We start from the raw sequence: 115,343 nt of genomic DNA, 5'->3' as shown, positions 1-115,343 counted from the left end.
GGTAAGGCTGATCCGAAACTAGTAAACGAATTGATTCTTGCTAAACTTGGTCCGTTGGGTGAAAAAAAGAAGGTTTAACCTTTGTTAGGTAAAAAAGTAACGGCGGATAATGTCTTATGTGTTTTATCCGCCACTTGGCCTCTGTTAAGAAATTTTTAGTTTGTGGACTGATCCAAAGTCCACAGGAGATTTAAAGGCTTCTTCGTAAGGAGTTCCGTTAAATTTGCATAAGGCAGCTCGGATAGGACCTGAGTGACAAACAACAATCATTGAGTTTAAGGATTTGTTGTTTGTGTTTTCCCAGCCTAGTCTTAATGGACCATCACTTTTCCAATCGTTGATAAAAGAATCCATCCTGAAAATAAGATCAGTGAAAGCTTCCCCACCAGGTGTTTTTGCATTTACGAAGTCTTTCATCCACGGGATAGTTTCTTTCCTTGGAATTTCTTCCCAAAGTTTTCCATCCCAATCTCCAAAATTCATTTCCCACAAACGTTCGTCAGTTGGTATTGAGTTATAATTTACCGTTTCAAAGTTGTATTTGGATAATAAGGCAGAAGATAGTTTTAGTGCTCTTGGCGCTGGACTCGAAAGGAAATGATCGAATGAGGATGGTAAATAAGAAAAAGTAGAATTTGCCGTATCTTCCACAGGATATTTGAGTGGAAAGTCAGTACGACCGTAACAAGTTCCTTTTGGAGCTATAGTTTCCGGATGGCGAATTAAATAGAGGTCCATACAAACACTCCTGAAATCCAAAGACAAGTTTCTACTACTTGTTGGACGGCTCCCAAACAATCACCAGTAAATCCACTGATCCAACGTTTCATCAGGGAATACATATAATAAAAACTGGGAACAATGAATACCAAACTAAGTGAAAATTTTGGATGTAAGTAAACAAAAAAAACAAATGGGCTGAGACCTGCCAAACTGGCAAATAGAGTTTGGGGCCAGGTGATTTCCTTTGCCATTGGTTTTGCATATCCTTCCTCCTTTGCATAAGGAAGTAGTTTCATCGTTAATACAGAAATAAAACGACTAAAACTATGTGCGGAAAGAAAGTAGAGCAAAACAGGGGTTTGTTGGATTGTTCTTTCAAGAGAAATCTGGTGCCATACAAATCCTGTAGTTTTCAGCGAATCGAAGCCAGCAAATATTTTAAGTATCAATAAAAGGGAAATTCCGGCAGCACCAAAACTTCCAACCCTACTATCCTTCATAATTCTAAGGATATCTTCTCTTTTCCAACCTCCACCAATCCCATCACAAAAATCAGAAAATCCATCTTCATGAAAGGCGCCAGTTATAATCAGCAAAAAACCAAGGGAAATGATAAAAGCAATCCCAGTGCCCAAAAACATTTGGAAAATTGTAAAAATACTCCATTGTAAAAATCCCAATAAAACTCCTACAGTGGGGGAATATTTAATCGATTTATGTAACCATTCTTCTTGAAAACCTATCCATTTTGGAGAAGGTATTCTAGATAGAAATGATAAACAAACGAAGAATAGGCGAATTTCTGTTATCATCCAATGCATAAAAATATTATTTTGAATCTGAATTGCTTACACCAGCATCAGCAAAGGATGCCATTTCATTTAAAAACTTAACACTTAGTTCAATCAGAGGATAAGCGGCAAGGGCACCACTACCTTCTCCTAGTCGAAGGTTGAGTCGAAGGAGTGGTCTTACTTTCCAATGTTCTAAAATGACAGTATGGCCTTCTTCTTCTGATAGGTGCGAAAAAATAGCGTAACTTTTTACGGAAGGATTGAGTGCAAATGCGATTGCGTATGCCGCTGTTGCAATAAAACCATCTACAACAAAGATTTTTCTTTGTGCGGCGGCTCCAACCATTGCACCTGCCATCATTCCAATTTCGAATCCACCAAATTCGGAAAGAACGTCTAATGGATCATTTAATTTTCCAGTTCTCTCGTAGGCTTCGCTCAGAATTTTAAATTTGTTTTCCTTCCCGCTATTGTTAAGTCCGGTTCCTCGTCCCACCAGTTTTTTCAGTGGAATCCCTGTTAGATGAGAGAGAATAAGAGATGCCGCCGATGTATTACCAATCCCCATTTCGCCGAACAAAAATATATTCGTTGAAGAGTATCTATCTTCAGAGAGGAGGTTGATTCCACTTAATATGGTTTCTTTTGCCTCATCCAATGACATTGCAGACTGTTTTAAAAAGTTGGATGTGCCTTTTCTGATTTTTCTTTCGATAGGTTTTGCGCTAACTTCTTCCCAATCATGGTCCACTCCAGCATCGACTACTTCTACCTCGATATGGCTATGTTTTGCAAAAACATTAGCACAGGCCCCACCTGATAAAAAATTCAACACCATTTGCCAAGTGACATCTTTTGGATAGAGAGAAACAGGTTCATCCGTAATCCCATGATCTCCTGCAAATAAAATGAGTTTGGGATTTTTTAACTCAGGGGAAAGGGTATTTTGAATTTCAGCCAATTGCGTCGCGATGGCCTCCAAATCTCCCAAGGAACCCAAGGGTTTTGTTTTATTGTCTATTTTACTACGAATCGAATTTCGCAAAACATCAGTTACGGGAGAAATGGTAGGTAGGGAAAATGGGGACATAATCAAAACCATCCTTAACGAACCAGTACCAGCTTCCATCGTTTTTGGGCTTGGAAGGGACAGGGAGGTTTGGGAATTGGCTATTTGGGCCGAAAAAAATCCGAAACCCTTCCCTTGGGGCGCTTTACGTACGAACCCATTGGCATTACTATGTCACCAAGCCATGCAAGATTTCGCCCACCTTCATTTGCATACTACCTATTCCATGCTCGACGGAGCCATACGGATCAGCGACCTGATGAAACGTGTGAAGGAATTAGGTATGAGTTCCGTCGCCATTACCGATCACGGAAACATGTATGGTGCCATAGAATTTTACAAAGAAGCTGTCAAACATGAAGTCAAACCTATCATTGGGTGCGAATTTTATGTAACACCTTCGCGAAGTGCCGAAACAGAATTAGATGAAATTGCGGACGGCGGTGCTTACCACATTATTTTACTTTGTAAAAACGAAATAGGTTATCAAAATATTATCAAACTTGCAAGCCGATCCTTTACGGAAGGGTTTTATCGCAAGCCTAGAATTGATTATGATTTGTTAGAACGTCATAGCGAGGGACTTGTTTGTTTGACCGCTTGTCTTGCGGGAGAAGTGAACCGAAAGATTTTAGAAGGAAAAGAAGATAAAGCGTATGCGTTAGCTGGTAAATTACATGAAATCTTTCGCAAAGAAGATTTTTATTTAGAAATCCAAGATCACGGAATTCCTGAACAACGAATTGTTGCTGAGGCTGTGATGGGATTTTCTAAACGAACAGGTATTCCACTTGTTCTAACCAATGACTCACACTTTTTAACAAAAGACGATAGAGAGGCGCAAGACATCTTACTTCGCATCGGTATGCGTAAGAATATCGATGATGAAATGCGTTTTGGATTTAATGAAAATTTTTATGTAAAATCTCCCGCAGAAATGATGGGCCTTTTCCCTGATCATACCGATGCCTTTTATAATACTTTAGCCATTCGAGATAAATGTTCTCTCAATTTCCAATTTGGAAATCCTTTATTACCTCCTTTTGAAGTTCCTGCTGGTTTTGATACAGATAGTTATTTGGAAAAATTGGTTTGGGAAGGTATCAAAGAAAAGTATCACGAGATAACGCCTGTTGTGCGAGAAAGAACCGAATATGAAATGCAAACCATTCGAAATATGCATTTTGCTGGATACTTTCTCATTGTTCAGGATTATATAAACTTTGCTAGAAAAGCAGGAATTCCTGTCGGTCCGGGACGAGGTTCCGCAGCTGGATCCATCATTGCTTATGCACTTGGGATTACAAATGTGGATCCCATTCGTTATAACTTACTTTTTGAAAGGTTTCTTAATCCTGACAGAAAGGATATGCCCGATATCGATACGGATTTTTGCGTAGAAAGACGGGAAGAAGTAATTAATTACATCAAACATAGGTATGGCGAAGACCGCGTTGGACAAATCATTACCTTTGGATCGTTAGCTGCAAAAGCTGCCATTAAAGACGTTGCACGTGTCTTCAATGTTCCGTTTTCGGAAGTGAACGAAATGAGTAAACTCTTTCCCAAAAAATTGGGAATTACCATTCAAGAAGCAGTAGATACATCCAAAGACCTTCGTGACATTGCCGAAAAATCCGATTTAAACAAAAAAGTATTTTATATTGCACAGAAGTTGGAAGGTAACTACCGTCAGGTGGGAAGGCACGCTGCAGGTGTTGTCATTGCTCCAACGGCGTTAGAAGAAATTGTTCCTTTGTCTACGGTGAGTGAACCTGGTAGAGATGGTCGTTCCATAGTCACACAATACGACAAAAATATGTCGGAACAAGTGGGATTAATCAAGATGGATATCTTAGGTTTAAAAAACTTAACTACCATCCATCATGCCACCAAACTCATTCAAAAACGTCATGGTGTTTTACTTGATTTAGATAAAATCCCTTTAGATGATCCTGCCACCTTTAGTTTGTTACGAAAAGCAAATGTTCTAGGTATATTCCAGTTAGATTCGTCGTCAGGCATTCGTGATCTTTTCGCTAAGGCACAAGTGCAGAAATTTGAAGAGATTGCCGCCTTGCTTGCGTTATATCGACCTGGTCCAATGGGTTCGGGGATGTTGGATGATTATTTAGATCGTAAAAACGGCAAAAAGAAAGTTGTTTTCCCTCATGAAAGTTTAGCAGAAGTTTTGGGTGAAACCTACGGAGTAGTTGTTTACCAAGAGCAGGTGATGGGTATATCACGAATCATGGGTGGATATTCAGTGGGAGACTCGGATGTTCTTCGTAAGGCGATGGCCAAAAAGGACAAATCAAAACTTCCTGCTTTGAAAGAGAAGTTTGTGAAAGGTGCGATCGAAAAAAAGATTAACGAAAAACTTGCAATAGAACTTTTTGAACAGTTAGAAAAATTCGGTGAGTATGGTTTTAATAAATCACACTCTGTTGCTTATGCCTTTGTCACTTATCAAACCGCTTATTTAAAAGCTAATTATTCCATTGAATACTTAACTGCATTATTATCAGGAGACCATTCTAAAATTACCGATGTTGTTAAATACATCAATAATGCAAAGGAAATGGGAATTCGCATTTTAGGACCCGATGTCAAAGAATCAGGAATTTCATTTGAAATTACTGATGATAAAACAGTAAGGTTTGGTCTTTCTTCCATCAAAGGTGTAGGGGAACTTGCTGCTGAAAACATAATAACCAATCGAAATGCTAACGGCGGTTACAAGCAACTAAGTGACTTCACCAAAAAATTAGACACAAGGCTTGCTAACAAAAAAGTTTTAGAGTCCCTCGCACAAGGAGGAGCCTTTGATTCCTTTGGTTATACAAGAAAAACCATTTTCGAATCAACGGATATGATTTTAAGTTACGCTAACAAAAAACAGGCGGAAGAAAAAGAAGGTCAGTTTTCTTTGTTTGGTGGCGCAAACGGTGGTGGAGAAGAAAATCTCAACTTACCCAAAGATGGAATTGAATGGAATGGCGATGAATTACTAAAGCGAGAAAAAGAAACTACGGGACTTTATCTTTCCGGCCACCCACTAGATAAATTTACAGAACAATTAAAAACATTAAAACCTACTACCATCGAAAACTTAGAAGAGGTTCGACCCAAATCGAAAGTTGAGATTGCGGGAGTTCTTTCCAAAAAAGTAGTCAAACTCACCAAGAAAAAAGAAGAGTTTGTAAACTTTATGTTAGAGGATCAAACAGGGGAAATCGAATGTGTTGCCTTCCCTAAAACTTATGCCGAATTTAAACATTTATTCACAGAAGACAACACGGTATTCATTCGTGGAATATTGGAGCGCCTGGATGCCGACGAATCAGAGTTAAAAGGTCAGATAATTGTTAATAAACTCGAAGAATTAAATTCCGTTACCATCGAAAAGAAAATGGAGAAAACTCTCCATTTAACAATTAACATGATGGAAGAAAAAAATAGAGATGTCATTTTGAAATTACAAGATGTTCTCTCCGTACATAGAGGTGCTTCTTCTGTGTTCTTTCATTTGGTTGGAAATGGTGACGAAAAAAAAGTTATTCGAGCTCACGACCATTTCTCCATTGATATTACTCCTGACCTTATGAAGATGTTAACCGATATTCTTGGGAAAGGAATGGTTCGTTATACTGTTGGTGAAGAAGTAAGAGTTTTTGGATAAAGTTTGTGGAGGTTACTTCTCTCACTTTATTATTAGAGTTTCTTTGGATGGGTTCCGGATCGGTATTTTGTTTGGTCTGGTCCCTTTCGAATTTAATTCAAAATAGAAAAGCCTCTGGATTTGTTTGGTCTTTTATTTTGTTTTCAACAGGGCTTTGGTTACTCACTGGAGCTTTTATGTTCACTGGGTTTTTTCAATACCTTCCTTCCATTGCTTTAGTTCATATTCCCTTTGTATTTCTTTCTTCAACATTACTTTATTTGTATTTGGAATATATGTTTTTAGAAAAAACAATCCATATCAAAATTTTTCATTTTGTTCCTGCCTTTTTATCTGTTATTTTTTTAATTCCATTTTATCTAGATTCCAATACGCAACAGTTGGAAATTTTGGATCAACTTGGCAAAACGGAATATGGATCGGTTATTGTTGGATTAAATTTTGGAATTAAAATTTCTATTTTGTTATCTGTAGGAATATTTTTAGCCAAGGAATGGATTCCAAACGTTAGGTTGTCTGTATTTTTTACGAAGAAAGCCATTTATTCATTAATTTTTATCCTTCTGATTTGGATCGATTTATTGCTCGGCAGTATTGGGTTTACTTTTCAAATTCCTTTTTTTCGTAAACTCAGTGCCTATCTATTGCCAGTTCTTATGTACTTCTATTTTTTTACTCGTGAACTTTGGGCACCATTTGTTTCTGATGTACGAGATAACATCCAAAGAAACAAATACGAGAAATCCAAATTAGTTTCAGTCCAGTTAGAAACCATTGACCAAAGATTGTATGAATTGATGTGTGAAAAAGTGTTTTGTGATGAAGACTTGAGTCTTTCTAAACTAGCAGAGATGGCAGATGTCAAACCAGGACAACTTTCAGAATACTTTCACAAACGGTATGGATTTGGATTTTACCAGTACATCAATCAATATCGGATCGATGAGGCAAAACGTTTGTTATTGGAATCAGAAGAAAGATCCATACTTTCCATAGCAGATTCCGTTGGGTTTAATTCTAAATCAACCTTCAACCGTGTATTTTTGGAGACGGTTGGATCAACTCCTTCTGAATTTCGTAAACAATCAAAACTGAAATAAATCCACATAATTTCGAAGTCTCAAAGAATTCCCCAAGACGACACTAGGAAAAATCTAAATTAGAATTGGTTCGTAACGAGGAAATTCCATGCGAACCATGATTGATTTTTATTTGAACCTTCCGGCCAAATTCGGAAACAAAAAAGCTTTTGCCACCCGAGTCGGGGCCGGCGTTTATCAGTATAAAACTTACGACGATTTACTCAATGATGCAAAAGATTTAGCATTTGGTCTACGGTCAGGGTTGTCAGAAAGAGAAAAGGTAGCTATCTTTGCAGACAATGCATACGAGTGGATACAGACAAGTATTGCAGTGACACTACTTGGAGCCGTTGATGTTCCGAGAGCCTCTGATGTCACAGACCAAGATATATTATATATTTTGAATCATTCGGAATCAAAAATTCTTTTTGTAGAGAATGAAACGGTATTCAAACGAGTGATTCGTTTGGAATCAGAGTTGGAATATTTAAAAGAAATTGTAATTCTCTATCCTCCGAAAGAAGGGAATAAAGAATTAAGTTCAAGGAAAATTAAATTATCAACCTTACAAGAGATAGTTGCCAAAGGTAAGGAACTTCGTAAAGCAGATCCATCTGATTCCTTTTTTTTAAATTCTACGATCAAAGAATCGGATTTGTTTACGATGATTTATACTTCGGGCACTACGGGTACACCTAAAGGGGTGATGTTGACACAGGGAAATATTTTATTCCAACTAAAAAATCTTCCAATTCGGTTACAAAAAGGAGATAGAACATTATCAATTTTACCAGTTTGGCATATCTTTGAAAGAATTTTTGAAATCATTAGTTTATACTACGGAGCTTGTACTTATTATAGCAGTGTTCGTACGTTAAAAGAAGATTTACGAATTGTAAAACCACACTTTATGGCTTCTGCACCAAGACTTTGGGAAAGCATCTATTCTGGTATTTTAGGAACACTCGCCAAATCAACTGGATCGAAACAAAAAATGTTTCAAATTGCAATGTTCTTTGCAAAAAGATTTTTTATTTCGAGACAAGTGATTACTGGAAATGTTTTGGATATTCATCCAGTTGTATTTTGGAAACAAATCCTTCGTTTTGTTTATCACTTATTTCGATTCTTTTTAGTAAGTGTACCACATTTCTTTTTTGATTTTTTAGTATTGTCTAAGATCAGAAAAGCAACTGGTGGTGAACTTCGCGGTTCTTGTTCTGGTGGAGGAGCACTTCCATACCATGTAGATGAATTTTTTAACACTATTGGAATTCCTGTATTAGAAGGTTATGGAATGACAGAAACAGCACCTGTCCTTGCTATGCGAACTTTTGAAGAAATTATCCCTGGTTCTGTTGGTCGTATTTTCCCAAAAACAAATTTAAGGCTTGTGGACCTACATACTGGAGAAGTTTTTTTAGATACAGAGGTTGGGAAATTTGTATTTGGTAGAAAAGGTGAAATTCATGTGAAGGGACAACAGGTAATGGCAGGTTATTACAAAAACCCTGATGCCACTAATAAAGTGTTGGTGGATGGATGGTTAAACACCGGTGACTTGGGGATTTTTACTGCAAATCATAATTTAAGGATTGTGGGTCGATCCAAAGAAACGATAGTTTTGTTAGGTGGTGAAAACATAGAGCCGGTTCCCATTGAATCAAAAATTTTAGAATCAGAATGGATTGACCAATGTATGGTGGTTGGGCAAGACCAAAAATATTTGAGTGTACTTGTTTATCCAAATACCTCTCGATTTGAAGAGCCATTATCTGGGGAATTTTGGAAACAAAAAGAAGTGATTCAAAAAATAGAATCAGAAATTAAAGCAAAAGTGAATGCACAAACAGGATTTAAATCTTTTGAAAGAGTGGTTGGAGTGGCGATATTGCCAAAACCATTTGAAGTGGGTGATGAATTAACCGCCAAATTATCTTTAAAAAGGCATGTGATTACAGAGAAATATAAATCCGAAATTACTAAATTGTATTCCAATCACTGAAGAGAAGTGAATGCAGTGATTGGATTCTTTATTAGTGGGGGATTAGTTTCCTCCACTAATCCTTGTTATGTTTATGCTGAAACTTCTGTCGGCATTTTGACCGCTAAAGTCTTTTGTTTGAACTTTAATGACATTTTCTCCTGCCTTTAAATTCAAAACTCCTACCAAATACCGGTCTTTAAAAAATAGATCATCAAAACTATGGCCTTCTTTTGTTTTCCATTTCCCATCTTCAAAACGTAGAGATTCGAAATTTGCCTGTTTGTAAGCCTCTCCGTTAAAAAGGAATTTTACTTCCTTAATCCCTCTCCTTTGGCTATTTTTGATTCCCCCATCAATGATACTGACTGTCAGTGGGAAGGCTTTGGAAACATTGATATTGTCGCCATCATTTAAATTGGTATAATTTTCGCCAACATGGATGAAGAGATTGGCTATTTGGGGAGGCATATTGTCTTCTACGGGGGGAAGGTAGGTCAGTGGATCGAGTAGTGTTTTTCCATAATCCTTTCCCAATACGAAGTGAAGGTGACCCCCGGTGGAATGGCCCGTATTTCCGGAAATTCCAATCGTATCACCAGCAGAAACTTGTTTGCCTGTCCTAACTTTCTCGTTTCTTGAGCCACCTAAGTGGTAGTAACCGCTCACATAACCGTTTTTATGTGCAATCCAGACAATATTACCCGACCCACGTTCGTCTTCAAAAGGATCGTCTTCCGCATAACGGGAGTATAGTATAAATCCTTGGCTCATACTTTTGACTGGTTGCAATACGGAGGATATGTCTAATCCGTTGTGAAAATGGTCTTTTCTGGATTCACCAAAGGTACTTGTGATAAGTCCTGGTAGTTCCAAACCCTGGATGGGCCAAACAAACGCCGGTTTTGTATCGGAGACCGGTTCCTCTGCTAAAATAAAACTTGCCAAGAGACTCAATACTACAACAATACTTCTCATGTTTAGAGAAGTCTCCAGGTAGGTTCCTTTTTAGGAAAGTAGATAATGAAACAGACTTCTTATACCAATGAAGAAATTTTAGAGATCGTAAAAGCTTGTGGTGCTGGCGATGAAAAGGCACTCCGGACTTTTTTTGATATATATTCCCAAGACATTTATAATTTCCCGATTCGGGTCTTTCATTTAAGTGAAGATGATGCTTCCGATTATTATATTTACGCATTTGAAAGGTTAAAAACGGGGAAACGTTTCAAAAGTTTCGTTGGCAAATCTAGTTTTAAAACCTGGTTTTTTTCGGTATTGAGAAACCTTCTCATCGATTGGCAACGTACCAAAAGGGAAGTCAAAACCCAAACTATTTCCAAAGTCAATAAAGAAGGGAAAGAATACAGTACTATCGAGGACGAACCCGACAAAAGGTCTGAGGCATTGGCTTTGGCCATTGATGTGTCGGATCAGTTCCATTCGGTACTATCCACTATCAAAATAGAAAATCGCGTCGCCTTTAAACTTTCCTTTATTTATTATTTGCATTTGGAACCAGACGAGGTTCACTATATTGCCGAAAAAACAAACCGCACGGAAGAGGAGATCCGAATTGATGTTCTGAGGCTCAGAGAGGAGCTTTCCAGCCGCGAAGAAGAAAACCTCAAAATGGAAGATAAAATTACATCTCTGTATTTGAATATTCTGGATTTGAAGGATCAAAAAAAATCGAAGGCCCAGGGAGATTCCGTGGAAGCCCAATATTACAAAGAGCGACTGGACCATGCTTTGGCCAAAAAATATGAACAAAGGAAAAAATTAATCGAGAAAAAGCAAAAAGGACACTTTCTTGTCCGGACCCCTTATAGAGAGATTGCCAAAATCTTAGGGATTTCCGAAGGTGGAGTCAGTGTGACCTTGCTCAGAGTACTCGAAAAAATGCAAAAAAAAATGCATTCTTTGGCGGGAGAGGGCTAATTTCCTTCGTCATACTTTAATAGAGTGGAGTTTGACATGGAAAATCAGGGTTTTAACGTAGAGACGATGGAGCTTGCCAGAGAAATTTTTATCCGAGGTGAAATTCCGAGTGAGGGTGAGTTGCAAAATCATCCCAATTTACAAGAAGCCTTTTTGTCTTGTGAGGAAGCCTTCTTTGCTAGTTTACGTAAGGAAGTAGTGTCGGACCACCCATTCTCTGAGTCCTTGGACCTTGCAAAGGCAGAAATAGTGATGGCGAAAGCGCCACTTCCGTTGCCTGAATTTTTAAAAGAATACACTCGCCAAAATTTAATTTTACCTGAGAAAAAAGACAGTTTGATTGTTCGACTGACCCAGTCGGGGATTCGAGTGATTGATAGTCTTGTAGAATCTTTACAAATTCGAGAAAGTTTAGAGTTTGCACCCTCCATGCGTTCGGCTTCGGCAGAAGTTCGTTCGGGCGATGCAAATGCAGTGATCTTCGAAGAGACCACTAACGAAAACCAAAAGTTCTATTACCAAATTGTAAAAGAAAACCAAACGGAAGTTTACCTTTCCGTGAAAGCAGAAGGGACTCCGGCCTTCCAACAAGTGAACTTACGTAGAGAAGGAAGGTTTATTCTTTCTAGTAAAATCAGCCTAGAAGGGAGTGCTAGCTTTTCCGGTTTAGTCCCAGGTAGTTACACCATAGAGTTTGTTGGTCCTGGCCAATCAAAATCGTTTGACTTGTCTATCCTAGTTGGATAGGTTCATGGGAGCATGCTCTCCCTAATCATCGATAGAGTTGGTAACGTAAATATCTTCAATGTTTTGGAAGATCATCTTCCTGTCGAAGAATCCCATATTCAGTCTACGTTAGACGATGATTTAATATTAGAATATTTAGGAGAAGTGGAGAGACTTGTCCACGTTTCCCAATCGGTTCTTTCTAAACCAAACCAAATCCTCAATGCAGATATCTTACAAGATTTAAAAATCCTTGGTGAAACTTTCTACCAACAGTTTTTTCCACAATCGATTATTGAAAAATTAAAAAACACAACCAAACATAGCATTCATTTTAATATTGATCCAACTCTTGCCTTGGTTCCTTGGGAATTATTACATGACGGTACCAGTTTCCTTTCAGACAAATTTCGAATAGGAAAAACAATTCGAGGCGGGTTACACCGTCCTACCCATCATGAAAATCGAAAGATCAAAATGCTTATCATTGCCGATCCTACAGAAGACCTACCTCATGCACAAAAAGAAGGTGAGGTTTTATTTTCTGTTTTAAGCCAAAAAGTTCCTACACATCTTTTAGAGTTAGAGTTCATTGGTGGCAAACAAGTCACCAAACTAAAGTTACTTTCTCTAATAAAAGATAAACATATCATTCATTATTCAGGTCACCTTCATTTTTCAGATGATTCATTAGAAAACGGTTGGTTATTATCTGACGGTAAAGTATTAAAAGCACGTGAAATTAAATCAACGGGCATCGACACTGATTTAGTATTTTCTAATTCTTGTATGTCTGCAAAGTCAGCTGGCAAAAAATTAAATACGAATGTGATGAACCAATATGCAGGCGCATTTTTGACTGCCGGTATCAAAACTTTTGTCGGTACCAATTGGGAAATTTTAGACAACGAAAGAACTATCGATTTTACCGTAAGGTTTTATACTTTTTTGTTTTCTGACAAATCGGTAGGTGAGTCTTTGTTTTTGTCCAAAGAATTTGCAAGACGGAACTACCATGCTAATGATTTAACTTGGGCAAACTATGCATTGTATGGTAATCCAGATTTTTCTTTATTTGTTAAAGAAAGAAGAAACTTCCATTCAGCAAAAATTTTGAATCCAACATCAGTTTTGGAATTTTTCCCCACACCAATCGCCGTGGCGTATTCCAAGTTAGTGAACTCAGGAAAATCGAAAACAACTGGTAAAAACAATATCCTCGGTTTGGCTAAGTTGTTTGAAGCAATCAGTCAAGTGCTTGGGATGATGGTATTTAGTGATCATGCAGCCCATGCAATGAACAAATCTATTCCGAATAACCCTGATGATGCGGTTACACTACGAAAATGGTGGGAACTTGTTTATGGTTGTGTATGGGATTTTCAAAAACTTAAAATTTCAAGTATTTTAGAACAAGCTTTACCCGTTTTACACGAACAAAAAGAAACTATATTTAAAATCGTAGGGTGGATGGAATCTTGGGAAAGAGATGAAATCCAGGAAGAAGAAATTGAATCTTACCAAATCATTCTCCAGTTCTTTTTAGAAAACATGTTACTTGAGTTTTCCGAATTAGAAAAAATCAGTATTCTTCTCGTTTCAGAAAATCATAATCCCCATTTTTATTTTAAAGGGATAAAACCCGCTTACTTGTATCCATCTTCTCCTGGATCCAAAGACAAATTACAGGAACAACTTTCTAAACACAAAGGAAACCTTGTTCTGTTGCATGAAAGTCGTAAAATTGTGATTCCTTTTCCCACTTACTTTAAAGAAAAAAAGGAAACAGGAGATTTGGAACTTGTATTTAATGGACTCACTCCCTTTGTTTTAGGAGCTAAGCAGAATTGAGTTTATGCCATCCTGAATTTGGTAATGTATCTTGTGGTGCCTGCTGCGGTTTATTTAATTTAAAACTCCAACCAAAAGAATTTAAAACACTTTTGTTAGAAAGAACTTCTGAATTTCAGGCCACTGTTGATTTTGAAATTCGTCATACCTTTCCCATTTATCGCAAAGATAGAGAAACGAAAGAAACCTCCATTCCTAAAAAAGATGAGATGACTTACAATTGTCCTTTTTTGGGATACGTAGATAGCGCCAAACAACGAATTGGTTGTATGATTCATCCCATTTTTACGGGGGACCCCAAAAGCCAAAACTTTTCTTTTTACGGTGCCTCCATATGCCAAGCCTATGATTGTAAAAACAAAGATAGTGCATTGGCCGAACTTTGGGAAACTTTCTTTGTAGAAGTGGCAAAAGACTCGGTTGAATATTCTTTTTTATCTGCGGATCATATTTTTTCTAATGCAATCGAAAGGTATTTCCAATTAATTCACCAAAATATTGATTCTATGTTTCATGAGTTTCGTTTAGAGCTTATGGAATTGTTTCGAACGAGGTTACTAACTTCGGCGGAAAAAAATTTTACATCTTTTGAAATCAATTATGAGAGTTTTTCTGATCTGGAAGTTTTGGAAAAATATTTTACCAAAGAATTGGGTAATTTTTGGAAAGAGTGGAGAGAAGGTTTTAATAAAAAAAATCCCGGATAGAGGTTCTTATCCGGGTTTTGATTGAAATCAAATTTTGTTTACGCTTTTGATGTAACAGTTGCTACTTTTGCTTTTGTTTCAGCGACAACAGTGTTTGCTTTTCCAATGATAGTTTCTACTTGAGAAATTCCTTCTTGAAGGTATTTTCTAAGATTAACAGAAACTTCGCTTTGGTCTTGCGCACCTTTTGCTGCTAAGTTTTGGAATCCTGAGCTGATTTCAGAAAAAGCTTTTTCTGCTTCTACTTTTGCAGTGTTCACTGCGCCTAGGATGAAGTTTAATCCGTCTTTTACTTGTTGTTCCATTTTCATTTTTCCTTTTCGGTTATGTTTTGTGCAATGCACTATTCCTTTTTGTGCGGCGCACAGGGATCCGTCAACCCGTTTTTGTATTTTTTTTCCGTATCGCACCAAAAAAGTGGATCGATGACTCACCCGGAATTTTTGCCCATTCAGTGGAAATCGACTTATTTAGAACTTCTCGACCAACGTATTTTGCCAGGGAAAAAGGAATTTTTAAAGTTATCCACCGCCGAAGAAACCATTGTTGCCATTCGAGAAATGGCTGTAAGGGGAGCACCTGCCATTGCCATTACCGGGGTTTTTGCTCTTACTTTAGGCGCCAAATCTAGGTCAGGTGGTGTTGCTGAAAATGAAACAAACTCGTTACTTGCCTCTGTCCTTGAATCTCGTCCCACAGCCGTTAATTTGAGTTATGCCATTCGAGAAGCAAAACATCGAATCCAAGGAATTAAGGATTGGGAAACCGTAGCCAAAATTTGGGAATCGTATGGATTGGAAATGATGAAAGACGATTTGGCAGCAAACAAGGCTTTGGGGGAAAATGGAGTTTCCTTATTTCCAGAAAACCAATCTGAGTTTCATATCATCACTCATTGTAATACGGGAGCACTCGCTACTGCAGGACATGGCACTGCTCTTGGGGTCATTCGAAGTTTACGTGATGTTGGAAAGAAGGTGGTGGTGTATGCGGATGAAACTAGACCTTTTTTACAAGGTTCTAGGCTTACTGCATTTGAAATGATGGAAGAGGGAATTGAATGTTATATCATCACAGATGGAATGTCTGGTTGGTTGATGAATCATAAAAAAATTGATGCGGTACTCGTTGGATGTGACCGGGTAGCGGCCAATGGAGACACTGCCAACAAAATTGGAACTTACAATTTAGGGATTGTTGCCAAAGAACATGGGGTTCCATTTTATGTTTGTGCAACAAAAGATAGTTTTGATCTAAATTTGAAATCAGGCGAAGAAATTCCTATTGAAATGAGAAAAGAATCAGAAGTGACACAATTTGATTTTTTGAAAGATGCCTTTGGAAAGTATTTATTTCCTGAGGGAAAAACCTCACCTATAGGGGCAAGAGCTCTCAATCCTTCCTTCGACATTACCAAAGCGCACTTAATCAAAAACTTTATCACCGAATTCGGATGTTTTCCTCCTTCGGAGATTTCTAATCGTCTAAAGAGTGTATGACGGAATTTGCAATTTTAGGCGGTGGATGTTTTTGGTGTACGGAAGCTGTGTATCTTAGGATACCCGGCATTTTGTCTGTTACCTCTGGATATGCAGGTGGTTCTACTCCGCATCCAACATATAAAGAGATTTGTACTGGCACGACTGGTCATGCAGAAGTGATTAAAATTGAATATGATCCGGAGATAATCACATACTCTAAAATTTTGGAAATCTTTTGGGTTTCCCATGATCCCACCACTCTCAATAAACAAGGGAATGATGTAGGAACACAATATCGTTCCGTTATTTTTTATTTAAATGAAAAACAAAAAGAATTAGCTGTAGAATCAAAAAGAAAACATGCCTATTTATTTCCTGATCCCATTGTGACAGAAATTTCGGTGGCCCCAGAGTTTTATCCTGCAGAAGAGTACCACCAGAATTATTTTACTTTAAATCCGCAAAATCCCTATTGCCATTATGTGATTTTTCCCAAATTAAAAAAACTTGGATTAAAACTATAATCGTAGTAAGGTTATTTGCCTTTAAAAGCAGTTAACATTGCTTTTTCTTGGTTTGGGAAGAAATTCATCACAAATGCAGTTTGAGCTTTGGTGATTTTTTCTACCTGCCTTCTGTATTTGATGATGGCACCAGGGTGAGCCGTATTTCGTACAACCACTTTGACATTGTCTTGGTTGTAACGTGCCCCTTTTAACTCTTCTATTTTTGATCTGAGTAATTCTACTGTTTTGTTTTTTTTCTGATAAGCATCGAAGATTTCTTTGAACTTTTCTTTTCTGGCATCATCTAATTTTCCACGAGATCTCTGTACCACTTCTTTGATTTTTTGAATTTCTGGTACAAGTGCTTCTAACTCACGTTCAAATTCAGCAAGTCTAGAACTCCCTTCGGTTAGGAGCCTATCATTTCTGAAATGAAATCCTACTTCTACAACTGTATCCATTTGTGCGGTAGAACCGAGTGAAGATACAGTAATTCCTTGGTAAGAAATGATATCTGATCCAATGAGTGAGGAAGATTCTCCCGTTAGGATTACATTACCTAAACATAGGATTTTACTTCCTAAAATAAAATTTTCGACAATACAATCTCCATCAATTTCGAGATTAGCATTTTCAATGAATTTCGCGCGAAGATCACCTTTGATGCGAATGACACCTTTGCCTTTCGCTTTTACTCCACCTTTGACTTCTAAGTCTTCACCGACAACAACATCGGAAGACTCAACATTCCCATCTAAATATAAAGAACCTTGGCAATTAACAATGGCACCTTCTTCGATGGTCCCTTTCACTCGGATGGTTCCTTCAAAGTTGATGTTTCCAGTTCCTAGGCCAATATTACTTTCAATATTTAATTCAGGAGATACTGTAAGAGATGTGTCTGTAGAAAACACAACTCCGCTAAGAGATGCAAAATATTCTTTGAGTTGGCGACCTGGTTTTTCTGGATCATCCACAGTTTTTGGAAGAACGTTTTTTCCTAAAGTGAGCCTTGGTCTATCGATGGGATTAGGGTAAATTGGATTTCCTAAAACATCTATTCCTTGTTCGCCGGCAATTCCTTCAAACAATGTAGCAAGTCTTTCGCCTTCTTTTACGTGAACATATTTATTAATATTTCTATAATCTGCGGATCCGTCATCTTTCAAAACAACACGTTGTGCTCTTGGAAAATAAAATTTAATCCAACCACTTTCGCCTTGTTTGGGAGGTTTCCCTTGCGCTACTATAAAATTAAAATCTTCTTTAACTTTGGTGGGATCTTTCAGGATTTTGTCGATTTCGATTGCGGCTAAATCAACCTCTTTCATCAAAATCCGATCTCTATGAATGGAAGCATTGTCAAGAGCTTCGTAAATTAATATATTGCTCATCGAACCGCCTAACAACCATATTGGTTTTGCCACCAAAGTTGCTGTAAGTCGATCCTCGGAGATTTGGATTTTCAGTCCCCGTTCCGGATTGAAGTCCGGTGCATTTTTAACGTCCATTCTGTTAAAAGTATCGGCATTTTTTTTATGAGAAACGACAAAATCTATCGATTCAGCCAATATAGAAAACTTCCAAAAGTTTGGAGGAGGGCGGGGACTCCAAAAATCTGGGAGTGGAGGGGCAGGCTATCTCCGTGGGTGAGGGCGGTGGAAGTGCGGTGGACATAAGGAATTCGTTTTTTCTGGAAAAGGAGGGCCAATTTTTCTGATTCCTCGGGGGAAATCACGGAATCCGTCTGTCCGTGCAGGAGAGATACCGGACCATCCAAAGTTTCCAACTGGTAAAAAGGGGAAAGATTTTCCGGGAGATTTTCAGGAACAGTGTCCAAGACTCGTTTTGCTAATTGCATACGGAAGTTTCCATCCGCTCCCACTTGGGAAAAAAATTCTCTCGCTTGGGAAGATGTTTTTTTCAAGAGGTCTTCCGACCGGGCATCGGTTCCCTGTCTTTTTAGCCCATTGTCCAATGCGGCTTCGTAATAAACAGATTCTAACTCTTCTGCCAGTTTTGGTTCAAAACGACGGAGCATATTAAAAAGAATCACATACACAGCATAAGGATCGATATGGTAATTTGAAAAAACAAAGGGAACCGCATCTAAAAAATTACAATAGGCACCAATCACCATCGATGTTTTGATTTTGTTTCTTGTATTGGATTTGGAAGCGGCAATGAGTCCCATTCCACCAGAAAAACTTGCTGATAAGTATCCTAAATCCTTTCCGTTGAACAATTGTTTTGCGGAGTGGATTTCCATCATTAAATCTTGGATATTGGAAATTGTTTTTTCTTCGATCCTTAGCCCTTTCACTTCTGGAAGTTCGGGAAGGATCACACTATGATTGGAACTAGCAATGTTTTCTGCTAGTTCTATAATCCTAAGGTCATCGATACCCATAGCACTCATACCATGTTGGATATAAACACCTGGTAACGAATTTGGATTTTTTCCTGTGGGATAAAAATGAAATGCTCTTCTACCTGTATCGGGTAGTCGCAGTTCCTTACGTTCTAAAGATTTTTTTTGTTTTAACCCAGCGTAACTCAAAATGAGTGGAATTGCCAAAACATAAGGTTTCATTCAGATTTAGTTTTTGGGAGTGGGGAATTTTTCCAACAATAAAATCAAATAAAGACGACCCATATATTCTTCTCCTCTTCTGTCTTTGAGATTGAAGATAAGAATGTATTGGCGAAAATGTTCTAGAGAGATGGGAACTAATTTATGGTTTAAATTCTCTGGTGGCAAAATGTCAATTTCGTAACGCCCCAGTCTCATTTCTGTGATTAATTTCCCAGCAATCTGGTTTGCAAATTCCATCATGATGGATGCAGAATGAGAACGGGATGTTGGATCAATCTGAAAGGCTTTGGCAATTTTTGGAAGGAGTTTTAATTTTGTATAACCATCTAATGCTAAATATACTTTCCCATTGATATCACCAACAAATTCAACAAGTGTACAGTTTTCAAAACACAGCCCCTCGTTTTTGGAAGGACCATAGGCCTCACGTTCTGCATAGATCAGTAAGGTTTTTTGAAAATGTTCCGGCAATACTTGCGAAACTGTCAGAATGAATTTTTCATCAATGAGTGGATCCATTTACGCTGCGTTGTAGAGGATACTTTCTTCTAAAGATTTGTATGCTGCTTTAATCCAAATATCAAATTTGATTCCAGGAATGGATTGGTTGGAATAACCAAGGGCCACTTCGGATGGATATCCAAGACTATCAAGTTCTTCAATGAACTGTTTGAAAAAATCTGAAAAAATATCGAGTTTATCATTAGGAATCATCGCTGCATATAAGTCCTCTTCCAATTGATACAAACCTAAGCCAATACTGGCATTTTGTTTTCCAAGTACGTTGAGTCCAATGGCAATTTCTGTTTGGAAGTTTGTATTGATGAATTTGAAAAGGATTAGAGTGACATTTTCCTTTGATTCAAATATGGATTTAGCCATCGCATAAAAATGTGAAGTATTAAAAAGTTTGGAAACTGGATGTTTCATCACTTTGGCGTATTCTTTTTTAGCCATTATCTTTTCGGAAATGATCGTAGATTTTTCCCAGAAGGATTGAATTTCAGATTCTTTCCATGTTTCTTTTGTGGAAAAACATAAAAAACCAAATAGATGTGCATTGATTGTTAATGGAACATATAACTTGCGTTTGCCTATGGAAATGGCAGGGAGTAATTCTTTAATTCTTCCTTCTTCGTATTCATTCCATTCCACTGCATTGTCATCTGTTTCAACTAACATTTCTGCTTTTTGCCAAAAACATTCCTTAAACTCTTTCCCGTCATAGTAAAAGTATTGGATGGAGCTGAGTTTTTCATAAGAAAAAGGAAATGGAGATTCTTTTACTGTTTCGCAGAATAAAAATCTTTCTTCGGCTTGGATCTCTTCACGGGCTAGTAACACTGGATCTTTTTTCCAAAGTATTTCTTTTGTTTTGGGTTCGGCGTTGGAGGCTTTCGTTGGTAATGAAGTTTCTGTATCAAAAACAACATCGGTCTTTGGATCTTGTGCGACTAATCCATCCGGATTCGAATGTAGTTCTAAAGTTTGGGAAGGTTCCGGTTTTTGAAAATCCAAACTGTATAAAAACAATGCGAGTAATAAACAGGAAACGGTAAGCAATGTAAAACTCACCCAGGAAAAATAAAATGTATATTGAAGGATGACTCCAATGATAAAAAAAATTGTGGGAATTGTATATCGTTTCATGGTTACTTAGCCGTTACTTACAATAACGGGTAAAATGGGGATTCGCTGAACTGATTTTCCCTTTCCGCTAGGGGCAAATGAAACTCTATTCCGAATTGGCCGAATACTATTTTACCATCGAAGAACCCAGTCGCAAGTTTTCGGAAGAAATCCTTTTCCTGCGAGATACATTTAAGCGACATAAAATACACACAGTTCTAGACATTGGGTGTGGGACAGGGGAACATATCAAAGAACTCCAAGGAATGGGTTTTAAACCACTGGGTGTGGATGGATCTCCAAGGATGTTGGAGATTGCCAAAGCCCGCTTTCCTCATTGTCAATTTGAACAAGGGAAAATGGAAGCCTATGTCGCCAAACAACCTGTTGATGCAGTGATTTGTTTGTATGGAACCTTTAATTATCTTATCAACGATGATTTGGTTCAAAATTTCCTACGTAATTGTTATAAAAACTTAAAACAAGCCGGGCTTTTGGTTTTAGAAATTTGGAATGCGGATCCTATCCACCGCATCAAACGAAAACCCATCACCACTGTGAGTAATGTGCGCCAAGGGACAACATCCATTCGTAGGAATCGAGGATTTCGATTAACAAGAGCAGACGATGTGGCCATAGTCGAAGTGAACTATGTATACAATCTAAATCAAAAAGATTTAAAAGACAAACATACCATGCGTGTGTTTCATTTCCCGCAAGTTCGAAATTTCTTAGACGATAATAAGTTTGATGTTCTCCATGTTTATAGCAATTACGACGGCGAAAAATATATAAAAACCGGCGCAAGGATGCTCATCGTAGCCAAAAAGAGGTCTTGACTTTCCATTTTTCGTACGGTATCCCAATCTATTGGGAGAACCTATGTCTAGTCCAAACCATTTCCAAGTCATCGTCATTGGAGGAGGGCCCGGCGGTTATGTCGCTGCCATCCGTGCTGCACAATTAGGATTACAAACTTGCCTTGTGGAACGCGAAAAACTCGGCGGAGTGTGTTTGAACTGGGGTTGTATTCCCACCAAAGCCCTGTTAGAAAGTGCACATGTTTTGGAACATTTAAAACATGCTGCTAGTTTCGGATTGTCCTGCGATAATATCAAAGCTGATTTTGATGCCGTGATCAAACGTTCCCGTTCTGTGGCAGACCAAATGGCCAAAGGTGTTGAGTTTCTCATGAAGAAAAACAAAATCACCGTGATTAGCGGTGAGGCCAGTTTCCAAAATTCTAAAACCATCCAAGTAAAGCCAAGTTCCGGTGAACCTTCCACCTATACTGCCGATTTTTATATTTTAGCGGTGGGTGCTAAAAACAAAGCCCTTCCTTTTTTGCCTTTTGACGGCAAACGTGTGTTATCTGCAAGAGATGCCATGATCGAACCAAAAGTCATTCCGAACCTTGCCATCATTGGGGCTGGCGCCATTGGAGTGGAGTTCGCAGATTTTTATGCAAGTATGGGTTCTAAGGTAACCATCATTGAATTCCAAGACCATCTCCTTCCCAATGAAGATTTGGAAATTTCTGGAATCCTGGAAAGAAGTTTTAAAAAACGAGGGATTGAACAGTATTTGAGCCATGGAGTGGAAACGGCTTCCGTCACCGATGCGGGAGTGGAACTTACCATACAAGATCGTAAGTCCGCAAAAAAAGAAAAGTTGAACTTTGATAAGGTGATTGTTGGGGTGGGAATAACACCTAACACTGGTAATATTGGTTTAGATGAGATTGGAATCAAATTAAAAAATGGATTTGTGGATTTTGTTGGTAACTACCGTTCCACTGTGGATCATATTTATGCCATTGGGGATTGTATTGCCACGCCAGCACTCGCCCATGTGGCCAGTGCCGAAGGGATTCGTGCGGCAGAAGATATTTCTGTGCGAGTCGGTAACCCTCACCATTTACAAATCGCAAGACTCAACTATTCTTATATTCCGGGATGTACGTATTGCCATCCAGAAGTGGCAAGTGTGGGCCTTACGGAAGAAAAAGCAAAAGCAATGGGATATGAAATCACTGTAGGTAAATTTCCTTTTACCGCGAGTGGCCGTGCCCAGGCCCAAGGGGATACCACCGGAATGGTAAAAATTGTTTCTGATAAAAAACACGGGGAAATTTTAGGAGCCCATATCATTGGGAGTGGGGCCACTGAAATGATCGCAGAATTGACGCTAGGTGCCAATATGGAAATCACAGTACGGGAACTGGCAAACACCATCCATGCCCATCCTACGTTATCGGAAGGAATTATGGAAAGTGCGGCGGCGGTGCTCGGGGAAGCGATTAATATTTAGGGATGATCGGACTTGGAAATACTACGACAAATGCAAGTATCTCTTTCTCGCAACGCGGTGATACCACTGTACAAGGTTCCTATTCCCTTGCAGGTGGTGTCCAACTTGCCGGTGACATCACCACCAATGGTGCTGCCAATATTGGCCTAAACTACAACCCTACAGGAGAAGGGCCTAGACGAGATTGGAACTTCTCTTTCATGTATGATATGGCGGGCACTGGACTTTCTGGTAGCATTGGGTATACTGATCCTGGATCAAACTTAGGTCTTACTTCTACCTTCAACCAGGATGGAATGTCCACATCCGCAGAGCTAACCGGTGTTGGTATCGCGACCAATGGCCCTGATGGTTTCCAAATGGACGAAATCAACTTCGCCGAACAAAATATTAACGCCGCTCAGGACAGAACGCAAGATGACCAGAACCCAAATGGTATAGGTAGTGAAGAATCCCCGCCAAATGATAACGACTTTTTTGATGATATGACTAACGCAGGTACAGCTCTAGCGGGTTTACTTGCTGGTGGTGCCGCTGTCGTCACTGGACTGTTTGGTGGAACACCTACGCCAGCTGCAGGAGGTGCCGCTACACCAGTGCCTAGTGCAAGCGAGACGGTTGTGTTAGAGAGAGATCGAAGGAGAGAAGAGGAGGAGGGGGGTGTTGCGGATAATCAAGAAAGGGATAGAACCAATGATCAGCCTTCCAAAGAATATACTATGGATGGAAACTACGATCTTACTCAACCAATAAAGGATGGTATTCTAAATTTACTAGATGGATTCATTCCTGATCTATCTCTACCTAACCTAGGAATTCCTGATAATATCTTATCCGATATTGCTTCATTACTTTCTGGCGAAGGTCTAAGCACTCCGATGGCCGGACCAAAAGATATACCTGGTTGGTTAAGAGCTTTTGGGCCTCTTGTTGGACTACCTATTTCTTTTACGGAAAGTGGGAATGGGAATTATAATAATGAATCGTTGGTTAAAAAACCAGGAGAAAAACTTCCCCCTCCTATCGAGCCAAACAGCAAGGATTATCAGATATTAAAAACAAAAGTATTGGATAGATTCTTTGGAAGAGATAATGATGTTAGTGCAGTACCAGCAAAGATTTATGTGGAAGAACTTTTGAAAGACAGTAATCTTTCACCTGCTGATAAAAATTATCTCAGAGGTTATACTCAATCGTTGTATAAAGATCAAAAAACTTATGCGACTATGAAAAAAGATTATGAGAATGGGAAAATTCCGGATACTTATAAACCAAATGTTGGATTTGCACCTTTATTGCCGGGAGCGCAACACCTAGCTTTGGGAGAAACAACCGAACCGATTCCTTCCGGTGGAAGAGATCGGGTGTACGAAAATGGTGTGGTTATCCGAGAGAGGGATATTGTACTGGATAGGGATCAGTTGGTTAAAGAAGCGGATGAAATGAGAAAACATTGGGAGAAAGACCACCCTGGCTCGATAAAGTACCCAGAAGTAACATCTGATATGGCAATAGGAAATGATAGTCGCGTTGCCCATATGATTCCCTATTCAGGAGTTGATGCCAATGGAAACGTTTTATGGACATCATATAATACACACCCAGAGGACTTTACACATAGATATACTACCAAAGAAATGGCCGATTTTGCTGTTTCATTTGCAAGCAACTGGAACCAATTTCAGAAAGCATCGAATGGTACCGCTGTGCCATTAAGTTGGAACGATTTTTCGATGCCAGGAAATGGACAGTCGCTACTACACCATGACAAAGGTAGGTTTCCTTTTGATATGATGATACCTTCAAAAAATGGAGAGACTCTCCAATACTTTGACGACCGAAAGGATTCAAATTCAAGCCCAACATACAATGGAGAAGTTGTAAATCTTAACCCAAATTATGACCGTGAAAAAACAATAAACATGATAAAGATCCTTGGAGAATCTGCTCCTCCTGGGAAAAAAGTACATGTGTATTTTAATGACCCAGTAATTATTAAGTATTTCGAGGGAACAAACATTGAAGTAGAATTTGCAACCAAACATGATAACCATATAGACGTTAGGTTGAAATGATTAAATCCGCGACTACAATCTTATTCGTTTTTGTGTTTGTATTCCTAGTATGTAAAGAATCAGTCGAAAAGCGTTCGTTGGAAAAAAAATCCGATTCACAAAATGAAACTGTATTAAAAAAAAGAATGCCTCACCTTTCTGTATTTGAAAATATTGCATCTAATTCAAATCAAATATGCGCATACTTATATGAATATTTTGAACTAACAGGAAGGCCTAATGTAAAAATCGTCAATGGCCAAGAATATTGCGAATTTAATTTTCATGGAATGCAATTCAAAGTAGAGACTCAAAACAAAGGGAAATGGTACTGGTTCATTGATTTAAAAATATGGAATCCTGCATTGAAAATTAAAAAGTTGTATGGAATTGAAATCGTAAATCAGAAAATTGAACATTTAAACTCAACTAATCATTGCTATGATTTCGGAGTGGCAACTGACCGCTATACAGACAATTCACCAGGGTGGAAATTTGCACCCTGCGGAGCTGCTAAAGTAATAAGGTTTAATAATGGCAAAATTGATCATGCCGAATTGTATTGTTATCAAACGCATAATGATGGACTTCCAATTCCTAAGCAGTCCAAGTTCAATGAACTAGCGGTTAGCTGCGGAAGCCTGTTTGTATTTAAAGACGACAGTATTTCTCAAAAAGAAAACAATTCTGTATATGATGGTAAAATCAAATGTGACAATGAATGTTTTGAATTTTCACCTTATCTTGCCAAGGGTGAATATATGATCCGCAAAAAAAATACTATCTTACGCAGTAAACCAACACGCAGCAGCGAAGTTATCTCAACATACCAAATCGATGACAAACTAGAGGTATTAGAGGATGTTGGAAATTTGGAGAGAATATCATTCCAAGTGGCACCTTGGGTTCGTGTGCGTATGTTTGATGGAAGAGAAGGTTATATTTTTGGTAGTTTACTCAAAAAAGAAGATGAATTTTGGCCTCCATACTGATCGAACCTCAATCGCCAAAACCAAAACCCCTCCCCCGCGCCACCGATCGTAGCGGAAATCCGCAAGGATTGCAGCGAAGAGCGGGATCGGTTAACAAGGGAAACTTTCATCCACCTAACCAATTCGAGGCGCCCCTTTCTTCAATCTTATCTAAAGCTATCTCAATCTTCTTTTATCTCTAAACAACGCTGCATCCAGTCCCAGGTTTCTTTTGGTCTTTCGAAGGGAAAAAAATGAGTGAAGCCGGGGAAGATGGTCACATCGGATTTGGGATGTTTTTTTGCGAGGAGGTGGGCATACTTTGGGCTACAGACTTCGAATTTTTCTGGGATCGCGATATGGTTTTCCGTTTTGATGCCATAGAAGTTTTTGAAGACATGGAAGTGGGCATGTCCAAAGATTTGGGCTTCGACTTTTGGATCACAACATAATTTGACTTCTGAGTCATGGCCGGTGCTCTCAAAACAAGAGTTTAGATAATCTTCGAAGATGGAAGGTTCGAAGTTGGCAAAGGCGGGAAATTTTCGAAACGACCGCCTAACAAGCTCTATGGATTTAAAATGAGTTCTTCTTTTTTTAGCACCTTTTGCCAAAGGGTTTTCTAAAAACTTTGAAAGAAGGATAAGTTTCCAACCTAAGATGACAGGATCCATCGCTAGAACTTTATCAAAACGATTTGGTTCTTTGGCAGCGGCAAGGAGAGAGGAAGCTCCACCGAGTGAGTGGCCAATGATATTTGTTTTGGATATAGATTCATGGTCAAGAAGTGTGAGGATTTGGTCTCGAAACACATTCCAGTTATTAAATTTTAAACTAAACTCAGAACGGCCATGTCCCAAAAAATCAGGAGCGATGACTCGGTAGTGTTTGGATAATAATTCAAAATAATAATTGTAACAGCCGGCACTATAACCATTGGCATGACAGAAAACGAGAATGGGACCCGGAGTTTCCGAATCTAAGTAAGCACATTCCCAGTTTCTGAACCGAAAGGATTTTTGTTTCATTTTTCTATTTGACCCTTCCCGATTTAGATCGGATTTTGTCTCTATCTCATGCAATTCCAGGTTATCCTCTTCTTCTGTATAGCTGTATTCTTCAATGCCTTGGCTAATATTTTAATTAAATCTTCTTCCATGCAAGACCAAACCAAATCGTTGTCAGGTGGTCTTTGGGATACAATCTTTACGGTGCTTAATCCTTACTTTATTGGTGGGCTTGCTAGTTTCGGTTTGGCTTTACTTGGGTATCGTTATGTTTTAGGAAAAGGTTTGAAGTTATCACTGGCTTATCCTGTGTTTACTTCTAGTGGTTTTATCATTGTACTCATTGCCTCTTCCCTCTTTTTTAAAGAACGGTTAAATTTAACGCAGTGGATTGGGATTGCCTTTATTTTGATTGGCGTTTGGCTCACCGCCTTGCAAATGTTTGATGTTAAATCATAAATCTTGAAACCAAACTCTGTTTCCTTAAAACTAAAAACATTACTTTTTCTATTTTGTTTTCTTTCTTTTTCTTTTTGTAAAAAAACAGGTTCAGATACTGGACCTGAATCCAATCTTCCTGACACAACAAAACGTCCGAATGTAATTTGGATTGTGATTGATTCGCTTCGGGGTGATATCATTGGTCGTTATGGGGTCACACCTAACTTGGAATTGTTTGCGGAAAATGCCGTAACTTTTAAGTATCATTTGGTCAATGCCGCTTGGACAAGACCATCCACACTTGTTTTTTTTACTGGCAAATATGCCTCAGCAAACCCTGTTAATTTTTGGGATTATCCTACTACAAAATCTGAGGTTGATGCTTTTTACAGGAGTGAAAAACGTCCCCTTCCCAAGTTATTAAAAGATTATTCGTTTGATACGTATATGGTGGGAAACAATCCATTTTTGACCGATAAGTTTGGGTTAGGAGTGGATGTCGGCTTTGACCAGTTATACGACTTTTCCAATTACAGCGAAGACACAAAAAAAATTACCAAAAAAACATTTGAAGTTTTGAATGAAATTTCCTCACAAGATAAACCGTTTTTTTTGTTTTTAAATTATAACGATCCGCATAAACCTTACACGCCACCCCAAGGATTTACCAACCGAATCCAAACAAACGAAGTTTTAGAGGAGCGGAAAATGAATTATTTGGGTGAGGTCGCTTTTGTTGATGAGGAACTTGGGAAAGTTTTTGCAGAACTAAAAAACAAAAATCTTTGGGAGAATACTGTTGTTCTCATCACAGCTGACCACGGTGAGGTGATGCATGCCGCCCACGCCATCTCTCCTTTTACCGGGACCAATACGTATTATGGACATGGTCAGGATTTGTTTTTGGAAAATATCCATGTGCCACTCCTGATGAAATTGCCGGGTTCTCATTCGAAACAGTCCATCCAAACCATGACAAGATCCATTGATTTGTTTCCAACAGTACTCGATTATGTGGGTTTACCGATTCCCAATTCGATCCAAGGAAAGAGTTTAAAACCATTGATTGAAAATAAAGAGACCACCAAGCGAACGTACTACGGTGAAACCAGATTTACACAAGGGTATGGAGAAGGACATGAGTTTCTTTTGCAAAGGTCTTACCGGTTTCATGAACTCGGAAAATTTTGGTTAGGTTCTGTGGGAAGTGAGTTTTATTTGTATTCGGATACAAAAAAAGATCCTAACCAAGAAAATCCATTAAGAATTTCGAATATTGCTACCATTCAGGATATGAAATTACCACCAGATTTGGAAAAAAAAATCCTTAGGTTTTGGAAACAAATTCGTTCGATGGAACCCAAACTGCCGTTATATCATCTTTCCATCCAACCGGAATCAAAAGATACAGAAGTTTTAATCCGTGTTCCCAGTGGAACCATTCGTATGGCATCTTATCCGTCAGATCTTCATTTGGAAGAAAAGGGAAAGTTCGTGTTCATCCAATCCAAACGAAAAGATCCTTTTGAAATTAGTTTTGAAGTGTATCCTGATGTGAGTTTTCCCGAATTTACCGTATCGTTTTCTAAAAAACAAATTCCTAAATCGGAAATTTTTACAGGATACTTTGGAGTGAGTTTGGCATCTTGTCAGTCCAACTGTGATCTGTTATATGAATCGGGACCAAAGCGTCCAGTCATCCATCCGAAAGCAAAGGTTTATTTTTGGAAAGAAGGTGGCCTAAAAAAATCTTATTCTTCCAAACAAGAATTAGGAACCGATGCTTTAGAGATATTGAAGAAACAAGGTTATGTGCAGTAGTAAGTATGATTCGAATCAATCATTGTCCTGATTGGTAACAGATACATTCGGCAAAGATTCTCCGTTAAATCCACTCCCTCCCCCAGTTAAAGATCCAAAAAGAACCGAATAAACAAAATTCCCATCCACAAGAAAATCATCCACTCCTGTGAGGACTACGTTTTGGTAGGTATTCCAATCACTCGATGTGAAAACCAAACTAGAAACGGAACTGGTCCCTTCGGCCACATTCGAACTGGAGACCGGTATGGTGACATTGGAGGTGGGTCTTGCTCGCAGACGAACTTGGAATCGGGATTGGCCACCAATTTCCGTAGTGACTAGGTTAGGTGATGTGACAAGGCCACCAGAACTATTGGCGGATGTCCCGCAGGCATTCATGGGATTTGGATCCGTACAAGGAACTATATCGTAAATGTAATTGATATGAGTGGCAGAGATCGATAAAGGAGTGAGAGCACTGTAAATTGCAGAAGGAGTAAAGCCGGTACCCGTTTCCCCAGAGGTGACTACAGAAGCGATTGTATAACTCACATCACCCACTGCGGCAGTATCGAGTCCTGTCACAGTGACCAGTTGGCCCGAACCAAAATTACTTGGGGTGAAAGTGAGAGGGGCTGTTGGAAAACTCACAAGTCCCCCAGGTGTAGTATTAAAGTTTACCGTGATATTCGTTGTGGGTTGGGAATCCAAATGGATATAGAATTCGGAGGAGGCACCTGATTGTGAGGTGATGACTGTGGCAGGTGTGAATCCAGAACTTGTGATACCAGCACTATCGTTATCATTTAAAGTAAGCATCGGATAATTCGATGATGGATACGGATTCACTCCATTGTAAAATCCATCAGTGGAGGAAAGGACACCGACAACAATTGGACAAGATACATTTCCATCATCGACGGCATCGTCATTAGGAGTCACAGTGATTGTGTTATGTGCCCCTATGGTATTCCAATTGGCACTTGTGATGGTAAGAGAACTTGTAGAGAGAGTAAATTGGGGAACACTTGGTGCCACAATCAATTGGCAAGGAAAAGTGGTTGTTACCGAAATGGGAACAGTCACGTCGTCAGTTGGTGTTTGGCTTAGGAGCACATAGATAGGGAAGGCCGCAGAGTTTTCGGCTCTTGTCAAATTGGTAGGTGTGACCACAGTCACCGGATTTTCCGATGTGCTGTAGTTGACAAGGGTAGCCGTGTCTCCAGTACTTCCGACAAAACTAACATACCAGGAAGGCATAGAACCAGTTTCTGTTCCGTTGACTGTCACCGAATAACTTACGTTACCATCGCTAAGGGCATCAGAAACACCTTGGATTTCGACTGGAACGGATGTACTCCAATTGGTTTCATCAAAGATATATTGTTTGGAACTAACTGGAGTTCCTCCATCATTGATCCTACCTTCTGTGGCATCAGAAGTGGCCAATGTAACTGTGACTTGGTTTCCCGGAATGGGGCGACTTCCCAGCCGCAAACTATATACCGCCGACTGCCCTGCTTCTGTGGTAAAGTAAGGTTGTCCCGCATCAAGAGTAAAAAGAATACTGGGAGAAGGATTGTCATCATCGGTAATGCTAATGGTGATGTCGGATGGATTCATTCCTTCATAGTCAGTTCCCGATCCTGTGATGGCACCGAGTGTAAGAGTATGAGTTCTTGTATTGGTTTCATTGATAGAATCATTTACGACAGAGACAGTCACAGTTTGTGCCGTGGAATAGTTGGTTTGATTGAAAGTCAAACTTGCTTGCGAAAAAGTATACTGCACTGTGTCAGGTAAGTTAAAAGTTTCCCCCGAGATCGGTATGGTCACGGAACCCGTGGCACAAGCAGATAAATTTCCAGGAGTGTCGCAAGGTGCGGAATTCAAACGAACCGTAAAGGTTCCATCACTCCCGCCTTCGGTAAGGTTCAAAGTTGTGGAGGATATGGTAAATCCTACGGTATCATTGTCTGTGATGGTAACCACCAAATCACCGCTAGCTTCTGTATATCCAGGAAGGGCACCTGTTGGATACAACCCAGAAAAATAAGATCCAATTGCCTGTGGGATATGAATGGTAACAGGAATATTTCCATCATCAAAAGAATCAGAAACAGAACGAATTGTCACAACTTGTACGACATCCCATCCACTATCACTGTTGTTACCGAAATAATTGGCGGTTTGTCCATTTGTGGGTGTAAAGGTAAGAGTTCTGGATGCGGCCACACCAGATGAACTATTGAGTAGTACTGCCTCTGTTCCATCGGAAGCAGTGATAGGTCCGATCGTTACATTGGCGTTAGGTTTTAAAGAAAGTCGGATTTCGAAGGTGATGGTAGAAGTTCCATTTTCTATCATTGAGGACGCAGATAAATTTTGGATACGGACCAAAGGTTCGTTACTATCTGTATTGATTGCGGTGACTGCAGGAATAGAAATGGAACTATATTTTGGATCAGCCGATGTGGAATTTCCAAAGGATAAATTTACGTTTTTATCTCCATCATCCACTCCATCTAACACGGATGTAATGGTGACTGTTTGTGGTGTGTTCCAATTCCCAGTAGTAAAACTCAAAGAAGCCGGAGACACTGTAATTTCAGAGGTATTGCTTGATGTGATGCTTGGAACACTGACTGTGTTTGTGGGTTCTGAATTTAATACTACGGTAAAGGTTTCTGTCGAAGGGGTTCCATTTTCATGCACCACAAGTCCTGCAACAGGTGTGACCGTAAACCCGGCAGTGTCATCATCTGTTACCAAAATGGTTACAGATGAAGGAGGGGATACGGAGTTGTATACTGGATCGGCAGACCCGCCAGTATCCACAGATCCAAACTGTAAGGTGACAGTCCTTGTGTCTTCATCAATCGAATTGTTGTTTGTGGTAATGTTGACGTATTGGTCTACATTCCAATTGGCATTTGTAAAAACTAAGTTTGTGGTACTACTATTGGTGATGGAATTGTTTTCTGAAATCCCTGTGAGGGTTACGGTAAAACCGGGAGGAGGTTGGGACAATAGATGAATGGCAAAGGAAAGATTTCCCCCATTTTCTGAAATGGTCAAACTACCGGGTGGTGTCAGTACAAATCCAGGAACATCATCATCTGTATTGGTTACAGAAGGAAAAACCGGTCCCGCCAAACCATTGTAATCTGAGTCAGCAGAAGTGGCTGCGCCAACCACGATTGAGACAGTTTTGGAACCATCCACAATAAAATCATTCACCCCAGTGACAGTGACTATTTTAGGAGTGAACCATTCTCCGGGAGCAAAGGTAAGGGAAGAAGGGGAAGCGGTTCCTTCTGAACTCGGTGTGGCAACAATGGAAGGAATGGTTACGGAGTTTGTAGGAAGTGTATTCATCACTACCCCAAAACTCACAGCACCACCAGCTTCTGTAGTGGTGAGTCCTGATAAATTAATCACAGTAAAACCTGCGACATCATCATCCACATTGGTTCCTGTAATGATAGGGATTGGTTTTCCCATATATGCAGGATCATTCGAAACTGTGGGATCGGCTGAGATTTGAAATGTACTATCATCTACACTAAAATCATCCACACCAGTGACAGTAACCGTTTGTGGCACATTCCAATTGTTAGGTGTAAATACTAATTCTGCTGCCGCAACTGTTGCTTCTGATGTATCATTGGAAACAAAATTTCTGATAGTAACATCTTGCATAGGTCTTGTTTGTAAAACATAGGCAATGGTTCCCGTTTCTCCTGTTTCGGATGTGATGAGTCCTAGTGTAGGACTTGCCGCCACTCCCGAAGTTTCATCATCGGTATTCACAACAAGTAAAACAGGAAGACCTTGGGCAGAAAATCGGATATCGGAAGTTAAAGTGGTTCCTAGTTGGACTCTATAGTTTTGGTTTCCATCCGCGATTAAATCATCCACACCCGCCAAACGAATGCTTTGTGGTATGTCCCAGTTTTCTTCTGTAAATTCAAGATAAGTTGCAGATAGGAGTACACCTTCTGTGGAATCAGAGACAGTGATGGGCCCAATTCTAACTGAACTGTTCGGCTCAATGTTCAAACGAATTGTGAATTCTGCTTGTCTTCCATTTTCACTCGTGAATAAAAAATTCGGAGCTTCGTAAATGACTGAACCTTGTCCTGTGGTGGAGAGAAAAAAAGAACCGAATAACATCTGCAAATTTAGCGGTGTTATGGATTGGCAAGAAACAGTGAGTGTAGAGAATACGAGAAAAAAAGCGGAAATACAGACTCTGAACATGATTCCCTTTTGTCCTCGTATGAACCCCATTGGGGTTCTCCCTCTTTATATTACGAGAAAAATAGCTTAAATTAATAAAAAATTTCTAGGAAATGCAATAAAACCCAAATGAGCCAAAATCAAAATCAATCATCTAAAGGACCACTTGCTGGTGTTAAAGTAGTCGATCTTTCTTTGCTTCTTCCAGGCCCTCTTTGTTCGCAACATTTAGCGGATATGGGAGCCGAAGTGATCAAAATTGAAAACCCGAGAGCCTATGATGGATCTCGTGCGATGTTCAAAGGCAAAACTGGTTATCCTGCTTTATATATGATGTTAAATCGAAATAAAAAAGCGATCACACTGAATCTAAAACGAGAACAAGCCAAAGAAATTCTTTTTAAACTATTAGAAGAAGCAGACATTTTACTCGAAGGATTTCGTCCCGATGGAATGGATAAGATGGGAATTGGTTATGATGTCTTAAAAGAAAAATTTCCACGTTTGATTTACTGTGGAATTTCTGGCTACGGTATCTCGGGTAAATACGTAGACTTTGCAGGACATGATTTGAATTACTTAGCGATCTCAGGAGTCCTTGACCAAACTGGAAATCCACCAAGGCCTGCTGGTTTTCAAATGGCAGATGTGGGAGGGGGAACACTCACTGCACTTTCTGCCATCCTTGCTGCTCTTTATTATAGAGAAAAAACAGGGAAAGGTCAAAGGATTGATATCTCTATGACCGATGCCTCTCTCCAATTTCTTTCGTTATACGGTGGAATTTTATCTGCTTCGGAAAAATCTCCTGAAGCTGGAAACGATATTTTATCTGGTAAATTACCAAACTATAATGTGTATGAAACAAAAGAAGGAAGGTATGTTGCTCTTGGTGCCTTAGAAGATATGTTCTTCCAAACATTTTTACGAGCTGCCGGAATGGAAAACTTAACCAAAGACCATCCGATGAATGAAGAGAATATTCCTGTCATTAAACAAAAGTTAACTGAATATTTTAAATCCAAAACCTATTCCGATTTACAACCTATCTTCGATAATACCGATGCTTGTTTATCACCGATTCTTAATATGAAGGAAGTTTCGGAAGATCCACATATGAAAGATCGTGGGATGGTCATTGAAAGAAACCATCCTAAATATGGTCCCATTTTACAATTTGGGTCTCCGTTTCATTTTTCAGAAACTCCTTTTGCGTATAGAAATGACCCACCAGAACACGGGGAACATACGGAAGAAATTTTGGCTGGATTGGGGTTTCCAAAAGATAAAATTGCGGAGTTTAAAAAAGACCGGGTGGTTTAACAGCTCCCTTGCTTTTTTTTCGTAATTTCTTTATTTTGTCCCAGGGGGGAGGTAAACTCTCCCTTAAGCTACAATATGAAGTTATTACAAATCTCCGACCTCCACCTTTCCCAAAATTCCCCCGAGGAAAAGAGTTATTCCCTTTCCGTTTTACGTGAAATTTTACAAACGGCTGAGTCTACAAAATGTGATCGCCTTCTTATTTGTGGAGATCTTTTTAATACCTTCCCCGATTTAGAAGGTTTACGTTCTGATTTTCTAAAGGAAGTATCTGCTTATTCGGGTTTGATTTATTTTCTTCCAGGAAATCATGAGATTCTGGAGAAAAAAAGAAATAGCAACCGTTATGCGGATTATGATTGGTCCTCCAAAGTAAAAGTTTTAGACGAAACTCCCTATTTTTTATTTGAAGATAACGGAATCGAATTTTTATCCATTCCTCATCAAGAAAATTATTCCGAATTGTTACTTTCTCCTCCACCTACCAAAAAAACAAAACTTAGGATCGGCCTTGCTCATGGAACTGTTTCAGGTATGAGTTTTACCGGTCTTAGTGAGGAAGAAGAAGAAGGTGGATCCTATTTAGATCCAAATTTAATTCAAAGTTTGGGTTTGGATTATCTTGCCATTGGACATCTCCATAAAGCTCGTAAAGGATTTGTTGGGAAATGTGACATTGGTTATGCGGGGTCTTCTCGTGTTTGGCGAAAAGGGGAGTTTGGACATAGAGGAGGGATCCTTCTTCATATCGATGGAAATCAAATAACCAAGGAATCTGTTTTTTGGAAATCTGCTGGTGAATATAGAGAAATCATTGTTTCTTTGGATACAGAAGGAAAACCAGAGGAGAGTATCGAATCCTATTTAGAGGGAACAAATCCGAATGATTGGATTGTGTTTCGATTTGTTGGTTATGTAGATTCGATGTCGGAAAAACAAAAATTTCAAGAAACCGTTCTACGTGAATGGAAATCCAAGTTTCGGATTTTGGAATTTGATCCCGATGAATCCCAAATCACTGTTTTCCAACACCTTTCTGAAAATGAATTTGTAAAACAGTTCTTAGATAAAATGAACGAAAGAAAAGAACAAATGGATCCTTTGCTTTGGCGACAAACTCGTGTTACTGGCATTCGATTGATTTTAGAAGGAAAAAAAGGTCGATGAAACTAAAAATAGAAAACTTCGGTATATTTTCCAAAAAAGAATTTCCTATTCAAAAAGTGACCGTATTTACAGGGCCAAACGAATCAGGAAAAACAACGATCCTGGATGCTTTTGTATCAGCACTTGTCAAAGTAGTAGGAAGTACCAAGTATGGTGCACTTCTCAATGCTAGATACAAAGCGGATAGAAATTCTGATTTAGGTATTCCAAAACTTTCCCTTTCTCAAAATTTATATTTAAACTCTCTTGTGATTAGGGAAGGGAATATGGATGTGGGATCAGAAAAAGAACTGATCAGTACCATCGAACAAACCATATTTGATAGCGGATACAACCCTTCCCAACTGAAAGAACAAGTAGAACAACTTTCCGCTAAATCGGGGACGAGGAAATCAGCCAAAGATTGGAATTTGGCTTTGGTTGAATTAAATGCCGCCAAACAAAAGTTTGATTCCTCTGAGTCCACTTTAAATAGGATTTCAGCCCAATTTGTTGATTTACCGCAATTAGAGACGGAACGTCAAAAAATAAAACAAGAATTGTCGAATTCCAATGCGGAACAAACCAAATTACAATCGAAACTTGTAGATTTGAAAGAAGCCGAACAACATAATGAAGCAGATCGTGTTTATAGCCAACTATTACAATGGGAAACAATAGAGTCGCAGTCCAAACAAGAAGAGAAAATTCTTAAATCAGGTTGGGATCAAAAATCAAAACAGTTAGATGGCGAAATCAAATCCTTTGAACAAAAACAAAATTTATCCAAAGAGAGACTTTCTGATTTAGAATCCAAATTAGAATCTTCTTCAAACCAAAAAAAACAGATCGAACTAAAATCAAAAAAGTTAGAATCCTATTTTGATTTTTTTGAAACTTGGAAACAAATGGTTCGGAAGTTTCAGGAAGAATCTCCTGTGATTCAAAAAATATCTTGGAAACCATATTACAAAAGTTTGGCTATTGTTTCGGGTATTTCTGGTTTATTTTCTCTCATACTTTCTTTTTTTTCTGATTTAGGAGTTTGGATTTACTTCCTCCCCATTTTGTTTTTAGGAGCTTTGCTATTTTTTGTTTTAAGTCCTAAAGACATTCAAACGGAACGGGATGAAGCCAAGTGGAATCAAATGGTTCGCCGGATTGCAACCGAAATGGAAACTAAAACTTTAGGAGAATGGAAACCCGATTCTCCAAGTATGGAATCATTGTCTCTAAGTTTTCAAAGGTATGAAAGGGAATATACAAAACAGAAACTAGAATTTGAAAACATGGTGACTGCGATCACAAATCTCGAAGAAGAAGTTTCAAGATTGCGAATCGAAGATAAAAAACTAGGTGAATCCATTTCAGAAAAAGAGAAGGAATTGGCTAGTGTATGGCGAGATGCGGGAGTTCAGTCTTTATCAGAACTTTCTGAATTGTATGTTCAAATCCGTTTGAAAGCGGAGAAGTTACGAACTCTCGAAGAAACGTTAAAACTTGAATCTAAAAAGTGGGGAACACAAGATTTAAGTGAGTTAAAACTGAAACTGAAGGACAAACTTGTCGATTGGGAGAAAAAAGGGATCTCAAAATTATTTTCTTCTGAAGATAGAACCACCAAACAGAGATTAGAAAATGAAATTCAATCGCTAACGGAAAAAATCCGTAATTTAGAAAGAACCTTAGTGGAGTTGGAAAAAAAATTAGAGACAGGAAAAGCTGTCTTGGAATCGCAAATGGTTCCAGCACAAAAAGAATGGGAACAATCAAAACGCGATTTAGAAACCAAAGAAAAAAGAAAAAACGATTTAGATATTAACTTCCAAGCATTAGAAGTTTTGTCTGAAGTTTTCTCTGAGATGCAAGCAGAGAGTACGGATAAAATGTCCTCACTTGTGAAATCTTTGCAAACTAGAATGGATGCTTTAAAAGGAACTCTGCAAACAAAACAAATCAAATGGAATGGATTTTCGGATGATATCCAAATCAGCGCCGGTCCGACAGAAGAAAATTTGGTATTTGGAAATCTTTCTACTGGAACCAAAGAACAAATTTCCTACGTATTGCGTTTGGAATATGCATTTCGGATCGGTAAACAATTTAATTTACCCTATCTCTTGTTAGATGAACCTTTTCGTCATATGGACGTTACTAGAAGGGATGCGGCACTTACATACACACTACAATGTATATCTAGTGCGGAAGAGGATTGGAAGGTAGTATTTTTTAGTTTTGATGGAGAACTAGTATCCAAAATCAAAGAACTGGCAGAGGGGTTTGCTCTCCCCTGCCAAATTCATGATTTGACTAAACCAATTTCTTAGCTTCCGCAAGAACTGTATCGTAATTCGGTTCACTTCCGATTTCCGGTACAAGTTCCGTATAACGGATGATATCGTCTTTATCCACAACAAATACGGCTCGTGCGGAAAGTCCTGCCAATGGGCCTCCAGCAATATGAGTTCCGTAATTTTTGGAAAAAGAAAAATCTTTGAACTGTGAACCTGTGATTAAGTTTTCAGAATCGATTCCTTCTGTGGAACAAAAACGTTTCATTGCAAACGGTAAGTCGCCGGAAATGATGAGAGTTGTAATTCCATCTTCTTTGGCTGCTCTTTCGTTAAACTTTTTAGTTTCGAGAGCACAAACTGCTGTATCCAAACTCGGAACTGCAACAAGGATTTTTACCTTTCCTGCTAGGTCTTTTAATGTAAGGTCACCTAGGTCTTGTTTGGCGACTTTGAAATCGGGAGCTTTATCTCCTGGTTTGGGAAGGTTTCCTTCGAGGGGGACGGGATTTCCTTTGAGTGTTACTTGTGCCATTGTTATCTCCTTTTTTTAGACTAATTCTAACCTTTCAGAGAATCGGTTCTTCGGGAAGGATTTTTTCCATCCAAAGCAAAGATTCCGCAAGTTCACCTTTTTTGATGGTTTCACTGAGATGACGGACTCGGTCCAAAAGCCAAGTTGGAGAAAGATCGGTGATCTCTTCAAATGCTTGTAATTCTTCTTTATTCAAAGTTCCATCAAAGGAAGAACAAAGGGCAAATATAGCGATAGGCCATTTTTGTTCTTTGATAGATAACTTTTGAAAGGAATCCACAAACAAATTCCAATCGTCTAAATTTTGTAAATTATCTCTATGGGGCAATAATCCAAGGAGTCCAAATAACAAATATTCAAAGTTAGGATGAAACGTTTTTGTAAAAACAATGGAAAGTGCCACTGCACGAACACTGGATTCTAAAAAGATTTCATTTCTTTGTTTGGATTTGATTTTTAACATTATGGCATCGGATAACTTTCTTGTGATGATCCGTTTGCGTAGCTCATATAAAATCCAATAGGTGGTTAAGCTATCCCAAATCCCTGTCACTGGACCTGAAATATATTCAATTAAAAATCGAAGTCCCGTTCTTCCTAAACAAACCTTTAATAAAAGTTTGGCGAAGATATTGGAAAGGAAAACTTTGCTTTTGTATAAAACAGTCCGAAAGAATAAAGCACGTTCGTTTAAATGTTTGTAAGGATCAATACCGTACAATCGGATTCTTGGGTCTGGAATTTCTAAAACCAAACGTGCCATCATTCCTGGGATCGGCGTAATGAGTTCTGGTTCCTCGGCCAGTTCAATGTCCGCATATTGTGCCATTCGAAATGATAGATAAAATCCTAACCTAAAAAGTAGGTAAAATTCGAGGAGGGTGGCAAATACCAAAAGAAAGGCAAACTTAATTAAGGCAGACAAAACGAAGGTTTCCTGATTCCAAACTTTTAAAGGCGGAAGATCGGCAGAGAAATAAACAAAACCTATGGAAGGCAAAAAACCAATCCAAAAAGACCAAAACAAACCCCAAAGTAATAAGGTTCGGGAATGAATGGCAAAACTTTGGCCTGAATCTAAGGGTTTTTTCGCATTTGCCTGGATAGAAATTAGAACCTTGCGTCCCCATTGCTCTAAAAAACCTGGTTTGTAACGTTCTGTACTCATATTTTTTTGCAACCAGGATCTTGGTTTGGGACTCCCACTCCATGAAACAGGAATTCTCTATGACGACACAAGCTGAAATCAAAACCAAAGCACCGATTGATTGGGTGACTATGATCTTTTTACTCACCTATCCACTGGTAGGAATCTTTGGAACCCTTTATTTATATCTTTATGATTCCATTCATTTGGCGACATGGGGATTGTTTGTTTTTTATTTTTTCGCAACTGGAATGGGAATCACAGTGGGTTATCACAGACTTTTTTCTCATAAAGCCTATGATGCAAAAACTCCCGTCAAACTTTGGTTACTCCTTTTTGGGGCAGCGGCGTTTCAATCAACAGCTCTCGAATGGAGTGAAGACCACCGCATCCACCATCGTTTTGTAGACACTGACAAAGATCCTTATTCCATCAAAAAGGGATTTTGGTTTGCGCATATTGGTTGGTTGTTCCGCAAAAGAAAGTATAACCAAAATGGAGTTCAAGATTTGGTAAATGACCCACTCGTACTGTGGCAACATAAACATTTTTATTCTATTTCTATCTTTATGTGTTTTTTTCTCCCAGGTCTTATCACAATGTTATGGGGTTCTTTTTTCGAAGGATTTTTTGTCGCGGGTTTCCTTCGACTGTTTGTGGTTCACCAATTTACTTTTTTTATCAACAGTGCCTGCCATGTTTGGGGAGAACGTACATTCTCTAAAGAACAAACTGCAAGAGACAATTGGATCATCGCCTTTTTTACGTTTGGTGAAGGTTTTCATAACTTCCACCATGAATTTCAATCAGATTATCGAAATGGAATTCGTTGGTTTGACTACGATCCCTCGAAATGGATGATAAAAGGTCTTTCTTATTTGGGGCTAACTTATAATTTAAAAAAAGTTTCTGAAGAAAAAATCTTACAAAAAACAATGTTTTTAAAAGAAAAAGAAACTCTTCATAAGTATTCTAATGTAAGTGAAGACAAACTTCGCACTTGGGCAGAACAATTAGAAAAACTTAGAGAAAAAACCTTGTTAGATTACCAAAACTGGAAACAAGCTAAACAAACTGCAAACGAAAACGAAGCCGGTGTTTTCAGAAGAAACTTTGAACAAACAAAAGAAAACTGGGAAAAACTTCTAGGAAAACCTCTTTTTTCTTAACCACGAATTTCCCGAAAGATTTCTTTCGGGATACTTGGAACATCTCCAGGGCCAACTAACGGTAGATATATCATAAAAAGAGTTCGTCCTGGTGCCGATTCCACTTCAATTCTTCCTTTGTGTTTTTCGATAATACCTTTCACAATCCCAAGACCAAGCCCCGTACCTTCTCCTTGGTCTTTCGTTGTAAAAAACGGATCCCAAATTTTATCTTTTATCTCTGTAGGAATTCCTGATCCATTGTCTTCAAAACTAATTAATACATAATCTTCTCCAATCATTTTAGAGGAGATGGTAAGTTTTGGATGTTCCACTGTTTTCATCGCATGGATGGCATTGGTGATTAGGTTTGTCCAAACTTGGTTCAGTTCATCGATATTACATCGAACCGGTGGAATGGTTCCGTAGGCTCTTTCAATTTCGACACCGTGTTTGATTTGGTTTTGCATAATCACGAGTGTATTTTCTAATCCTTCGTGAAGGTCAGATTCAGAATAAGATGCTTGCCCCAAGTGTGAATAATATTTGAGTGCTTTGACAATCCTTACAATATTACGAATTGCATATTTGATGTTTTTAATATTTCTTTGCAAACTCAAAGTATTCTTTAACATCTCGAAGGTTTCTTTTCCACCAGCTTTCCAAATCCGAATGAGTTCTTCTTGCATATGTAAAAGATGGTGGTCAATGAGAAAGGTAGCTAAATCGGTGGCATCATTCTCAGGAATCCCATCTTGTACAAATCGAAACTTGGTTTCTTTTTTAAGTTTGAATTTGTCTTTAGGATCAATTTTTGCTTTTGGGTCTTCTTTCACGAAACTAAAAAGAATGTCTAGGTAAATGGAACGAAAATCAGGATTCTGAATGAGTTGTGAAATGTCCCCTAAATGTGATAATACATAAACTAAATTGGCATCTAAATTATCCGCTGCACCATTGATAACAGCAGCCGGTGTATTGATTTCGTGCGCAATTCCTGCCACCATCACCCCAAGAGAGGCCATCTTTTCTGACTGTACCAAGTGAGCTTGTGTTTCTTCCAATTCTTTGGTTCGCTCTCTTACTTTTGCTTCCAAAGTTTCTGTTAAGTTTAACAACTGTTGGTAAATCATCGAGTTGGATAGAGACATGAGAGAAACCGAAAGGATTTCTAAGATGATTTCAATTTCTTCTATATCATAAATTTTCCCCTCTTTATGTTTTCCAAGTAAGATGAAACCAACAAGGCTTGATTTGATCGATAGAGTCGCAACTAACTCTGATTTGGTTTCTTTGAAGAAATTTAATGCTTGTTTTGCAATTTTTTCTTGGTTAGGAGAGGTTGGTTGGAGAAAGTTTTCTTTGATGTGGATTCCTTCTCGTTCGGACAACCAAAGCAAAAAAGGATTAAAAACCGGAACGGATGGTAAATCGGAAAATTTTTGGTCTTTGGATTCTAAAAATGGCCTCGGACGGAATTGTCCTTCTCTTTCATCCCAAGTATAAACTTGGACAAAATCGGCAGGGATTTTGGAAGCAAGGAACTGGCTAATGGTTTGGCTGATTTGGTCTGGATCATTGAAGGAAATCAGCTCTTCTTTGAATTTTTCTAAGGCAAAAAGGTTTTGGACAAGTTCATCTCGTTTTTTGGGTTTTTCATCCACTGCGGTTTTTGCCTGGGGAAGGTGGAATAAAAAAAGAGATAAGGTAAGAAAACCCATAAAGATGAGAAAAAATACAAAAAGGTAAGATACCTGTAGAATGCCGAGTCCGTACGCAAATACAAACCAACTAAAAGAAGATAGAAGAATGATACTGGAACGAAAGAAAACTTGTATTTGCATGTCATCTATATAGAATGTAAGAACTAGATTATTTTGGTGCAGATTCTACTTGGGTAAAGAACTATTTACAATTGCTCGTATCTTCGGAGCCTATTACGAAATTTATTCGGAACAAACTTCCTATGCCCGCGCCGTACTAAAGGGCAAACTTAGGTTAAAGGATTCTGGGGAACGCCATCCCTTTGTTGTGGGGGATATGGTTATGGCCGAAAAATCTTCGGGAGAAGAGTGGGTCATTTCCGAACGAATGGAAAGGAAAAATTTTTTAACAAGAAAAAGTGACCGTGGCGACAGTCATGTGTTATGCGCCAACCTTGACCAAGTGGCTATTCTTGCCTCTTGTAAAGATCCGGAAACAAAACCTGGGTTTATTGACAGGTTACTTGCTGCCTCGTATCAAACAGAAATTCCTCCGCTCATTATTTTTACAAAAAAGGATCTGGTATCTCCTGAAGAAATTGAAGATAGGGAAGTTTATTATAAAGAGTTAGGTTATGAAGTGATGAGTGTCTCACTACTTTCGGAAGAATCCATCCAACCTTTATGGGAGAGGATTCGTGGAAAACGAACCTTTCTTTGCGGAAATTCAGGAGTAGGAAAATCAACTCTAATGAACCATCTCCATAAAAAGACAGTACAACGAACGAACCTAGTTAGTGGATCCACCAAAAAAGGAAAACATACTACTACGAATTCCTTTGCCTTGTTTTTGGAAGAAAACACGGTTCTTATCGATTCTCCAGGAGTCAAAGAATGGGGCATCCTACACCTGACACCTGTTGAACTTTGGGAAAGTTTTCCCGAATTACGCAAGATCAAAGAAACTTGTCAGGAAATTTATTGCTGTGAACTGGGTTCTGAATGTCCAATGCGAATCCACCTGACCGAATCCTTGGATGAAACCAGAAAAAAAAGTCTAGAGTCCATGATTGAGAGTTTAGAGAACCCCCACAGGATCACAAGAAGGGATCATTGGACCAAAGCTGTCACAAAAAGGTATTAGGGAAAAGAGTTGCCAAGCCCTCAGTTGTTATCTATTCTTAGAGTGTTATTTCCGGAGGAAGGAAGATGAAACGAACAATGATCAATCAGTTGTCGGCATTTGGATTTGTGGCAGTATTTGCTATATTTCTAACGGCTTGCCAAAAAGATTCCAAGGAATCTGTAACAAACGTTACAGAGAAAACAGAACAGGTTAGTAATGTTGTGGTTGCATTTGTTAAAGGTGATGTAGTTGTCATTCGCGAAAATGGACAAGTCAAACCAAACTTAGGTGATGTATTAACTTCCAAAGATACCATAGTCACCGGCCAAAACGGTTCTGTCGAAATCCTTGTGGGTGAAGACGGAGTTCTTAAATTAAACAAAAATACTTCTCTTAGTGTAAGCCAAGCATTTGCTGCAAATGATGGATCACGCGAAACAGAAGTGAATATGCAATACGGAAAACTTGTGACTGTTTTACGCAAAGAAAGAAAAACAGAATCTTTCAGTGTTGTTACACCTACTTCGATTGCGGGTGTTCGTGGAACTATCTTTCTTACGAATGTTGAAAATCCATCAGCAAAAGGTGGAAACGTAGCTTGCGGATCAGGAAATTGTGTAGTTAAATATACTGTTCTTGATGGAGCTGTTGCCGTTCGTAAAGCAAATTCAGAAAACGAAATTGTTGTCGACAAACAGAAAACAGCTGAAGTCGGAAATGAAACCAAACTTTCTGAAAAAATGATCAAACCAATGGACAAACAATCTCTAACAGAGATGAAAGAAATGTTGGCTTTTGAAAATACTAAGATGTTACAGTTTGAGTCTCTTGCGAATGAGCTAAAAACCAATAACGAAGAACTTCAAAAATTGAATCTTGGATCATCTGCGGAAGAATTGGAAAAAGCAGCAAGAACACGTGAGATTACCAAATCAAAATCTGATGAAGTAATTACAACGGCTAAGTCCATTGAAGATTCAAAATACATTAAAAAAGATGTTCAAAAAGATTCCCTAAAATTAGCTCCAAAAGAGAGTTTTGATAAGACGAAATGAGATATGTTTATTTACCGGTCCTTTGTTTTTTAGTCGGTTATTGTTCTTCGGTCACAAAGATCGAAACGCTAAATCGAAGTTTTACAAAACCTAAGTTCATCACACCGCTTCCGGGTGAATCAGAACCCCTTCCTTCGGGTAGAGATTACAAAGAACGACTGGTAAATAAATCCACCCCTCATTTTTCCCTCCTCTGGAAACAAGTTCCAGAGGGGTTTTCTAAATCTGATTTATTATTACTGGAAGAAAAAATTCTTTTCCCACATAACAAACTAGGATTATACAAAAAAGCTCCTAAGAACCCAGACCCGAAATTTTTCGAATCCTCCGACTTAGATTTATTATTAGAATTAACGCTTATAAAAAATGCGGAAAGAGTTTCCGTTGAGATCCAATACAAAGACCCAGTATTATCACAAATATTTGGAAAGGCGATCTTTGTTTACCAAGAGGAAAAAGAACCAGTTGTAAAATCGTTAAAATCCTTTGATGTATTTCATGGCAAAAGACAACTCCAACCTTTAACCGGGATTGTCCCTTCTTATTTCGCAGAAGTTTCTTCTCCTTCTGAAGATGACCTCCGTAATTATTTTACTTCTTCCTTACGTGGAAATGTTTCTGTATTTTCCACTTCACCGGGAACTACCATTTACTTGGATGGGGTGGAAGTAGGCAAAGCACCTTTACTTTCTTACCAACTTATCAATGGCAAACATACGCTTTCCTTTGCTAAACCTGGCAAAGATCAGGTAAAACGAAATATATTAATTCGAGCAGGAAAAACCACAAGAGTGTTCCAGGAATGGAGTGATGATATTTCCCAAGGAACCATTGTCATTTCCAGTTTTCCTCCTGGCCTCGACATCGTAGTGGATGGTCAGAAAAAAGGAAAAACACAATATGCGGAATCGGGTGTACCTTACGGTAGTTATCCGATCCAATTCATTCGCACAAAAAATGATTCTAACTTTGAATATGCTAAAGCGGGAATCAAAGTTAGACCAAAACAAATTACTTCTGTTGCATTGCCTATTTCACTAGAAGACGGAGTGGGTTGGGAATCGGAAGAGTTCTGGAATTTAACATCTCTTTCTCCAAACTTTTCTGCTACTTTTCCAGGCAAATTGACATTTGCAAAAAACAAAGACCTGCCTTCTGGTTGGTATGGAGTGTATTCGGAAGACTTAATCCCTGATTATCTGGAAGCAGAACTTGTATTAGATCTTGTGAAAGATTTGAACGGTGCGGTTGGTTTGTCTTTTACCGATCATAACCAAAATGCCATTTTAGTTTATGTAGACAAAACAGATTTTCATATCATAAAGTTTTCTTCGGAAGAAAAAGAAGCTCCTGTTCGTTCTTCCTATCGTTGGGACAAAGAAGATGAACTTAAAGGACGAACAGTCAAACTTTCCACTGATATAGAAAAGAAAATGATTCGATTGTCTTTAGGAAATAAAACTGTCGAAGAACTTCCTTGGAATTTTGAAACTTTTTGGAATTTAGGAGTTTTGACCCCGCATAACGCTCCCATCACGGGCACACCACTTCGTGGTGTAAAAATAAGATATCCTGATATGGTTAAATTTGAGGAAAGGCTCCAAAAATGAGACAACTTAGTTTTTTAATTATCACCTTTGTTCTGTTTATTGGTTGTCAATCTAGAGATTTCAAACCAGTCACTGTTAAAGATCCTGTTATAGAAAAATCGGATATTTCTGACCGCCAAAAAATTGAAGAGGCGCGGGCACTCGTAGCAGAGGGGAGTAACGAATTTCAAAAAGGGAATATAGACACAGCTTTGGAAAAAGCAAAAACTTCCATTCAAACCTTTGAACTAATTGATGGTTACTCTTTGTTAGGTTCCTCCTATTATCAATTAGGTGACTATGGAAATGCAAAACTTGCTTTTGAAAAAGGCAAAAACTTAGATCCCAAAAATGAAAAACTACTGATTGGTCTTGGTACTGTCCAATCCACTTTGGGAGAAAATGAGGAAGCACTTTCCACATACCAAACCCTAAGCCAACTCAAACCAGAAGAGACCATTTACACCTACAAAACAGGAATTCTTTTAAAAAACCTCGGTCGCTACCAAGAAAGCCTTGTGGTTCTCAAATCTTTGGAAACAAAACCAGAATTTCCTTACCCTGTTGAACTTTTAAATCAATTGGGTGATATTTGTTTAGAATTAAAAAGATACGACGAAGCAGAAGCTTACTTTGCTAAGGCGGAAAAACTCAATCCTGAATTAAAAACTGCCAAAGATGCTAAACTTTCTACAAAGATTGCCTCACTGATCCAACGAGGAAATGATTTTTTAGCAAAAAAAAATTATACGGATGCTTCATCGGAATTTAAAAAAGCAACCGAATTGCAGCCGCAAAATGGATCATTGTGGTCTTTTTTGGGAAATGCACAGTTGTTAGGTGGCAAACTCAAAGAAAGCGAAGATAGTTTTAAAAAATCCATTTCACTTTCAGATACAAATCCAAATGCCTATGTTGGACTTTGTAACGTATATATCCAAACTCATAATTATTCAGATTGTTTAAAAACTTCCAAACAAGCTGGGTTAAAAATTCCTAAAAATGCAGAAATCCGCAACAAACAAGGAATATGCGAATGGAAATGGGGGGAAACCAAAAAAGCCACTCTTAGTTTTCAGGATGCTTCTACTTGGGATCCAAATTTTTTTGAACCAAAACTCAATTTAGCTTATGTTTTAATTGATTCGGGACGTTTTGAAGAAGCTTTGGATGTATTAAAAAAAGCAGAGTCTCACCCTAAGGCAAAAAAAGAAGAAATTCGGAAAGCTAAAGTTTTGGCTGAATCACAAAAGTATATTGCTGATGGAGATGTTTTTCTTCGCCAAGGGAAACGTAAACAAGCCTTGGATGAATACGGTAAAGCGATGGGTGTGAATCCAGAAAACCCTGCGGTTCAAAATGCATTTGGTCGTGCTTACTTTGCCTTCACAGAATATAAAAAATCGGAAAGTTCGTTTTTAGAAGCTTACCGAATGGATTCGACAAATCCTGGCGCTTTACAGGGGTTAGCTCGTGTTTATGCAAAAACCGGTGAATCCAAAAAAGAAAAAGAATACATTAAAAAACTCGAAATACTTTCTGCAACAGATCCATTTAGTGCCATCACTTTGGGAAGAATTGCGGAAGATGCTAGTAAATGGGATGAGGCGGAATCGATTTATTTGGGACTGAAGAAAAAATTCCCAAATAATGAGGCTGTTGATTACCGGTTAGGAAGTTTGTATTACAAACGTGCCGTAGAAGAAAACTCTAAAGAAAATTATACTCGTGCCAATGAGTTCATCCAAAAATCCAAAAAATTTACAAAAGACATTCCTGAACTAATTGAAACTGAAAAGACGGTAGCAGAGAACTCGCGTTTTGCGGAGATCCTTCCTTTTGTAAAAGAAGGAAATTCGTTTTTTAATCGTAAAAAATACCTAGAAGCAGTCACTCCTTACCAAAAGGCATATGACCGGGTTCCTAAGGCCTCCCTTCTTGTAAAAATTGCTGAATGTTATATTGAAAAAGGTGAGGAAGAAAAAGGTCTTTCCATTTTAGAAAATGCAGTTCGTACAAACAAAGAAAATGCTGTATCCTTTAAAGAAGGGATTTACTCTTTTTATTACAAAAAAGGGGAACTAAAAAAAGCGGAAGATGGTTTTAACGAAATTTTAAAAGAAAAGCCTGATTCGTATTACGCTTATTATATGTTAGGCCTCGTGACTATGAAACGTAAAAACTACGAAGCTGCTATTGGTGATTTTGACCGTTCCATATTAGTTAATCCAAATTTTGCTCCGAGTAATGTTGCGAAAGGTTTAGCTTTTTATAAGTTAAACCAGATGGAAAATGCAAAACGAGAATTTGAAAAGGCACGTGTAAAAGATTCAGAATTTGGACTTTCTTCCTATAATTTAGCAATCGCCTATTTCAATGAAGACCTTACAAAAGAAGCAAAATCCATTTTGGAATCCATTCGCAAATCGGATCCTGATTTTATGGATGGTGAGATCCAGTTAGCATACATTTATTATAAAGAAAACAAATTAGAAGAAGCAGAAAAAATCATGGATCGTGTTCTAAAAGAAGAACCATCAGCAGAAGCTTTTTTTGCTCAATTTCGGATTCTCGATGCCAAACAAAAACTATCTCCTTCTGAAAAGCTGAAAATAAAACGTAACCAAGTAAAAGAGAAAATTTTACGCGAATATGGGGAAACTAAATACGCAAGATTACTTCCTTCCGATACTTTGGATGACGAACCCCTTCATGTGACTGACCTCAATCTTTCTGGAACACCTGTTTCCACACCAATTGTTTACCCCAATCGAATCATTGTAAATTATGGATCTGCACTTGTTGGTTATGATCGAATTACAAAAGAACTGGTTTGGAAACAATACACATCCACTCCTTTTCAATTGTTAGTTGCTGGTAAGGAACTTGTTGGAATTTCAAATGATACTGCCACAAAAATTTATCCAGAGTCAGGAAAGATGACTTTTAAGAAACAGGTGTTAGTTGGATGGAAAGTCAAACAAGGTACGGCTGATGCGAATGGTTTTTTCCTTCTATTGGAAAAAGAAAAAGGCACAGACAGAAAAATTGTAAAAACTAATCCAAACTTAGAAATTGAAGAAGAATGGAATGGAATTGATTTTTTAAGTTTTTCTTATACGGCAGAAGGAAAACTTTTTGTACTTCGTGATTTGAAAAAAGAATTTCAATTACAAGTATTTGCGATTGGTTCCAGCGCCAATTCCGATAAAGACAAAAAACTTTCAAACCCTGTTGCCAAAAAGGATACAAAAGAATCAGCACAAATCCTTGGTTGTTTGGAAGATTCTTGTTTGATTCAATTCGGAAGCCATGTTTATGAAGGAAGTGAGAAAGCTAAACTTTACTCTCTTGGAAATACGGATTCTATTCGCTCCGTTGTCAAAAATCAAGAGTCTTTACTCATTAATACAGAAAACACCACCTACCTTTGGAAAGGTGGCTCTAAGTGGAAGGATTCATATGCTATTCAAGGTGATTTTTATTATCCATTAGATGGACTTGTGGTGGAAGGAAGGTCGAAGGAACTAGTCCTTATCAAAGGAAGTGAAAAAACTCCTGTTCCTTGGAAAGGGGACCGGGACGGACTTCGTATCAGCACGGTAACTGTGGACTAATACAGAAAAAACAACTGAATAAATGTAAATTGATTTTAAGTAGGAAACTTTGGTTCTTACTTAGTTTATGTAATTTTGGTCCGGTTAAGGTAATAAATCCGTTTCCCTTCGTTTCTTTTTTCTGCCTCGAAAAAGGAAATAGGGAAACCTGGTCTTTCGAATTCGTACTCTTTTTTATCCCAAACAAATTTTGGAAATTTTCTGAATAAGGAAATCGTTCGTCTTGCATAAGGGCCGTAATCAGTGGCAAATAACAATTGGCCGCCTGGTTTTAGTAAGTCGTAAATCTGTTCGAGCATATCGACTTGCATAAGCCTGTTTTTACGATGTTTTTTCTTGGGCCAAGGATCCGGGAAGTTGATGATCACTTGGTCGAAAATTTCTTTTTCTAATAATTCATCAAAAAACCATTGGAAGTTAACGGTCATATAGCGGATATTCTCTAAACCTAGCGTTTTTCTATGTTTTTCGGTATGAATGATGCGATTTACCTTCTTTTCCATCAGTAAGTATCCTGTTTGGCGGTCATTCTTTGCTAATTCGATGGCAACTTCCCCCCAACCCGATCCAAGTTCTAGAACGAAGTTTTGGATCTCACCAGGGAAAGATTTTTTTAGGTCGATTTTTTTTCCGCGCTCATTAGGTTGCAGGAGATAGTCTGATTGATAGGAAGTCTTGGTAGTAAACTTCCAAAGTTTTTCTTGGATTTCAGGGTTAACTAACAATTGCATTCCTTCCGATGATGTATTGTCAGGATTTTAAAAAGGAACTAGATGAAAATAACTCTTTTTGGCGTTCGAGGTTCTCTCCCCACACCGATTTCTAAATCAGAACAACGAGAGAAAACTTTAAAAATTCTCCAAATGGCTAAGGAAGAGTGGCGGAAGGATCCAGAAGGGTTTTCGGAAGAGGAATTTTTAAACCATTTGCCCATCCCCCTTTCCCAAGATTTGGGAGGAAACACTACCTGCGTATTCATTGAAGGGGATGGTGGTGAAAAAGTCATATTAGATATGGGAACAGGACTTCGAGTTCTCGGCAATCAAATGGCTCCTTTAGCCTTTAGTGGCGAAGAAATGGACATTCATATCTTAGTTTCTCATACACATTGGGATCATATCCAAGGTTGGCCTTTTTTTAAGCCGGGTTATTCACCTTCTTGTAATATTCATTTTTACTCATGTATAGAGAATTTAGAAGAAAGGCTTGTACGCCAACAACATCCAGAGAACTTCCCTGTTACTTTGCAACAAATGGCCTCTAAAAAGCACTTTCATCTTTGGAAGGAGTTCGAGTCCTATATGTTAGGTGGTCTAAAGATCATTCCTTTTGGACTTCGCCATCCGGGATCTTGTACCGGTTATAGAATTCGTGAGGGAAATAAAATTTTTCTTTTTTGTACTGATGTGGAATACCGTGAAGAAGACAGAGAACATCTACTTAAAATGAAACCTCAGATTGCTGGTGCTGACCTCATCATCATTGATGCACAGTATAGTACTTCGGAAGCTGAAAAAAAAATTGGTTGGGGTCACACAGCGGTTAGCAAGGCAGTGGAGTTTGCAGAGATGATGGAAATTCGCTCTGTAGTTCTCACACATCATGAACCGGATCATACAGACCATGAAGTGGCTCGGATTATTTTAGATGAAGCAAGATTAATCAAACCTGGTGGAATGCAGGTTCATATTGCCCATGAAGGACAAAAATTTATTCTTTAGTGTTATATTGAATTCTAAATAAACATTTGTAAAAATTCAAATTTCGTCTACATTCGCTTTTACAGTTCATTCATTGATTAAGTAATTAGAATGGTATCCTTTTGCCTCACCTGACCAAATGGGACAATCTAATTTAAGATCTGCGTGCCAATGGATCTGGTAAGGTTTGGCAAAAAACAATTGGATAAAAAATCTTAAAAACGAAGAAATGTTTTCTAAAGCACTCATCGTTGCAATTGGTTTAGTTCGTTTGACAAGAAGTGAACATTTTCCTTCATTAAAATATAGAACCTCTCTTTTTGGTATCGTATAACCAGAAGTAGGTTCTTTTTCCCAGTCCAAAACTTCAACTCGTTCCACTGTCGCTTCTAAAACCAAATGACCAGTGTTGTCGATGACAGCCACTCGCCTAAAAAAACTACCAGGAAAATTTGGTGTTCCAACAAACCCACCTGTAAAAATTCGATATCCATCCTTAGTGATGGATCTTACAAGTTCCCATTTTTTTGAAAATTGATACACAGGTTCATTTGTTAAAATATGTTCCAAACCACCAATACCTTTGATCTCTTCCGTAACTTCTTTGTATCGAATGGTGCCTGTTACTTGCGAGTAGGAAAATGGAATGTCTGCTTGGACAAATTTACCATCATCTTTTAAAGGATATTTACCTTGAGATATGGGCACTGAACCACGTCTGGGTTTGTAGTCTAATTTGATTTCCCAATCCCCGTAGTTCATATAGAAGGAATAAATACCGTTTTTGTATTCCATCCAATTCTCCCCACTCCTTTGGTAGAACTGACCTTTTTTAAAATCATATTCATCGGAATCAAATTCACGAGTGGAATAAAAAACGGGTTGGTCTTTGGGTTTTAAAAGTAGAGATATACCGTTGTTATGTGATCCGGGACCAAAATTACTAACTAGAAAGGTTGCAAAAAGATTGTATTTTTCATTTCGAAAGGTAAAGTTCCAAGCTTGCAGGTAACCTTCATCAGGGAAATGTTGTGTTTTAAAATCTTGGGCTAGTAAGTTTTCCACCGGCAGCACTGCCACCAACAGACAAAAACAAACGAGTCGAAGGAATTGCCGAAACACCGGCAAATCCTGACGGGTACTCGAAAAGAATCAAGATTTTTCTTAGGGATTCCCTTTAAATGGAAATGGTGCTTGGTAGAGTTAGTGCAAACAAATCTCCCAGACAAACGAGCGAAAAGACAGGATGTTCTGTATTGCCAATTTGTTTTAACCTTTCTCTTTCTTCTGCAATTCCATCGATATGGATCCAGGTTTCGATTTGTTCCTCTGGCAAAATTCGACAAGCCACTTGGTATTCAAAAGGACCCAGTCTAGAAAAAAAAATTTGTACTGATTCCGGTGCGGAATCGGCCAGTGAACGACGAAACGCAAACTGTTTGGATTTCGTTTCTCCCCGCATTTCATAATAATGATTCAGAATTCTTAAGATATGTAAGAATTCTTCTTTTTTTGTCACAAGCTCTCGCCAGAGGACTTCGGTTTCTTTCATACTTTTCGGGGTGGAAGAATTTTGACTTTGGTTCTTAAAAAAGGATTCTCACTTGAAAAATACTTTCCCCTATCCAAGATGAACGAAACAGGCATGGTCACAGAGATATTAGAAATATTCTGGAAAGAGAAACTCCGGTTTGCCCAATACTGTTTTGATGAATTGGCTTCGTTTGATGCCAAGGCCTTTGTCGATAAAAGAAATAGCGGGAAATCGGCAGAATGGACTCTCCATCAGATGATTTCTTACGATCGCAATTTTAGTTTTTTCCTTCCTCTCTCATTACGAATCAGCGGGTTTTTCTTTTTTACTGTTTTTAAAGACCAAGACATTGAAAAGGATTTGGAAGCCATTCGGGACAGGTATAGACCACCGGCATTTCCATCTCATTTCTGGGAAATTCAGATCACCAAGGCAACAGATCTTAAAATAAAAGCAACCGACCCACAGGTGAAAGAACAATGTGAATCTTGGAAAGAGGTTCTCGTCCAATTGGAAACAAAACTTTCTCAGATTTCTGAACGAGATGCTTATAGAAAAAGATATACATCCCTTACGGGAATTCATACCATTTCAGGAGCGATCAATAATTCTACTGAGTTTTGTCACTACCTGTGGAATTTACATATGGTAAATCCCACATAAACGTTTTTATGCGAATCAAAAATTGAATGAGTTTAGGAGAAATCAATGGGAAAAATTAAAGTAAAAACACCGCTTGTTGAGTTAGACGGCGATGAAATGACAAGAATTATCTGGAAAGAAATTAAAGATCGTTTCATCTACCCTTATTTAGACATCACTTTGGAATACTATGACTTAGGTGTTGAATACCGCGACAAAACAGATGACCAAGTTACTGTTGATTCTGCTAACGCAATCAAAAAACACGGTGTAGGGGTTAAATGTGCAACCATCACTCCAAATGCAGACCGAGTGAAAGAATACAACCTAAAACAAGAATGGAAATCACCTAACGGAACGATTCGTGCCATCCTTGATGGTACTGTTTTCCGTAAACCAATCATCATTAAAAACATTCCGGCTGCTGTAAATTCTTGGAAAAAACCAATCGCAATTGGAAGACATGCTTACGGTGATATTTACCGTGACGTAGAAATTCTTGTAGATGGTCCAGGAAAAGTAGAACTCGTTTACACAGATGCTTCTGGAAAAGAAAAACAAAGACTACTTGTAAACGATTTTAAAGGTGCGGGAGTTGCGCTTGCAATGCATAACCTTGATGAATCTATCAAGTCATTTGCAAAGGCATGTTTCACTTACGCCTTGTCTGAAAAAATCAGCATCTGGTTTGCAACAAAAGATACTATTTCTAAAAAATACCATGCTCGTTTCCGTGATATCTTTGATCAAATGGCAAAAGAACAAGAAGCTGCAATGAAGGCTGCTGGTATTACTTATAGTTACTACCTCATTGATGATGCGGTTGCGCAAATCATGAAAAACGAAGGTGGACAACTTTGGGCGATGATGAACTACGACGGTGACGTTATGAGTGATATGGTTGCTTCTGGTTTTGGTTCCCTTGGTCTTATGACTTCTGTTCTTGTGTCTCCAGACGGAAAATACGAATACGAAGCAGCACATGGAACCGTGACTCGTCACTACCGTAAATACCAAAAAGGAGAAACCACTTCTACAAACTCTGTGGCATCTATTTTTGCTTGGACGGGAGCTCTTGCAAAACGTGGGGAACTAGATGGAACTCCAGAACTAGTAAACTTTGCAGTGAAACTGGAAGAAGCAATCATTGAAACCATCGAAGGTGGTGAAATGACAAAAGACTTACTTTCTCTTTCTACAGCAGCTACTAAAAAAGAATTGGATACTTTCCAATTTATGGAAGCTGTACAAAAACGTTTAGATGCAAAACTAAAATAAGTTTTGTAAATTGCATACCCTGTCATTTGGCAGGGTATGATGTTTTCTTTCTATTTCCTTCCCTTTTATCCACTTATCTCATAAATCAAATAATTCCTTGCAATTGTTCAAGATGGTTGTATATTCAATCTTCTTAATATAGAAGACAATATGTGAACTTTGGAAGTCAAATAGGAAAATGATCGCTGAATTTATAGAATGGTATACGAATGAATTGCCTGGTTTGAAATCTTCTGTCGAACTTTTTGATAAAGGGATTGGATATTTACAAAATCAAGGGTTTCAAATTGTACGTGTCAATATGGGGACGCGTACCCTACATCCGCAAGTGGAATCTTTGTCTTATACTTGGGTTCCTAAAGGAAAATTAGAATATTTTGATGATTCCACCACTCCTTTGTTACATTCAAGGTCAACCATCGAATCTGAAAATGGATATCTTCGTGAAGTGCGATTTCGATTGGGATCTTTGCAGTCTTCTCAATTTGCTGTAAGTCCTGTACAACATGTGATGTCTACAAAAAAACCGTATTACTTTGATTTTGCGGGAAATCATGGAAAATCAAGACCTTATCCAATCCTCGACGATTTGGCTCAGTTGGGTGCCACTGGATATTTAGCAGTCCCCATTTTACAAAAAGGGGTCAGTTATGCTTTTTTAAGTTTAGTAACAGACAAAACGAATGGTTGGTCTAACGAAGAACAAATTTTTTTAAACCAAGTTTTAAAGATACTCTCCTTACAATGGATGAACTTCATCCAAAATGAATTAACGGAATCATTGCTCAGTATTTATTTGGGAAAACGCACTGGTTCGACAGTGTATTCTGGAAAAATTTATTTAGGGGAACTTGACAAAATCAAATCAGTGATTTGGTTTTCGGACATACGCAATTATTCTGGAATGAGTGAAAAGTTATCACCGCCGGAAATCATACAGTTATTAAATGATTATTTTGGACTAGCCATCCCACTCATCGAAGCTCATGGAGGAGAAGTTTTAAAATTATTGGGAGATGGGATTTTAGCTGTATTTCCCTATACCGAATCCAATAAAACCTTTGTTGGAAAAAAAGTCCTTCTCGCTGTTCGAAAGTTAGGTGAAAGGTTATTTTTACATAATCAAACCAGAGAATTAGAAGAAAAATTACCCATTCATCATGGAGTTGGTCTGCATTCTGGGGAAATCCTTTATGGAAACATTGGCTCAACCGAGAGACTCGACTTTACTGTGATTGGAGAGGCGGTCAATTTAACGAGTCGCATTGCTGGTATGTGTGGAGAATTGGGAAAAGCAGTTTTGGCCTCCGAAAGTTTGGCAGAACAAATTCCTATTCGTTGGGAAGAACTTGGGGAACACAAATTAAAAGGTATTAGTTCCCCCAAAAAGATTTTTGCCATCTCTGAACGAACGAAGCGGAAGTGGTAAATACATATTAAAAAAATATAAAACTATAATTCATCATACAATCAATCATTTGCCGGCAATCCAAAAGTAATAAACAGTATTAAAGAAATTTTTTTCCATGCCGGTCGAAAAAGAAATTTGTATTACATGAGGAACAATGAATTCTTCCGTATTTTTTTGCAGGAATTGGTTTGTTACATGAAGGGCAAAGGACAGTTTTGTTAATAAAAGTAGAAATGCGTATATTTTGTTCCAATCGATCTAAAAAATTGTTACGAACAAAGAACTGGGCTATGATAACTCCTGTTAAAAATGCCACAACTTGACCCGCATACGTGCTTCTTGTATGATAATGAAATTCTACGATATAAAAATAGGATTGGATGAGAATCCAAATACTCAAACTGATTAAAATAGGAACGTCGCGGAAACTGGCACGTTCAAAAACCATCGTACTTTTTACGTTAGGGAAAAATACAAAATACATTCCTAAAATTCCAGAGATGACTCCAGAAGTTCCTACAATTGGAACAATGGAATTCATATGGAATAAAAAATATGTTAGGTTTGCGAGAACTCCAAAGAATAGAAAGAGAAGGAAAAAATAAAAATGACCGACAACATCTTCAATATTGTCTGCAAACATGTATAAATAAATAGCATTGGTAAACCATTCCGAAAGAGAAGAGTTAAAGAAAAAGGAAACAAATAAACTGGAACCAAATTCTTTTTTGGGTGTAAATGCATAGGAATCAATATTATCAAAGAATAATGTTACCATTGAGACTAATATAAAACCCAAGGTAAGGATTGGTTTTCTAAAATTGTGATTTGCTTTTTCAAATACAAACATTGTTAGCTGGCCTTTGACTCTGCCAATTATTTTAATAAATGACTATATTGCCAATTCCTTTCTTTTTTTAAAATAGAAAAAGGTATATGTATCGTTTTACAGTTTTAATTGCCAAGTTTCTTCGATTAAGATTTTTTTAAAATAAATGATAAAACAAGAAAGTAAACGCAAGAAGAGCTCCTTACAATCATTTATTCTGTTTTCGAAATAAGGTTGTTTCGCCTTTAGTTTTCGAAGTATACGAGGAAATAAATGTTTCGGAATTTGAAAGATATTTTGGCATTCATATCATTTGAATTTTCCAAAAGAATATGAAACCAATTTGCTGCTTCTGCTCGGTAATCCAATGCAAACTTTTGGTTTTTAAAATTCACCTTAAAATAATCAACATCGTCGCAGGGATAAATTCCGCTGACCATCTGATATTCAGTATTTAGTCCAGGAATCAAATAGTTTTGATTAGGAACATCAATACAAAAAGCAGACTCTTTTGAGTGATTTTCCACATAGTATTCAAAGTATCCTATTCTAGAGTTCCAAAGGAAAATAAGGTAAAGGAGTAGTTTTTTAAAATACAGACTAACATGAATTTAATTATAATGGAGTGCAAGAATTATTTATAGATAAATTAGTAGTTCAGATTATAGTCACTTGGTTTTTTCCTTGGTCCCGTTTGAACGTAATGTATTTTCTTTGTAATAGAACTATTCTATAAAAATGGGTTCTGTCTTGACTTTAGTATAACTTGCTATATTCTCGAAATAGTTTCAATTTTGTTGCAATTAATTGTTTTTCCTAAAATTAGTTTTCATTTTTAGAAGTGGCTCGTGGGAAAGAAGCCGCTTGATGAATTTATAGTGGTATCTGTTAGGTGTGATAAAATCTGAAAGAGTGGAGACCCGGAATGAATGAATTTAAATATATTCAAAAATTAGAAGACTTATCATTGTTTTCCTTATATCATCACAATTCCTTTGGTACTAGATATCAGAAATTCTACCCAGAAATCTTTTTGTCCGTGACTACCATTATTTCTGTTGTGATATTCTTTACTACATACCCCAAAGAAATTAACATTTTTGCGCTTCTGTATTTGTTTTTAAACCTTCTATATTATGTGTATCTTCGTTTGACTCGAAAAAGGAAGTTGATTAAATACTTTAACAAATTCTATACGGAAGGGAGGGAATTTATTGAATCGGAACTTATCATTCGATTTGAAGATTTATACATACTGACCCAAACCAAAAACGTGGAGTCAAAAATTCCCTATGAAAATCTTGTTAGATTGTCCATTGGACCAGAGGCTCTTTACATATATATTTCGAACATTCAGGCGTTGATTTTACCCAATCGGATTTTTAGTTCACCTACTGAAAGTCATGCGATCATCGACTTTTTGATTCAGAAGAATGGGGACCTAATCAAACCTCTAAATTGACAGGATTTACTCCGGCTTTGAATTTAGCCTTAGATCTCCATTAAATATTAGCTAAACGGTCGATGGCTTCCTCTTCTGATTTCAGAAAAAAAACATCTTTCCCTGAATTCATTTCATAGATAAAATCACTTAGGCTTTTGCTAGAATAGATAGAAAAATCACCTACAATTGCCAGTTTCATTCTGTAGTTGACTATTTTTTGTAATACTTCACCAGCAATTCCTGATTTTAGTTCAAAGAAGTCTGAAACAAAATGTGATTGTTTCAATACAAAACGATCACACCCCGAATCGTATTGAATGGTGGCAAAAAAGTCCAAGGCCGTGGAACCGTCTTTGATCAGCGTTTCTTCTGAATCAACAATTGCGATTTCTATATTGTTTTTATTAAATTTGCGAACGTACATTGGTTACTTTGCCGGTCCAATTGAGAAATTGTATGGATTTCTGTAGTTTCATTTAAGTTTTGATCTTTCTTTAGACAGGTTCGAGATCCGGTTTTAAAGGGAACCTTGGAATCATACGAAAGAAATACTGAAAAACCCGTCTCAATAAGTAATTGTTTTCCTCTTTTTCTCTCAAAATAGATTTGACTTTTATCATGTATATAGCTAGATTTTTATATAACCATTTAGTTATGCAAACTCTTGACGCTACATTCTCTGCTCTTGCTGACCCCACTCGTAGGGCCATTCTCATGCGCCTTGCGAAAGGGGACTTAACCGTTATGGAACTTTCCAAACCCTTTCGGATGAGCCAACCCGCCATTTCCAAACACCTTAAAGTTTTGGAAGAGGCAGGCCTTATTTCCACTACTGTCCGAGCCCAAGAAAGGCCCCGTCGGTTGGAAACAGCACCGCTCAAAACAGCAATCGATTGGATCGAAAAATACCGCCAGATGTGGGAAAAAAGGTATCAGGTGTTAGATGGACTACTTGTAGAATTACAAACAATTCAAACGAAAGGGGATAAGAAAAAATGAAATCAGAGAAAAATGAAGTAAAGATGGAACAGCGAAGTGAAACAGAAGTTGTGTTTACAAGGTACTTCTCTGCACCAAGGGAGTTGGTTTTTGATTGTCATACCAAACCGGAGTTAATGAAAAAATGGCTCATCGGTCCCGAAGGTATGGTTCTTGATACTTGTAAACAAGATCTGAAAGTAGGTGGCAAATACTTGTATCTCTATGCAGATAAAGACGGAAACAAATCAGGAGTATACGGAACATTTCGAGAGGTTGTGATTCCTGAGAAATTGGCCAATACAGAAAATTACATTTTTGATATGTCGACTTTTGATCAAAATGCTCCCGAAGATCCCAATGCTACTTTCGAATCTCGCACATTTACAAGCGAAGGGAATCGGACACTGATGACTCATCTCTGTCGTTATGCGTCGCCAGAGGTTTGTAAGATGATGGTGGAATCAGGCGCGGCTGATGGTATGGCCGAATGTTATTTGGAGTTAGATAAGTTACTCGGAAAGATTGGGTAGGAACCAGAGTTTAGTTACCGAAAAACAAGGTGTTTGCCGGACCTTGTTTCGTTCTTCATTAAAAAATATTTCAATCATTCGAAAACGATTATTTTCTAAAAGTAAATGAAATAACTAAAAAGCAAAATAAGTTTATAAATTAAAATGATAATTTATGTAACAATTCTAATGGTAGTTTTTTACTATATTGGTATTTTTCTTTTCAAGAAACGTCGCTATGTTTCCTCAATTAATCTTGTTTTTATGGAAATATACAGATGAATTTGCAGATATTGAAATCATCGAAAGGTTGGAAAATAATTTCAAAATAGAAATTAGTAACGAAGAAGCTAAAAACCTGAATTCCTTTGACGACATTGTCAAACTTGTCACAAAAAAAATAAACCACTCCTAACAGAGAATTTACATATCGCTCCATCACTGTAATCAATTACTTTAAAGGGTTTTCCATATTTAAAAATAATTCCGACATGTTTGTATTTAGATTTTTTTTCTAATTTAAATGCAGTTGTTTGCTATAAGTTTGATTCATGAAAAATAATATCATCCTCTTCTAACGTTGAGGTATCAATGATTTTCGCAAATATTGGATTTGTTGATATAAGTAAGAGTAAAAGTAGAACTTTATATTTTATGTAATCCATTTTAGGTTTTGGTCAAAATCGTCTTACTTATAGCGGGAAGCTATTGAGACGAAAGTGGCTCCCCCACCTACCAACTTATCTCTTTTTTATCCCTAAAGAATTTTCCTGTAGGTCCACCATCAGGTAATGTGGCAGCCCAAACAATGGTTTCGGCACCTTTTTCCACAGGCCTTGTAGCACTAGCCCCACCCATATCCGTTTTTACCCAACCAGGACATACCGAATTGATTTTAATATTTTTGCCAACTGCTTCCGCACTTGCTACATTGGTGAGGGCATTGATGGCTGTTTTAGAGATACGGTAGGCTGGATACCCACCGCCCATATCAGAAAGTTGTCCCATTCCTGAACTAACATTGACAATACGACCGAAATCGTTTTGAATCATCATTGGTAAAAAAGTTTGGATCAATCGAAGGGGACCGTATAAATTCACAAGAAGGGTTCTATGAAGATCTTCACTTGTAGTATCAAAGAAAGAACCAGGATCGGCAAAGATCCCTGCATTGTTCACAAGGATATCGAGTTTACCGAAACTACCTGTGATGGTATCTAGAGCCGCACTGATACTGTGTTCCTTGGAAACATCCAGTGAGAGGATTTCTCCTTTTCCGACAGCTTTCACTGCCGCTAAAGTATCTTCGGCCTCTCCCGGATTTCTGGCACCAATTAGAACATAGATTCCTTGTTTTGCCAGATCAATGGAGACTTGTTTCCCAATCCCTCGGTTGGCCCCTGTGACCAGTGCAATTCGTTCCTTGGATGCTTTCATAGAAATCAAATCTCCCTTTTTGTAGATTTATTAGCCTACAGTTATCTATAGACTGTTTTTACTTGGACTTAGATAGTTCTATGAGCCATTTTTCAGTTTGTGCCTCAATAAATGCTTTGTCAGTGATCACCCACTTCGACATAAGTACATGCATTCCATTTTCCACGGCTACCTTTCGGTTGAGTGGATTTGGAGTTTTATCTAATCCAAAGTTGGTATATCCTTCTAACATTTTTGGAACACTCGCTGTTGGATCTTGTTCTTTTTCATTTTTATAGTAATACAAGAGTAAGGCGGGTGAAGTTACCTTACGAAATACCGTAGGAACTGCAGCATAGTTTTTTAAATCATTCACACCCACAAGGGCCGAAAAGTATTGTTCTGGATACCAAAAGTTATTTCGTTCTGGTAGTACCTTTGGATTGTTATTGTGAGATGATGATCTAACTTTTCCTTTCAGTAAATGAATGAAGGTAAGTCCACCAGGGTAATTTAGAATATTCAAACTTCCATCTACAGGTGCATAGAATGGATTTGCTAAAACAAGACCATCTACTTCTTCGGGATATTCAGAAGCAAGCCAAGTCGCAAGTAGGCCTCCCATCGAACTTCCAAACACAACAACACGATCTCCTTGTGATTGCATCATATATAAAGCTTCACGTGATGCATCTAAATAGTTGTTAAAATTTTGATCTCTTTGATCTTCTTTGTTGGTTCCATGACCTGGCAGACGTAGTAGGTAAGTATTGGCTTTAAATTTTTTAGCCAATTTTTCCATCACTTCTTCGCCTTCTGCTCGTGAAGCGCCAAAGCCATGAATGTATAAAAATGCCAGTGGAGTTTTTTTACCAAAACTGATGTAACGTTCTTCGTTTCCTGGTCTATGGTTTTTGCGTTTGCTTTCGGCTAACTTCTCTTGGAAGTAAACTTCAAAGTTCGCATAACTTAAGTTTGCCTTGGGTTCATACTTGGGACGCCCCGCACAGGAAACTAAAACAAAGGAAACGGTGATTAGGAAAACAGCAGACAGCTGTCGAAGCTTGTGGAATAAAGAACACGATTTAGCCATACAAATGGAAAATATTACATTGGATTTGCTTTCTTGTAAAGAGAGAAAAACCCTTGGCATAGGAAGGGTCGTACGAAAAAAGGTAGTAAATACCCCATTCTCATAAGGAACATCCCGGAATGTATAGCCAATTCACAGAGCAACAACTTGAGATCAGAGATTTAGTTCGTAACTTCGTAAAAAAAGAAATCCCGCATGAAGTAGCCTTGCACTGGGATGAGAAAAACCAACACCCAACTGAACTCATCAATAAAATGCGTTCGGAGCTCGGAATTAACGGTCTTGTGATTCCGGAAGAATACGGTGGATGGGGACTTGGTGCGATAGAACAGTGTTTAGCTATCGAGGAACTTTCTCGTGGATGCCTTGGGATCGCATTAGGATTTGCTTACACTGGTCTTGGAATCCTTCCCATTCTAAAAGGTGCAACTCACGAACAAAAATTAAAATGGCTTCCTGAAATTGCGGACGGAAAGTTCGGAGTTTCTTTCTGTTTGTCTGAGCCTGGTGCTGGTTCTGACGTTCCTGGTATGACCACTCGCGCTGAGAAAAAAGGCGACAAATGGATCATCAATGGTGCAAAACAATGGATCACTGGTGCCTCTGATGCCCAAGCCTTTACTGTATTTGCTTATACTGATAAAAACCGCGGAACACGTGGAGTCTCTTGTTTCTATGTTCCACGTAACGCAAAAGGTCTAACTGTTGGTAAAAAAGAAGATAAACTCGGAATTAGAGCCTCTTCCACACACCAAGTTATTTTTGAAGATTGTGAAGTGAGCGAAGAACAATTAGTAGGAAAAGAAAACCTAGGTTTCGTTTACGCACTCCAAACTTTGAATGCTTCTCGTCCGTTCGTAGCGGTGATGGGAGTGGGTGTAGCGCAAGCAGCACTTGACCACGCAGCTCGTTATGCACGTGAGAGAGAACAGTTCGGTGTTAAAATCGGAACTTTCCAAGCAGTGCAACACATGTTAGCTGATATGTCTATCAAAGTAGAAACTGCAAGGGAAATCACTTATAAAGCAGCTCGTCTTTCTGATGCAAACGATCCTAACCTTCCAAAATACTCTGCGATTGCAAAAGCATACGCTTCTGAATGTGCGGTTCAGTGTGCAACTGACGCAGTTCAAATTTTTGGTGGATACGGATACACAAAAGAGTATCCTGTTGAGAAGTTAATGAGAGATTCTAAAATCCTCACGATCTTCGAAGGAACGACTCAAATCCAAAAGAACGAAATTGCAGCTTATGTAATCAAAGAAGCAGCTTCCAAAAAAGACTAAGATTTTCTAAAAGAAATTCGGTTGAAAGAGAAGCCTCCAGGAATGGGGGCTTTTTTTTGGGGTGGTACTGGTTGGATGTAAGTATCCCCGCCCTGATTGGGTGGGGTGTGACCACCCGCCACCCAATAACTTCCCTATACAACAGTCCTCAATTTCTCACCACCTTAAAATAGTATTTGCAAATTTTAATATAAGGAAGTTCATCTTTCTACATTGAAAAATCAAAATTTCGTGATTCGAATGGTCGAAACCTTCGATCCAAACTCTAAACTTTGTATGGACCATCTATGGGAAGAAATCCAAAATCGATATGGATTTCAGGCACCAAATCCAATGGATTTCCATGATTTTTTGCCGCCACGTGGAAGGTTTTTCCTCGCAGAACATCCTGCAACTGGTGAAGTGATGGGATCGGCCGCATATACTAGGTTTAACGATATGCAGTGTGAGTTGGATTCCGTTTATGTAATCCCCAAGTTTCGAAAGAATCATGTCGCCAAATCTTTGTTAAATGAGATAGAAAAACAAGCACGAATCGATTTATATTCTTCCATGATTTTACGAGCTGGTGCCCCACAACCAGAGGCATTAACTTTATATAAAAACTTTGGATTCAAAGAAATTCCCACGTTTGGGAAATGGGTAACAGATCCCACCGCTATCTGTTTTGAGAAAAAAATAATCTGATCAATTCATTCTTCGGGATACTCAGAATTTCTATTAAAAACGTTCTTTGCCAAGCTGAATTGTTTGCGTATAATTCCCTGGTGTATCCCCTCGATTGTTATCAATTTGTTTTATCGAAAAACCTAATCGGTTAAAATAAACTTTACATACGATTTATACTTCCTATGTTTTTCCCTATGTTTAAAAAAACATTTTCTTTAGCGTTTGTCTTCGTTTTCTTTATGAACTGTGCAAGTGAAAAAAAGGACACAGATTTAACTTCATTAGCTATACTTGGATTGCTAGGTAGTTCTTCTGAATATACGGGAACTTGTACAACGACCTTCGGTGCTGGAGTTCCTAATTGGATTCAGACAAGTTTTACTTGTGTGACTGTGTCTGTCAGCGGATCTAATTATGTATTTAAATTTACTTCCGTTCCTACCTACAAAAGTATCTATTGGGGTTCTTCTAGTGCCGGGTATGAATCGACTATGTATGTCAATTCGGGTCAGGCAAATGCTAAAAATCCTAATCTAATCAAATCACAAAACTATACCTTAACTGTTCCTAAAGATAACCAAAATACAACAGCAACAACTTCTAGCTTCGGAATGATTGGTGTATCTACCAACGGAATCGCCATTTACAATGACCAAGCAGCTCCTGGTGATTCCCTCTCTACCGAGTATTACACGTTTGATTCATCACAAGGTCACCCGACGAATACCGGTTCTTACCATTACCATGTAGAACCGCCGAAAATTTCCAACAACGATAGTAAATTGGTTGGTATAGCCCAAGACGGTTATTTGATTTTTGGAAAAAAACATGATTCGACTACAACGGGTTTAACCACTGGATTTACTTTAGGCGGAGCAAGTAGTAGTACAAAGTGCACTGGAGGCGGATTAGATACAGCCGTTCCAACGACTTGGGCGGGTGCAACCGATTATAATACTACCAAAACCTCAAACACTCGTTATCATTACCATGTGAATAATGGGTCTGAAGTGAATGGAATTCTCCTTTCTGGAAAACTCATTGGAACCGGCGGATCTGCAAACTAATTAGTTTTATTGATTCATACATATTAGTGAAACTAAAACAAATTCCAATTTTATTTCTCCTACTCACCTCTCTGGTTCATTGCGGAGAGGTGGTTATGGATAATGATCCAGACTTGAGTCTTGGATTGGAAAGTATCTATTACTATAAGGGCCAAAAATTTTCTGGAAAAATGAAATCAATCCATCCAAATGGAACGGTTCGGATCACTTCTTTTTTGAATGGATTAGAAGATGGGTTAACTTTGGATACCTATCCAAACGGCCAAACGAGTGCAGAGTATTTTTATCAACAAGGCAAACGTATTGGAACTCATAACGGTTGGTATGAAAACGGTAAAGCTAGATTTCAATTTTCTTATAAAAATGATTTAGCGGATGGTGACCATTGGGAATGGCACGAAGATGGAAAAGTTTATCGTTATGCAAGATTTAAAAATGGAACGAACATTGGAACAAAAGTTTGGCGAAAAGATGGAAAGATTTATTCCAATTACACATATTCTCCTGAGAGATTATATGGAGTGGTTGGATCTAAATTATGTTTTAAGTTAAAAGGTGATGAAACCAATCAAAAAACAATAATCAATCCATGATCATCTTAAATCGTTACAACTTTTTTATTTTTCTTTTCATAATCAATTTTTCCTCTTGCGGTTGGTTTCATCTTGAAGATGGACAAAAAGATTCTAATTTAACTTTCTTTGATACACCGAAAAAAGATTCACTGCCTTACTTCCGTGGTCGTGATTTAGAGGCATTTTGGGTTCCGAGAGGTGAACAACCGACTTCTGTTAGAAAGGTTGATCCTTTTACATTTCAAAACCAACTCAGCCAAAATATCGACGAATCACATTTTAAAGGTAAAATAACAATCGTATCATTTTTCTTTGCTAGGTGTCACGGACTCTGCCCAAATATTATTAGAAACTTGAAATTTGTTCAGTCCGAAATTGCGAAAACACAAAACATCCAAATCGTGTCTTACTCTGTAACTCCAGACTTGGATACTCCTCAGGAACTAAAAAAATTTTCTGAGGAAAAAGGAATTCATTCGAAGTATTGGAGTTTGTTGACAGGAGAAAGGGAAAAAATCTTTGAAATTGCTCGTAATACATTCCAGGCGGATACAAATACAGCTAACAAGAATCCAACGAAGGACTTTGTACACTCAGAACAAATTTTTTTAATAGATCCCAATTTAAACTTTCGAGGTGTCTATAATGGAAACCGTGGTGAATCCATAAAAACCATGCTAAACGACATGAAACTGTTAGTTGGAGAATTTGCGGCAAATCCATAGGAAATCGTCTGATAGATTTTCTATTTTTTTTAAAAAAAAAGGCTGACTTCGTTTTCTCACTCTGACAGAATCATACTTCTGTTTTACGGAGGTGGCTCGTTGTGAAACAAAAGAAAAATGACAATCTTATCCCTCCTTCAACAGTAAAAGGAGAAGGCAAAAAACAAGAACTTATCCTAAGGCAAATGGAAACTCTTGGGAAACTAGGTCATTGGGAAGTCGATTTTGTAAACCAAACCTTACATTGGTCTGAAGGTGTTTTTCATATTTTAGAAATGGATCCCTCATCGATGCCTGTTGATTTGGAGACCGGATATTTATTTGTTCATCCTGACGACCGCGAATTCGCAACAAAACATATGAATGAGGTTTTGGAGAAAGGGATTAGTTATGATTTAGAGTGTAGACTAGTCACAACTACGGGAAAAATCAAATTTGTTCATTCATTAGCAGAAGTGATTCGAAATGAACAAAACGACCCTAAACAAATTGTGGGAATTTTTCAGGATGTCACAGAACAAAGAGAAGCCTTTCAAACCGTAAAAGAACAAGAACAAAGATTAAGCACTATACTTCAATCCGAACCTGAATGTGTGAAAGTAGTATCACCAGATGGAATTCTCATTGAAATGAATCCTGCCGGTTTACAAATGATTGAGGCAAATTGTCCAGAAGATGCAATTGGTCAAAAAGTTGAAAAATTAGTAAACCCCTCTGATTTAAAATTTTATCAATCATTACACAAAAAAGCACTTCAAGGAATAAAGTCGAGTAATCGGTTTCGTATCATTGGGTTCAAAGGCACGGAACGATGGTTGGAAAGTACGGCAGTCCCATTGGAAAACCAAAATGGTGAGATTGTTTCTGTTCTCAGTGTTACGAGGGATATATCCGAAAAAGTCATAGCGGAAGAAAATATAATTCGAATTAAAAGAAATCAAGAAGCACTCATCAACGGTACTTCTGATTTGATATGGTCACTAGATTCAAACTTTTCTTTGGTAGCGGCGAATAAAGCTTTTTTAGAAGTGATGGGATTCCTTAATGGAACGCGCGCTAAAGAAGGAGACTCCGTACTCATTATGAACCAGGGAGAAGCCTTTTACGAAAAATGGAAGGGCTATTATGAACGAGGACTTTCTGGTGAGTCTTTTAAAACTTATGAAAGGTTTATGAGTCCAATCACCGGTCTTGAAGAACACCGAGAAGTTTTTTTTAATCCAATAAGAAATGCGGAAGACTCAATTACCGGCCTCGCTTGTTTTTCTAAAGACATCACCGATTTGATGTCAAAACGAATGGAACTTATTGCGAGTGAAAAAAGATATAGAGCTCTCGTGGAAAATGGGATCGACGTCATTGCTATCCTTAGTACTGAAGGCAAAGCAAAATATGTTTCTCCTTCCATTACAAAAGTTTTGGGTTATTCTGAATCCGATGCCATGCATATGAATTTATTCGATTTTTTACATCCTGATGATGTTTCAAAAATTACCAAACGATTGGATGAGGTTCGAACCATTCCCATAGGAAGTTCTCTACCAAGTCATAATTTTAGAATCAAACACCAAGACGGTTCCTGGCGTTGGGTGGAATCCACTGTCACTAATTTAATCGAGGATGAATCTATTGGTGGGATTGTAGATAACTTTCACGATGTGACAGAACGGGTTTTTCAGATTACGGCGATCCAAACCCAAAATGAAAAATTGAAAGCGATTGCATGGACTCAATCTCATGTGGTGAGAAACCCTTTGGCTAAGATTATGGGTATTGTTGAATTAATAAAAACGGGCACTTTGTCCAGTGAAGAAGAACGTCGGAGTTTAGATCATTTGCTTACATCGGCCAAAGAATTGGATAGCATCATACAGGATATTGTGCTCCAATCGCAAAGAGTCATTGTACCTTAAATTAATTCAGGCGAAGGCTTAATTTATCTTGTTTTTTATACGCAATTAGTTCTAATTCTGGAACCATGATTCTTTCAACATTCCTATCCGATTTATTTCTTTCCCTCGTCACGCTATCTGTAGCGTATCGTTTCGTCGGTAAATCTGCCATTCCTTCTCGTTCCGCCTTGTATGGATTTGGAATCATAGGAATCTCTGCCGGACTTGGCTCAATCCATTTCCTTGGTATCAACACGCTTGATCCTATTTATCGTTTTTTTGTAGGACTGTCAGGATGTTTGGGAGTCCCACTACTTGGGTTAGCATTTTTCCATTTCACGTTCCGTTCACTTTCAGAAAAAACTTTTTTCCTATTTATAGCTGTCGCATTTCTTCTTTACTTAACTTTTTCCTATCTCTATCCATTGGGAATTTATTCGACAGTTGTTGGCGGAATTGCCATGTTAATCATACTGATTAGTTCCATCGTACGATTTCCTAGAAAATCAAATGCAGCGATCATGGGTATAGTAGGCTCAATTTTATTTATTGTTGCGGGTCTTGTTATAGGTACAAACGGATCAACTGGTCCAATACTAAACGTTGATATCTTTCATATCTTACTTGCAATCGCCAATTACTGTATAGCTGAAGGAATCAAAAAATTAAGCTAGATTTATATAGAGGAGTTTAGAATCTCTTTTTTGAGATGTCTATAGAAAGCTCCTCTTCAGATTCCACTTTAGAAAAAATACTCAAAATACAAACGGAACTAACGGCCGCTAAACCAGATGTTCCATATCTTTTAGAACTGATCACTCATCGTGCAAAAGAAATCACTGGATCGGAGGGAGCAGTATTTGAGCTAGTGGAAGGTGATGAGTTAGTTTATCGTGCCGCTAGTGGCACGGCAGAAAGACAGATTGGATTAAGGTTACCTGTAAAGGATAGTTTTTCTGGACTTAGTCTTCAATCAAGAACTTCATTGTATTGTATAGATTCGGAAGAAGATGATCGCGTGAATCGCGAAGCTTGTCGTGTTGTGGGTCTCCGTTCAATGATAGTATTACCATTATATTTTGATTCAGAAGTTTTAGGTGTTTTAAAAGTACATAGTTCTAAAGTAGGTTTCTATACAACTAACGACACTTATATTTTGAATATGTTGTCAGGTACGATGGCCGCAGTTTTACATAACGCTTACCGTTGGGCAGAAAGAGAAAAAAGCCTACAATCGATGGCTTACCTTGCAAGTCATGATGCACTCACTGGCATTTTCAATCGGTCTGCATTTTATGATTATTTAAGAAAGGGGCTTTCTCGCATTGTCAACGATGGTTCTCTTTTAACAATTGCTCTTTTTGATTTAGATGGATTGAAAAAAATTAATGATACCTATGGACATGCTGCTGGGGATTTTTATTTAGCCCGGTTTGCAAGTAGGTTTTCCCCTCTCGTCCAAAACCAAGATGTTCTAGCAAGACTTGGTGGAGACGAGTTCGGTTTAATTCTGATATACAAAGAACCTAAAAAATCGATTCTTACACTTCTCGATCATATTCGGACAATGGTCGAAGGAGAAATTCAGTTTGAATCAACGAAACTCCAGATTAAAACAAGTATGGGATTTGCTTTTTTTCCTGAGGATGGAATCGACCCAGAAACTTTAATGGCTGTTGCGGATAGTCGCATGTATGAAAACAAACGCCTTCGAAAAAAAGAAGAAAATTTGTAACCTCTAAATTCATTCTCTGGATTTAGCGTTTGTCTAATAAAGACAAATGAATTCAAGTTCCCAACTATATTCACAATATACGCTTCCCAGCGGCACCACTTTGCCTAATCGAATCGTGAAAGCTGCAATGGAAGAAAATTTATCCAACCCTAATTTAGAACCAGACGAAGCGCTTTGGAACTTATATGAAACTTGGGCCCAAGGCGGTGTTGGAACCATGATTACAGGCAACGTAATGGTGGACCACAGAGCTATGACGGGTCCAGGGGGTGTGGTTTTGGAGGAAGGAACGTCATTGGATGGATTTCGTATGTGGTCCTCCAAAGCAAAACAGACTGGTGGAAAGATTATCATGCAAATTAATCATCCCGGTAGACAAGTATTGGCAAAGTTAGGTGGTAATGTATGGGCACCTTCTGCCGTGCCAGTGGACATCGGAAAACTATCTAAACTTTTAGGAAAACCTAGGGCTATGACAGAATCTGAAATTTTCGAAACCATTCAGAGGTTTGCAAAAACTTCGCAACTGGCCGAAGAATCAGGTTTTGATGGAGTGGAAATTCATGCAGCACATGGGTATTTGATCAGTCAATTTTTATCACCTATCGCCAACCAAAGAACGGACGAGTGGGGAGGAAGTTTAGAAAATCGATCTAGGTTTTTGATAGAAGTAATCAAATCAGTTCGAAAAATGGTGAAACCAAATTTCATTGTTGCTGTAAAATTAAACTCTGCTGATTTCCAAAAAGGTGGATTTCAGTTTCAAGATGCTAAAGAAGTTATTTCCAATATACAAACATTAGGTGTAGATTTTATTGAATTGTCTGGGGGAAATTATGAAGCTCCTGCTATGCAAGGGGAGTCTAGGGATGGATCTACTATTTCTAGAGAAGCATACTTTTTAGAGTTTGCTAGTGAAGTCGCAAAAACCGCAACGGTTCCCATCTTAGTGACAGGTGGAATTCGTAGAAAACAAATTGCAGAATCAGTGTTAGATTCAGGTGTTCCATTAGTGGGAATAGCCACTGCATTGGCACTCGAACCCAATCTTCCCAATGATTGGAAGAAAAATCAAGAATTGGAAAGTCGTTTGCCAGATCCAAATTGGAAATCTAAAACACTAAAAGGTTTAGCCAATATGGCGATGGTACGTTACCAAATCAATCGATTGTCAGAAAATAAACGTCCCAAAACTAACATTTCACCTATCGTACGCCTGGTGATGGACCAAATTCGTTTGTCTCGTTTGACTAAAAGATACCAAAAGTGGATTTGTAACCACTCTTAATAAAAAAAAATTTAATATCTGTGTGATCAGAAAATAAACTGTTTTTAACTTTAGTTTTAGATAATGTAGGACTAAAGTTAAAAATTTTCTGTTTATAATTGTTTGTTATTTTCTTTGTAGAACTTGTTACGAAATGCAATTGCGAATTTAACAAGTAAAATAAGGGCTGGAACTTCAATCAGAGGGCCAATCACTCCAACAAAAGCAGCACCACTTTGGATTCCAAAAACACCAATAGCGACAGCAATTGCCAATTCAAAGTTATTCCCTGTTGCAGTAAAACTTACCGCTGCATTTTTTGAATAATCTACTCCTAACTGGTATCCGATCCAAAGGCTTAGAAAAAACATAATCCCAAAATACAAAAGCAGGGGGATCGCCACTCGAATCACATCATCACTTAGTTCAAAAATCATTTCACCTTTTAAACTAAACATAACAACAATTGTAAATAATAGTGCGAAAAGTGTTAAAGGTGAAACTTTTGGTAGGAACTTTGTTTCATAGAATTCTTTTTTTCCAAACTTTTCAAATCCATATCTAGATAAAAATCCGAATAAAAATGGTATTCCTAAATAAATTCCCACAGTTTCAGCGATATCTGAAATTTGAATAGAGACCTCCGATCCTGCCAAACCAAAGTAAGGCGGAAAAATAGTTATGAACAAATAAGCATAAAAACTATAGAAGAAAACTTGGAAGATACTATTCAAAGCAACTAATGCAGCAGCATATTCACGGTCACCCTCTGCTAAGTCATTCCAAACAATCACCATTGCAATACAACGTGCAAGACCAATGAGAATCAACCCGGTTCTGTATTCTGGTTCATTTCCTAGAAAGACTAATGCCAAAAAAAACATAAGTAAGGGACCAATGATCCAGTTGAGTAAAAGTGAAAGTGTTAATAATTTTCCATCCTGAAACACTTTTCCCATCTCTTTATATTTTACTTTCGCCAGAGGAGGATACATCATAAGGATGAGTCCTATGGCCAATGGGATATTGGTAGTTCCAATAGAAAGAGTGGAAAATCCGGAAACAACGGAAGGTAAAAATTTTCCGATAAGTAACCCAACTACCATTGCTCCAAAGATCCAAAGAGTAAGAAATCTGTCTAAAAATGATAAAACTTTCACCTAACAACATCCTGCTGGTTCATTCGTTTCGTTTTTTTCTTTAGGAGAACAACAACTAGAACTTGATTTTTCTAATTTCGGAAAGCTAATAACGTCTTTGGGAAGACCGCAACTTGCTGATGCTTTGCATTCCGTTTGCCCATCTTTTAATTGGATGAGAAGTGCTTTCTCCATTGGAATCATTTCCGTTACAAAGTATTGACGCATTGCTGATGTATCGTTTCCAAATTCAACTCGTAAAATTGCATTGGAAGGGATCTCCATTACATTTGTTACTTTTTTAACTATAGAATTCACTTTCGAGAGTGTCATCGATTCCGTATCTTTTTCAGTTTTTGGCTCTAAAATTTGCAAAATAATCTCTGTCCAAGAATCAGAATTCCCACCACAATCTACTGATTGAATTTTTGCCAATTTGAACTCTGTAATATGGTAATTGGGGAATATGGTTTGATTCTTTTCGTATTCAAAGTTTAAATGAAGTTCAGGATATAAGTCCAAATTTAAGTTAAAATCTTTCCAAGTGAGTGTATTCATTTTTATTCTCTCCTATAATTCCTTGTTCACAAAGTTTTCGCAGTAACTTCGTATTTCTTCTCTTGTTTTCGCAAAGGCAGCCTTTACTTCTTCTTCTGATCCTACTAGTTTTGAAGGATCGGAAAAGTTATGATGTAGTCTTTTGGCATCGCTAGGAAAATAGGGACAGTTTTCTTTTGCATGGTCACAAACCGTGATGATAAAATCGAATGGGATGTCTTTGTATTCGTTTATGTGATTGGAAGTATGTTTAGAAATATCAATTCCTACTTCTTTCATAGTGGCAATGGCCTTGGGATTGACACCGTGGGTTTCTATCCCTGCACTATAAACATTGGCTTTTTCCTTTGCATAAAAACGAATCCACCCTTCTGCGATTTGGCTTCTGCAACTATTTCCAGTGCAAAGGATTAAAATATTCTTTAGATCATTCACAACAGTTTCCTTCCTTTTTAAATTGGTATTGTTTGATAAGTGCGATATGTTCTGAAAATTCAGCAAAGGCTTGGTTTAAGTTTTCCCAATCGATGCAGTAACAAGAAGAAGTTCCTTCTACCTTTCCCCTAACTAGTCCACCTTCTTTTAATTCCTTTAAATGTTGGGAAACTGTCGATTGGGCAAGCGGAAGGATTTCAACGATTTCTCCACAAACACATGTTTGTCGTTTCGCTAATACTTCCAATATGGCAAGCCTTGCCGGATGACTCAGAAGTTTTGTAAAAGACGCCATCTTTTGGATGTTCGCGGGAAATTCTGTTTTTTTGTTTAATGCCATAGTATATCGTAAATATACGATTAATTGGTTTGTTATTTTTTGTCAAGGGAATTCGAAATCGTTTTGGTAGGAAACATTGGTTTTGTGTTTTTTATGAAAGGTTTTCCCCTGAATCTTCAGGGGAGGTGAGTCGATTTGAGTAATGGCTACTATCGGTAGGGAAAGGAATGCATTTCCCTATAATCCAGAGCTATCGGGGATGACCACCGGTTCATCAGAAGTAGGAGTGTCCGGTTTCACATCGGCTGGAGTATATCCGTTTTCATTTTGTGAGGGTTTAGTTCGGTTATCCCATTCTGCCGGATTTGGTTTTTTATTTCCTTCCACAGAAAACAGCCAGCCATCCTCTTGGTTGTTTTTTGTTCCCTGTTCCCTAGGATATGAATCGATAGGTCGGATGGTAATGGAAACGTATTGGATGATTCTTTCGTCTTTTACTGGGTCTAAATACGCCAAACTGTCGTTACGCCATCTATTTTTGATACGAGTTTCTCGACGGAAACTTTTCATTACTAAGTCAAGGTCTTTTGAATATTTAGAAAAAAGAGCTCTGGATGTTTTTGCTTGAATTACGTAGTATAATCCACCTTTTCTATGAAATAAAAATCGATTCGAAACTAACTGTTTTTGTTCTGTATAGTGTAATACAACAAAGACGGATTCATCAAATCCTGCCACTTCGTTCTCAAGCAATTTTTCCCTAACTAATTTTAAGTCAGGGTACTTTGTTAAAAATGTATCCATTGTTTCTTCAATAAACCGGTCGATATCGTATTCTTTGGTACGACGCGCCACATCAATTTGTAAAATTGCTTCTCTATTGGTTTTGGACAACTGGATACGAACTGTATCTGGATACCGCAAAACAGATTTTGCCCAACCCCTTGGATATTCAAAAGCAAAACTCAACGAATCTTCAATCCAAGTTGCTGCATCCAAATGAGAAATAGTAAGACATAATAAAACAATTAGACAAAATCGCTTTTTCATACTTTGAATATCGGCCCCCAGTACCTTCATTATTGATAGTCAGTGAGACCTTTTCGTAAATCTCGTTCTGGAAAAAATCCTAAATTTGCAAAAGATTGGGCATCGTAAACTGCCACGGATTCTAATAGCGGTTGGAGGGGAGAGCCGTGAAAGGGTTTTTGCCTTACATAGGAAATCAATCGGAAAATCCATTCCACTAATTTCCCCCAAAATCCGCCTACTGGGATGGGTATTAAAAACTTTCCTATGATTTTCAGTTCTTGGAAGGTTCGAATGACTTGGTTTACTGTCACAAATTCAGGATGCGAAAACACATAAACTGGTTGTGGAGGTTTTCCATTTAATGTTTGTTTGGTCCATATTACTAGGGCTTTCGTAGCATCATCGATATGAATTAGGGATTTTTTGCGATCGGAAGAAATATAAGGATATATTTTTAGTTTGATTAAAGAGCGTAATTTGGAAATAAAACTTTTTGTTCCTTTTCCATAAATACTTGCCATTCGAAATACTGAATATGGTTTTCCAGAATGTAGTACGTAATCTTCAGCCATAGCCTTTGTTTTTGCATATATGGATTTTCCTGTCCTTTCACTGCCAATTTCTAAACTGACTTCTTTTGATCCATAAACAGAAACTGAACTAACAAATCCAAAGTGGGGAACGTTTTTTGATTTTGCAAATTCTACAAGAAGTTTTGTGGAATAAACATTGATTTGGTGGTAAACTTCTTCGGTAACTTTGATTCCAGATACCACTGCGGCTAAATGAAGGATCAAATCAATCGGTTCGGGAATCATCAATTCATCGATAGAATGTATTTTAGAAAGATCTCTCTCGTAGAACTTAAAATTTTTATGAAAACGAAGGGAGTCTGGAAAATTGGAATAATTTTTTCCAATGGCGATGATTTTAAAATCATCAATCAATCCAAATAAAAGTTGTTTTCCTAAAACACCACTTCCTCCGGTGATTAGAATTGTTTTTGTCATACAAGAAATACCATTTGAAACCAACCGACCATTGCACCAAGTGCAGCACCCACTAAAATTAACAAAAGTTCATCTTCTTGAAAGGCAGATCTTAAAATAGATTCAAATTCCTTTGGTGGAAGTGCGGACATTCTGTCCCCCATCATTGTTTCAATTTCTAAAGCTTCCCCTAAATATTCTTCTAAGTGAAATGATTTTTCAACTGCATTGTCTGCCATTGCCACAGCGATCCTTTCTTTTGCCGCATCAAACTCTTCGATTTTCCCAGCAGCAAATAACGCTGGTTTGGCAAGGAAGGTAACCGTATCCACATGAGAGATTACTTCCTTCCGAATGATGTTTATAATATCATCAGAAGCCTTTCCAAAAATAAGTTCCGATAATATATTTTTCGGCGTGAGGATTTTTTCGCTCACGAGTTTTGCATATAACCTGGAAACCTCGGATTGTCTTTTTAAAAACAAACCTTGGTAAGTAAAAATTCCTAAAAACTTTTTAGGCAAAAGAGGACGAAAGATCATTTCCAAAGCAAGGTAATTGGTTAGGTATCCAACAATCACACCTTGGATGGGTAGAGTCCAAACCAATGGAAAATAAATCATAAATATCATTTGGACAAACCCAAGTAAAAATCCAAAATAAAACCCTGATCTTTCAATGAAGCGAAATTCAGGAGCCCCCACTTCTTTAAAAAGTTCAACCACGAGGCCAACATTTTTACCTGAAAGTTTTTTTAACACTAAGGCCTTTACATCAAATAAGGAATCGATATCATTTTGGAGTTTTCGAATCACCTTTCTAATGGTAACACCACTTTCTCGTTTGACTTTATGGTAAATTTCTTCTTTGACTACTTGGGGGATCATATCCCAAAGTTTTGGATCGAGTGTATCTGAAAACTCTTTCATCGTATAGCGTATGCTAGACTCTAAAGCTGGCAAAAATACCAATTCTGCCTTTTTGGGATCTACTTTTAAAAATACTTCTTTGATGTTGAGAAGGCGTTCGGTGATGACATCCACCGACTTACTCGCCATTTTATGGGCTTTTCTTGGTATGATGCCCTGCCACCCTAAGTAAGGGGGAATTCCCACAAATTGGATGGGATAAAACGTCATTTTTAGGGCAAGCCAGTTAGTCACCCATCCAACAAATCCGTAGGTAAAGGGAATCATCAGGAGTTTCCACTGTTCCGCTGTGATCCAATTCTCCCACATATTTCGCTTTGAGTAAGCCCTAGGAGGGAAGTTTGGGGCAATCTAAATTCCTCGGGAGATTGTTTTTTCCTGCGAAAAGGTAAGGTTGGATTTTTTTTTGCCGATAGCCCTAAAAAAGATTTGATTTGTGTACGGAAACGAACTACAAAAGGTAAACTCCGGCGAAATTTAGGTATTTCCCGAAGTAGATCTGAAAAACTGTAGTATGACTACAAAGCGAATTTTGATTAGAGGGTAGGTTTATGCGCGTTCGAGGAATCTTTACTGTACTCGTTCTCATATCTTTGGTTTTTGTGGGATGTTCCCGAAAAAAGAAATCGATGCCTTTCTGGTTCCTATTAGGTACTGGTGGTGCGGTAGCTGATTCTAGCGGCGGTTTAGACACTCCTCCAGACTCTAATGGTGTTCCTCTTCCTACCCCTGGAGACTCTGTCGGTGTCACCGATCCAGAAGAGGTTCCTGGAAACAATTCCGAACAAGAAGTACCCAATCACGGAAAAGCTCGCATCATAGGTACGATTGTTCCTGTGGTCTCTGGTGTTCCCGCAAACGTTGTCTGTGGAAATCCTGGTGCACCTGCAGCGCCTGGTTGTATTGATCTTACTTTAATTTCTGTAAAAATCGAAGTTGCCAATGGAAACGCTAACACTCTCGTTGCGACAACGAACGCAGGATCCGATGGAAAATTCATTTTTGATTTAAGTGATCTTCCCAATAATAACTACAGAGTTCTTATCAATACAGGTTTCGGACTCAATTATTCCTACCAAGACTTTTCCTATGTATTCGATCCTACCCAATCTCCTTATACTTTAGTGAATGTCGGAAATCTTCTCGCAGAACGTTTGTATTATGGTCAAGGTCCAGCACAATTTGTAGGTTTAGTGACAAGTCCTGGATTTTCCGGTGGCGGCGTCCTCGTACCTGCTGGTCCTGTGGCTGGAATTACAGTTTCGATCGTTGATGCAAGTGGAAACACTATTGGAACTGGTGTCACCAATGCAAACGGATCCTATGTCATTAACATCAATCCATTGCCTAACGGAAATTATACTGTTGTATATTCGGGAGATTCAGTCGAAGTATCTGGACAACCTTTTGCTAATACTTCTGAATTTATACATTTCACCTTTCCTGGAACCAATCCAAATACAGTGGCTATTGTTGACTTGGGAGAAACAAGTCTTCCTTGGATGGCGGCTACAGAAAGTGATATTCACCTAACAGGAAATATACTGAATGGAGCAATCGCTTCTGATACTACTTCTATATTCACTATCAAATTAAAGAACGAACAAGGTGCAATTTTACAAACGGCACAAATTACGGGAAATGGAAGTTTTGTCATCGAAGGGAGTTCTCTTTCAAACGGTGTATATTATTTAGAAGTATCCAATCCTGTTTTTTATTTGGCCTCTCGATCCTTTTTGTTTACTGCTTCACCAACAGGGGGAACAAAAAACGTAAATCTAACAGATCCTATTTTTATGGTGGCAAAACCTTCTTTTGTTACTGGATTTGTGAAAGATGCCAATGGAAACCATGTAGCCGGTGCCGTAATCAATGTTAAGCCATCCGCAAACCAAGCACCTTCCCGAATCCTTTATTTGAAGGATGATCCTATTTTAGGAAATGCGATCAAACTTTGGATTGTGGAAGCATTAAGTGCTGTAGCAGGAACCAATTGTTCCCTAAACCAAGCCGGTTCTGTCTGTTCTTGTGCTGTGAATCCGACAACTGCTTGTTTGGTATCCACACAAGGATCAGGTCCTTGGGTTTACCAAACTTATGGAAACAAACTCTATGAAGTAAATCCTACTTCGAAAGAAGTTTCTTTTCTCGGTGCAAGTGGGCTTTGGTCTTATTACATTTCTGCTCCCGGATTTGAAAACTATTGTGGTTCTCAAAACCCACCTTGTTCTTCAAATCCATTACAAATTAGTTTGAATGGTAACAACTACCAAGCGGGAACGATCTCTTTGACATCGATTGCTGCACGTTCTCAAATTGCTGGATCTATCTCGGTTCGTGATACAGCACCCACAAGTAATTCTCTTCATACGAATCAGTCTGGTCTTTTTGTGGTTTTACTCGGAAATACCTTAGCAGATGGATCCGCGTTGGCTCATATCACAACCACGGCAAACGGACAGTTTAGTTTTGGTGGAAGTTCTTATGTAGTATCCTTACCTGCGGTTCTTCCTCCGCCGTTTACTAATGATGAAGCCGGCCGTGTAGGATATGCAATTTACCAATTGGGTTCTGGCCTTGCGACTCTCTTATCGCAAACACCTAACGTAGCTCGTGCCAATGATAGTACTGCTTCCGTTGATATCACCAACGGAAACGAATACAATTTCCGACAAAGTTCATACCAAATGATGGTTGTGGACCGAGTGGCTCCTTCTTACCAAACCAGTTATTTATCATCCACAAGTTTACGAGTGGATACATCTACTGTTGCTACCAACCAATATGCACTTTCCCCTGCATTATATAATGTCAATGGAACCGTGATGCATAGTCCAAGGGCCACTGTTACTGGTGTGGTTACCGATGCTGTATCTACACAAAATGTGAGTGGTGCCACTGTCACTCTTGGCCGTCTTGTGGGTGGAAATTTTACAGCTGATGTTCATAGAGACTGCGCGGGCGGTTTCGATTCTCCCAACTGTTCTGTATCTGCCACAAGAACTTCTGGTGCAGACCAAGTAGTCGGATCGGTAAGTTCACAATCAAACGGGAGTTATAGTTTCCCATTCCTTTCTCCTGGTTCTTACCAACTTCGTGTCGAAAAAAATGGAATCACCACTTACTTCCCTGTGGAAGTGGGAACTGGTGGAGGAACGGTAGTGGTTAACACGCCTGTCATTACCAATGATGGTCGTGGGCATTTATCAGGTTCCGTGCGAACTCCTGGTGGATTTTCTTTCCTTGGAACTTATTCCTTAGAAATTGTGGATCCAAATGGAGGGACATTACGTCCATCGGCAGGAGTGCAGCCAACATCCATTGCAACGGGTGCTACTGTTTTCTCTAATGCGAGTCAATACACAATTTTTAATATCAACGCGGGTCGTTGGAAAGTTCGGTTTGTTTCTCCCGGATACCAAACTGTAGAAGGGATTGTGGATATCCAAGCCGATGTCACCACAAATTTTGATATCATTACCTTTGTTCCTGGAAGCCAAACTAGCGGTTCTATTTCTGGCCGTGCTTTGTCTGCTTTGTATAACACGGGAGTTTGTAACCTAACCGCACGTATTCGTCCTGGTGTGAACGTAAAATCTGGGGCTTATGCGATTGATGCAGCTGGCGTTACGATAACAAGTGTGAAAACAGCAACTGACGGATCTTATGTGATTCCATCGGTTCCACCGGGAAACTACACTTTAGAAGTTTCTGGTTCTGGAAAAAGAGGGGATTGCACTTCTGTAACAGAAAATTATTCAACCACTTACAGAACTGTGGTATCCGCAGGTTCAGAAACACCTGCAAATCAAAACATTCTTGTCACTCCTATCCTTTTAGAAAACGAAATTCGAGTGGTGCTTTCTTGGGGTGCCAAACCAAGAGATTTAGATTCACATTTACAGTATGGAAATTCCGCCAATGACCGCATTGTTTGGAATAATAAAACTCCACTCGGTTCTGGGAATGGAAGTTTAGATTACGATATTACAACAGGATATGGCCCTGAGACTATCACCGTGCAAGGATCCGTTTGGAACCAACCAAATCGTTACTACAGTATTTACAATTGGTCTGGTGAGGCACTGATGGGAGTTTCTGGAGCCAATGTACGTATCTTCAAGGGAAGTGTAGGTGAGGTGAGAAATTATTCGATTGCACCAAACCATTCCAATCGTTGGTGGAAAATCTTCTGTATCTCACAAGATAAATCCATCTCTGATGTGGGAACACCTGGTTGTAGTGCCAATAATTTCATTGAAAGATCAATGTATTATTAGTAGTCCTTCTTTTTGAAACGGCACTTTGAAAGAGGATGCCGTTTCCTTTATCTTTTCAAATTTTAATTTATGAAAATTTATGAAAGGACAGTAACGGAATACTGTCCTTTGTTTTGATTCACTTGTAAATCTAAGTCATAAAGTTTTGAAAGATTTTTATCTGTTAAAACTTCGTTTTTGTTCCCAAAACTAATTACCTTTCCTTCTTTTAACAAAAGTATTTTAGAAAAGTCTTCCGGGATTTCTTCGATTCTATGTGTGATGAGAATTCTTGTGAGTAACGAACTTCCCATTTTTAATTGGGATAAGGATTTCCCAAAATCGGTTCTTGCTGTAATGTCTAAGGTAGCTGTTGGCTCATCTAAAACCAAAATTTCTTTTCCCACACCAAAAGCTCGTAACAATAGAACTTTCATTTTTTCGCCTGACGAGAGAGTGGAATAAATCTGTTGTTTTTTATGGCTTAGGTTTACTGAGGCTAACAACGATTCGGCGATTTGTTCTTGTTCTTTTGTTGGTTCTTTATAGAGGCCAAGAGTTCCAATGACCCCAGTTAAAACCATTTCAAACGTTGTAAGTTTCTGTAGTAAGGTCTCTTGGTGGCCTGGTTGCACCATTCCAATTCGATTTTGTAAAGGAGCCATAGGAGTTTCGCCATAAGTTTCTCCAAAGGCAGAAATGGAACCTGTGGTTGGCCAGGAATAACCAAAAAGTAAATTGATGAGTGTTGTTTTCCCAGCGCCATTTCTTCCAATGATGGCAAGTGAATCACCTTGGTTTAAGGAAAAATTTACATTGTCTAAAATTTTTTTGTCAGTTCTTATAAACGAAACAGAATCAAAACGAATCACTTCACTCATTTGATTTTTTAAATAGAAGTTCGATTTTATTCACTGCAGCAGAGAACACATCGATATTATCTAAATTAAATTTTGCGAGTAGGATTTTGTCAATGGCATAAAACCCTTTTTTCTGTTCGTGATAATCTGCCATCATATTTGCCATGTAGATAACTTCCACTAGGTCACGTAGTTCCGCAGGAGCTAAAAATGGTTTGTGATGGTATTCGATGGCTACACGAAGGTCGAGGGGGAATTCCCATTTTTCTGCAAGGAGTGCACCCAGTTGCGGGTGGCTAAGTCCAATGGCCATTTCTTCTAGTAGAGTTGAGTTTCCAGAATCAACTCCTCTTTGGTAGGTTTCAATTTTTTTGAAAAAACCTCGGTCCACGGAAAGTAAAAGGAACTTTCCAATGTCGTGTAACAAAGCACTTACGGCAATGATATCTGCAATTTTGTTTGTATGATTGTTTTCTGTCGCCAAGTAACGAGCGTAATAACTGCATCGACTGGAATGATCCCATACATCCATCATCTTTCCGTATTGGCCTTCCATAATTTTACGGACACCAGAAACATAGAGTAGGTTTCGTAAGTTTTTTAGACCAACAACTTTCACAGCCTGTAAGATGGAACTGACTTGGCTTCGATTTGCAAAAAATGCGGAATTAGAAAGTTTGAGTAGATCGGCAGAAAGAGCAGGGTTCCTTTCGATTTCCTGAGAAATCATATGTAAATCAGAATCGGGATTGTTACAAAGTTGAATGATTTTGGTAAGAGAATGTGGTAGAGGCGGTAATCCATCTATTTCGTTTAAAAGTTTTGTTTTTAGGTCTGTTTGGATTTCTACAGGAGTTGTCACTTCTGGTACAGACAATGTAGCGCGTGTTATCTTGTCGTTGGTAAAGATTTTAAATTTTTCAGAACCGATTCCTGAATTTTTTAGAAGGAGTTGGATGAGTACTAATCCTAAACCTGCAGATTCTGTGCTATCGGAAACATCAGAAAAAGCATCAGAAAGGTCATTGTAGTTCTTTGCGACTTCGATTCTTCGATTAACGCGCGCTAACTCTTCTTTAGTAATAGGTGCATTGTTTTCCACAGCAAAGTGAATGGATTTTCCCTCAACTTTCATGAGCAAACTAATGTAGTAATTTCCTCCATCTAACCGGCTCAATTGTTCATTCCATTTCATGATAATGTTTTCTTGGAACCGGGACATTCCTTTCGCATAATCACTAGCATTTTGGATGTCTAAATTTTCTCGGGAGAAGTAATCGCGTTTTGCATTTGCCTTGTTGGCGTTCATAAGGAGTTCTTTAAGGACAGTGAAGATGACTTCTACTAAATAAAGTTTGTCCATATACCCCATTACATGGACAAGTAATGCGTATATCTCCTGATTTTGTTCTTCTGTTACAAAGTAAAAGTTAATTCTCGATTCTTTTGCGGTTTCTAATTGAGAGATAATATCTTGAAAATTCACAAACGCTTTTTCCCGTAACACTCTTATATTTTGATTTCTTTAGGACGCAATAGATATTTTTTTCGCATCCGATTTCTATTTTGTCCCAGGGGACTTGTATAGTGAGAACATCAGTGGAGGAAATCACTATGGATATGTTAGACCAAATGAATTTGCATTTGCTTATGCAAGAGAGATTGGAAAAAATTTTAGAGGATATGGAAAGAAGACCTAAGGGGAAGTCCAAAAAAACAAAGTCCTTTGATCGAATTCCCGCAAATAAGGAACAAGCCGAGTGGAATTTACAAGAAATACCTGTTCTATTCGGTGCTTAACTTAGTGAAAACCGCAACCAAGTGTTGAGGGTTTTTTTATGAATGATACTGGAATGGTCTTGGTCGGCCCACTTTGCCAAATCCGCTATCGATGGGGGAAATCCCTGAAAAGATTGTAAAGAATTTATTTTGTCATAATTGAATGGGAAACTAATTTCCTTGTCTTCGGAGAGAAACTGAAAACCAGGTAAAGATTGTTTTTGGTTCAGCGCGTTCCAGGCAATTTGATTTTTACCTTTTCTATCGCCAGAATACAAACGTTTGGTGGTTGCTTCTAAACTTTTTTTCCTATTGGTATCTGGAAGGTAATACCTTTCATAACCTGTCCCTTTACAATGAGATTTCCCACGTTCTGCAAGGAAACTCACTCCACTCACAAAAAATTGCCTATCTTCTATTGAATCTGTTATAGATAAAACCATTCCCAGTAAGTTCAAACTAGGATTGGAATAATGTGGCCAGGTTTTGCCTAGTTGATTTAGAAATAAATGTTGGGTAATTTGGTCCAAAGGGTGACCAGTATTCACTAAAATTTTTGGATTAGTAAGTTCAAAGATATAGGATGAGCCACCTAACCAGGTAATGATGGGGATTTGTTTTGGCAAATCTAACAATAAATGGTAGGTTGTCCCTCGACCGGAATCAAACGACACAACAAAATCGGGGATAACTCCATTTGGTAAAAGATAACCGATGGATGTGTCACTGGCAAAAATAAGAAAATGATTTCTGTCTTTTTTAATCCGAGGTAAATCGATTTCTAAACCAGGACTTGCACCCAGAAATAAAATTGGAATATTCTTTCCTGAAAAGGATTGGAACCATTGGATACTCGTATCGTTAAAAAAAAGTCTAGTTCTGTTTTTTAAGTAGTTATGAGTCCATAATTTACTAAAATGTTGGATGGTGTTTTTGTTGAGGTCACCAGGAGAGAACTGCGACTGAAAATTGGTTTGGCAGACTTTGATTAGTTCGGGAAAATTTCTTTCATAACTAGGAGAGGTATACAAACTCCATTTGGATTGTAAAGAGCCGGCAAACTCGGGGAAATTTTTGATTTTCTCTATTAAATTTGACCATTTTGGGTCTGTACCCACAACCAAAAATAAATGGATTCCTTTTGATTGGAAACGCTCTTCTAAACTGTTGATTTCCTTTTGAAACTCTGTTAACTCGTAGATTTCGTGATGAGGCTCCCAAAAAACGACAGTTTGGTGTTCGATTGGGTTTTCTAAATAAGACCGAACAGTGTGTAAGGCCCCAATGCCAAGAATGACAGGGATGGAACCAGAACCTAATCCAGATAGAAACCGAGAAGCCTCCTTTTCAGGGGAGACTTTTGAATGTAGGAAAAAATTGTCGGGAGTTTGAAAGTTATAGAGAAGTTTGTTTTGGAAGTGAGGGATTAGAGGAATGGGAGTAACCTCTTAGTCCTCTTCTTCCTCGTCTGAATCATCATCATCGTCATCAGAGTCATCGTCGAAATCATCCTCTTCTTCTTCCTCTTCTTCCTCTGTTTCATCCCCAAATTCATTTTCGTAACCTTCATCAAGTTCTGGTTTACGAGCTTCTTCTTCTGGGATGAAGTCTTCTTCGATATCTTCTTCTGCATGAGGAGCAAAAGAAGTTCCGGCTGTGGATGTAACTCCTGCCAGTTTGTCTTTTTCTGCTTGGAGAAGGGCTTTTTCTTCAGAGGAAAGGTATTTCCACTGAACCATATCATTTGTAAGTGCGTATAATGCTTGGACCGTCAATTTACGGTTTTTTAACTTTTTAGGGAGAGTGATCTTATCAATTTTATCGATCGTGCTGAAACCGGCCACGCAAGTTTCGTATTTTTTTTCCCGGCAAAGTTCTATTAAGGATACGATATCGAAGTCTTCTTTATGCGATTGGCTCATTTTCTTTGATTCCCTGATGGAAGAGAGTGGAATGTTAGACCAGGTTGAGGCGTAGGGGTCAGATGTCAAGGTAAAGTTCGAAAACGGACTTTACAGGCACTCTCCCAGTCCAAACATGGGGAAGGATCGTCCAATATATGGGATTTATGAAAGCCTCCCTCATTTTAATTGTTAGTTTATGTCTCATTAGCTGTGCCCCAGCAAAATCTTCTTATTTCGGTGAGGAGACTTGGTCGGGACTTACGTTTGGTGGTGCCGAAATTTCGTTTTCTAAACTGGAAAAAGGGGAAATTGCCCTTAATGTTTACTCACCTGATTGTGTTCCTTGTTGGAAAGAGATACCGGCCCTCAACTTACTTCACGCAGAAATTGAAAATCGGTTTCCTTCCAAAGCATTATACATGGTGGTTGATCCATACCAGATTGTTCCAGATGTGACCGAAGAGCGTCCGTTTGGTGAAGTGTATCAGTTAGCAAAAACAAGAATGGAAACAGAAGTTAAAAACCGAAAGATACAGGTTCCAATTGTTTTTATGAAACCTCCCTTCCATGTGAAAGAAGGTGGGCTTATCACTGGAACCCCAGAGACAATGTTGTTTGTTACAAAACCAATGAGGTTGTATTATAATTTTTTGGGTTCGATTTCGGAACAAACCTCTGTCGATGTCATTCGAAAAGAAGCTAAGTTCAATTTTTTCCGTTATCAATTTGGAATGGAATCATTATGAGAGCAGTATTCATAAGATTTATCGATTGTGAAGGACCAGGGATTTTAGAACCCTTACTCCGCGAAGCGGGATATAGAGTTAGTTATCAAAATGCTTACGATAGACGAATTCATTTAATGCCAGAAATTCATCTGAATTTTGACTTGATAGTGATGTTAGGTGGTCCTCAATCAGTAGCTGATCCGAATGAACAAGAATTTTTTAAACCTTATTATGATATTGTAAAAAATCTGGTTGCCTTACCGAATAAAAAATTAATTGGAATTTGTTTGGGGTCTCAAATCATTGCGAAGGCGTTAGGTGCCAACGTGCGCCCAGGAACAAAAGGTCCAGAAACAGGTTTTTCTGACCTTCAGATTTTGAAACCTGAACATCCTATCTTTTCAGGAATACAAAAAGAATCAGTTTTGGCATTTCATTTACATGAGGATATTTTTGATATTCCTGTTGGTGCCGAACATTTACTTGCGAGTGATTTTTATGCAAACCAAATGTTTGCTTATAAAAATAGAATATTTGCTTTCCAAACACATTTGGAGCCAACTTTGGAGATGTTAAATGTATGGCAGTCCGTACATAAAGACTTTATCGCAAAAGGTAATGGTGATTTTTCTGAGATCGCAAATAAACAAAAGGTAATGGCAGAAACTGCTAAAACTATATTTCGAAATATTATAAAATTATAACGGACCCGGTATGTTTCAAAAAATATTAACAATTTTATTCGGCAGTAAGTATGAGAGGGATTTAAAAAGACTAAACCCAATTGTAGAAGCTATCAATTCTTTTGAGCCAACAATTAAAGCAATGGATGATGAAACTTTGTCACAACAAACAACAAAGTTCAAAGACAGGTTGGCAGCAGGAGAAACTTTAGATGATATTTTACCAGAGGCCTTTGCAACCGTAAGAGAAGTTTCATATAGAACATTAGGTATGCGCCATTTTGATGTGCAGATGATGGGAGGTATTTCTTTGCATTGGGGAAATATCTCCGAGATGAAAACGGGAGAAGGTAAAACTCTTACTTCGACTTTACCCATTTATCTTAATTCACTTTCGGGTGAAGGTGTTCACGTTGTTACTGTAAATGATTATTTAGCAAAGCGGGATGCTAACTGGATGCGTCCTGTATTTGAGTTTTTGAAAGTATCTGTTGGTGTCATTCAACATGACATGGACCACGAAGAAAGAAAGGTGGCCTATGATTCTGACATTACTTACGGAACAAATAATGAATTCGGTTTTGATTATTTGCGTGATAACATGGTGAGTTACAAAGAACACCGTGTACAAAGACAACATAACTTTGCTATTGTGGACGAAGTGGATTCGATTCTAATTGATGAAGCTAGAACTCCTTTGATTATTTCGGGCCCTGCGGAAGAATCTACAGATAAATATCTCAAAGTTAATAAAATTATCCCAAAACTGATTGAAGGTGAGGACTATGAGATCGATGAAAAGGCGAAGAATGTCATTTTATCGGAAGCTGGAGTTCATCACGTCGAAGAATTGTTAGGTGTAGAGAATTTATACCATTCAGAAAATATTGAATTGGTTCACCACGTTCAACAAGCACTGAAAGCACACAAAATATTTTTTAAAGATAAAGATTATGTTGTCCAAGGTGGTGAAGTCATCATCGTTGATGAGTTTACCGGTCGATTGATGAAAGGGCGTAGATACTCAGATGGATTACACCAATCATTAGAAGCAAAAGAGGGTGTACCAATAGCTCGTGAGTCTCAGACATTGGCATCAATTACTTTCCAAAATTATTTCCGTATTTATAAGAAGTTAGCCGGTATGACTGGAACTGCAGATACGGAAGCGGAAGAATTTAAAAAAATCTATAATTTAGATGTAATTGTAATTCCTTCTAATTTAAAAATCCAACGACAAGACATGGCGGACCGTGTTTATAAAACAGAACGTGAAAAGTTCGATGCTGTTGTTAAGGATATCCAAGAAAAAGTCTCTCGTAAACAACCAGTGCTTGTGGGAACCATATCTATTGAAAAGTCGGAGGTTCTCTCTAAACTTCTCACATCACATGGAATTTCGCATAACGTATTAAACGCAAAACAACACGAAAGAGAATCTGAAATTGTTGCTAATGCAGGACGACCAGGTGCCATTACGATTGCTACCAACATGGCAGGTCGTGGAACGGATATTGTGTTAGGTGGTGCTCCTAAATACAAAGAAGATTTAGAAAAATTAGATGAGCGTTGTGATTCTTTAGGGATTAAAACAAAAGCAGAACTGGAAGTTGTGTATAGCTTTCGCGAAAATTTGATCAAACAAAAATTTGATGAAGCAGAATCTAAGATTTCAGAAATCAGAAACGATAACATTAAAAAAGATTGTGAAAATATCTTATCCGAAGCCAAAAAATGGAAAGTGGATCATGACTTCGTTATTGGTGCTGGTGGTTTACATATCATTGGATCTGAACGACATGAATCGCGTCGGATTGATAATCAGCTCAGAGGACGATCTGGTAGACAGGGAGATCCAGGGTCTTCTAGGTTTTATTTATCCTTACAAGATGATCTAATGCGTATTTTTGGATCAGATCGAATTGCTCGCATTATGGATACTTTGAAAATGCCAGAGGGCCAAGAGTTGGAACATAATATGGTTTCCAATGCAATTGCACGTGCACAAAAACGTGTAGAAGGCCATAACTTTGATATCAGAAAACACTTATTAGAATATGATGATGTAATGAATCGCCAGAGGATTTATATCTATGGAATTCGTAATGAACTTTTAGATAAAGGAAACATGTCACGAACCATTGTTGACTTCTTTGATGAAGTTGTAGAAAACCAAGTGATTCTTTACTGCGAAGGAAACAGTGTGGATGCTTGGGAAGTTGATTCACTCAATGAGTGGATACAAAGTTTGGGCATTACAGAAAAAATTGACCCAAAACAATTCAAAAAAGAATCAAACCCACAACTCAAAGTATTCGAAGTTTTGTCCAAGATAGTAAAAGAATTATATGAGTCCAAAGTTTCTTCAATTGGAGAAGAAGTTTGGCGTTCGATAGAAAGAAATGTATTTTTGGATATTTTGGACCATAGATGGAAAGAACATCTCTATGCGATGGACCATTTAAAAGAAGGTATTTGGACTGTTGGCTACGGTGAAAAAAATCCTTTGATTGAATACAAACTGCAAGGTTTTAAGATGTTTGATCAATTGGTTGAAAATCTTAAAAATGAAGTAGTTTCCTTTTTATTAAAAATTGAAGTAACTGATTCCGACAGAAACCAGGACGAATCCTCCCCAAAAGAGTATAAAAAAATAGGAGAAGAGCAAAGAGCTGAGGTAGATATGTTTGGAAATGAAATCAAATCAAACAAATCAAAACCGCAAGTTTCTTCAACCACGAGTTCTGGCGGCGGTTCCGAACGAAAGTCAAGCCGTAGAAAAAAATAGCGATATAGGTTACTAGTATAACCGACCAAACTCATTCAAATGCGAGCGTTAGCTCTTTCGTTTGAGTTTGGTTTAGAAAGATGAAACATAGTTAGAATTTGAAATAAAAGGAAATTTACAGATTATAAATTTCTCCTTATTCTACAGACTTTGCAACGACCCCATCAATGTCCGAACCATTTGAATACGAATGAGGATACACATAACCTGAACTTGTGTTCGGGTTAGTAACGGCTGATGCCGAGGTCATTTTAATATATTTAAATCCTAAAGATTTAATTTGATTTAGCGCAGTATTGTCGCATGATGCATTTGTAATTAAATCATCAATGTTAAACCCATCTCCGCCACCTAACAGGAAGCCACTGCCTGTGGATGTAAACAATTGTTCTAGTGAAAGAAGATTGGAACTCATATTATAAAGAACTGGTCTAAGTCCGGCAAATCCTGGCCAGGATGAAATTTTGTTGCTATCTGCTGTTGAAGAATTAAATCCACTTAGATCAAATCCGCAGTAATTTGTACCATCGTATGATACTTGCACAACCATTGGATCAAATGCGTAACGATCGCTACTTTCAGTAACTCGAAAAGGATTTTCATAAATAATAAAATCGATTCCGGTAACATTTTTTACGATTTTTCCGCCCCAAGATAAAATAAGTGTAGCACCTGTACCCGTTAGGTTTAGTGCGTAGACATCCAAAGATCCTGAAAGTTCCCCTCCACCACAAATTCCATTAATTGCTTTTGATGAATCATTGAATCCACTTACTGAAGAATTTGCTGACACAACTGTATTCGCAATTGGAATTCCTTGTGGAAGAATCTTTGGAGGACAATTTGTTTTTGAATTATTAGAAATTTCTGCAGCAGCTAATAGTGCCAATAATTCATTTTGGTTATTTTTTGGTTGTGGTGAACAAGTATATAAAAAGGTAACTAAAAACAAAATGGAAAAAGTATTATAAAAGCCTTGTGGAAATGTTTGCATGTGATTACTCCGTTTGACCCTAAAATAATTTAGGGTCAAATTTGATATCATTACCAATTAGTTGGATTTGAAGAAACAAAGAGTGCTTTACTCCAACCGAATCCGCCACAACCAGTTCTTGTTGGATCAGCTGAACTATAACTAGAGAGGTTTACATTCTCTGCTTCTTTTAATGTTGCGAAATTTGGATAGACTGTACAGTAATAGAAACATTTGGTTGCTGAATTTTCACATCCAGTTGTTGTAGGTGCAGTCCAAATTACTTTTGTATATTTACTTGGACTATAAGTATCATTGGGAAGATATTGGTAGATAAAAGTTCTATTAACAGTATCAACAGCAATGATTCTTAAATAACTACTTCCTGAAGCCCAAATTCCGAAACCAGATGGGTCTTGGACAATGGAAACATTAGATGTGAAGCTGGAACAAGATCCACCACTACAAAATCCGCCTTTCCAATATCCCCTAATTTCTGCTAAAGAATCCATCACACTGGATTTCCCTTGTTGTTGTCCGACGACTAAACCTGTAAGTAGGTTGGTATTGGCTTCCGATTCTTTTACTTTGCCTGCTTCGCTGCATGCTGTTAAGATAAAAATTGCCAAGATGACAATCGTTAGTTGAATAGTTGGTTTCATTTAGTTTCTCCTAAATTTTTTTTGAATTTAGGGGAACACGAACTGGAAATAGATTTAACAACTTCGTAATACGAAGAATGATAAAATCTAATATTAGAATTCTAAATACTATTTTTTCCATACGGGCGCCCCGAGTTTGCCTTCGGGGCCCCTTTATATTGATTGTAGAACCAAAACAATATAAGTGTGCAAAGTTCCCAATCCACGAGAAAACATTGCGGGGAAGATCTGGCTTATCACCTAACGTAACTTTAGTTACAAAAGGTGCATCACAGTTGCGGGTCAGCACAGGACTTTCACCTGTTTCCTCCCTGAAGGTAATGCCAGAGTTTCTACCTCTATGTTTTTTGTCAATGAGTTTAGTTTACTTTTGTTTTGTCAGATAAGGATCTAAGAAAGGAAGTGATCAATTCAATTTCAGATTCGTTTATTTGGCGGTTCAAATTGTAATAGTTCATTCTTCGAACTGCCTCTTTCAGAGTTGGTACGCTGCCATCATGAAAATAAGGTGCGGTAAGTGCTACGTTTCTTAGAGGAGGAACTTTGAAAAAAAACTTATCTTCATGTTTTCCTGTAAATTCAGCTCTTCCTGTATCACTAATGTTATAAGAATATACTGAATCTAATTTTGCAAATTGTGATCCACCAAGCAAACTTGTACTGTGGCAATTGGTACAACCAACATCTAGAAATAAATTTAAACCATCTAATTCCGATTTATTAAGTGATAGTACATTATTCTCAAGAAAATCATCGAATTTGGATTTTGATTTAAGTGATCTCTCAAATGCTGCTAATGTTAGGCGAATCGAATGGATGCTGGGATTTGGCGATTCTGGAAAGGCATTCGCAAAAAAAGAAGTATAACTTGAATCATTTTGAATTCTTGTAAGTAGTTCTGCTTCAGAAGGTAAAGACATTTCTAGTGGATTTAAGAAGGGATCGATTGCTTGGTTATATAGTGAGTCTCTCCTTCCATCCCAAAAAATAATGGGTAAATATCCAACATTCAGTATCGTTGGAGTATTTCTTTTGCCAATTTGTCCAAAGGTCCCACGCGAAGTGGATTGGCGATCCATACCAGCGGCATTTCCATCTAATGGGTGACAGGTGAGACAAGACTGTACGTGATTTGATGAAAGTTTGTTATCTCTAAATATTTTGTTACCTAAGGCAATTTTAGCAGCTGTGTCTTCTTCCGATCCTGGAATGGTTTCGGATAAAATTCCAATTTGTTCTCTAGCAATTTTTTGTAAATCGGTCGCATATAAATAATTTGAGAGGAAGTTTGCCGTTATTAATTGAAATATAATTTTATTTTTTTCTTCATTATGTTCGTTAATTTTGCAATTAACGAAAGTTAAATGAATTATTGAAAAAAGTAATATTTGAATACTATAATGACTTGAATTAACTTTAAAAGTGCGGACCATGAGACCAAACAGAAATTTGGCCTGAATTCCAGCAATTCAATTTTTAGATTTGGATTTTTAGAGATCTGTTTTTTTTAGAAAATTGTAAATAGAATTTTTCGACAGCAAGTTTTTAGTGGGTTCGAAATGAATTGGTTACTACTGCAATGGTGCTTGCTATTTCACCAATCTTTTGACTGACTTGGTTCAAATCTTCAGAATTATTCGCAAGTTGTTGTGCATTTCCAGAAAGTGTATTGATTGTGTTCACCATATCTTCTGATGCTTTTTTCTGCTCTCGACTGGAAAATTCGATGGTTTGGGCCATCTCTTGTAATCCTTGAAGCTCTGTTGCTACGTTTAGCAAACTATTCGATTGTGTTGTCATTTCTGCTTTTAGATGATTCACTCCACTTTGCATTCTGTTGGATTGTTCTACAATTTCACCTAATGCATTTACTGTTTCATGAACATGATTGGTACCAAGATTGACAACAGCATTACTTTTATCGATGAGGCGTTTGATGTTTTTAACAGAGGATTGTGTTTTATCTGCGAGTTTTGAAATTTCTTCCGCGACAACCGCAAATCCCATGCCTGCATCTCCAGCTCTAGCAGCTTCAATACTTGCATTTAATGCTAGTAAGTTGGTTCTTTCTGAAATTTCAGTAATTAGATCTACGATTCCAGTAATTTCTTTAGTTACCGAACGTATTTCCGACATTGCATTGTCAGTGTTTTGTACTGAAGTGTTACCAATGTTTGCTAAATTTGTAGAGGCAATCGATTGATCAGATAATCGTAAGAGTGCACTTTCAATATTGGAAATTGAACCTTCAATTGTTTTCATTTCTTCTGTAATTTTGTTAATATTCTTTGTTTCATTTGTAATAAATTCGAACATAAATTCAAATGAAGTTGTTAATTCCTCTAATGAAGCGGCCGACTCTTCTGATATTGAAGCTAACGAAGAAGCGTTATCAGAAACGGACATTGCATCTTTCTTTAATTGAAATGAAGATTTTTCCGCATTACTTACAGAAATTTTTAATTGGTTCATAATATGATTTAAATTTGATAAAAATAAGTTTATAGAACCTGCTATTTTACCTATTTCATTTTTGCCAAAATCTGGAATTGTTTTTGTCAAATCAGCTTCGCCACTAGAAAGTTCATTTACCTTTGAAAGAACTGTTACCAAAGGTTTATTAATGCTTCGAATGATAAAAATGACAAAGACACTAGATATAATCAATGATCCTAATACGAAAAGAATGTTTATGTTTCTTTGAAAAGACAATAATTGAATTCGATCATTTACCAGTTTTTCAAGGATTAAAATGGAACGGTCTTGGATTTCTCCTGCAATTAATGTCCCTTTGTGAATTGTTGTGAATAATTGATTGTGAGAGGATGGTTTAGAGTTTTTTAGATTAAAAGTTTCTTTTAGTTCTTTAACGTAAGTTTCACAGGATGTATTCGCAAATTTCTTAGCTTCTGTTAATTCTATTTTATATGGAGATTTGTCTTCAATGGATTTAGTATATGATTTTTGGATTTCCTTGCAGGTTGTTTCAATGAAATTGATAGAAATCAATGCCTTTGTGTAATTAACACTAGAGTATTGTTTGTTCTTGTTTTCAGAGGTTGTATATTCGTTACGAATAATTTCCTTTAAAGTTGCTACGTTTTTTAAAATTTCAGGTACTCTGAAAAAAATTATTTCCATTTGATAATACGAATTTACTTCGGGATCTAGAATTAGATTTGAAAAATCACCAATTTTTAATGCTAATTCTTGTGTATCATTAAGAAATTGAATACTAGTGGATTGATCAAAAGATGGAATTGTTTTATACTTTTCCCAAGACGTAAGTAACTTAGAGTCCTCCGCTAGCAAATTGGTTTCTTCGATCATCTTTTTTGAGATTTCAATGAGTGGAATTAAGTTGTTAGTATTTTCTTCTCCTAATTTAAGTCGTACCAATCCTTCTCTGTAGGTTAAATAAATCGGTTTTAAAGCCTGAATGCCTAACTCTTCTTTTTCTGCAAACAAAATGGTTCCATTTAGTGAACGTACTAAAATAAGCAAAATGATGAATAGTGATACAATGAGAGGCAGAGGTAAAAGTAATAATCTAATTTGAATCGAAAATCTGGAGAGAAATTTTGACATAAGAATTAGTATCTTCCTAAAGTGGACGAAATAAAAATCCACATACCTTCTAACGATAATTGATTTTCAATAAATCAATCATTTAATTTTATAGAGTAGAACTGGAGGGTTTATGAAAAAATCCCTGATACTTGTATGTTTATTAACCGCAATTTCCTGTGCTCGTACTTTGGAAGTTAAAAACCAAGAAAGCCTTTTTGAAAATTGTATGAAGACTTTCAAAGATGAAATTAAATGTCGTGAATTCATGTCTAGCTCAGCAAAAGAGATTCAGTCTGAAGAACAACAACGTGAAGCAGCATTGGCACAGCTAACAGAAGAACAATTAGCTGGGATGAAACTTCGTAAGGATATTAAAAACACATTAACTGGAAAAAATGGTAATTTTGTTAGAGAATACATAGGTGATCCTGACGAGATTAAACGTGGAGGTGATAGAGAATATTGGGTTTATAAACGTCCTATTAGTAAGTATGACAGTGAATCTCTGCCTGATAAAGAAATCACCGTTATATTTCGACGTTCCTTTGTTGAAAAAGTCGATTATCGTAAGCCATAACATTTGTTATTGATCTGTCCCTTTTGACTTTAGCATTTTTGAAATTCCATTAATGGTATTGTTTTGATTTGTTTGGGAAGGATAAAATTAGTCAGGAGATGTTCTCTCCTGACTTCAGTGTTTGCTAGTATACTAAGTAGTCTTTTAAGTCTACTGTTACTCCAGCAGCTGTAGTGTAAGACTTGTTACAAGCGGAAAAAGCACCAGCAAGGGCTTGTTGCGCAAGGCCATAAGTAAACTGTGGTAAGCTACATGGTTGAATTGGATCATTTACTTTAGAAAGAACGCATTCTTTTAATGCTTTCATTTGTTCAGTTGTTTTTCCTTCCAACTTTGTTGAGGCGCAACCTGTGCCGGCGTTAAAGTATTCTTTTCCACCAACGCAAGAGTTTGCAGCCGTATAAGCAGCAACACAGTTTGCTTTTACCTCAGAGTCAATTACTGAGTTGTTTACCAAGTAAAGTAGAGCCGTTGGGTTATCTTCTTTTTTTGATCCAGAATCAGAGCAGCTAACTAAGTTAGCTGTCATAAGGAGAACCAAAGAGATACCTACTAAACCAGATTTAAAGGATTTGTTGTTCATTTTCATCATTTTCTCCTTAGAATTTAGCTACCATACCGACAATGATACCGTTTTGGTATGAAGCCGGTCTTCCGGAAGTGTCTACGAATTGTTGACCAGGACCCCAATCTCTTCTTAGGTCTACTTTTACTTGGAGGTTTTCCGTTAGATCAAAAGTAGGTGTGAAAGTAAGAGTTTTGATTTGTCCATAGTTACTAACTGCTCTTGTTCCAATAGAATCTTGGAATTTAAGGTCATATCTGTCTGCTGGTGTTACCGCAAATAGAGGTGGGTTTACTACAAGTGATCCACCGTAACGTTTGTCATCAAGATACTCAAAACGGAAACCAAGTGCAAAGAAGTTAGTGAACTGATACTTAGCTTGTAATTGGTAAGTTTGGTAAACTCTTTTGATTTTGTTTTCGCGGCTTAGGTTTGTATCCTTTGTAAGACCAGCTGTAACTAATCCTGGATCAAGTTCTGGAACAAGGCCCGGCATCGCAGTATCTAACTTAGCTTTGGTAACTCCACTTGCTTCGTATCCGTAAGCAGCTGTATTTGTTTGACCAGTTCTTTCACCGTAAGTATAGTCAAAGATAGTCGTCAACTTATCAGTTGGTTTGAAGATCAAAATTAAGTTTTGAATCATCCAGTGGTCAGCATGGAACGATGATTGTTTAGGAAACGATGTTCCAGTAGATTGTTCAAGATAGTATAGAGAATTGTTTTGTCTGCCTTTGATATTATCATTAGCTTGCAATGTGTTCCATACTACTTGGAATTTATCTGGTACAACATCATACTTTACTTGAGTTCCAATCGCTCTGGTAGGATTTGGTCCATCAGCATAAGCATGTTGTGAAGTGTTAGTTAAACTAGATCCACCCGCAGCATCACCATATGGTGTCAATCCATTGTAACCAAATTGTTGGCCATTCCCTGTATAACCAGTTCCTTGGGCACTATTGTAAAGGTAAAGACCAGTCGATAGTCTATCATTAATTTGTAAGTTTGCTCTCGCACCGGTATGGATAAATGGGATTGTGTTAAAGAACACGTATCCAATCGTGTAAGCGATGTTATCCTTTGAGTCAAGAAGTTCCAAACCGATATGTGTTGCCATCTTACCTACGTCAACTGTCAACCCTTTGAATACTGGGAAGTATGCTGAAACATAAGCTTGTTGTAACAACTGCATATTATGAAGAGAGTTTGTCGTTTGGTACGGACGCTCTTGATACATGTTGTTTTGTCCGTTTTGCATATCAATACGGAATCCCCACGGGCTGTCCTTCTCAGCTAACTTCTCCATTGCAAGTTTTACTGAGTTCACAGCAAACTGCTTGTTGTAAGTGTGGAAAGTTCCCGCTGTATCTTGGGTAGCCCCTTGCCGGTTATTTGTAGTATAGTTATAATATACGTCCACATATCCGGAAAAATTTACCAACTCATACCAAGACTTATCCTTTTCCTTTTTATCCTGAGCAAAAAGGGAAGCCTGGGAAAATAAGGTAGCAACGATCGTCGCCAACAGAGTGTATTTATTTCTCATTTGCCATTTCTCCTATGTGAACTTGTTGTGCAAGTTGTGTACCAGGTTGGCGACAAGGGCCTAGGTACTAGGAAGAAAAAAAGAGAAACACTGTATTTGAATGAGTTCTAAGGAAAAAAAAATAAGTTTTTGATTAAATAAAGAACAATTCGGTTCAATTGTTGGAGCGATTTTTGAAATTATTTGATCAGGTTGCTTATAAATTGAGCAGAGTGTTGCAATAGTCTTGAATATTCATTTTCTTTAGGCGAGTGTTGGACCAGGTCTAAAAGCTGGTTCAACACCATTCCGTAGTTGGTTTTTGCCAGATCCGGGAAGTTTTCAGCCAGGTGATTGCCATTCAATTTCATATCCGTTAGAAGGAGAGGAGGAACTTCTTCCCAAATTTGGACAAAACGATTCACTGTTTCACCAAAAATTGGTTTAAGTTTTAAAATGAATTCTGGAGTGATAGGAAAACGTGACTGGAAGTGTCGTTTAACGGGTGCAAGGTATTCTTTTTTAAGAATAAACTCGTCATCTTTTGTTGTGCTTTCTGTGTTTTCCCACTTGATTATAAATTCAAAGAACAAAAGACAGTCCTTTATATTCTGACCAGAAAATTTTAAAGTCCTAAGGATTGTTTCTAAATCCTTTAACGTGGTAGTATTATTTAATATGGCGAAAAATGACAATGCCAACTGTAAACCAATTAAATCTTTAGAGGTTTTGTCTAGTTTATCTAATATGTGATTTTTAACAAAAAGTGGAGTTTGTAAAAAGGGGATGAAAATCTGAAAAATGTTTTCATCGGCTAATAGTTGTATCATGCGAGAAGGATAAGGACCTAAAAATGATTTGAGTATTTCATCCTGGAACCTCTCTAATGATATTTTTTTTGTAATGTGTTTTGTTTTTTGAATCGCATTTTTTGTTTCTGGTTCGATGACAAAATCTAAAGTGCTTGCGAATCTTAATGCTCGAATAGGGCGCAATCCATCTTCTGAAAAACGTTGAATTGGATTTCCAATGGTACGAATTGTCCTTTCTTTAATATCTCTTTGTCCAAAATGTTCATCTACAAGAAGGTTCGTCGATAAATCGTAAGCTAAAGCATTCATTGTAAAATCTCTACGTTTTAAATCTTCTGACAATGTGGTACCGAATTCTACATGATCTGGCCTTCTGCCATCAGTATAATCTTTGTCAATCCGATAGGTCGTGACTTCGTAATTAATTTTATCCAAAACAACCGTTACTGTGCCATGTTCTATTCCGGTATCGATGACTGTTCTAAATAATCGTTTCACATGTTTCGGTTCTGCGTTAGTTGTCAGGTCGTATTCTTTGGGAGTTTTTCCCATAACTAAATCACGTACTGATCCACCAACTAGGTAACACTCGTATCCTGCTCCTTTCAGAGCAGAAACAATTTGATATAGGTGATTTAAAAATTTTGAGGGGATATGGGAACGTAAGTCTATTGGCAATTTCTACATTTGCCTCTAAAAACGATCTCAACTGATTCAGTAGAAAAACCTTTCAAGTGTTTGGCGGATGGAATTCCGTTCCAAGGATCATCGATACATTCAATTTTACCACAGACATTACAAATCAAATGTCCATGCGCCGCTGAAACTACATGATTCCCATCTGACTTTAACTCAAAATAGGTGACCCGATCAGTTGAATGTAATGAATTTAGGAGGTTTTTTTCTTCCAAATCGGATAAAGCTCTGTAGATGGTCACACGATCCCAGGATTCTTCTTTCGGAAGTTTTTCCATAATTTCCTGGTGATTGAGTGGCCTTGGTGATCCTTGTAGAATGGACAAAACTTGTTCACGATTTTTCGTAACCTTGAGTCCGATTTTTTTAAGTATTTGAGAGGGATCTCCTGCCATGATTTGTTTATCCTGTGATGGGGGAAGATTGTCTATTCTAAAATCACGTTTGATTTCCAGATTTCCCAATACCGGATTCCCATACGAGTATGGACCTGTAAAAACTCTTCAATTTCCATTCCCTTCGTTTTTTCCACAATGACAGGAGCAATACCCAAATCCAGTTTTCGATTGAGGATTGAATCGATTTCTTCTTTGGCGGAGTTTGTCACTCGATCACAATCCTCCTTACGATCAGTAAGAAGGCTCTTATTTTTTTCGCAAAATGTCGCAGTTTTGAAAGAGGTGCCTGTTTCCAATAATTCATCTAATTGGCGAGTGGTAGATTTTTTACATTGGGTTAAGCAGGTGGCTACCGAAATAACCAAAAGAGTCATGTATATCCGAAAAATCAAGTCTTGCTATCCTGTGCCAAATTTGCTAACTGGTCTGCCCTAGTGTTTTGTTCACGAGGAATATATTGAATTTCAAAATTTGGAATTGATACTCTTAGAGAATCGCATTTATTCTTAAAAACAAGTAGGTCTTTGTTTTTAACTTTATACTCACCTATCATCTGTTTGACGACGAGTTCAGAATCCAATCGAAACTTAATTTTTTGTAAATTTTGTTTTATGGCTTCTTCCATTCCTCGATACAACGCTTGCCATTCAGCTACATTATTCGTTGCGTTCCCAATTTTTTCCGATAGGAAAAAAAATTCGATACCATCATTATCTTGAAACGAAACACCTATGGCAGCGGGGCCAGGATTCCCACGGGAACTACCATCACAATAAATGAAGGTGGTATCTTTTGACGACATAGCCGACAGTCTTTTCTATGAATCAATCTTCTCCAATCAAAAACATGAACTGATCATAAAAAAATCTTTTGGATTCTGATTTATGCAGGACTTTTTTACAGCTCCGTGGTAAACGGAGCGTATTGGGTGGCGGGTGGATAACCCCACCCAGTCCAGATAGGGCGGGGACATCTACCTAAAAATCCCAACCTCCCCTAAAAAAAGGAATTGTATGACCGAACGGGGATTTGGTGCCCTCACCATGTTTGAAAATCGCCTTCGCAAGCTAAAGAAAGAACGCGAAAAATGGGCGAAAAGAGAATCGATTACTTGTTATCGTGTTTATTCAGAAGACATACCGCAAATTTCTTGTATTTTAGATCGGTATCCAAATGGATTCGTGTTATACGATAAAAGTTCGACGCGCTTCCAAGCAGAGGAAGGTCATGATGAACGTTTTGATCGAATCGCAACGATTGTGAAAGATGTATTTCAAATCACAGAAGACAAATTGTATTTAAAACGAAGGAAAAAGCAAAAAGGTTCAGATCAATATGATAAATTATCCATTGAAGGAAATTTTGAATGGGTAAAAGAATCAAACTTAGAATTTCGTGTTAATCTATCTGATTATTTGGATACTGGTCTTTTTTTGGATCATCGTATTACTAGAGATTGGTTAAAAAACGCATCCAAGGGTAAATCTGTTTTGAACTTATTTTCATACACAGGTGCATTTTCCGTTTATGCTGCGTCAGGTGGTGCCAAAAAAACTAAAAGTGTCGACCTATCAAAAACTTACTGCGATTGGGCATTGAAAAACTTGGAACACAACGGTTTCAAATCTTCAAATCACCAAATTATAAACGCAGATATTTTACAATGGATCGAAGAAGAAACAAAAAATCCAAATAGAGAACGTTATGATTTAATATTTTTGGATCCACCTACCTTTTCCAACAGTAAGAAAATGCGAGAGGAATGGGATGTACAAACAAAACATAGAAATCTTCTTTTATTACTTTTAACAAAATTTCTTTCAGATAATGGCGAGATTTGGTTCTCAACGAACTTTCGGAAATTCAAAATGGAAGTTGCAGATGACGAGTGGACCGAACGTGGTTTTCTATGTACCAATCGTACGAGGGAATCGATTCCTGCAGATTTTCGAGATGAAAAAGTTCATCAATTGTTCTGCATCCAACCAGAACCAAATCGTTGATTTTAATATTTCACAAATGGATCAATTCGTTCTGCAAGGATTCTTCGATTTTCACCAGACTGCAAAGACAAAATGCCACGCATAATAGCCTGCCTTTCGTTACTTTCTCGTTTGGCGACAACTTTGAGTTGGTTTGAAATAGGGAGTAGAATCAAGTTTGCAAAAGAAATACCGTAAAACGTAGCAATGAAGGCTGTCGCAATTCCTTGCCCCAGAACTTTAGTTCCTCCATCTAAATTTTCAAGAACTGTAACTAGACCTAAAACGGTTCCAATGATACCGACTGTAGGCGAAAAACCTGCAGCGGTTTCAAAAACTTTCGCTGATTTTAAATCGTTCTTTTCTTCTTCTTCGTGCGCTTCCCATAAAATTTCTTCAATTGTTCTTGGATCGGATCCATCCACAATCAACTGAATCCCTTTTTGTAAAAATGGGTTTTCTAATTTTTTCGCTTCATCTTCTAAAGATAATAATCCATCTTTTCTAGCTTTTTCCCAAAATCGAAAAAATATTAACTTTAAATCCCTTTCTTTTTTTCTTGTAAGAGCAAAACGTGTGTCTCTTACTGCTTTCGTAACTTGGGAAATGGAATAAGATGCAAAAGTGGCACCTAACGTTCCGCCGACGATCAGTAGCATTGCAGGAAGATGAAAAAAAGACCTTAGCGATGCACCTTCGATTAAAATTGCAACGAACACCGATAATACGGCTGCTAGGATTCCGAGTAGTGTTGAATGGATCATTGAATTCTTGCCTCTCTCACATCAGGTCGAATGCTCAACCTACGAAGTGAATCTTTTTTTTCTATAACTTCGTTTTTTAATCTCTCCCAAATTACTGAATCAGGATTTTCTCGAATTCTATGCGAGATTAGTGGTTCCACTTCTTTCCAGTTTTCTTGGTTTATGAATAGTCGAACGCGCGCTAATTCTAATTCATTGGCTTGTTCGATTTGGTTTCTAGATCTATAAAACTTTTCTAGTGAACTCATAGTTACAAGAGCATGGTTCCAATCCCCCAAAGATTCAAACATTGGAATTAATGAGTTCCATGCAAATTCTTGAAATTCAGGGTCAGAACTTAGGTCTTCAAGGATTGGAATGTATTCTGCCTCAGGAGTAGTAAATTTTAAGCTATTAAACGCTATTCGTAATAAATCTGGTTTTGGTGGTTCAAATTTTCTTGCAATTGTAATGGCATCTAACGCCAGTTTGTTTTGTTTGATGTTGTGGTAGAATCTTGCGTATTCTGCGAAAGATTCGTAGTAAAGATGTTTGATCTCAAGCGCATCTTTTCTTAAATCTCCAGAAGAATATTTTAATACCGAATCCAAAGCTATAACGACTTCCTGTGCAGACGCATTATCTAATTTTTCATTAAAATATTTTAGTTTCCAGTCGTTTGGAAGAGTTGAGGCAAATCCAATTTTGGATTCCATATAACTGGGATAATAAATATCAAAATTCCAATAAGACTTTCTGTTTAAAAGAGATAAAGCATTGATATGGTGAAACTGATTGGATTTATTTCGAGTTGTAAGAATTAAAAATGGATGTTGTTCTTGGCTCAGCCTTTCTATATAAGAAATGATTTGCGATTGGTTGGAGCTAAGCCCTAAAACTACTGTTTTTCCTTTGATTTCTGAACGTTTCGGTAGAAAGGGGTTTGATTTAAACGGTAAAACGGATTTATAAAATATAAATTCTTCTTCGTTAAACGCAATGTTCGTTGTTGCAAAAGGAATAGGATCAAAGATTTCTTTTTTGGAAAAAGGAGAATTTGTGCGTATCGTTGGTGGAGAAAAGAAAATTAACACAATAAGAGTTGCAATAACCAACATCAATAATCTTGGAGTCCGAATGATGTGTTTTTGCATCAAGTAAGGATACATCAAAACGGGTACAAAAATCAAAGTTAATATAGTTCTAAATCCAGTTGGTAAATTCCAAAAGTATAATAAAAACGAAAGGCCAAGATAGATACTCGTTTCCATTCCTATGATAAGATATTCTTTGTATGCGGTTTTGTTAGGTTTGAAAAATCCAACTATGGAACCGGTAATAATACAAAGTGCAATGAAAAAGGAACTCCAATAAGTTTGGTAAATAAAAAAGAAAAAAGCAAAAAGTAAAGCAACTCTTCCAATCAAGAATACTGCTTTTGTTTCTTTTTTTAGACCACCAAGTAAAGACAAAACCCTTCCGAATATCACCGAAAAAGAAATCGAGAGGATCAGTGGAATTTTTGGTCCAGGTTGAAAATAAATATGTAGAATACAGTAAGAGATAAGTAACGAAAGTGCTGACCTATAGAATGGTGCAAATAGCGGGTGTTTGCCGATTTTGGAACGGATCTTGTAGAATTTACTTGAATAGGGACTCCGTTGTACAAAATTACTTATAAAATAGAATGATAAAAAAATGTAGAGTACACCTAGTAAAACTTTCATGGAATAGTTTTGGTTTGGTTCGAACAATGAATAGAATGTAAAAGTGGTTACACCAAGCGCAAAACTTAAAAAACGGAAATCACGTAAGGAACCGCCATAAATACCGACGGAGAATGCTGATAAAATTCCGCTGAGTAAAACAAATTCAAACGAAAAAATATAATCGATCAGAAACTCTGCTGAATTGGCTCTAAAAAACCAAAAAATCTGAATGACCGCTGCAACTAACAGTGCGATTGCCAAACCAGCAGGTAACATCTGTTTGTATTTTCTGTAAATGAATCCAACCGAAAAGGAAATAACTAGTAGGATTTGTAATATGGGATACGCAGTATCAGTGCGATCGATAAGTGCTAGTTCAGATCCGGCTACATAAAAAAATAAAGATAGTACATAACCGATTGAAAGGCTAAGACTAAACTCCAGTGAAGGGAATAGGCCGGTTTCCCAGAAACGTTTCCATTGAGAATCCATAGAATTTGCTACCAAAGATGTTTGATAGCCCACATTCGCAAACTAAAGAAATTCTTATTTTATTTGGCGGTGCACAAAATGTTTGACCAAATGGGCCCTTATGCCGATTTTGACTATAACTATGCTCACGTTTTTATCTATATCGTTTTTGGTTCTTTACGGCTTTGACATTTTAGTTTTGTTCTACTTCGGATTGCATACTTACCTCATGGTTTTTTTGTATAGCAAATACAAACAAAACTGTGCGGAAGACGAAACAAAGTTGTTATCCATTAAGGATAAAAACCTTCCGACTGTAACGGTTCAATTACCAATTTTTAACGAGTTTTATGTGGTAGATCGTTTGATCGAATCTGCCTGTAACTTAGAATACCCTGCAAAAAAACTCCAAATCCAAGTTCTTGACGATTCCACAGATGAAACCATTGAAAAGGTCGCAACTCTTGTAGCGCAGTACAAGAAAAAAGGAATTTGGATTGAACATGTTCACAGAACCAATCGCAAAGGACACAAAGCGGGAGCCTTGGATGAAGGTATGGCAAAAGCAAAAGGGGACTACATTGCTATTTTCGATGCCGACTTCACTCCTGATTCTGATTTTCTCCTTCGCACAATGGGATACTTTGGAGACGAGTCCATTGGGATGGTACAAACTCGTTGGGGCCATATCAACGAAACTTATAATATCTTAACCAAAGCACAAAGTTTTGGAATCGACGGGCACTTTATGATCGAACAAGTCGCAAGAAACGGTTCAAGCCTTTGGATGAACTTCAATGGAACTGCCGGAATCTGGAGACGTTCGTGTATTGAAGACGCTGGTGGTTGGGAACATGACACGCTCACAGAAGACTTCGATCTTTCTTACCGTGCCGAACTCAAAGGTTGGAAGTTCCGTTACATCAAAGATGTAGTTTGTAAAGCAGAGATTCCTGCGACTATGAACGCATACAAAGCCCAACAATTCCGTTGGTGTAAAGGTTCAATCCAAACTGCTGTGAAACTTATTCCACGCATTTGGAAGTCCAAAGAGTCTTGGAAAATCAAAGGGGAAGCAATCACCCATTTAATTAATTATTCTGTTCATCCTCTCATGATCATCAATATCCTTCTCACAGCTCCTCTCCTTCTTATGGAATATTGGGCTGGATTTAAGATGGATGACCTCCCTATGGAAATTCTATTTGGATCCGCCGCGGTTCTTTCCGTTGGCTCTATGGGACCCGTGATTTTTTATGCTTATTCCCAAAGAGAAATCCACAAAAACTGGAAATCCAAATTGGTTTACCTTCCTATCCTTGTAATGATTGGTACGGGAATTGCTGTTATGAATACCTATGCTTGGGTGGAAGCCGTTTTTGGCATCCAATCCGGGTTCAAACGAACTCCGAAACTCCGAATCGAAAAAGAAGGGGATAGTTTACAGGACAAAATCAAATACGTGGTTCCTGTTGATTACCGAGCTTTCCTCGAATTCTTTATGGGAGCTTATTGTGTATTTTGCATTTATTTATCCTTCATGGTCGGAAAACCATATATGATCGGTTTTATGGTTCTCTATTCCATTGGATTTTTCTATGTCTCTTACCTCTCTGTTGCAGAGTCGTTTTGGAAATTTAAACCAGCGACCAAAGCAGAAAAGGAACTTCGTGCCGTCGCTTAAGGAAAGAGCGATGGTACTTACTTGACGAAACCTTTCCTTCCAAAAAGCTGTAAATTCAACCTAGGTTCAGGGGTCATCCATGAGTGAAAAAGTCTACTGCGCGAACTGTTTGCATTGTGTTGTCGTTCGCCAATACGAATCGGAGCAAGATAAATACATTCTTCGAGTCAAATGTAACAAGAAGAAATGGTCAAAACGTTCCGGTGAAGAAAAACTTTATAAATACTTTACTGTAGCTCGTCGTATGCAAACCAACTGCGAGTATTATGAAGAAATGGGAGAGATTCTACCTTATATCAAGAACTTGAAAAAAGAACTCCCAATCAAAGACGAAATCTACATGGTGAAAGCCGTCTAAATTATAACTGGCGTGTTGTTTCCCAGGTTACCTCGCGCCTTCGCTCGCAAACTTCACAAAACTGAAAATAAAAAAGAACGGACGATTCAGGGTCAATTCCTGATCCCCGTTCCTGCGGGCAGCGTCCTCTCTGATTCCTATCCCACTCGTGTGATTCATGGTCAAGTTATGCTTGCGCATAACGGAAAGAAGGTGCTTGCTCCAGTGAATGGAGTGGCAAGTCTTACTGCAGACCAAAAATTTTTCCAAATCAAACAAGATGGATCTTGGTCTACCACATCTCCTTACCAATTTCGACAATATGATTTTCCTGCACTCTTAGAATCCTTTGACGAAGGTGCGTTGTTTTCCTTGGATTTATTGGAAACACCTTTAAAGGATTATTTCCAAAAATTTAGGAAAGATTCTACTTTTAAAATTGTTTTATCACCATTTTGCAGATACCAACATCTCAATTTTGAAGAGATGATCCTTCGTGATATGAAGGATGCCTACCAAGCTTTTTTTGAACTTTTGCAAATTATTTTTCCTAAAGCAGAGATAGCCAATTTTTTTAAAATTCCATCTTTAGATTTTGAACATCCCGATGGAATTCCTGAATATTTTTTACACAAACAATTTCATGAGCCAGTGTTTCAAACTAGAAAGTCTTTGATGAATCATGAAGTATTGTTTTTAGGTGGAGAAACAATATTCCATATTTTAAAAAAGTTATATTATAATGAACCATTTACCAAAAGACATTTAGCTGTTTTTTTAGTAGACCGAAAGGGTAGAATGGATGTGGAACCGCGACAGTTCTTTTTGACAAATGGTCAATCCTTAGCTTTCATTCCTAGCAACTTAGACAAACGATATAAAATTGCTTCCTTTGAAACTGTGTTTGAAGAAGTGAAACCATTGGATATTACTTCTTTAGGTTATTTTAATATATACGAACATTATTCGATTACACTTTATGAAAAACTTCCTGCATCTAGAAAAGAATTCAGTTGTATTGATTGTATGGAGTGTAATAATTATTGTCCGACTCATGCAAACCCTGTGCAACTCATCAAAGGGAAAACCGAAGACTTTGAAAAAAATCTTTGTGTATCCTGTGGCATTTGCACAGTATATTGCCCTTCGGGAATTGATATTCGAAAAAGAATTAATGGAGCAATGATTTAACTATCGTTAATTTATGTTAAAAAATCTTTATATTCTTTCTGAAAATAGTTGGGGAGTTAAATCTTCCGAGATCTTTGCAGATATTTTTTATTTTTTAACCTTAATGGGATTTCTTGGTTTTGCACTTGCCCACGTAATGCCAATTCCCTTTTTACCGATAGCTATTGGATCTTTGATAACAGTTTTATATTTAGGATTTTGTATTCGTGCAAACCAGTCCCCGTATTGGCTTGGTTTATTATCTCAATTGTTAATTGTTTTTCTGATTTTACCAGTTACTTGGTTACATCCCGTGTTGTTACCTGTTGCTTTAGTATTTGCTTTGGTGGTTCATTACCTTTTAAGCCAGCAGTATTCCTTACGGGTGCCGATTTTTAGTTTGGTTCTTCTTTTTGTCCTCATCTGGGAAAGTGTATTTTCTTTACTTGGTTATTCTTTTCGAACACCTTTTGAGCTGGTAACTTGGACAGGAATTCCATTCGAGTCTTCTTTGCTTCCAATGACCTTACCTTGGTTTTCTAGTACCCCAATCGATGGCCTTTTATTTTTGTCTTTCGCAGATACTTTGGGGATTTATACGTTAGTAGGAATCGCGTGGGTTTCCTTTCGAAGGACGATATTAATTGGGTTTTTCTTTGGTTGGATATTATTGTTTTCCTTTTGGGGAATTGGTTCTAACCAACTTGGATTGAACTGGGTCCTCTCCTTTGCTTCCCTTGCTTTCTTTTTACATTTGAGTCCGGGACGAAATTTCTACGGTTCCTACTATGTTTCCTTACTTAGTTTTGCCATTTTACTTCCAATCGCGTTTTTTTTGGGTAAAATGGGGGTAAGTGCAGTTTTGGTATTGGTTGTTTTTTTTCTGTTAGAAGGACTCTTTGTCAGGGTTTTTCTTGGAAAATAAGTCGATCTTAAAAAGGTGGGAGTAAGTTAACCATATGAATCAACTTCTGGAGATTCTGGACCCTAAAAATATCATTTTTGATTTCAAAGCATCTACAAAAGAAGATGCAATTCGGAAAATGATCTCTCACATGGTCGCCACACAATCGTTAGATCCTATTCACGAAGAAGAAACTGTTTCTTCTTTAATGAATAGAGAAAAGTCTATGTCAACTGGCATTGGTAGCGGTGTTGCGATTCCTCATTGTTCTGTGCACTATTTGAATGAATTAAAATGTGCGATGGCAATTGCTCCTCAAGGTATCGACTTCGATGCTTTGGATCATGGTTTGGTACAAATATTTATCATGCTCATTGTTCCAAAAAATAAATTTCAAGACCATATTAAAACATTGGCACTGATTGCAAAAACTCTCAATATCCCAGAAGAACGAGAAAAACTCATTAAAGCCAAAAATTTCGAAGAAATCCAAAAGGCATTCCTTTCGAAAAGTTAATTCAGTGAAGTCGGAAGTTTTCCGTTTTCTGTATTTTCTGTTACTGTTATCTTGTATCAGTAGTTTTGTTTCTGAATTCCACACAAAAGATAAATCATATTTGTATGCGGATGCAGGGATAATGGTTACCTCTACACAAGAAAAAGATTTTTTGTCTACCTATCTTCAGTTTTGGAAATCATTAATTTTAGAATCGGGTGGAAAAACAGAAAATGGTGAAGAAGTATATTCTCATATTGCAAATCGTTTTCTTTCAACTTTTCATTTAGCTATCTTTAGTCTATTTTTTGGATCTATTTTTGCTTTTGGACTTTCTCTTTGTGCCACTTACTTTCGTTCGAGTATTTTCTATAACATTGTTTCATTTAGTGCCAATTTGATTTTGTCTACACCTATCTTTATAGTCGCCATTCTTTTGTTGATAGTGTTTTTTTATCGATTGGAAGTTTTTCCACCTGGTGGATACGAACCGGGTAACACGTATTATGTTGTATTGCCGGGTATTGCGTTGGGTTCAAGAATATATGCTAGAATGTCTTTGTATTTATTGCCTGAAATTCGAAAGGAGGCAGATTCTAAATATGTTCAGTTGTTAAAGACACGTTCCTATCCGTGGAGTCATATTGTTGGAAAAGAAATTTTTTTAAAAGTCCTTCCTATCGCACTCATCATTTTGGTTTTGGATTTTGGGTCATTGTTGTCGGGAGCAATGGTGGTGGAAGAAATTTTCTTTTTTCCTGGAATTGGAAAAACCTTATACTATTCGATTAAATCAATGGATACAAAGTTACTAGCTACGTTACTGATGTATTCTGGAATTTTGTTTTATGTTTTAAACAGAATCGGATTTTACTTACAGCGTTTTTTTTCTGGTGGGGTGTGAAGATGACAATTCATACCTTAGTGAGGTTCACTTTTTTTTGTCTGGTTCTTGTGGGTGTGATTGTTTTGTCCGCACCTACAAATGTAGATTTAACTCATAATAATTTACCGATATTTTCAAAGGGATTTTTGGCAGGTACTGATCGATTGGGTCGTGACAACTTAGCGCTGTTTTGTTATGGATCTTTATCCACCATTTTGCTTGTGGTTCCTGCTCGCATTTTAACGATTATCGTCTCTTTTGTTTTGTCTGCGTTTTCACTTTTTTTTCCTAAAAAATCGGAATGGGTTCTTTCTGGGATTGTTTCGGTATCCCTTGCGATTCCTTCTCTATTGTCTGCTTTGGTTGTGATTAGTTTGTTACCCAACAATCCATTTGCAATTTTTATTGCTATCTTGGTTTCTGATTGGGCATTGTCATATGAAACGCTTACGGCGAAGATTCGCGAAATCAAACAAAGTTCGTATTTATTGGCTTCCCTTTGTATGGGTGCAAAACCTTACCAACTTATTTTTTTGCATTATCTTCCTGCCCTTCGTGATATGTTCGGATTTTTGTTTTTTTCCGGGTTACCGGGGGTAGTAATGACAACGGCTTTGTTTTCCTATTTAGGAATCCAAACATCAATTGGCGAAACAGGTCCTGGACTTGGGGAACAGATCTCATTTTCGAAAGATTATTTTGATAAGTCACCCGTTTCCGTTTTGCTTCCGATTGTTGCCATTTTAACTTTGGTGTATTCTTTGGGATCTAACCAGAAAAAGAATGAAACATAAAATTTCCGCACTACTCATCATCCTTGGACTAGTATGCAATGTTATACCATTGTACTCGATTGATGATTATTATAATTTTCCGAATCAAAGTTACAAAGGAAGTGTTATTTACGAATCCTCTCGGAATCTGTGTTTGTTTTCTTTCGCAGCTACAAGCTCCGATCCCACCAAGGAATATCTTTCTAAAGGAATTCCTTCTGTTTTACTTTCGGAACTTCGCAGTTTAGAATATACCTATGTGGAATACCCAAAAGCAAATGTGATTTATCATTCGTTTGGTGAGGCTCCTACGTCAACTCTGCAAGAAAGGATAGACGCAGAATCTCCAAATGTGAAAAGAAAAAGGAGAGAGATTAATGATGAAAAAGATCTGCAGGATTTGCGGTCTGGTAAAAAACAATTAGCTCCTGAGAAAGATCCACGTTATGTAAAGGTTACAATAAGACAGCTTTGGGATAGAAAACCTCCTAAACCTGATGAATCTTTTGGTTTAGCAACAAAGTTAAATTGCGATTATATGATTACTGGATCTTTCGAAGTTAAAGATTCGGACCTTGTCACTAAGGTTTTTTTATATGATGACTTTGAAGGAAAAACAATCCCTTTTGAACACAAAACTTCATTAACTCGTGCTTACCAAGAAATGGGCCCACTGGGAGAATTGATTCGAGAAAAATTACAAGGAAAAGATACAACTTCTGTTGAAGTTTCTGCTTCAGGAGAAGAGGGTGCCCTTGTTTATTTAGATGGAATATATTTGGGAAAAACACCCTTAACTGGAAAAAAGTTTCCCGTTGGAAAACGATCCTTATTTGTTTTCAAGGAAGGTTTCCATCCTTATAAACAAGATGTTCAGTTGGAAAAAGGTAGATCCTTTCAACTCGATGTTAAACTCTCCTTAAAATTAAGTAATTCTTTTATATCGGTTACTTCCAATGTAGAATCGGATGTTTACTTAGGAATTCAATATCTTGGGAAAACTCCTTTGAATCATATTCCTATTCCTTCGGGAATGAATCGATTGCGAATCTCGAAGGAAGGTTATATTGATAGCTTTCGAGCTGTAGACGCAGTGGACAATGAAGAAGTAAAATTTAATATAGAAATGAGAGAAGGTAATACAGAAGTTTATTATAAGAATAAACAAAATGTGTTTTTGGATCATACATATAAAGATTTTGCCACCTATTCTTTGTATGGTTCCCTTTTATTTTATGCAAGTTATGTATATTTAAATTATGCATCAAGGCAGGCATATTCTGCTGCTAGGTCTCAAGTGACTCTTGTAGATGCACGTGCTATTTCATCTTTTTATGGAAATAATCCAAATGAGTTTTTCTTTTGGTATGGAGTTCAGAATTCTATCATCGATGATGCTGAATCAAAAGCTCGAAACTTAAAACGAATAGCCGGAACTCTTCCAATGGAGAATCGAAGAGACCGGCAATTAGTAGGAGGTCCTATGGTGATTATGATGGGGCTTATGCTCGTATCTGCGGCTACTTTTTATATCCTTGGACTTGATGAAGAAACTTTGGAATTTGGATATTTGCCTTTAAATCCTTCTGCTGTAAGTTATGGACAGAATGCACGTGAGGGATATGGTTATATGCAATTTAATATGCGTTACTAATGTAAAATTTTGAGTTAATCTTTTTATTTATTAAATGGTTCTGTTTTTTTGGATAGTGTTTGGTAGTAATGCTATTTTATTTTTGGATTAGTTTTTGGAGATTGAATCGTTGATGATGGATCTTTTGACTTTTCGAGTTTTGTTGCCGAATGAATTGAAAACATTCCAGTTGATTGCTAGTTGGTATTTTGATGAATGGAAAATCCCGATCGAAAAAACCTTATTAAAACTGGAATCAATCTCGTTGGATAATTCTCAGTTCCAAGTCATTGCTATGCAAGGTGATAGGCCTGTAGCAACTGGTGGTATATATCATCATGTTGGCCTATTAGAGAAGGAACCTCGATTTAAGAAACATAAACACTGGTTAGGTTTGGTATACACAATTCCGGAATTTCGGCATCTAGGAATAGGTGCTGAACTTTGTAAGTATATTGAAGGCGCAACTAGAGATCGCGGCATTCGGGAAGTTTATTTATTTTCCGATACGGCTGTTTCCTTGTATAACCGTCTTGGTTGGGCTGAGGTTGAAACCGTTGTCTATGGTCCAAGAAGTGTGACGGTAATGAAGAAAGAATTTTGAATAGAGTGTTTGTTTGATTGATTTGTGGGTACAATCACCCCGCCCTGATTGTAGGGTGGGGAACTAGACCCGCCGCCCAATGACTTCCTTCTATCACAATCCTTCAATCCTTCCAACAAAGATTCATCATTTACAAAAAAATCTCTGAATAAGTTCACATTTACTTCATTTTCCCACCAAACTTATATTAAATAAATTATATCAATATCCACTTCCTTAACAAACTCCAGCAAACAAGCGCTAGCTCCGTTTGCATCCATCACGAGACCAAGCTCAACAACCCTCAGCCACCACATATCGCTCATTAATCGGAAGCGCTACTTTCTTTAGCCAGCCACCTAACGTTCATTCGCGGCCAACTTTTCCTTATGCCCACATAACCGAATTATGTCTCATAAACACCTTCATCACACCCAATCCCATATAAAAAAATCTTATCTTTCTTCCATGAACCACGAACTTTTTTATAAAAGCTTGTTGACCTCTTGGGTTTTGAAATTACTTTGGTTTTTACCGCACGAATCTTTTCGATTCATGAAACCGGTAGCTTGCAGGCGACTGTGGGCGGAGGGAGAGGAAGATCTTCCTTTGCGAAAGCAAAACGAATAACCGACATTTTAATTTTCCACGAGAATACTCCTGGGTGATTAGTCTGTAGGGAAACATTCGTTCTTTGACAACATATATACGACATTGTAAAGAAAATAAACAATGCGCCGAGGGCCATACAGACGCCGAGTCATGTATGGTTCATCAAAAAAGACGAACAAAAAAACTTTAGGATTATTATTCGCAAGAGTAATATGGTCAAGTAATTAAGGGCGTACGGTGGATGCCAAGGCACTAGAAGGCGATGAAGGACGTGGTTTGCTGCGATAAGCGACGGGGAGTTGTAAACAAGCTTTGATCCGTCGATTTCCGAATGGGGGAACCCTACTAGGCAAAACCTAGTAACACAGCAATGTGGGCAAGACCCAGGGAATTGAAACATCTTAGTACCTGGAGGAAGAGAAAGAAACCTCGATTCCGTCAGTAGCGGTGAGCGAAAGCGGATGAGCCTAAACCTCTGACTACGTTACAGATCTGGATCGCTGTAGCAGAGGTGTTGTAGGACTTACGGGTGCAGTTCAGAATGCATCGAGGAGTTACAAAGATTAGTGGTAGTGGAATGGTTTTGGAACAGCCAACCAAAGAGGGTGATAGTCCCGTAGACGAAACTGCTAGTCCTCCTGTAAGTATCCTGAGTACCACGGGACACGTGTAATTTTGTGGGAAACCGCGGGGACCACCCCGCAAGGCTAAATACTTCCTAGTGACCGATAGTGGACAAGTACCGTGAGGGAAAGGTGAAAAGCACCGGGGAACCGGAGTGAAATAGAACCTGAAACCGTACGCTTACAAGGTATCAGAGCTTGGAAACGAGTGATGGTGTGCCTTTTGTAGAATGAGCCGGCGAGTTATTTTACGTTGCAAGC

The 115,343-nt window shown here is 37.8% G+C and carries 102 protein-coding genes, 1 rRNA gene and 1 riboswitch (2 of these 104 cut by a window edge); of the genes, 58 read left to right on the top strand and 45 right to left on the bottom strand.

Going from position 1 to position 115,343, the window contains the following annotated elements:
* Nucleotides 1-78, top strand: partial view of an Asp-tRNA(Asn)/Glu-tRNA(Gln) amidotransferase subunit GatB gene (gene gatB / locus EHQ31_RS11330; RefSeq protein WP_135573649.1) — the end only. 1,386 nt of this gene lie to the left of the window's left edge; only the last 78 of its 1,464 coding nucleotides appear in the window; its start codon lies beyond the left edge, outside the window; it ends in the stop codon at nucleotides 76-78.
* Nucleotides 79-144: 66 nt separating this feature from the next.
* Here gatB and EHQ31_RS11325 read toward each other — a convergent pair whose 3' ends face one another.
* Genes EHQ31_RS11325 through cobT form a run of 3 tightly spaced genes read right to left on the bottom strand, consistent with a single transcriptional unit; the run spans nucleotide 145 to nucleotide 2,607 of the window.
* Complete coding sequence (locus EHQ31_RS11325) at nucleotides 145-738, bottom strand: histidine phosphatase family protein (RefSeq protein WP_135573651.1); 594 nt, start codon at nucleotides 736-738, stop codon at nucleotides 145-147.
* Nucleotides 723-1,544 carry an adenosylcobinamide-GDP ribazoletransferase gene (locus EHQ31_RS11320; protein WP_135573653.1) on the bottom strand — a complete coding sequence of 274 codons (822 nt, stop codon included), beginning with the start codon at nucleotides 1,542-1,544 and terminating at the stop codon, nucleotides 723-725. Before EHQ31_RS11320 ends, EHQ31_RS11325 begins: the two co-directional genes overlap by 16 nt.
* A gap of 7 nt (nucleotides 1,545-1,551) precedes the next feature.
* Nucleotides 1,552-2,607: a nicotinate-nucleotide--dimethylbenzimidazole phosphoribosyltransferase gene (gene cobT / locus EHQ31_RS11315; protein ID WP_135573655.1), complete on the bottom strand. Its 1,056-nt coding sequence runs from the start codon at nucleotides 2,605-2,607 to the stop codon at nucleotides 1,552-1,554.
* 163 nt (nucleotides 2,608-2,770) lie between these two features.
* Between cobT and dnaE the strand changes: the two genes are divergently transcribed.
* From dnaE to EHQ31_RS11300, 3 genes are all read left to right on the top strand, one after another.
* On the top strand, nucleotides 2,771-6,268 hold the full coding sequence (gene dnaE / locus EHQ31_RS11310) for a DNA polymerase III subunit alpha (RefSeq protein ID WP_135574122.1): 3,498 nt from the start codon (nucleotides 2,771-2,773) through the stop codon (nucleotides 6,266-6,268).
* Nucleotides 6,269-6,315: 47 nt separating this feature from the next.
* The gene (locus tag EHQ31_RS11305; RefSeq protein ID WP_135574124.1) at nucleotides 6,316-7,368 is read left to right on the top strand and encodes an AraC family transcriptional regulator; all 1,053 of its coding nucleotides are present in this window, start codon (nucleotides 6,316-6,318) and stop codon (nucleotides 7,366-7,368) included.
* Between the two features lie 88 nt (nucleotides 7,369-7,456).
* Nucleotides 7,457-9,355: an AMP-dependent synthetase/ligase gene (locus EHQ31_RS11300; RefSeq protein WP_135573657.1), complete on the top strand. Its 1,899-nt coding sequence runs from the start codon at nucleotides 7,457-7,459 to the stop codon at nucleotides 9,353-9,355.
* A 42-nt stretch (nucleotides 9,356-9,397) separates the two neighbouring features.
* Here EHQ31_RS11300 and EHQ31_RS11295 read toward each other — a convergent pair whose 3' ends face one another.
* Nucleotides 9,398-10,312, bottom strand: a complete 915-nt coding sequence (locus EHQ31_RS11295; protein WP_135573659.1) for a M23 family metallopeptidase — start codon at nucleotides 10,310-10,312, stop codon at nucleotides 9,398-9,400.
* Between the two features lie 45 nt (nucleotides 10,313-10,357).
* Here EHQ31_RS11295 and EHQ31_RS11290 point away from each other — a divergent pair, with 45 nt between their 5' ends.
* The 4 genes from EHQ31_RS11290 to EHQ31_RS11275 are packed head-to-tail and all read left to right on the top strand — an operon-like array spanning nucleotide 10,358 to nucleotide 14,559.
* Nucleotides 10,358-11,275 (top strand): sigma-70 family RNA polymerase sigma factor, encoded by a 918-nt coding sequence (locus tag EHQ31_RS11290; protein WP_135573661.1) that lies wholly within the window; start codon nucleotides 10,358-10,360, stop codon nucleotides 11,273-11,275.
* A 36-nt stretch (nucleotides 11,276-11,311) separates the two neighbouring features.
* Nucleotides 11,312-12,022: a hypothetical protein gene (locus EHQ31_RS11285; protein WP_135573663.1), complete on the top strand. Its 711-nt coding sequence runs from the start codon at nucleotides 11,312-11,314 to the stop codon at nucleotides 12,020-12,022.
* A gap of 12 nt (nucleotides 12,023-12,034) precedes the next feature.
* A complete protein-coding gene (locus tag EHQ31_RS11280; RefSeq protein WP_135573665.1) occupies nucleotides 12,035-13,852 on the top strand; it encodes a CHAT domain-containing protein in 1,818 nt (605 codons plus the stop codon).
* Nucleotides 13,849-14,559, top strand: coding sequence for a hypothetical protein (locus EHQ31_RS11275; protein WP_135573667.1), 711 nt, complete (start codon nucleotides 13,849-13,851; stop codon nucleotides 14,557-14,559). The genes EHQ31_RS11280 and EHQ31_RS11275 overlap by 4 nt, the downstream gene beginning before the upstream one ends.
* 38 nt (nucleotides 14,560-14,597) lie before the next feature.
* On the opposite strand, the gene EHQ31_RS11270 is transcribed toward EHQ31_RS11275, so the two are convergent.
* Nucleotides 14,598-14,864: a sigma-54 down-regulated protein gene (locus EHQ31_RS11270; RefSeq protein WP_135573669.1), complete on the bottom strand. Its 267-nt coding sequence runs from the start codon at nucleotides 14,862-14,864 to the stop codon at nucleotides 14,598-14,600.
* Between the two features lie 120 nt (nucleotides 14,865-14,984).
* Between EHQ31_RS11270 and mtnA the strand changes: the two genes are divergently transcribed.
* Together mtnA and msrA are read left to right on the top strand one after the other, a co-directional pair.
* Nucleotides 14,985-16,058, top strand: coding sequence for an S-methyl-5-thioribose-1-phosphate isomerase (gene mtnA / locus EHQ31_RS11265; protein WP_135573671.1), 1,074 nt, complete (start codon nucleotides 14,985-14,987; stop codon nucleotides 16,056-16,058).
* The gene (gene msrA / locus EHQ31_RS11260) at nucleotides 16,055-16,564 is read left to right on the top strand and encodes a peptide-methionine (S)-S-oxide reductase MsrA (RefSeq protein ID WP_135573673.1); all 510 of its coding nucleotides are present in this window, start codon (nucleotides 16,055-16,057) and stop codon (nucleotides 16,562-16,564) included. The genes mtnA and msrA overlap by 4 nt, the downstream gene beginning before the upstream one ends.
* 11 nt (nucleotides 16,565-16,575) lie before the next feature.
* Here the strand turns inward: msrA and EHQ31_RS11255 are convergent, their stop codons facing one another.
* Genes EHQ31_RS11255 through EHQ31_RS11240 form a run of 4 tightly spaced genes read right to left on the bottom strand, consistent with a single transcriptional unit; the run spans nucleotide 16,576 to nucleotide 20,792 of the window.
* Nucleotides 16,576-18,057 (bottom strand): DUF342 domain-containing protein, encoded by a 1,482-nt coding sequence (locus tag EHQ31_RS11255; RefSeq protein ID WP_135574126.1) that lies wholly within the window; start codon nucleotides 18,055-18,057, stop codon nucleotides 16,576-16,578.
* Nucleotides 18,058-18,101: 44 nt separating this feature from the next.
* The gene (locus EHQ31_RS11250) at nucleotides 18,102-19,139 is read right to left on the bottom strand and encodes an alpha/beta hydrolase (RefSeq protein WP_135573675.1); all 1,038 of its coding nucleotides are present in this window, start codon (nucleotides 19,137-19,139) and stop codon (nucleotides 18,102-18,104) included.
* Nucleotides 19,140-19,145: 6 nt separating this feature from the next.
* Nucleotides 19,146-19,661 (bottom strand): chemotaxis protein CheX, encoded by a 516-nt coding sequence (locus tag EHQ31_RS11245; RefSeq protein WP_135573676.1) that lies wholly within the window; start codon nucleotides 19,659-19,661, stop codon nucleotides 19,146-19,148.
* Entirely contained in the window at nucleotides 19,662-20,792 is a 1,131-nt protein-coding gene (locus tag EHQ31_RS11240) for a hypothetical protein (RefSeq protein ID WP_135573678.1), read from the bottom strand.
* 77 nt (nucleotides 20,793-20,869) lie between these two features.
* On the opposite strand from EHQ31_RS11240, the gene EHQ31_RS11235 reads away from it, so the two are divergent.
* From EHQ31_RS11235 to EHQ31_RS11220, 4 genes are all read left to right on the top strand, one after another.
* Nucleotides 20,870-21,610, top strand: coding sequence for a class I SAM-dependent DNA methyltransferase (locus tag EHQ31_RS11235; RefSeq protein ID WP_135573680.1), 741 nt, complete (start codon nucleotides 20,870-20,872; stop codon nucleotides 21,608-21,610).
* A 43-nt stretch (nucleotides 21,611-21,653) separates the two neighbouring features.
* The gene (lpdA, locus tag EHQ31_RS11230) at nucleotides 21,654-23,081 is read left to right on the top strand and encodes a dihydrolipoyl dehydrogenase (RefSeq protein WP_135573682.1); all 1,428 of its coding nucleotides are present in this window, start codon (nucleotides 21,654-21,656) and stop codon (nucleotides 23,079-23,081) included.
* Between the two features lie 2 nt (nucleotides 23,082-23,083).
* Complete coding sequence (locus EHQ31_RS11225; RefSeq protein ID WP_135573684.1) at nucleotides 23,084-25,156, top strand: hypothetical protein; 2,073 nt, start codon at nucleotides 23,084-23,086, stop codon at nucleotides 25,154-25,156.
* A 77-nt stretch (nucleotides 25,157-25,233) separates the two neighbouring features.
* Nucleotides 25,234-26,127: an SH3 domain-containing protein gene (locus tag EHQ31_RS11220; RefSeq protein WP_167481658.1), complete on the top strand. Its 894-nt coding sequence runs from the start codon at nucleotides 25,234-25,236 to the stop codon at nucleotides 26,125-26,127.
* A 161-nt stretch (nucleotides 26,128-26,288) separates the two neighbouring features.
* On the opposite strand, the gene EHQ31_RS11215 is transcribed toward EHQ31_RS11220, so the two are convergent.
* A complete protein-coding gene (locus tag EHQ31_RS11215; protein ID WP_135573688.1) occupies nucleotides 26,289-27,188 on the bottom strand; it encodes an alpha/beta fold hydrolase in 900 nt (299 codons plus the stop codon).
* Here EHQ31_RS11215 and EHQ31_RS11210 point away from each other — a divergent pair.
* A complete protein-coding gene (locus EHQ31_RS11210; RefSeq protein WP_135573690.1) occupies nucleotides 27,183-27,572 on the top strand; it encodes a DMT family transporter in 390 nt (129 codons plus the stop codon). The genes EHQ31_RS11215 and EHQ31_RS11210 overlap by 6 nt on opposite strands.
* A 3-nt stretch (nucleotides 27,573-27,575) precedes the next feature.
* On the top strand, nucleotides 27,576-29,375 hold the full coding sequence (locus tag EHQ31_RS11205; RefSeq protein ID WP_135573692.1) for a sulfatase: 1,800 nt from the start codon (nucleotides 27,576-27,578) through the stop codon (nucleotides 29,373-29,375).
* A gap of 15 nt (nucleotides 29,376-29,390) precedes the next feature.
* On the opposite strand, the gene EHQ31_RS11200 is transcribed toward EHQ31_RS11205, so the two are convergent.
* On the bottom strand, nucleotides 29,391-33,650 hold the full coding sequence (locus EHQ31_RS11200) for a beta strand repeat-containing protein (RefSeq protein WP_135573694.1): 4,260 nt from the start codon (nucleotides 33,648-33,650) through the stop codon (nucleotides 29,391-29,393).
* Nucleotides 33,651-33,728: 78 nt separating this feature from the next.
* Here EHQ31_RS11200 and EHQ31_RS11195 point away from each other — a divergent pair, with 78 nt between their 5' ends.
* The 3 genes from EHQ31_RS11195 to EHQ31_RS11185 all read left to right on the top strand — a co-directional run bounded on the left by EHQ31_RS11195 (nucleotide 33,729) and on the right by EHQ31_RS11185 (nucleotide 38,395).
* Nucleotides 33,729-34,922, top strand: a complete 1,194-nt coding sequence (locus tag EHQ31_RS11195; protein ID WP_135573696.1) for a CaiB/BaiF CoA transferase family protein — start codon at nucleotides 33,729-33,731, stop codon at nucleotides 34,920-34,922.
* A gap of 75 nt (nucleotides 34,923-34,997) precedes the next feature.
* Nucleotides 34,998-36,089 (top strand): metallophosphoesterase family protein, encoded by a 1,092-nt coding sequence (locus EHQ31_RS11190; protein WP_135573698.1) that lies wholly within the window; start codon nucleotides 34,998-35,000, stop codon nucleotides 36,087-36,089.
* Nucleotides 36,086-38,395: an ATP-binding protein gene (locus tag EHQ31_RS11185; RefSeq protein ID WP_135573700.1), complete on the top strand. Its 2,310-nt coding sequence runs from the start codon at nucleotides 36,086-36,088 to the stop codon at nucleotides 38,393-38,395. The genes EHQ31_RS11190 and EHQ31_RS11185 overlap by 4 nt, the downstream gene beginning before the upstream one ends.
* On the opposite strand, the gene tpx is transcribed toward EHQ31_RS11185, so the two are convergent.
* On the bottom strand, nucleotides 38,379-38,894 hold the full coding sequence (gene tpx, locus EHQ31_RS11180; RefSeq protein ID WP_135573702.1) for a thiol peroxidase: 516 nt from the start codon (nucleotides 38,892-38,894) through the stop codon (nucleotides 38,379-38,381). The two genes, EHQ31_RS11185 and tpx, sit on opposite strands and share 17 nt — an antisense overlap.
* Before the next feature lie 34 nt (nucleotides 38,895-38,928).
* Nucleotides 38,929-40,062, bottom strand: coding sequence for an LBF_2804 family protein (locus EHQ31_RS11175; RefSeq protein WP_135573704.1), 1,134 nt, complete (start codon nucleotides 40,060-40,062; stop codon nucleotides 38,929-38,931).
* A 59-nt stretch (nucleotides 40,063-40,121) separates the two neighbouring features.
* Between EHQ31_RS11175 and EHQ31_RS11170 the strand changes: the two genes are divergently transcribed.
* Complete coding sequence (locus EHQ31_RS11170) at nucleotides 40,122-41,210, top strand: acyl-CoA desaturase (RefSeq protein WP_135573706.1); 1,089 nt, start codon at nucleotides 40,122-40,124, stop codon at nucleotides 41,208-41,210.
* Here EHQ31_RS11170 and EHQ31_RS11165 read toward each other — a convergent pair.
* A complete protein-coding gene (locus EHQ31_RS11165) occupies nucleotides 41,207-43,033 on the bottom strand; it encodes an ATP-binding protein (RefSeq protein WP_135573708.1) in 1,827 nt (608 codons plus the stop codon). The genes EHQ31_RS11170 and EHQ31_RS11165 overlap by 4 nt on opposite strands.
* A gap of 49 nt (nucleotides 43,034-43,082) precedes the next feature.
* Here EHQ31_RS11165 and rsgA point away from each other — a divergent pair, with 49 nt between their 5' ends.
* The 4 genes from rsgA to EHQ31_RS11145 all read left to right on the top strand — a co-directional run bounded on the left by rsgA (nucleotide 43,083) and on the right by EHQ31_RS11145 (nucleotide 50,279).
* On the top strand, nucleotides 43,083-44,036 hold the full coding sequence (gene rsgA, locus EHQ31_RS11160; RefSeq protein WP_135573710.1) for a ribosome small subunit-dependent GTPase A: 954 nt from the start codon (nucleotides 43,083-43,085) through the stop codon (nucleotides 44,034-44,036).
* Between the two features lie 65 nt (nucleotides 44,037-44,101).
* Nucleotides 44,102-45,073, top strand: a complete 972-nt coding sequence (locus tag EHQ31_RS11155; protein WP_135573712.1) for a FecR family protein — start codon at nucleotides 44,102-44,104, stop codon at nucleotides 45,071-45,073.
* A complete protein-coding gene (locus tag EHQ31_RS11150) occupies nucleotides 45,070-46,683 on the top strand; it encodes an LIC10124 family lipoprotein (RefSeq protein ID WP_135573714.1) in 1,614 nt (537 codons plus the stop codon). Before EHQ31_RS11155 ends, EHQ31_RS11150 begins: the two co-directional genes overlap by 4 nt.
* Nucleotides 46,680-50,279, top strand: a complete 3,600-nt coding sequence (locus EHQ31_RS11145) for a tetratricopeptide repeat protein (RefSeq protein ID WP_135573715.1) — start codon at nucleotides 46,680-46,682, stop codon at nucleotides 50,277-50,279. The genes EHQ31_RS11150 and EHQ31_RS11145 overlap by 4 nt, the downstream gene beginning before the upstream one ends.
* 65 nt (nucleotides 50,280-50,344) lie before the next feature.
* Here the strand turns inward: EHQ31_RS11145 and trmB are convergent, their stop codons facing one another.
* The gene (gene trmB / locus EHQ31_RS11140; RefSeq protein WP_135573717.1) at nucleotides 50,345-51,004 is read right to left on the bottom strand and encodes a tRNA (guanine(46)-N(7))-methyltransferase TrmB; all 660 of its coding nucleotides are present in this window, start codon (nucleotides 51,002-51,004) and stop codon (nucleotides 50,345-50,347) included.
* A gap of 48 nt (nucleotides 51,005-51,052) precedes the next feature.
* Here trmB and EHQ31_RS11135 point away from each other — a divergent pair, with 48 nt between their 5' ends.
* Nucleotides 51,053-52,000 carry an MBL fold metallo-hydrolase gene (locus EHQ31_RS11135; RefSeq protein WP_135573719.1) on the top strand — a complete coding sequence of 316 codons (948 nt, stop codon included), beginning with the start codon at nucleotides 51,053-51,055 and terminating at the stop codon, nucleotides 51,998-52,000.
* Nucleotides 52,001-52,066: 66 nt separating this feature from the next.
* On the opposite strand, the gene EHQ31_RS11130 is transcribed toward EHQ31_RS11135, so the two are convergent.
* Entirely contained in the window at nucleotides 52,067-53,044 is a 978-nt protein-coding gene (locus EHQ31_RS11130) for a hypothetical protein (protein ID WP_244247355.1), read from the bottom strand.
* A 112-nt stretch (nucleotides 53,045-53,156) separates the two neighbouring features.
* Nucleotides 53,157-53,531 (bottom strand): LIC_13246 family protein, encoded by a 375-nt coding sequence (locus tag EHQ31_RS11125; RefSeq protein WP_135573723.1) that lies wholly within the window; start codon nucleotides 53,529-53,531, stop codon nucleotides 53,157-53,159.
* A 78-nt stretch (nucleotides 53,532-53,609) separates the two neighbouring features.
* Here EHQ31_RS11125 and EHQ31_RS11120 point away from each other — a divergent pair, with 78 nt between their 5' ends.
* From EHQ31_RS11120 to EHQ31_RS11110, 3 genes are all read left to right on the top strand, one after another.
* Entirely contained in the window at nucleotides 53,610-54,176 is a 567-nt protein-coding gene (locus EHQ31_RS11120; RefSeq protein WP_208652777.1) for a hypothetical protein, read from the top strand.
* 45 nt (nucleotides 54,177-54,221) lie between these two features.
* Complete coding sequence (locus EHQ31_RS11115) at nucleotides 54,222-55,433, top strand: NADP-dependent isocitrate dehydrogenase (RefSeq protein WP_135573727.1); 1,212 nt, start codon at nucleotides 54,222-54,224, stop codon at nucleotides 55,431-55,433.
* A 178-nt stretch (nucleotides 55,434-55,611) separates the two neighbouring features.
* Nucleotides 55,612-56,862: an adenylate/guanylate cyclase domain-containing protein gene (locus EHQ31_RS11110; RefSeq protein WP_135573729.1), complete on the top strand. Its 1,251-nt coding sequence runs from the start codon at nucleotides 55,612-55,614 to the stop codon at nucleotides 56,860-56,862.
* Between the two features lie 79 nt (nucleotides 56,863-56,941).
* On the opposite strand, the gene EHQ31_RS11105 is transcribed toward EHQ31_RS11110, so the two are convergent.
* Nucleotides 56,942-57,694 carry a rhomboid family intramembrane serine protease gene (locus EHQ31_RS11105; RefSeq protein ID WP_135573731.1) on the bottom strand — a complete coding sequence of 251 codons (753 nt, stop codon included), beginning with the start codon at nucleotides 57,692-57,694 and terminating at the stop codon, nucleotides 56,942-56,944.
* Between the two features lie 224 nt (nucleotides 57,695-57,918).
* Entirely contained in the window at nucleotides 57,919-58,200 is a 282-nt protein-coding gene (locus tag EHQ31_RS11100) for a hypothetical protein (RefSeq protein WP_135573733.1), read from the bottom strand.
* Between the two features lie 398 nt (nucleotides 58,201-58,598).
* On the opposite strand from EHQ31_RS11100, the gene EHQ31_RS11095 reads away from it, so the two are divergent.
* A complete protein-coding gene (locus EHQ31_RS11095; protein WP_135573735.1) occupies nucleotides 58,599-59,135 on the top strand; it encodes a YcxB family protein in 537 nt (178 codons plus the stop codon).
* A gap of 40 nt (nucleotides 59,136-59,175) precedes the next feature.
* Here EHQ31_RS11095 and EHQ31_RS11090 read toward each other — a convergent pair whose 3' ends face one another.
* Nucleotides 59,176-59,541 (bottom strand): DUF4180 domain-containing protein, encoded by a 366-nt coding sequence (locus EHQ31_RS11090; protein WP_135573737.1) that lies wholly within the window; start codon nucleotides 59,539-59,541, stop codon nucleotides 59,176-59,178.
* 230 nt (nucleotides 59,542-59,771) lie between these two features.
* Between EHQ31_RS11090 and EHQ31_RS11085 the strand changes: the two genes are divergently transcribed.
* The 3 genes from EHQ31_RS11085 to EHQ31_RS18820 all read left to right on the top strand — a co-directional run bounded on the left by EHQ31_RS11085 (nucleotide 59,772) and on the right by EHQ31_RS18820 (nucleotide 61,022).
* Nucleotides 59,772-60,116: an ArsR/SmtB family transcription factor gene (locus tag EHQ31_RS11085; RefSeq protein ID WP_135573739.1), complete on the top strand. Its 345-nt coding sequence runs from the start codon at nucleotides 59,772-59,774 to the stop codon at nucleotides 60,114-60,116.
* Nucleotides 60,113-60,628 (top strand): SRPBCC family protein, encoded by a 516-nt coding sequence (locus EHQ31_RS11080; protein ID WP_135573741.1) that lies wholly within the window; start codon nucleotides 60,113-60,115, stop codon nucleotides 60,626-60,628. Before EHQ31_RS11085 ends, EHQ31_RS11080 begins: the two co-directional genes overlap by 4 nt.
* Before the next feature lie 217 nt (nucleotides 60,629-60,845).
* Nucleotides 60,846-61,022 (top strand): hypothetical protein, encoded by a 177-nt coding sequence (locus EHQ31_RS18820; RefSeq protein ID WP_167481657.1) that lies wholly within the window; start codon nucleotides 60,846-60,848, stop codon nucleotides 61,020-61,022.
* Nucleotides 61,023-61,339: 317 nt separating this feature from the next.
* Here the strand turns inward: EHQ31_RS18820 and EHQ31_RS11075 are convergent, their stop codons facing one another.
* A complete protein-coding gene (locus EHQ31_RS11075; RefSeq protein ID WP_135573743.1) occupies nucleotides 61,340-62,044 on the bottom strand; it encodes an SDR family NAD(P)-dependent oxidoreductase in 705 nt (234 codons plus the stop codon).
* 58 nt (nucleotides 62,045-62,102) lie between these two features.
* Complete coding sequence (locus EHQ31_RS11070; protein WP_135573745.1) at nucleotides 62,103-63,176, bottom strand: alpha/beta hydrolase; 1,074 nt, start codon at nucleotides 63,174-63,176, stop codon at nucleotides 62,103-62,105.
* 59 nt (nucleotides 63,177-63,235) lie between these two features.
* Between EHQ31_RS11070 and EHQ31_RS11065 the strand changes: the two genes are divergently transcribed.
* The 9 genes from EHQ31_RS11065 to EHQ31_RS11025 all read left to right on the top strand — a co-directional run bounded on the left by EHQ31_RS11065 (nucleotide 63,236) and on the right by EHQ31_RS11025 (nucleotide 72,353).
* Nucleotides 63,236-64,402, top strand: coding sequence for an acyl-CoA dehydrogenase family protein (locus EHQ31_RS11065; RefSeq protein WP_135573747.1), 1,167 nt, complete (start codon nucleotides 63,236-63,238; stop codon nucleotides 64,400-64,402).
* Between the two features lie 213 nt (nucleotides 64,403-64,615).
* Nucleotides 64,616-65,089, top strand: a complete 474-nt coding sequence (locus EHQ31_RS11060) for a GNAT family N-acetyltransferase (RefSeq protein WP_244247353.1) — start codon at nucleotides 64,616-64,618, stop codon at nucleotides 65,087-65,089.
* A gap of 221 nt (nucleotides 65,090-65,310) precedes the next feature.
* Nucleotides 65,311-66,138: a YHYH protein gene (locus EHQ31_RS11055; protein WP_244247352.1), complete on the top strand. Its 828-nt coding sequence runs from the start codon at nucleotides 65,311-65,313 to the stop codon at nucleotides 66,136-66,138.
* 95 nt (nucleotides 66,139-66,233) lie between these two features.
* Nucleotides 66,234-66,731, top strand: coding sequence for a toxin-antitoxin system YwqK family antitoxin (locus tag EHQ31_RS11050; protein ID WP_135573753.1), 498 nt, complete (start codon nucleotides 66,234-66,236; stop codon nucleotides 66,729-66,731).
* Nucleotides 66,728-67,438, top strand: coding sequence for an SCO family protein (locus EHQ31_RS11045; RefSeq protein WP_135573755.1), 711 nt, complete (start codon nucleotides 66,728-66,730; stop codon nucleotides 67,436-67,438). Before EHQ31_RS11050 ends, EHQ31_RS11045 begins: the two co-directional genes overlap by 4 nt.
* Nucleotides 67,439-67,539: 101 nt before the next feature.
* The gene (locus EHQ31_RS11040; protein WP_135573757.1) at nucleotides 67,540-69,351 is read left to right on the top strand and encodes a PAS domain S-box protein; all 1,812 of its coding nucleotides are present in this window, start codon (nucleotides 67,540-67,542) and stop codon (nucleotides 69,349-69,351) included.
* 65 nt (nucleotides 69,352-69,416) lie between these two features.
* Nucleotides 69,417-70,004 (top strand): DUF6962 family protein, encoded by a 588-nt coding sequence (locus EHQ31_RS11035; RefSeq protein WP_135573759.1) that lies wholly within the window; start codon nucleotides 69,417-69,419, stop codon nucleotides 70,002-70,004.
* Between the two features lie 35 nt (nucleotides 70,005-70,039).
* The gene (locus EHQ31_RS11030; protein ID WP_244247351.1) at nucleotides 70,040-71,065 is read left to right on the top strand and encodes a sensor domain-containing diguanylate cyclase; all 1,026 of its coding nucleotides are present in this window, start codon (nucleotides 70,040-70,042) and stop codon (nucleotides 71,063-71,065) included.
* A gap of 46 nt (nucleotides 71,066-71,111) precedes the next feature.
* Nucleotides 71,112-72,353: an NADH:flavin oxidoreductase/NADH oxidase family protein gene (locus EHQ31_RS11025; RefSeq protein ID WP_135573761.1), complete on the top strand. Its 1,242-nt coding sequence runs from the start codon at nucleotides 71,112-71,114 to the stop codon at nucleotides 72,351-72,353.
* 92 nt (nucleotides 72,354-72,445) lie between these two features.
* Here the strand turns inward: EHQ31_RS11025 and arsB are convergent, their stop codons facing one another.
* The 7 genes from arsB to EHQ31_RS10990 all read right to left on the bottom strand — a co-directional run bounded on the left by arsB (nucleotide 72,446) and on the right by EHQ31_RS10990 (nucleotide 77,961).
* The gene (gene arsB / locus EHQ31_RS11020; protein ID WP_135573763.1) at nucleotides 72,446-73,492 is read right to left on the bottom strand and encodes an ACR3 family arsenite efflux transporter; all 1,047 of its coding nucleotides are present in this window, start codon (nucleotides 73,490-73,492) and stop codon (nucleotides 72,446-72,448) included.
* Nucleotides 73,493-74,029 (bottom strand): DUF6428 family protein, encoded by a 537-nt coding sequence (locus EHQ31_RS11015; protein WP_135573765.1) that lies wholly within the window; start codon nucleotides 74,027-74,029, stop codon nucleotides 73,493-73,495.
* 12 nt (nucleotides 74,030-74,041) lie between these two features.
* Nucleotides 74,042-74,464, bottom strand: coding sequence for an arsenate reductase ArsC (locus EHQ31_RS11010; protein WP_135573767.1), 423 nt, complete (start codon nucleotides 74,462-74,464; stop codon nucleotides 74,042-74,044).
* A complete protein-coding gene (locus EHQ31_RS11005) occupies nucleotides 74,457-74,804 on the bottom strand; it encodes an ArsR/SmtB family transcription factor (protein ID WP_135573769.1) in 348 nt (115 codons plus the stop codon). Before EHQ31_RS11005 ends, EHQ31_RS11010 begins: the two co-directional genes overlap by 8 nt.
* A gap of 177 nt (nucleotides 74,805-74,981) precedes the next feature.
* Entirely contained in the window at nucleotides 74,982-75,794 is an 813-nt protein-coding gene (locus EHQ31_RS11000; RefSeq protein ID WP_135573771.1) for a hypothetical protein, read from the bottom strand.
* Nucleotides 75,795-75,823: 29 nt separating this feature from the next.
* Entirely contained in the window at nucleotides 75,824-76,786 is a 963-nt protein-coding gene (locus EHQ31_RS10995; RefSeq protein ID WP_135573773.1) for an NAD-dependent epimerase/dehydratase family protein, read from the bottom strand.
* Nucleotides 76,783-77,961 (bottom strand): DUF445 domain-containing protein, encoded by a 1,179-nt coding sequence (locus EHQ31_RS10990; RefSeq protein WP_135573775.1) that lies wholly within the window; start codon nucleotides 77,959-77,961, stop codon nucleotides 76,783-76,785. The genes EHQ31_RS10995 and EHQ31_RS10990 overlap by 4 nt, the downstream gene beginning before the upstream one ends.
* A gap of 284 nt (nucleotides 77,962-78,245) precedes the next feature.
* On the opposite strand from EHQ31_RS10990, the gene EHQ31_RS10985 reads away from it, so the two are divergent.
* Nucleotides 78,246-81,974, top strand: coding sequence for a Cna protein B-type domain protein (locus EHQ31_RS10985; protein WP_135573777.1), 3,729 nt, complete (start codon nucleotides 78,246-78,248; stop codon nucleotides 81,972-81,974).
* Between the two features lie 77 nt (nucleotides 81,975-82,051).
* Here EHQ31_RS10985 and EHQ31_RS10980 read toward each other — a convergent pair whose 3' ends face one another.
* Both EHQ31_RS10980 and EHQ31_RS10975 read right to left on the bottom strand, forming a co-directional pair.
* Nucleotides 82,052-82,834: an ABC transporter ATP-binding protein gene (locus EHQ31_RS10980; RefSeq protein ID WP_135573779.1), complete on the bottom strand. Its 783-nt coding sequence runs from the start codon at nucleotides 82,832-82,834 to the stop codon at nucleotides 82,052-82,054.
* Complete coding sequence (locus EHQ31_RS10975; protein ID WP_135573781.1) at nucleotides 82,827-84,299, bottom strand: HDOD domain-containing protein; 1,473 nt, start codon at nucleotides 84,297-84,299, stop codon at nucleotides 82,827-82,829. The genes EHQ31_RS10980 and EHQ31_RS10975 overlap by 8 nt, the downstream gene beginning before the upstream one ends.
* A 101-nt stretch (nucleotides 84,300-84,400) precedes the next feature.
* On the opposite strand from EHQ31_RS10975, the gene EHQ31_RS10970 reads away from it, so the two are divergent.
* Nucleotides 84,401-84,613: a hypothetical protein gene (locus EHQ31_RS10970; RefSeq protein ID WP_244247350.1), complete on the top strand. Its 213-nt coding sequence runs from the start codon at nucleotides 84,401-84,403 to the stop codon at nucleotides 84,611-84,613.
* Here the strand turns inward: EHQ31_RS10970 and EHQ31_RS10965 are convergent.
* Both EHQ31_RS10965 and EHQ31_RS10960 read right to left on the bottom strand, forming a co-directional pair.
* Complete coding sequence (locus EHQ31_RS10965) at nucleotides 84,610-85,710, bottom strand: 6-hydroxymethylpterin diphosphokinase MptE-like protein (RefSeq protein ID WP_315901904.1); 1,101 nt, start codon at nucleotides 85,708-85,710, stop codon at nucleotides 84,610-84,612. The two genes, EHQ31_RS10970 and EHQ31_RS10965, sit on opposite strands and share 4 nt — an antisense overlap.
* A gap of 330 nt (nucleotides 85,711-86,040) precedes the next feature.
* A complete protein-coding gene (locus tag EHQ31_RS10960; protein WP_135573785.1) occupies nucleotides 86,041-86,514 on the bottom strand; it encodes a DNA primase in 474 nt (157 codons plus the stop codon).
* Nucleotides 86,515-86,660: 146 nt separating this feature from the next.
* On the opposite strand from EHQ31_RS10960, the gene EHQ31_RS10955 reads away from it, so the two are divergent.
* Genes EHQ31_RS10955 through secA form a run of 3 tightly spaced genes read left to right on the top strand, consistent with a single transcriptional unit; the run spans nucleotide 86,661 to nucleotide 90,695 of the window.
* Nucleotides 86,661-87,242, top strand: a complete 582-nt coding sequence (locus EHQ31_RS10955) for a hypothetical protein (RefSeq protein ID WP_244247349.1) — start codon at nucleotides 86,661-86,663, stop codon at nucleotides 87,240-87,242.
* A complete protein-coding gene (locus tag EHQ31_RS10950) occupies nucleotides 87,239-87,928 on the top strand; it encodes a type 1 glutamine amidotransferase (RefSeq protein ID WP_135573789.1) in 690 nt (229 codons plus the stop codon). The genes EHQ31_RS10955 and EHQ31_RS10950 overlap by 4 nt, the downstream gene beginning before the upstream one ends.
* A 10-nt stretch (nucleotides 87,929-87,938) precedes the next feature.
* The gene (gene secA / locus EHQ31_RS10945; RefSeq protein ID WP_135573791.1) at nucleotides 87,939-90,695 is read left to right on the top strand and encodes a preprotein translocase subunit SecA; all 2,757 of its coding nucleotides are present in this window, start codon (nucleotides 87,939-87,941) and stop codon (nucleotides 90,693-90,695) included.
* Between the two features lie 136 nt (nucleotides 90,696-90,831).
* Here secA and EHQ31_RS10940 read toward each other — a convergent pair whose 3' ends face one another.
* The 4 genes from EHQ31_RS10940 to EHQ31_RS10925 form a co-directional block, all read right to left on the bottom strand.
* Nucleotides 90,832-91,689: an LIC_13355 family lipoprotein gene (locus tag EHQ31_RS10940; protein WP_135573793.1), complete on the bottom strand. Its 858-nt coding sequence runs from the start codon at nucleotides 91,687-91,689 to the stop codon at nucleotides 90,832-90,834.
* Between the two features lie 50 nt (nucleotides 91,690-91,739).
* The gene (locus EHQ31_RS10935; RefSeq protein ID WP_135573795.1) at nucleotides 91,740-92,330 is read right to left on the bottom strand and encodes a hypothetical protein; all 591 of its coding nucleotides are present in this window, start codon (nucleotides 92,328-92,330) and stop codon (nucleotides 91,740-91,742) included.
* A gap of 202 nt (nucleotides 92,331-92,532) precedes the next feature.
* Nucleotides 92,533-92,685: riboswitch (cobalamin riboswitch) on the bottom strand.
* 4 nt (nucleotides 92,686-92,689) lie between these two features.
* Nucleotides 92,690-93,763, bottom strand: a complete 1,074-nt coding sequence (locus EHQ31_RS10930) for a cytochrome-c peroxidase (protein WP_135573797.1) — start codon at nucleotides 93,761-93,763, stop codon at nucleotides 92,690-92,692.
* A 112-nt stretch (nucleotides 93,764-93,875) separates the two neighbouring features.
* Complete coding sequence (locus EHQ31_RS10925) at nucleotides 93,876-95,918, bottom strand: methyl-accepting chemotaxis protein (protein WP_135573799.1); 2,043 nt, start codon at nucleotides 95,916-95,918, stop codon at nucleotides 93,876-93,878.
* Between the two features lie 112 nt (nucleotides 95,919-96,030).
* On the opposite strand from EHQ31_RS10925, the gene EHQ31_RS10920 reads away from it, so the two are divergent.
* A complete protein-coding gene (locus EHQ31_RS10920; protein WP_135573801.1) occupies nucleotides 96,031-96,477 on the top strand; it encodes a hypothetical protein in 447 nt (148 codons plus the stop codon).
* A gap of 124 nt (nucleotides 96,478-96,601) precedes the next feature.
* On the opposite strand, the gene EHQ31_RS10915 is transcribed toward EHQ31_RS10920, so the two are convergent.
* From EHQ31_RS10915 to EHQ31_RS10890, 6 genes are all read right to left on the bottom strand, one after another.
* On the bottom strand, nucleotides 96,602-97,066 hold the full coding sequence (locus tag EHQ31_RS10915; RefSeq protein WP_135574132.1) for a hypothetical protein: 465 nt from the start codon (nucleotides 97,064-97,066) through the stop codon (nucleotides 96,602-96,604).
* A 10-nt stretch (nucleotides 97,067-97,076) separates the two neighbouring features.
* Nucleotides 97,077-98,591 (bottom strand): outer membrane beta-barrel protein, encoded by a 1,515-nt coding sequence (locus EHQ31_RS10910; RefSeq protein WP_135573803.1) that lies wholly within the window; start codon nucleotides 98,589-98,591, stop codon nucleotides 97,077-97,079.
* A gap of 179 nt (nucleotides 98,592-98,770) precedes the next feature.
* A complete protein-coding gene (locus EHQ31_RS10905) occupies nucleotides 98,771-100,060 on the bottom strand; it encodes a CCA tRNA nucleotidyltransferase (protein ID WP_135573805.1) in 1,290 nt (429 codons plus the stop codon).
* On the bottom strand, nucleotides 100,051-100,473 hold the full coding sequence (locus EHQ31_RS10900; RefSeq protein WP_002986407.1) for a Fur family transcriptional regulator: 423 nt from the start codon (nucleotides 100,471-100,473) through the stop codon (nucleotides 100,051-100,053). Before EHQ31_RS10900 ends, EHQ31_RS10905 begins: the two co-directional genes overlap by 10 nt.
* Before the next feature lie 32 nt (nucleotides 100,474-100,505).
* A complete protein-coding gene (locus EHQ31_RS10895; RefSeq protein ID WP_135573807.1) occupies nucleotides 100,506-100,850 on the bottom strand; it encodes a hypothetical protein in 345 nt (114 codons plus the stop codon).
* A 14-nt stretch (nucleotides 100,851-100,864) separates the two neighbouring features.
* Nucleotides 100,865-101,278: a ribonuclease HI family protein gene (locus EHQ31_RS10890; protein ID WP_135573809.1), complete on the bottom strand. Its 414-nt coding sequence runs from the start codon at nucleotides 101,276-101,278 to the stop codon at nucleotides 100,865-100,867.
* 211 nt (nucleotides 101,279-101,489) lie between these two features.
* Between EHQ31_RS10890 and EHQ31_RS10885 the strand changes: the two genes are divergently transcribed.
* Nucleotides 101,490-102,479, top strand: a complete 990-nt coding sequence (locus EHQ31_RS10885) for a class I SAM-dependent methyltransferase (protein ID WP_135573811.1) — start codon at nucleotides 101,490-101,492, stop codon at nucleotides 102,477-102,479.
* A gap of 2 nt (nucleotides 102,480-102,481) precedes the next feature.
* On the opposite strand, the gene EHQ31_RS10880 is transcribed toward EHQ31_RS10885, so the two are convergent.
* Nucleotides 102,482-103,222 (bottom strand): motility protein A, encoded by a 741-nt coding sequence (locus EHQ31_RS10880; RefSeq protein ID WP_135573813.1) that lies wholly within the window; start codon nucleotides 103,220-103,222, stop codon nucleotides 102,482-102,484.
* Entirely contained in the window at nucleotides 103,219-105,402 is a 2,184-nt protein-coding gene (locus tag EHQ31_RS10875; protein ID WP_135573815.1) for a hypothetical protein, read from the bottom strand. Before EHQ31_RS10875 ends, EHQ31_RS10880 begins: the two co-directional genes overlap by 4 nt.
* Nucleotides 105,403-105,523: 121 nt before the next feature.
* Between EHQ31_RS10875 and EHQ31_RS10870 the strand changes: the two genes are divergently transcribed.
* The 10 genes from EHQ31_RS10870 to EHQ31_RS10825 form a co-directional block, all read left to right on the top strand.
* Entirely contained in the window at nucleotides 105,524-107,065 is a 1,542-nt protein-coding gene (locus EHQ31_RS10870) for a cellulose synthase family protein (RefSeq protein ID WP_135573817.1), read from the top strand.
* A gap of 79 nt (nucleotides 107,066-107,144) precedes the next feature.
* Entirely contained in the window at nucleotides 107,145-107,423 is a 279-nt protein-coding gene (locus EHQ31_RS10865) for a hypothetical protein (RefSeq protein ID WP_002973362.1), read from the top strand.
* Between the two features lie 168 nt (nucleotides 107,424-107,591).
* On the top strand, nucleotides 107,592-108,593 hold the full coding sequence (locus EHQ31_RS10860; protein WP_135574134.1) for an ATP-binding protein: 1,002 nt from the start codon (nucleotides 107,592-107,594) through the stop codon (nucleotides 108,591-108,593).
* Nucleotides 108,594-108,606: 13 nt separating this feature from the next.
* The gene (locus tag EHQ31_RS10855) at nucleotides 108,607-109,497 is read left to right on the top strand and encodes a hypothetical protein (RefSeq protein WP_135573819.1); all 891 of its coding nucleotides are present in this window, start codon (nucleotides 108,607-108,609) and stop codon (nucleotides 109,495-109,497) included.
* 34 nt (nucleotides 109,498-109,531) lie between these two features.
* Nucleotides 109,532-109,993: a PTS sugar transporter subunit IIA gene (locus EHQ31_RS10850; protein ID WP_135573821.1), complete on the top strand. Its 462-nt coding sequence runs from the start codon at nucleotides 109,532-109,534 to the stop codon at nucleotides 109,991-109,993.
* Nucleotides 109,994-109,997: 4 nt separating this feature from the next.
* Nucleotides 109,998-110,876 (top strand): ABC transporter permease subunit, encoded by an 879-nt coding sequence (locus EHQ31_RS10845; RefSeq protein WP_135573823.1) that lies wholly within the window; start codon nucleotides 109,998-110,000, stop codon nucleotides 110,874-110,876.
* A gap of 2 nt (nucleotides 110,877-110,878) precedes the next feature.
* Nucleotides 110,879-111,652, top strand: coding sequence for an ABC transporter permease (locus tag EHQ31_RS10840; RefSeq protein ID WP_135573825.1), 774 nt, complete (start codon nucleotides 110,879-110,881; stop codon nucleotides 111,650-111,652).
* Nucleotides 111,642-113,285 (top strand): PEGA domain-containing protein, encoded by a 1,644-nt coding sequence (locus EHQ31_RS10835; RefSeq protein WP_135573827.1) that lies wholly within the window; start codon nucleotides 111,642-111,644, stop codon nucleotides 113,283-113,285. Before EHQ31_RS10840 ends, EHQ31_RS10835 begins: the two co-directional genes overlap by 11 nt.
* Before the next feature lie 94 nt (nucleotides 113,286-113,379).
* Complete coding sequence (locus tag EHQ31_RS10830) at nucleotides 113,380-113,868, top strand: GNAT family N-acetyltransferase (RefSeq protein ID WP_244247347.1); 489 nt, start codon at nucleotides 113,380-113,382, stop codon at nucleotides 113,866-113,868.
* An 805-nt stretch (nucleotides 113,869-114,673) separates the two neighbouring features.
* Nucleotides 114,674-115,343: ribosomal RNA gene (locus EHQ31_RS10825) — 23S ribosomal RNA — on the top strand; it runs 2,254 nt beyond the window's last position.

It is taken from the genome of Leptospira montravelensis (assembly GCF_004770045.1).
GTDB lineage: Bacteria > Spirochaetota > Leptospiria > Leptospirales > Leptospiraceae > Leptospira_A > Leptospira_A montravelensis.
This window is presented reverse-complemented; position numbering and strand designations above follow the sequence as displayed.

Coding starts and splice junctions, on each gene's coding strand:
- EHQ31_RS11110 (WP_135573729.1), top strand. CDS start 55,612: ATGATCGCTGAATTTATAGAATGGTATACGAATGAATTGCCTGGTTTG.
- EHQ31_RS10915 (WP_135574132.1), bottom strand. CDS start 97,066: ATGAAAATGAACAACAAATCCTTTAAATCTGGTTTAGTAGGTATCTCT.
- EHQ31_RS10870 (WP_135573817.1), top strand. CDS start 105,524: ATGCTCACGTTTTTATCTATATCGTTTTTGGTTCTTTACGGCTTTGAC.
- EHQ31_RS11300 (WP_135573657.1), top strand. CDS start 7,457: ATGCGAACCATGATTGATTTTTATTTGAACCTTCCGGCCAAATTCGGA.
- EHQ31_RS11035 (WP_135573759.1), top strand. CDS start 69,417: ATGATTCTTTCAACATTCCTATCCGATTTATTTCTTTCCCTCGTCACG.
- dnaE (WP_135574122.1), top strand. CDS start 2,771: ATGCAAGATTTCGCCCACCTTCATTTGCATACTACCTATTCCATGCTC.
- EHQ31_RS11005 (WP_135573769.1), bottom strand. CDS start 74,804: ATGGCATTAAACAAAAAAACAGAATTTCCCGCGAACATCCAAAAGATG.
- EHQ31_RS11050 (WP_135573753.1), top strand. CDS start 66,234: ATGGATAATGATCCAGACTTGAGTCTTGGATTGGAAAGTATCTATTAC.
- EHQ31_RS11105 (WP_135573731.1), bottom strand. CDS start 57,694: ATGTTTGTATTTGAAAAAGCAAATCACAATTTTAGAAAACCAATCCTT.
- EHQ31_RS11225 (WP_135573684.1), top strand. CDS start 23,084: ATGATCGGACTTGGAAATACTACGACAAATGCAAGTATCTCTTTCTCG.
- EHQ31_RS11325 (WP_135573651.1), bottom strand. CDS start 738: ATGGACCTCTATTTAATTCGCCATCCGGAAACTATAGCTCCAAAAGGA.
- EHQ31_RS11175 (WP_135573704.1), bottom strand. CDS start 40,062: ATGAGTACAGAACGTTACAAACCAGGTTTTTTAGAGCAATGGGGACGC.
- EHQ31_RS11065 (WP_135573747.1), top strand. CDS start 63,236: ATGTATAGCCAATTCACAGAGCAACAACTTGAGATCAGAGATTTAGTT.
- EHQ31_RS11200 (WP_135573694.1), bottom strand. CDS start 33,650: ATGGGGTTCATACGAGGACAAAAGGGAATCATGTTCAGAGTCTGTATT.
- EHQ31_RS11115 (WP_135573727.1), top strand. CDS start 54,222: ATGGGAAAAATTAAAGTAAAAACACCGCTTGTTGAGTTAGACGGCGAT.
- EHQ31_RS10865 (WP_002973362.1), top strand. CDS start 107,145: ATGAGTGAAAAAGTCTACTGCGCGAACTGTTTGCATTGTGTTGTCGTT.
- EHQ31_RS11210 (WP_135573690.1), top strand. CDS start 27,183: ATGCAATTCCAGGTTATCCTCTTCTTCTGTATAGCTGTATTCTTCAAT.
- EHQ31_RS10960 (WP_135573785.1), bottom strand. CDS start 86,514: ATGAGCCAATCGCATAAAGAAGACTTCGATATCGTATCCTTAATAGAA.
- EHQ31_RS10860 (WP_135574134.1), top strand. CDS start 107,592: ATGCTTGCGCATAACGGAAAGAAGGTGCTTGCTCCAGTGAATGGAGTG.
- EHQ31_RS11185 (WP_135573700.1), top strand. CDS start 36,086: ATGAAACTAAAAATAGAAAACTTCGGTATATTTTCCAAAAAAGAATTT.
- mtnA (WP_135573671.1), top strand. CDS start 14,985: ATGACTCACCCGGAATTTTTGCCCATTCAGTGGAAATCGACTTATTTA.
- EHQ31_RS11280 (WP_135573665.1), top strand. CDS start 12,035: ATGCTCTCCCTAATCATCGATAGAGTTGGTAACGTAAATATCTTCAAT.
- EHQ31_RS11285 (WP_135573663.1), top strand. CDS start 11,312: ATGGAAAATCAGGGTTTTAACGTAGAGACGATGGAGCTTGCCAGAGAA.
- EHQ31_RS11000 (WP_135573771.1), bottom strand. CDS start 75,794: ATGAAAAAGCGATTTTGTCTAATTGTTTTATTATGTCTTACTATTTCT.
- EHQ31_RS11145 (WP_135573715.1), top strand. CDS start 46,680: ATGAGACAACTTAGTTTTTTAATTATCACCTTTGTTCTGTTTATTGGT.
- EHQ31_RS11085 (WP_135573739.1), top strand. CDS start 59,772: ATGCAAACTCTTGACGCTACATTCTCTGCTCTTGCTGACCCCACTCGT.
- EHQ31_RS11025 (WP_135573761.1), top strand. CDS start 71,112: ATGAATTCAAGTTCCCAACTATATTCACAATATACGCTTCCCAGCGGC.
- EHQ31_RS11135 (WP_135573719.1), top strand. CDS start 51,053: ATGAAAATAACTCTTTTTGGCGTTCGAGGTTCTCTCCCCACACCGATT.
- lpdA (WP_135573682.1), top strand. CDS start 21,654: ATGTCTAGTCCAAACCATTTCCAAGTCATCGTCATTGGAGGAGGGCCC.
- EHQ31_RS11320 (WP_135573653.1), bottom strand. CDS start 1,544: ATGCATTGGATGATAACAGAAATTCGCCTATTCTTCGTTTGTTTATCA.
- EHQ31_RS11170 (WP_135573706.1), top strand. CDS start 40,122: ATGACGACACAAGCTGAAATCAAAACCAAAGCACCGATTGATTGGGTG.
- EHQ31_RS11305 (WP_135574124.1), top strand. CDS start 6,316: ATGGGTTCCGGATCGGTATTTTGTTTGGTCTGGTCCCTTTCGAATTTA.
- EHQ31_RS10935 (WP_135573795.1), bottom strand. CDS start 92,330: ATGAAACCAACTATTCAACTAACGATTGTCATCTTGGCAATTTTTATC.
- EHQ31_RS11080 (WP_135573741.1), top strand. CDS start 60,113: ATGAAATCAGAGAAAAATGAAGTAAAGATGGAACAGCGAAGTGAAACA.
- EHQ31_RS10930 (WP_135573797.1), bottom strand. CDS start 93,763: ATGGTCCGCACTTTTAAAGTTAATTCAAGTCATTATAGTATTCAAATA.
- EHQ31_RS10950 (WP_135573789.1), top strand. CDS start 87,239: ATGAGAGCAGTATTCATAAGATTTATCGATTGTGAAGGACCAGGGATT.
- EHQ31_RS10840 (WP_135573825.1), top strand. CDS start 110,879: ATGACAATTCATACCTTAGTGAGGTTCACTTTTTTTTGTCTGGTTCTT.
- EHQ31_RS11240 (WP_135573678.1), bottom strand. CDS start 20,792: ATGAAACGATATACAATTCCCACAATTTTTTTTATCATTGGAGTCATC.
- cobT (WP_135573655.1), bottom strand. CDS start 2,607: ATGTCCCCATTTTCCCTACCTACCATTTCTCCCGTAACTGATGTTTTG.
- EHQ31_RS11015 (WP_135573765.1), bottom strand. CDS start 74,029: ATGAATACACTCACTTGGAAAGATTTTAACTTAAATTTGGACTTATAT.
- EHQ31_RS10890 (WP_135573809.1), bottom strand. CDS start 101,278: ATGTCGTCAAAAGATACCACCTTCATTTATTGTGATGGTAGTTCCCGT.
- EHQ31_RS11255 (WP_135574126.1), bottom strand. CDS start 18,057: ATGGACGTTAAAAATGCACCGGACTTCAATCCGGAACGGGGACTGAAA.
- EHQ31_RS10880 (WP_135573813.1), bottom strand. CDS start 103,222: ATGATCCATTCAACACTACTCGGAATCCTAGCAGCCGTATTATCGGTG.
- EHQ31_RS11125 (WP_135573723.1), bottom strand. CDS start 53,531: ATGAAAGAAACCGAAGTCCTCTGGCGAGAGCTTGTGACAAAAAAAGAA.
- EHQ31_RS10925 (WP_135573799.1), bottom strand. CDS start 95,918: ATGTCAAAATTTCTCTCCAGATTTTCGATTCAAATTAGATTATTACTT.
- EHQ31_RS11055 (WP_244247352.1), top strand. CDS start 65,311: ATGAACTGTGCAAGTGAAAAAAAGGACACAGATTTAACTTCATTAGCT.
- EHQ31_RS10910 (WP_135573803.1), bottom strand. CDS start 98,591: ATGAGAAATAAATACACTCTGTTGGCGACGATCGTTGCTACCTTATTT.
- EHQ31_RS11250 (WP_135573675.1), bottom strand. CDS start 19,139: ATGAAACCTTATGTTTTGGCAATTCCACTCATTTTGAGTTACGCTGGG.
- EHQ31_RS11235 (WP_135573680.1), top strand. CDS start 20,870: ATGAAACTCTATTCCGAATTGGCCGAATACTATTTTACCATCGAAGAA.
- msrA (WP_135573673.1), top strand. CDS start 16,055: ATGACGGAATTTGCAATTTTAGGCGGTGGATGTTTTTGGTGTACGGAA.
- EHQ31_RS11290 (WP_135573661.1), top strand. CDS start 10,358: ATGAAACAGACTTCTTATACCAATGAAGAAATTTTAGAGATCGTAAAA.
- EHQ31_RS11165 (WP_135573708.1), bottom strand. CDS start 43,033: ATGCAAATACAAGTTTTCTTTCGTTCCAGTATCATTCTTCTATCTTCT.
- EHQ31_RS10995 (WP_135573773.1), bottom strand. CDS start 76,786: ATGACAAAAACAATTCTAATCACCGGAGGAAGTGGTGTTTTAGGAAAA.
- EHQ31_RS10955 (WP_244247349.1), top strand. CDS start 86,661: ATGAAAGCCTCCCTCATTTTAATTGTTAGTTTATGTCTCATTAGCTGT.
- EHQ31_RS10855 (WP_135573819.1), top strand. CDS start 108,607: ATGTTAAAAAATCTTTATATTCTTTCTGAAAATAGTTGGGGAGTTAAA.
- EHQ31_RS11045 (WP_135573755.1), top strand. CDS start 66,728: ATGATCATCTTAAATCGTTACAACTTTTTTATTTTTCTTTTCATAATC.
- EHQ31_RS10885 (WP_135573811.1), top strand. CDS start 101,490: ATGACCGAACGGGGATTTGGTGCCCTCACCATGTTTGAAAATCGCCTT.
- EHQ31_RS11270 (WP_135573669.1), bottom strand. CDS start 14,864: ATGGAACAACAAGTAAAAGACGGATTAAACTTCATCCTAGGCGCAGTG.
- EHQ31_RS10895 (WP_135573807.1), bottom strand. CDS start 100,850: ATGACTCTTTTGGTTATTTCGGTAGCCACCTGCTTAACCCAATGTAAA.
- EHQ31_RS10940 (WP_135573793.1), bottom strand. CDS start 91,689: ATGCAAACATTTCCACAAGGCTTTTATAATACTTTTTCCATTTTGTTT.
- EHQ31_RS11190 (WP_135573698.1), top strand. CDS start 34,998: ATGAAGTTATTACAAATCTCCGACCTCCACCTTTCCCAAAATTCCCCC.
- EHQ31_RS10835 (WP_135573827.1), top strand. CDS start 111,642: ATGAAACATAAAATTTCCGCACTACTCATCATCCTTGGACTAGTATGC.
- EHQ31_RS18820 (WP_167481657.1), top strand. CDS start 60,846: ATGTTTCCTCAATTAATCTTGTTTTTATGGAAATATACAGATGAATTT.
- EHQ31_RS11070 (WP_135573745.1), bottom strand. CDS start 63,176: ATGCCAAGGGTTTTTCTCTCTTTACAAGAAAGCAAATCCAATGTAATA.
- EHQ31_RS10985 (WP_135573777.1), top strand. CDS start 78,246: ATGCGCGTTCGAGGAATCTTTACTGTACTCGTTCTCATATCTTTGGTT.
- EHQ31_RS10850 (WP_135573821.1), top strand. CDS start 109,532: ATGAATCAACTTCTGGAGATTCTGGACCCTAAAAATATCATTTTTGAT.
- EHQ31_RS10990 (WP_135573775.1), bottom strand. CDS start 77,961: ATGATTCCCTTTACCTACGGATTTGTTGGATGGGTGACTAACTGGCTT.
- EHQ31_RS11150 (WP_135573714.1), top strand. CDS start 45,070: ATGAGATATGTTTATTTACCGGTCCTTTGTTTTTTAGTCGGTTATTGT.
- tpx (WP_135573702.1), bottom strand. CDS start 38,894: ATGGCACAAGTAACACTCAAAGGAAATCCCGTCCCCCTCGAAGGAAAC.
- EHQ31_RS11295 (WP_135573659.1), bottom strand. CDS start 10,312: ATGAGAAGTATTGTTGTAGTATTGAGTCTCTTGGCAAGTTTTATTTTA.
- secA (WP_135573791.1), top strand. CDS start 87,939: ATGTTTCAAAAAATATTAACAATTTTATTCGGCAGTAAGTATGAGAGG.
- EHQ31_RS11030 (WP_244247351.1), top strand. CDS start 70,040: ATGTCTATAGAAAGCTCCTCTTCAGATTCCACTTTAGAAAAAATACTC.
- EHQ31_RS10875 (WP_135573815.1), bottom strand. CDS start 105,402: ATGGATTCTCAATGGAAACGTTTCTGGGAAACCGGCCTATTCCCTTCA.
- EHQ31_RS11245 (WP_135573676.1), bottom strand. CDS start 19,661: ATGGATCCACTCATTGATGAAAAATTCATTCTGACAGTTTCGCAAGTA.
- EHQ31_RS11120 (WP_208652777.1), top strand. CDS start 53,610: ATGAACGAAACAGGCATGGTCACAGAGATATTAGAAATATTCTGGAAA.
- EHQ31_RS11195 (WP_135573696.1), top strand. CDS start 33,729: ATGAGCCAAAATCAAAATCAATCATCTAAAGGACCACTTGCTGGTGTT.
- EHQ31_RS10980 (WP_135573779.1), bottom strand. CDS start 82,834: ATGAGTGAAGTGATTCGTTTTGATTCTGTTTCGTTTATAAGAACTGAC.
- EHQ31_RS11090 (WP_135573737.1), bottom strand. CDS start 59,541: ATGTACGTTCGCAAATTTAATAAAAACAATATAGAAATCGCAATTGTT.
- EHQ31_RS10900 (WP_002986407.1), bottom strand. CDS start 100,473: ATGGCAGGAGATCCCTCTCAAATACTTAAAAAAATCGGACTCAAGGTT.
- EHQ31_RS10920 (WP_135573801.1), top strand. CDS start 96,031: ATGAAAAAATCCCTGATACTTGTATGTTTATTAACCGCAATTTCCTGT.
- EHQ31_RS11095 (WP_135573735.1), top strand. CDS start 58,599: ATGAATGAATTTAAATATATTCAAAAATTAGAAGACTTATCATTGTTT.
- EHQ31_RS11075 (WP_135573743.1), bottom strand. CDS start 62,044: ATGAAAGCATCCAAGGAACGAATTGCACTGGTCACAGGGGCCAACCGA.
- EHQ31_RS11155 (WP_135573712.1), top strand. CDS start 44,102: ATGAAACGAACAATGATCAATCAGTTGTCGGCATTTGGATTTGTGGCA.